Here is a 115,343-nt window from a genome sequence, read left to right as displayed (position 1 = left end):
AACGTTTAAATGCCATATAAAGCGGATTTGGCAACAAAGTACCGATTGCATTCTCAGATAGATGCTGGGTTTGTACCTTACCTTCAAGCATCTCTTTTATGCTTTCAGCATGAAAGACAGAAATATTAGCCAAACTACAATCAGCAATGAACTTCTCTGAGTCGGGAGCTAAGTTCTTATGTAAATCAACAACTAAACCACCTTTAACATCAGTAATATTATACGGTTGTTTTAGTTCAATTACACGAACTCGTCCTTTTTGATTAAGAGACTTTATATCAAAATTTGGAATCGCGAATAGCACTAAGCGCTGAGATTCTTGACGTAACAGGGAGGTTACATAAAACCAAAGAAAGGAAAATAATCCACCATAAATCAGTGCGCTACGCGAATAATCAACACGAGTTAAAAAGACTAAGCTCATTGCGACAACAAATACTGTAGTCACTACAGGTAAGATATAATACTTACGTTCAACTAATAAATATGTGGATATTTTTGGCAAAACAATAGCACTGATTAGATAGCAACCAGATGTAATCCAAATAGAGTTTACTACCGTTGCTGGTTTGAATGGAAAAAGTACATTCAGCATTGAAACAACAAAGAAAATGCCAATAAAGTGGCAAATGTATGAGTTCGATAACAGTTTTTGAATTGGTTTTATGTTCATTAATATTCTCAAATACCACAAAATTGATACTTTAATCAAGCATTATAATTTACTTACGTGTAATTTTATAGACTCTTCTCAATAAAGATTTCGGTAGCAGTCTAATATGAGAACGAATTAAGAATCGACCAGCAATACGAGGTTTGTTAGGTACATCAGCGTTAAGAAGATACTTCATAAACCTAAGTTCTGATTTATAATAGTCAAATCCCTTTCTTCTCTCTAACATACCATTACCAATTCGAGCATTAACAAGAACCATATCCAAATTATCCAACTCGAAGCCCTTCAAATACATACGAATCCATAAATAGTAATCTTCCATGAATTTTAAATCTTGATAACTACCTGAATTAATAACCGCACTCTTCCTATACATAACAGTCATATGATTAAAGGGGTTTCGTTTAAAAATAAACTTTTTAATCGCATCACCAACAGGAACTTTACGCATACTTACAATCTGTTCAGGATTTTCTTCAAATTCAGAAATATGAGAACCACACATAGCTATATGAATATTTTTAGACATATACTCATATTGAATTTCAAATCTGTTTGGTAGGTTTATATCATCTGTATCAACTCTAGCAACTAAATCATATTGACACCTATTCAATCCTATGTTTAATGCACACCCTAAACCTACATTTTTTTCTAAAATAACTTCTACGATGGGTAGTTTTACCTTCCAGTATGACAAACATTCATACAAATCATCAGTTAAAGGTCCATCATGTACAATTATTATTTCTTTTGCCTTCATGCTTTGCTGAAATAACGATTTCAAACATAAATCTAAATTATCAGACTCCTCTCTATAATAAATAGAAATTAATACAGAGATGTTACATTTGTTCATTTCCTCATAATTCATTGTTCGACCTTATTTAGAAAATTTTTGTACTAAAGATTCATAATCTTCAACAGTATCGATTTCAAACCAATCATCACTTTTGATTTTAGATACATATACATCCAATTCATTAATATTTTCTTTAACAATATCATCCCAATAAAGGTTCATCCAATTAGAAGAGTTTAATTTCATTTTTAGACTTAACTTTTCACTTAAAATTTTTGCATCTTTAGAAGACCAATATGATACGCCACTCATGATGTAATCTTCACCACAACTAAAACTAATTTCATTTACTTTTAAAGTATCATCAAAATTAAGTTTCCATTCATTATATGAGTTCTTTTTACCAGAGAAGTATAAAGAAGATGATATCTCTTTTATAAGAAAATTATTATTCATAAAAACATCAGCATCAATAACGTATGAGTTTTCAAGCTTATCAATAATTAAACTCATCGAATAAATATTATTAAATTTGTCATAATATTTATTATGCTTTAATGATACATTGTATTTTTCAGTAAGATAGTTAAATTTAGCAGATAAGTAACCTGTCAATATTGTAATATCGTTAATACCTATTTCATGAAGATACTCAATCTGTGTTTCAATTAATGGTTTACCGTTAACACATAATAGACTTTTTGGTGTTACATTAGTTAAAGGTCTTAATCTACTACCCAACCCTGCGGCTAAAATTATTGCTCTCACTCTAAACCTTTATTTTTATTAACAAGTAAAATTGACACACCTGATAGTATTAGACACATAGAAATAAACATTGGAATATCAACGTATTGATTCAAAAATAGATAAGATATAAATACTCCCCAAAAAGAGTACGTTACATTCAATAATGTCGCAATTGGCGCCCCAAGTTTATCTATAGATGAGTACCACGTTAAGTATGATAACGTGGCAAACAAGGACGCAAAAAGTATCCAAGAAACTATTTTATAATTAAACGCTAAGAAAACACTATAATCAAAGTCTATAATAAAAGATATAATAACAAAATATAATAAAGCTGATGATAACTGCCTTATAAATAACATAACACTGGAATCTAAAGAATCATCATTGGACAATCTATCAACAACTATACATTCAAAAGACCATGTGAACACACAAATTATTGAAAAAAATATCCCCATGAAAATCTTCTCGACAAAAATAGTATTTGCAGAGAAAAGATTAACTCCAATACAACCTATAACAGTAAGTAAAATTGACAATATAGTATATTTTTTAATTTTCTCTCCAAATAAAAATGATAAAACTATTGCTATTATAACCGGGTATATTGCCACTGTACTTGTTGCTACAGCCACCCCAAGATACTTTATCGCTAGTAAGTAACATGTCAGACCTACAGGTCCAGCTAAAAAGCCTGAGAGTGATAAATAATAATGCTTTCTTATGTTAAGTTTCTTTAAATCATTTAATTTAATTTTGAAAATAAATACAGTAATTGCTGAAAAAGAATCATGGATAAAGGCAACTAAAATAACACCTAAAGGTATATATAAACCAAAATTAGGAATCCCTTCTTGACTTAATATAAAGCTTAATAATGCCGCATTAACAGCCCAAAAAACACCTGAAAATAGCCCTAAATTATAGCCGTTATTATATTTCAGATTAAAGTCCATTTAATTTAGCCTTAAATCGCTCAAATCGCCCTAAGCCATAATCATAATGATCACTACCAGATTCTGACTTAACTACTGACCATAATGTCCATAAATAATCTTGAAATATATAACAACAATTCAATCTAAATAACTCATCATCTGTTATTTTACGATTAAAATAACAAAATAATGATTGTTCTATTTCATAACTATTAAAATCAGCTTCTAGATAAAGAGCTGCTAAATCCCAAAGAGGATCATTAAGACCAGAATACTCCCAATCAATCAGATACATATCTCCATTTGATTTTATGAAATTCTCTGGAACTGTATCATTGTGACAAGAACAGAAATTAAAATCCAATTTGTTATATTTAGATATTAATTTTTTAACAATTGGATAAAAAACTTCCAACTCATCATAAAAAACTTTATTTTTAATTTTTTGATAATAACTATCAACTTCATCATTAATGCTAAATAGATTATTAAATTTATTATTTCCTTTATGTAATCTTTTTAATAAAAGAGAGCATGATAAAATATTTTCTTTAACTGTTTTTCTATTTAAAGTTTCAGCTCCATTTATGTAAGGAGTAATTTTCACACCATCAACAGTTGAAAAATAACTAGGCTTTATATCTATGTTAGAGATTGAAGCAACATATGTATTATGCTTTTCATTAGTTCTATTTATTATACTATCCGTTCCTACTCCTGGAATTCTTATAACATATTTAGAGTTACAACAATCAGTAACTAAAAAGTTTTTATTAGTCATCCCACCGAGAGGCTCTATTAAGCTAACTTTTTTATTTATGTTCTTCTCAAATATATTTAACACTTCATCATTATCAAATGTAGCATATAATCTATTTAATCTTAATAAAAAATCACTTATCTCTTCAGTATTTAATGATTCACTTGGCACCTCAAACCAGAGAAAGTCATCCAAATAGCATGTTGACACTAAATAATCACTATCAATGATTTTTTTATCAAATGAACATTCATTTCCGGAAATATATAATTCAAATAAATATTTATATAAGTCATTAGATACTTTAAATAAACCAAGATATTCTTTATACGTTTCTTTATCATTTACTCCAACCGATAAGAAATCATTTGAAATATTAATTATATGGTTTTCTTCATATCTTGAGTTTGTCACTAATACAGAGTTATTATTGTTACTTTTCAACAACACATCGATAGCTTTTCTGTCAAAAATAATATTTCCATCAATAATAATATAAGAATCCACACAAGGATCACTTAAATCATAAGAACATAGAGTGTGTAGTGAAAAATTTTTAATTGATGATATTGGTATAATATTTACATTCGGATCATTAACCTTACTAATAAAACACTCATAATTATAATCATCAACAACAACATCTATTAACTCAATATTATAAAATTTAACATTCTCAATAATCTTATTTATTACTAATTGACCTTGAAAGCTCAAGCAACTTACTGGTTTATTATGTTTTTGATTAGCACAAAGAATAATAGCTTTATTTTTCATATAGTTCTATCGATACAGAGTGATTAACTCTCTTACTTTCTTCTGGCAATTGCATGTAATTTTTTCCATATAGTGTTTCTAAATATTTTTCGGTATTGTTTGGACAACTAAAATAAAAATTACAGAACTTAATTTCTTTTAAAGGAAATATTACATCATAGTTATTAAAATAATTGCAGTTTGGAATTTCTATACCATAACCTACATTTTCACTATATTTAACATTTTGACTTTTTATTATATTTTTTTTCCATGACTCTATAGCTTTCCATGGCAATATTTTTGAAACAATTGCTAGTATATATCTCAAATATGACTTATGTTTTTTAAACAGCGAAGATGTCTTTATATAATATAAAACAGAAAACAACCTTTGTACTCTAATTATATTTTTATTTTCTGAGTAGTAATCCATTGGAAATACATCAACAAACAATCCTTTATGAAAATCACCGTTTTCAACACCATACAAAACATCATCACTTTCAATGATTTTAGTGTTATTTAACCTTATTTTACATGGAATAGTTCTTTTCGGATAATGTTTATCAGTATCAGCAGTCTGTAGAAAGAATTCACTATTTAACTCTGACTTACAACAATCAATAAATTTATTATAGTCTTCTCTTAACATACAAACATCAATATCATCATCCCAAGGAATGAAGCCAAGATGTCTTTTCGCACCTAGTAATGTGCCCGCATCTAACCAATAATTGATATTGTTTAATTTACAAATGCGATCTATTTCAACTAGAATAGTAAGCATCCTATCTTGAGCTTTCTTTATATTATTCATTTTTCATCAAAAAGTTAAAAACTAAACACAATTTATTTTGGGCTGACTCAATATTATTTGACTCTATGTAACACCTAAACTCAGGTGCATTTCCTGAGGGTCTTAAGTGAATAACATCTCCATTAAATAACGTTATTCTCAGCCCATCGGTTATATCTACAGTTGTTATATCTATATTACCAAGGCCTATTTTCGATAAAAACTTAGCAGGATTTTCTATTGCTTCTTTAAGAATTGCTATACTTTTTTCAGTTGCAAAATTCTGAATACGATCACTGTGTGTAAAACGCTGAGGTAATGCATTTACTAAGTTGTATATTGGTCTTTCTTTTATTACTGCTGCTGATAATAGCATCAATGCAGGCAATACTGCATCACGAGTAGGTAATGCTTTAATTGCTTTACCATTAACTAATGTATGAGAGCCTAATAAAAAGCCACCGTTAGCTTCAAAACCTGCTACTGAATTATATTGCTTCAATAACGAATCAAACTCAGCAATGACGTAAGGAGAACCTATTTTTGTACGTGTTACATGATTAAAACGCTCACAGCCTTCAATGGCAGTATTGCAACTTACAGGAACAGCTAGAGCTTCAATATTCATTGCATCAGCACACAGCAAACCTAAAATATCGCCACGTAGCCAATCACCGTTTTCATCAGCGACCAATGGGCGGTCACCATCACCATCGGTTGAAAATATAAAATCAAGGTTATACTCTTTTGACCAGTTTTTTGCTTTTTGCTTGTCTGCGTCTGATACCGCTTCCGTATCAATCGGTACAAACTTATCACTTCGCTCTAGAGCAATGACTTCAGCACCCAATGCTTCAAACATCGGCGCATAAAGGTCTCGCCCGGCACTGGAATGTTCATAAATACCAATACGCTTACCTGTCAGCATTTGACTATCAAACAAAGAAGTGTAGCGCTTAATATATTGGTTTGCCGCTTTATCGCTTACAGTTAAGACAGGCAAATCCGTAATAGCTTCAAATTCAGTAGTGGCATTTAAAATAGCCTGTTCATCCGCTTTACTGATTTCTCCATCGGGACGGTAAAACTTTAAACCATTACGATCGAAAGGAATGTGACTGCCTGTGACCATAATACAAGGGATATTATCTTGCATTGACATGTAAGCTAACGCGGGGGTTGGTACCACACCATAATAAGCCACCTCAAGCCCTAACTGCTCAATAGCTTTAGCACATGCTTGTCCCATTGCTGGACTGCTTGGTCGATTATCAATCGCTATAGCAACTTGCTGAAATGCAAACTGTGATTGAATAGAAGTAAGAAATGCATGAGTAAAAGCAGCACAAGCATTAGCAGTGAACTGTTCAACTAATCCACGAGCACCACTGGTACCAAATAGAATACCCGATTCTTTAATAACCTCTTTTGACACTAACATCATTAGTACCCTACTCCATAATCCTCAACACGCACCACATCATCTTCCGATAAATACGCACCAGAACGCACTTCAATTAATTCTAAAGGGATTTGCCCAGGATTCGCTATCGAATGCGGAGAGCCGATAGGAATGTACGTTGATTCATTTTCTGTTAGTAAATAGCTTTTATCGCCATTGATGACTTTGGCAGTCCCTTTCACGACCACCCAATGCTCAGCACGGTGATAATGCATTTGGGTAGCAGTACGCTCACCCGGTTTAACTATCACATGCTTAACGTGGAATCGGTCACCTTCTGCGATTTCATCATGTGTTCCCCAAGGACGGTACACTTCACGATGCTGCAAGTATTCATAGCGGTTGGCTTGTTTCAACTGACCAACAATGCCTTTCACATCTTGCACTTTGTCTTTGTGCGCAACAAGTACCGCATCTTTAGTTTCAACGACTACCAAGCCTTCAACCCCAACCGTGGCAACTAACTTATCTTGTGAGTAGATATAGCTGTTAGTGGTGTTTTCAACTAACACATCACCACGCGTCGCATTGCCGAACGCATCTTTTTCATTGACTTCCCACAGCGCCGACCAAGAGCCCACATCACTCCAGTTTGCATCCATAGGCACCACAACCGCATCTTGCGTTTTTTCCATTACAGCATAATCAATAGAATCATCTGGGCATGTCATGAACGTTTTTTTGTCTAAACGCGTAAAGTCTAAGTCCACACTTGAATTATCCATGGCAACTTGACAAGCTTTTAAAATCTCAGGGGCATATTTTTCAAGCTCGGCTATGTAGCGAGAAGCTTTGAAGAGAAACATACCGCTGTTCCAGTAATACTCACCGCTAGTAACATACGCTTTTGCTGTCTCTAATTGTGGCTTTTCAACAAAGGCATCCACACAATAAGCATCATTATTTAATGCCTCACCACGATGAATATAACCATACCCCGTTTCTGGATGTGTCGGTACAATACCAAAAGTGACAAGTTTGCCTTTTTCTGCTTCTGCTTTTGCATATCGGACTGACGCTAAGAAAGCATCGGTATCTTGAATGATATGGTCAGCCGCTAATACTAACAATAATGGGTCTTCATCATTGGCTACAGCTTTGAGTGCTGCGAGCGCAATAGCTGGAGCGGTATTACGTCCAACTGGCTCTAAGATAATCCCACTATTATCCATCCCACCTTTGCGCAATTGCTCTGCCACAATAAAGCGGTGCTCTTCATTACAAATCAGTAATGGGGCTTGATGTTCAATGCCATCAAGACGCTTAACCGTTTCCTGCAACATGGTCGCATTTGAAGTTAACGCTAAAAACTGTTTAGGATAAAGGGTACGGGATAACGGCCACAGGCGGCTACCTGAGCCGCCTGCCATGATTACAGGTAGAAGCATAATCCGTTCTTCTTTTGTTTAGAGAAAATAAAGCTTGGTATGACGATGAACATCGCCAGTATTCAGTAAGGTTGCCACATCAAACCATTGGTAGTGACCATGCTGCTCTTTGGGTAATTGCGTCAACGGTACATCAAACTTCAGACGATAACCCAGTACAACGTAATGCGTGGTGAAGTCATCACCCGAGAAGTTATCATCATAAAAATGTTCAAACGGACCAATTAAGGTCGCATCAGACAATTGCAACTCAACCCCTAACTCTTCTTTCGTCAATCGAGCAAATGCCGTCGCCAAGGTTTCGTCTTTTAATACGCGCCCACCAGGGACGAACCAATAACCTTGCGCCGGCTTATTCAAGCGCTGTCCAAGCAGCACATACCCATCTGCATTTTCAACGATTAAATCAAGAGAAATAAGTGGGGTATGTGCCACAACGGTTTGAAATGTGTGTGTATCTAACCGTTGTGTCATGATTACTTCCTAAAGTTATCTTGGTTTACTAAGAACCACTGATAGGTCTGTGTTAAGCCTTTTTCTAAGCTCACGCTATAGCGCCAACCTAAATCAGCAAGACGGCTCACATCCATTAATTTACGCGGCGTACCATCAGGTTTAGTGCTATCAAAGACCACATCACCTTCAAAGCCCACGACTTTTGCCATGGTCTCTGCCATTTCACGAATAGTGCAGTCAACACCAGTACCCACATTAATGTGAGATAACATCGGTTGAGTATTAGCTTGATATGTCTCGTTATCTAATTCCATCACATGGATAGAAGCGGCAGCCATATCATCAACAAACAAGAATTCGCGCATTGGAGTACCCGTACCCCACACGACTACTTCTTTGTCGTTATTTAACTTCGCTTCGTGGAAGCGACGCATCAAAGCCGGAATAACATGCGAGTTATCAGGGTGGAAGTTATCATTCTCACCGTATAAGTTCGTTGGCATCACACTGCGGTAATCTCGCCCGTATTGACGGTTATACGATTCACATAACTTAATACCGGCAATTTTTGCAACCGCATACGGTTCGTTAGTCGCTTCTAGCGTGCCTGTAAGCAATGCTGACTCCGTCATTGGCTGCTCAGCCAATTTAGGATAAATGCACGATGAGCCTAAAAATAGCAGGTGCTGTACATCATGCTGGTGTGCAGCATGGATGATGTTACATTCCATCATCAAGTTTTCATAAATGAACTCAGCAGGGTAAGTATTATTAGCATGAATACCTCCTACTTTTGCAGCAGCTAAGTACACTTCATCAATATGTGCTTCAGCAAAGAAATCATTGACTGCTTGTTGATTTAATAAATCGAGCTCGCTACGTGTACGCGTAATGATTTCAACGTTGTCACGCTGAGATAATTGACGAACAATCGCTGAACCCACCATACCGCGGTGGCCAGCAACAAAAATACGTTTTTTCACAACTGATACCGTCATTAGTTTTCGAGTGAAATCGCCACGTCAAAGCCATTGGCTTTAAGTAGAGCGTGTTGTTTCGCTTTATTGATGTCGTTTGCCACCATCTCAGCACACATTTCTTCTACGGTAATCTCTGGTGTCCAGCCTAGCTTCTCTTTTGCTTTGCTTGGATCGCCTAGTAAAGTCTCTACTTCTGCAGGACGGAAGAACTTAGGGCTCACACGAACAATCACATCACCGACGTTAACGCTTGGTGCTTTCTCACTATCAACTGCAGTAACAGTTGCAATCTCATCCACACCCTTACCTGTGAACTCAAGCTCAATACCCGCTTCGTTTGCAGACATACGAACAAACTCACGCACAGAGATTTGCTTACCCGTTGCGATAACAAAATCATCGGCCACTTCTTGTTGTAGCATCATCCATTGCATACGTACGTAGTCTTTTGCATGACCCCAGTCACGAAGCGCATCCATATTACCTAGGTATAAGCAAGACTCTAGACCTTGAGATATATTAGCAACCGTGCGTGTAATTTTACGAGTCACGAAAGTCTCACCACGACGCGGTGATTCATGGTTAAACAAAATACCGTTACATGCATACATACCGTAAGATTCACGGTAGTTCACTGTAATCCAGTAAGCGTACATTTTAGCTACAGCATAAGGAGAGCGCGGATGAAAAGGTGTGGTTTCACGCTGAGGGATTTCTTGTACCTCACCGTAAAGCTCAGACGTCGATGCTTGGTAGAAACGGGTTTTCTTCTCAAGACCATTAATACGGATTGCTTCAAGTAAGCGAATTGTGCCCATCGCGTCAACATCAGCCGCATACTCAGGCGATTCAAAAGACACAGCTACGTGAGACATGGCACCAAGGTTGTAAATTTCATCTGGCTGGATTTCTTTTACAAGACGAATAAGATTAGAAGAATCCGTTAAATCACCATAATGCAGGTGAATATTATCATTCGTATTACAAACAGCATCCACACGCTCGGTATTAAAAGACGACGCACGACGAATTAAGCCGTGAACTTCATAACCTTTTTCTAATAACAGTTCAGCAAGGTATGAGCCATCCTGACCAGTAATACCTGTAATTAATGCTTTTTTCATCATTTATCCTTACTACTTTTTAACAACTTAATATATAAGTCACTCGGTAATATATTACTTGCAATTAATTTTATCGTATATTTTAACACCGAAGAAGAAATTGAATAATATTTATTCAAACCTCTATTGTGTTTTTCTTCAAAAATAAGAACATCTTTTATTCTAATTTTATAACTTTTCCAAGATAATGTTTGTGAGGATACGCCACCAAGTTCAAAAGTCGTTAACGAAAAAGGGATAAAGTATGTACCATATTGTTTTATAGCTCGTAATTTATAATCAGCATCTGAATTAATAACCATTTTTCGATCATATTTATTTAAACTATAAAATTGTTTAGGAAAAAGCATAGCTTGATGATTAGGTAGATTTGAATCAAACCACTTTCTTATGTACTCATCTGTAGCCCCCTCAGGGGGATAAAACCAAAAACTAGTTTCTGAATTTATCTTAGCTGGCCAAAAAATAACTTTTGGTGAAACTTTATCTATTGTATCAAACAAAACATTAACATCACCAATCCCATTGAAGTAATCTCCAGAATTAAGAAATAAAACATAATCTCCGGTACAATATTCTAAACCTTTATTCATAGCATCATATATACCATCATCTTTCTCTGATACGGTATAGGTAATAAGATCTTGATAATTATCTATGATGGAAGCAGATTCATCAGTAGACCCACCATCAATAACAACAAGCTCTAAATTAAAGCATTTTAAAAAGTTATCAATTGAAGATAACGTTCGTTCTAACCCTTTACTATCATTAAAGTTAATAGTAAGAATAGATAATTTAGGCTTCATAAATCCTTCTTATTGAGAATAGATTGATATAAAGATAAATACTGCTCAGCCACAATATCATTGTCCCATTTTGTAACAGCTTTTTCTCTACATTTTTGGCTCATGTATAATTGAAGTTCATTATCATTAATTATTTTTTTGATGCCAAAAGCTAGATCTTCAGAATTGAACGCCCTTGCTAAATAACCAGTTTTCATATGTTCAATAACATCAGGGATTCCTGCTGTTTCAAATGCAACCACAGGGCAACCACAAGACATTGCTTCTGTTGCGACTTGTGGTAGGTTTTCAATACGAGAAGGAAGAACAACTAAATCTAAAGCACTATATAGGATAGCTAATGTTATATCATCATTAATATGCCCCATAAAAGAAAATGGGAGTTTACTCTCAACAAAATTCAACGGCCGCTCTTGACCAAAAACAATACAACGTAATGGTGGCATGTTAGAATTATCTAGATTTAATAAAGCTTGTTGTAGTAAATCAAAGCCTTTGTTATAAGTTTCTCCTCCCATCCAAGAACCAAATCCAATTAACTTCTCATCAAGGGGGAAATTAAGTATACCTCTGGCTACGTGTTTATCTATAGGCTTAAAAACTTTTGTATCTATTGCATTAGGAATAACGCTAATTTCCCATCCCTTAAATAAGGAACTTTCACGAGCACATTCCGCCATCCAGTTACTTGGTGCAACAATATTGAAGGGCTTAGACCAATGTTTTTTCTTCTGTTTCCAAATAAACTTATCAAGATCCAGATATGAGTCCCCATCTTTACGGTTAGAGCTTGTATAGCCATCATAGAAACGATTATTTTGCAATTCGACAACATGTTCTGAACCACAAAAAGCCCACATATCATGAATTGTCATCACTACAGGTTTATTTATTAGAGATATATCCTTAATGGAAAGTGTCTCTCCATTAATCCAATGAAGGTTAACTATATCAGAATCATCATTATTAATATTCTTTAACATTTTACTTGGAATTAAATTTAAAGAATGGAGGGATTTATTAGAACTTCTTTGTAATTTTAACATCATTTGTCCTAACCCAGAACGAATCATATTTATAGCTAGCTCAATTTTATTTTTTTGCCCTGTAATTAGATAATTAGATGTATTTTTTACTTTTACAAACATCTTTGCATTAGCTCTTGAATTACACAAAGCTAATAGTAGTCGCTTGGCAGCTCTCGCCGCACCACCAGAAGAATCTGAATGAGATACAATCAAAACTTTCATAATAATCACACTATTTTATGTATTCATTAACATCCGTTATAGATAACAAATAAGGTGTTGGTAGATATATATTCTTCCATGATGGATAATAAGAAGCTTTAAATGTATTCATGATTGCTAATGATGATAAAAACATGCTAACAAGCAAACAGCTAAATATTATGCATTTAACCTTACCATTTATCATTTCCTTATAAAAAGAAATAATATAAAAAAAGAAAACCAAGTTAACAACAAATGTAGATCTAATGAAAAACTGAGGAATTCCACTAAAAATTAATATAGTAAAAATAAACAACGATATAAAAGAATATGCCTCTTTATCTAACCATTTTCTTTTCAAAACCAAAAATAACACCACAATAAAAAATGGGGTAATCTGCAATATTAATGAGTAGCTTTGATTAACAGTTAACCCATCAAAGATAGATTTAGAATCTAAGTATCCAAGAGAGAACAACCCCGTTTTATTTAAAATATACGTTATAGCTATTGAAGAAATATCAACAATGTAAAATGCACCTCCTGAAAACAACAAAACAAAGGAAAGTAACATCAATTTTCTTGATATTTTTATTGTATATTTATACAAAAAAATAGGAATCAAAAAAACACCAGTAACAGGGTGTATTATTAAGAAAAATGGAATTAGATAATAAAAATTTCTCTTTTCAATTATTAAAAAATAAGAATAGAGGATATATATAGATATTGCGAGAAAAAAACGTATTCCACTAGCTTCAGTTAAAAGAGGAAAAACAATAACAAACAAAATCACGAATAAAATTCTAGCTTTACCACTATAACTCTTAGCTCTTCTATACAACATTAATAAAAAACAAAATGTAGATATAAATACAGCTATTGCTGGTAAGAATTCTTTTTTCAACCCTAGATTGTATATTAAATATATAAAACCATATAAAAAAGATGATGCTGGATTATACGAAATATACCCGTATACAGTTTCTAATGTATTATTATTAACGTACCCATTATATACACTATAGTGCCTAACTAAATCATACCCTTCATATGGAACATAAGTAAACGCAAGGATAGACAAAAAAATAGAAAGTCCTATATATCCGAAAAATTTATTATTGTATATATATATAAGTGAAATGGGTAATAATAGTAAAGGAGATATTAAAAATGATAACGTAATAATTACTAACGATTTTTTTAATTTCATTAAGATTATCTTTGGAAATTTAAAAACTAGAGATATTCATAAGCTTTAAAGTTATGACTATACCTTTCTGTTTCTTTCGGTATTATCATATAATCCCCATATATTTGACTGAGATATTTATCATAATCTTTAATAGCTAAATAACTTCGATTTTCAAAAGAAATGTTTTTATAATTTTCATATAAGGATTTATCAAACAAATCTTTTTTCAAATAAAAACTACCAATACTTACTGCATATTGAGAGTTATACTTATTAGATACAATTAAACTCATCAATAATAATGACATTTCCTTAATAAAAGATAATGGATACTTAAGTTTGTTTTTTTGATAAGTCAAATAGTCAGAATACAAATAAACTCTTTTTATGAAATTTATTAATTTAAGTTTTATACCTTTAGATAAAATTCTTTTTGATAGATGATCAATAGGAAAAACATCAACATTTATACCTATATTATCAAAAAAGCTAGGACTATTTGGTTCAATTATCTTTGTATTATTCAGTGATATTTTTCCGTAAAACCTAGGAAAATAATTTTTACCATCTCCTTTTAAATGATGGCAATTATACTTTTCATTACAGTTGAAATTTTCCATTAGGTATTCATAATCATCTCTTGGCATCATGATATCAATATCATCATCCCACGGGATATATCCTTTATGTCTTATTGCACCTAATAAAGTTCCTCCTGCTAAAGAATATTTTAGATCATTTTCAATGCAATATTTATGAATATCGTCAAGTATTTCTAGCTGTTTTTCTCTTAATTCAATTAAAGACAACTCGCGCATTTAATTTATACCCTTGAAGATAAAGTTAATTTAATTCCCATATTTAAATTATAATGAGGCTTCCAGCCAAGCTCTCTTAATTTATCAGTATTCAACATAACTCTTTCATAATTACAATACAGATTATTATCATCAGGTGTAACTCTTGATACTGATATATTCTTGTTACTTAGTGAAATAATCTTTTGGGCTAGTTCAAAGATTGATATATCTTCGTCTTCATTAGCAATATTATAAGCCATTTCATTTTTACCATTAAGTAATATATAAAACATCGCTGAAACAGCATCTAGTACATAACAAAATGATCTTAGAGCGCTACCATCACTTTTTAGAACTATATTTCTATCATTTATAGTATCACCAAGAAGATCAGCCATAACTCTACCATCGTTAAAACTCATTCCTGGGCCATATGAGTGCGCAATCCTCGCTATATTAAACTTTAATCCATATTGAATACTTGCACTCTTAAATATATTCTCAGACATTCTTTTACTTTCAGGATAACAAGAGCGTTTATCAAGAGGATCAAATATTCCTATATTATTCTCTTTGATAGAATTAACACCTTCTATTTTTCCATAAACTTCTCTAGTTGACGTGAATAAAATATTTTCAATATTTTTATTAGATTTAGCTAAGTTAACAATATTAAAACTACCAATCACATTTGCTTCGATTATATTCAATGGTTCTTTTTCTATAAAATATGGACTAGAATTACCAGCTGCGTGAATAATATAATCTATATTATTATTGTATGTAATTTCATCACTAATATCTTGAACAATATATTCAAGTTGTAAAGATTCCTCACCAAATCTATCTTTTAGTCTGTTGTAAGATCTTGCAAGAGCAATGATCTTTATATCGTAATTACGGTTTTTATTAAGCAATAGCAGCAGATCGATACAATTAGCAGCAAGCATACCTAATGCACCAGTAACTAATATTGTTTTGTTTCTTAGTTTCGAATAATCAACTTGAGACTGATTAACTAGGATATCAAAATCTGATTCATTCATAATTTTATCCAAAAATGGCTGTCTGTTCTTTTGCATCTACAATGGCTTTAAAAATATAAAAATCAATAGGTGTTGTAATTTTAATATTTTCAGATATACCATCAATTAAGTGAACATTAAATCCGTAATGCCTCATCAATGAGCATGAGTCAATAGCTTCAAAGTACTTGTCATCGATAGCTTTTTTGTGAGCGTAATATATATCTTTAATATAGAAACTTTGAGGTGCTTTTGCTAAACGTGACATGCTACGATCATGAACATCCATAACTTTATTATTTTTATCAACTCTGACAAAGGTCTCAACGGGAGGACATGATGTTATAGCACTACCATTATCAATTACAGATTTAATGTTCTTATTAATAATATCTTGATTAATTAATGGTCTAACGCCATCATGTATTAAAACTATTGAGTCTTCATTATAGTTTTTATGTATATAATCAATTCCATTAAATATTGACTCTTGTCCAGTTTCACCACCTGATATTACCTTAACAACTTTATTGATATTGAACCGTTCTAATAATTTTTTTAAGTAATCAATCCATTCATGTTTACAAACAATAACAATAGCGTCTACGTCGTCATTATTTTCAAAATGTTCTAAAGTATAAATTATTACTGGTTTACCATATAATTCAAGGAATTGTTTTGGTTTTGCTTTATTACCCATTCGGGTACCAACACCACCAGCAAATATTAATGAAATATTCATATTCATTCCTTAAAAATCAAATTTATTTTTTTTGAATACTACTTTATTAAATAATGCTTTTATTAGACTCTTCGAACTAGAGTAATATAATACTTTATCTTCAATTGATTTATCTTCTATTAATAATTGAAAAATATTTATTATTGGAAACTCTTTTTTATTATTTACTGGATTATTAAAACCAGTAAATTCTTCGGCTCTTTGCATTAAATCATTTCTTATTTTCAAATAATCTTTAGGATTCTCTGGAGGTAGGTTAAAATCATAAGAAAATTTTCCTTTTATAAAATCATTTAATTCAACTTTATGAGATAGATGCTCCATACCACTATATCTACCTTTAACATCACCTGTACTTTCATTTGTACCTGCACCTGTAGTGTTACCAATGTTAACTCTTAATACCGGCGTTTCAAATGCTAAACAAGGTAAAACTACATGTAAACAAGGAGAAACAACGCAATGCGCGCTCTGATATAAATCTAAAATTATTTCTGCAAGTTCTATTCTCGATTTACTATTTAAATATGGTGTTAACATTCTTGACAACGAATAAACAGGGTATTCACTATTATTTTTAATAATCTCTATGCTTTCTCCTGGCATATCAACAGCTAATATGAAATTTTCTTTTTTTATTTTTTTATTCTTTTCCAATGTTAATGTTAAACAACCAGAAAAGTATGCAGGTATACCGTTATTATTAAGAAACTCTGCAGTACCTGTATCTCGACAACCAACAGGTCCATTTTTTATTAAATAATTTTTTACTTCTCCACTCAATAAATAGTCTCTAATTTCTGGCCTAAAATACATAGATATTAATAGAGGCTCAATAGACTCTGACGGTGGGAAGTTTTTAGGCTCCCACATCCACCAAGCATTCATAATTAATTTTGTTTTTTCATCAGAAGAAAAAGAACCAACTCGCTCTCGTTGAATATAACTATCGATAGTTGGTAAAAACCTTTTTGCAGCAACGCTCTGTATATCATCACCAATGTTATATGAGGAATACTTAATCAAACCATACTTATAACTCATCACTTTTTACCACTCACTTTATATTTTTTAATCAGTTTATTTATAGCTTTTTTTTCGTTTGATTCCATTCCTAAAAAATAGATCATTATCAAACTTAAAACAACAGAAACAATAGTTGAACAGAATAACCGCTCAATACTCTCATTCATTTTTATGTGGATGAGGTATAATGATATTACAGAGGGAACTATGCATAATGTTGGAATTACGATCGCTTTTTTGACATAGTTGAAATATTTAAGACCACCTCTTATTTTTATAAAATAAATTCTGAATGTTCCTGCAATTAACTCAACAAAAATCATCACATAAAAAACAATATAATCAGGATACTTAAACTTCAGTAATACGTATGCAACTGGTAATGTCAAAAGAACAAAACCACCTACTACAATTTGATAATATTTTATATTACCTAAAGCCTGTATTGTTGTTTGTAATCCAACAGTACTCATATTTATTAGAGAAAATATTAAGATCATCTGACAGAAATAAACTGCACTGTCAGGTGTTGTTTTTAACCATAGATCCAGAACATAATGCATTTCAAAAAAAAGCGGTAATGCAGGTAAAGATAACAGCAGTAGGCCATATTTACTCGCATAAGTCGATAATAGAAGCATCCTATCTCTTTCACCTGAAGCTTCTGATTTAAGTATTTGAGGCGTAATTGCACTAATCAAATTTAATGAAAACTCTTTTAGTTTTGAGTTAACTTGATTTGCTACTCCATATGCAGCATTAGAAACTGGACCAAAAAATAGATTTAATAATACTGAAATACCACTATTCCTTAATGTTCCTGCAGCCGCACCAAACGAATTCCATTTGTTATAATAAAAAAGTTCTTTAAAAATCAACTTATCAATTGAAAAATTAATTTTTCTACAATATTTATAATTTATATAAACGAATGTAAACCTAACACATTGCATTATTACAGCTAATAGAGCCATGAATAAAGAATATATCTCTAATTTATTACCATCCGTATAATTAATTAAAAATGCAATCGCTAGTTGACTAATAGACGTAAATATACTTATTATTGTTTCAAAATAAAAGTCTTCATTTGCGCTTATTATAGCAAGATTAACACTTCCAATAATATTTACAACCACAGTAATAACAGCCATGTAATATGCAAATTTTGCTGAATCTATTTCATTTAATGGTATATTTAGAAACCCATCAAAAAAATATTTTGATAGTAAACTCAAAAAAATTAAAAAGATCAGCGATATTAAAATTAATTGCGACAGTGCTGTATTATAAACCTTATTAATATCGAACTTTTTTGAACCAACACTATATGTTATACACCTTTGAGTTGATAAAACTATGGCACCATTAAGAAATGTAGATAAAGCAATTACATTTGATACAAGGTTGTAAATACCAAAATTCACTACCCCCAGTGAGCTTAAAACAATTCTAACAGAATATAAACTGATAACAGTTACTATAACCATCCTTATATATAAAAAAATGGTGTTATTTATAATTTTTTGTGACTTCATAACATATATGATTCAATATGTGTAATTTTAAACACGCTACCGCCCTCTAGTTTAAGGCTATTACCAGTTAGCTAAATGAATAATTTTATTTTTTTAATAATAAGTTAATTATTAAAAAGTGGTCTTATTAGCACGATAGAAGACCCAAATACAAACCCCAGAATTAGTCCAATAATAACGATCAATTTTCGGTTAGGCTTATCACGTGAAATAGGATAATCAATATTTTGTAAAAACCTTATACTTTGAAGTTTAACATTAGGATCTAATTTTATACTTTTTAATAAGCTTAAATTCGTTTCTACATCACTTAATTTAGGCTCAAATAAACTAAGATCTTTAGACTTTTCTAAAATTTTAATTTTTTCAGTTAAAGCCTCTGTTCCAAGGTTAATTTGAAAAAACTCTTGTTCATTCATATCTGCGATTGGCTTAATTACATTTGCAGATCTTGCTATATCTAAAGAATACTTTGTTCTTATCAGTTCATTAGCTAATAATTTTTTAGCATTATCTGATAGTGACATTTCTTTAGCTTTAAGCATTGCATCACTATTTTCTATTTTTGCGACTAATTTTTGTGTTAAATCTTCGCGTACTTTAACAGATATAAAATTAGAATATGCTGTTAACAGTTGATAGGACTGTTGAGCGCTTTCGGCCTGAGATCTAATATAAAATACATAGGGATCTTTTTTATCTACTTGCGACGCAGAAAATTTTGAAGCCCAGTTACTAATAAAGATATGTCTTTTGTCAGCATCAGTTGCGTTTATTTGTTTTTCCAAAATAGGCGTTTTTTCTATAAATGTTTTTTTATTATCAAAAGCATTAAACTCAGTAACAAAGTCGTTAAATAAATTCTTTTTATTAAACATTGACTTTAATTCATTTAGTTTCGCGGAATCTTTACTGTAAACAGTATAAAGATTAGAAACTTGATTACGAAAAGCTATTGAGTTTTGATATTGACTAACAGTGATAACTGCTTTCGATGTCCACCACTGCTGAGCAGTCAGTGCATAAACAATAGCACAGGCTGTGAAAACGACTGAACATACAGCTATCGTCACTTTACCTTGCCAAAGCGTTTTGACTAACTCAACTAAATCAATCTCATCACTTGGAGAGTTATTTACAGCTTGAATATCACTCATTATTTTTCCACAAACCTAAAACTAAGCCGAAACTTTTTGCCACATTTGGCACACAAGAACATAATCTGATGGAGAAAGCTCACTTTTTGCATCAGCAATGCTTCGCTCTACTTTTTCCTTCATTGCTGACAGTTGTGATTCATTTTCTAATTCACAATCAGCAGCCGCTAATGAAATATGCCCACGCAAATAACCACCAGCAAACAGCTCATCGTCTGTTGCAGTGTCTATTCCATCGTCGATAAGCTGCAATAGCCTCTCTTCGTATTCTTGAATTGTCATTTCCTACCCTATACACAACCCATTTCATTATATCGAACGTGTTATGTGAAATCCTGTTCTGTTAACTGTTTAATACCATAAAAAGCTCGAAATACATCAGATAGCATTTTTGCTCGTTCTGGAATTCCGTACTCTAAATAGGTTAGTACTTGTTCACGCACTTTAAACGTGAATGCTACCCTATCAGGCTCACAGTCACCACTCAAGTTGTCACAGCTTACTTGGAATGTAAATCCGCAACTTGCTGATAAAATCCACTCTATGGCCTGTGGTTTAATCTCTACTTTCTCGAATGCTGCTTGAACAGCTTCAGAGCGTCCATCAGGTTCATACCAATAACCATAATCCTCTAATTTGCGTCGCTCAGCACCTGCGATACACCAGTGTGCTAACTCATGCATTGCCGAGGCAAAATAGCCACGAGCAAAAATTATCTGATTATGCTGTCGCTCACTAGAAGCAGGCAGATAAATTGGCTCTTCACCGCCTAGAAGTAACTCTGTATTGAGACTGTCTAAAAATAACCCATTGAAAATAACGATTAAGTCGTTGTAATCATGTCTCATACTAATGGTAACTTCTAAAATACATAACTTATCGATTATACAATGCAGTGAATCTAAGTGCGAATATTCTTAAGGTGACAGACTATGACAAACGTCATGTTATTGTCATTTTATAAAGAGATGACAATTTTTGCTTACTTTTCAGTCAACTATTCTAATAAAAATAAGAATAGGCCACTCAAAGCATAACAAACTTAAATACTCAGCTATTAATTTAGGATGAATTAAATTCATGCATAACCATTTTCTTTTCATTAGAAGTAGATGACTATCACAAATACAATCAGTTCAATTTCTTTTTGGACGATGAATATCATGCTGCTTTCAATTTTATATATTATTGGCATTACTGCAGAAGCAATGACCGGTGCATTAGCAGCAGGTAAACGCCACATGGATTGGTTTGGGGTAATGCTGGTTGCAAGTGCTACTGCAATTGGTGGCGGCACGGTACGAGATATTTTACTCGGTCACTATCCACTAGGTTGGGTAGCTCACCCACAATATTTAGTGATCACGTGCGTTGCAGGGATTTTAACTACCTATTTTGCCCGTTGGGTAGTTCGTTTTCATAAAGTGTTTATCTTGCTCGATGCTATCGGCTTAATCGTTTTTAGTATTATTGGATGCCAAGTTGCAATGACAATGGGGCTTTCTCCAATTATTTGTGTTGTTGCGGCGGTAGTGACAGGCGTATTTGGTGGTCTGCTACGTGATATGATCACTCGCCGTAAACCTATGGTGCTACATAAAGAGCTTTATGCATCGGTCGCATTTATTGCAGGTATTATGTATTACGCCATGTCATATATAGGTATCCATCCTGATATCACCACACTCATTACTTTAATTACAGGTTTTAGTCTACGCATGGCTGCTGTCTATTTTAGCTGGAGCTTACCTGTGTTTGAGTTTAAAGAAGAAACCTTCCACTAAAGCTCAACGTATTATTGGATAAAGCAAAGCCACGCTGAATACATCAAGGCGTGGCTTTTATATATCAATTAGTTTATTTGGTTAAATCTTCGGTGTATCGGTAGCAACATCTGCGTTTTGACCACGATGACGTAATAGATGATCCATTAAAGTAATCGCTAACATGGCTTCAGCAATAGGTACCGCACGAATGCCAACACATGGATCGTGGCGACCTTTCGTCACAACTTCCGCTGATTCACCCTGCTTAGTAATGGTTTCACCCGGAACCGTAATACTTGATGTTGGCTTAAGCGCAATATGTGCCACAACATCTTGACCAGATGAAATACCCCCTAAAATGCCACCAGCATGATTAGTTTTAAAACCTTCCGGTGTCATCGCATCACGGTGTTCGCTTCCACGTTGTTCAACCACATCAAAGCCATCACCAATTTCCACACCTTTTACCGCATTAATACTCATTAAAGAGTGCGCAATATCGGCATCCAAGCGATCAAAAACGGGTTCACCTAAACCAACAGGGACATTTTGCGCAACCACGGTAATTTTCGCACCGATTGAGTCGCCTTCTTTTTTCAGCTTACGGATCAATTCATCGTAAGCTTCAACTTTATCGATATCAGGGCAGAAAAAGGCGTTTTGCTCGATTTGCTCCCAATCTACTTTATCTATTTTTACGTCACCCATTTGTGATAGGTAAGCGCGTACTTCAATGCCATGTACTTGCTTTAGGTATTTCTTTGCCACAGCACCTGCAGCAACACGCATTGCCGTTTCACGAGCAGATGAGCGACCACCGCCACGATAATCTCGTACCCCGTATTTTTGATGGTAAGTGTAATCAGCATGTCCTGGACGGAATAAGTCTTGAATATTCGAGTAATCTTTAGAGCGTTGATCGGTATTTTCAATCAAGAGACCGATAGATGTGCCCGTTGTTACACCTTCAAATACGCCAGATAGAATTTTCACTTCATCCGGTTCGCGACGTTGCGTGGTATATTTTGATGTTCCCGGACGACGGCGATCCAAGTCATGCTGCATATCAGCTTCAGTTAATGCGAGTCCCGGTGGGCAGCCATCTATAATACAGCCCAGCGCCAAGCCATGGCTTTCGCCAAATGTGGTGACGCGAAATAGTTGTCCAATCGTATTTCCTGCCATTACTTCCTCTGTGATATCTCTATGCTTACATGCATTTTTAATTTTTACTAATACAGACATAGTGCAAAGTTGTCCGATAGATTGCAAGAACAAGTGTACAAATTGCCACCAGTGCCATCTTTCCAAAACAAAAAAAGCGACAGGCTTTCACCTATCGCTTTTATTTAGCTCTTTAAATTAGAGGTTAAGCTGTTGCTAATGCTCGTTCAGCCTTCGCTTTACGTACTTTCTTAAGTGTTACCGCAACAAGAGCAGTTACGACCATACCTGATGCCATACATAGTAGGGCAAGAACTGGTTTGTTCATCGCACCCAATAATGCCACCACTGGACCACCGTGTGCTACGCTGTTGGTAATACCGAAAGAGAACGCCATCACTGCAGCAACCATACTACCTAACACGTTTGCTGGAATCACCGACAGCGGATCTTGCGCTGCAAATGGAATTGCACCTTCAGAGATACCTACTAAGCCCATTGCACCTGCCGCTTTACCGGCTTCAACTTCTGATTGCTCAAAGATATTTAACTTACGACCAAGTACTGTTGCTAAGCCCATGCCTAAAGGAGCGACTGGAATAGCACATGCCATTGCACCCATGAACTGTGTATGACCGTTTGCAATCATACCAACAGAGAACAAGAACGCGACTTTGTTAAAGGGACCGCCCATATCAAAGCCAGCCATACCACCCAGTACAATACCGAGTAATACTACGTTACCTGTGCTCATTTCAGTAAGCATGCTGTTCATGCTATCCATTAATCCAGCGATTGGCGCACCAATAACGAAGATAAATAAGCTAGCGATAAACAAGGTACCCGTAATTGGCGCAATAAGAATCGGCACTAATGGCTGCACCATCTTATGATAATTACGTGTTGCAACCCAGCGAACGAAGTAACCCACTAGCAAGCCTGCAACAATGGCACCAATAAAGCCAGTACCCGCACTTGCATCATAGAAAGAACCATTATTGGCAATCCAACCACCGATGAAACCTGGTGCTAACGCAGGACGATCACCAATCGCAAAAGCAATGTAACCCGCAAGAATTGGGATCATTAAGGTAAATGCAACAACACCAACATCGAGCACTTTTTGCCATAAACTACCCGCAGGGATCTGCATACCGGCATCTGTTGGTTGACCACCAATGGCCAGTGATAATGCGATTAACAAACCACCGGTAACTACAAACGGGATCATGTGCGATACACCGTTCATCAAATAACGATATAAGTTCGAACGGGTTTGCGCGACTTTGCTTTCGCTCAAATCAGAGGTGTCATCACCATCAGCTTCATAAGCTTTCGCTACTAATGCTTGTTGAATAAGACCTTTTGCATCTTTAATTGGCGCTTTTACGCCAGTTTTAATCAGTTTTTTACCAGCAAAGCGAGCCATATCGACTTGCTTATCACAGCTAACCACTATCGCTTCTGCACGAGCAATTTCTTCAGCTGTTGGGGAGTTTTTGACACCAATTGAGCCATTAGTTTCTACTTTTACTTCATACCCAAGCTCAGTACCGGCTTTTTCTAATGCTTCAGCGGCAAGGTAAGTATGAGCAATTCCAGCAGGACAGCCAGTCACACCAATGATCAAACCTTTCGTTTGAGCTTGCGTAACGGCTTGCTCTTTTTCTTCAAGCAATAAGGCTAAGGCTTCTTTTTCAGTCTTAGCGGCTAAGAACTTCTCAACAAAACCATCTTCAATCAACTTTGATGAAAGTTCAGCTAAGACTTCAATATGATGGTTATCGCCGTTATCAGGTGATGCGATCATGAAAAACAGTTGTGATGGTTTGCCGTCTTCTGCGCCGTATTCAATACCGGCACGGCTAACACCAATCGCTACCGCAGGCTGTGCAACGGCTGCACTTTTCGCATGAGGGATAGCGATCCCTTCTTCAAATCCTGTATTGCCTAATTCTTCACGTGCTTTTACATCAGCAATGAATTGCGTTTTATCAGCCACGCGCCCTTGCGCTGCCAATATTTCAGCCATTTCATTAAACACGTCATCTTTGGTTTTCGCCTTAAGATTAAGGTTAATTAAGCTTTCGTTGATCAAGGAAGTGATCATGTTCTATCCCCAAGAATTATTTTTATCGCCCATCACACTACGCTTGATGGATTTGAGTATGGGAATATTGTCTAGTGTTTGGCTGCTTCAAAATAGAGCATAGAAAAGGCTTTAACTGGATAAATGTAACCTTAGAACAAGGATGTGAACTATCACACATTTTACTCAAACATCAATAAACTGATAGGGTAAAGATTAAAATCTTTTTTTATCAATCAATTAAGGTTAAATTAAAGTTTAAATATATACAAAAACTTATAGCAATAAATTTTTATTAACTAGAAATAACACACATCCAACATTCCATCTCAGCCTACTTTTAGTGAAAGACTTCACACTATCAAAAACAAAAAAAGCGACAGAATATTCTGTCGCTTTAAATAAGTGCTAGGACGTTAGATCTGCTTAGTTGTAGGCGCGGGCAAAAGTACCAACACAAGTGACTTGATACTGCTCAGTATAAGCCGGAATAAACACTGACTGACCTTTCTCTATTTCAACACTATCACCATTACTATGAGTCAATGTTACAGGTGCATCAATAGCAAAAACGATTTCAGCACTATTCACCGTAAGACGAATATTGTCTACTTGCTTGTAAACACTGAACTTAAAATCAGGAACAGGGATAGCGTAATGTAAACCATTTTCTGCTTGTGTTGGGGCTAATAGCAATGAATCAAACGCCATTGGCGTAAAATAGGTGTTTGCAACGAGCTCAGGTACATCCATGTATTTTGGCGTTAAACCAGCGCGCAATACATTATCAGAGTTCGCCATGATCTCTAAACCTGTACCTTTAATGTAGGCATGTGGCGTACAGGCACTAAGGAACATCGCTTCACCCGGCTGAAGGGTTAATACATTTAGCATCAACGGCGCAAATAAACCGATATCACCAGGGTATTGCTCAGCTAACTCTAATAATAAAGCAAACAATGGCTGATCTTTATGTGCTTCACTGTAAGCCAATAATGCATTTACCGCTGAAGCTTTTTGCTCACCTTCTAGCGATAACATTGCTGTAAAGAAATCACGTAAGCCCGCTTCCGTTTGATTGGCATTAAATACTGCTACTAACTCGCCGATAGATTGAATTTCAAGTGCATTGAACTGCGCAGCAATGTCTTCAATTTGGCGGAAACCATTCATCGCTTGGTACGGTGTTAACGCAAAGACTAACTCTGGCTTGTGGTTTGGATCTTTGTAATTACGGTTCGCCGCATTACGCGCAATGCCCATTTGCTCTTCTTTCGCAAAGCCGACTTCTGCTTGCTGCTTATTTGGGTGAACCTGAATAGACAGTGCTTTTTCTGCCGCTAACACTTTAAATAAATACGGCAGCTCACCAAATTGTTGCTGGGTTTGCACACCAATGATCGCATCCGGATCCATTGCAATAAAGTCAGACAGCTTTACCGCTTTTCCCTGCCTTTCAATTTCAGAGCAGCCATTCGCATGAGCGCCCATCCATAATTCTGCTTGTGGTTTCGCTTCAGGATTTGCGATACCAAACAAAGATTCAATCGAGGTTTTACTTCCCCATGCATAATCTTGAATCACGTTATTCATTTTAAAAAACACAGGACGGTGAATTCCAGCCATATTCATTCCTAAATTTATTATCGTTGTGCATCGATGAAGATAAAATCGTATTCCACTTAGCAAATCTGAAAATAACTAAGAGGAATGCCATTTAAGCAATGCTAAATGTTACATAAGTCAAAAAGTGGTACATCAATCAGATCACCATAAGCCCTTCTTCGATATAATCCATTAAGTGAGTTATGTTTTACGAAATATTGCTCTGCACTATAACAAAAATAGCCATAAATATTTATTGCTAACTCACAATTCCTCACAACATTGGGTGACTTGACGCAAATTATGGATACCGTATTTCTTAATCTTATTGATTCTATTCTCGAAGAACGAGAAAGCTTTAACCATATTTGGTTTGCTAATGATCACACCACACCGCCACAATTTAGTTACCAAGTGAATTTCCCTCGTCTTGAACTCGTGCTTAAAGGCGAATATGTGAATCAATTAGAAGACGGTGAGTATGGCATTCGAGATATTAACTTAATGCTGGGTGATGCTCTGTATATTCCACCGAACTGTTGGAATAAACCCAATTGGGATACGGAATGCTCGGTATTGAGCCTACTGTTTGGTAAAAGACAAATTGGTTTCAGTTTAGTCAGCAAAAGCAAAGACAATCCTCACTTTTTTGATGTGCAAAAACACTCAATCCAAGCCGCGACAGGACATGCTATTGATCCTATTTTATCGGCATTGAATATGCTGGCAAAAGAGCCAACGAAAAAACCAATGGATGAATACCTCTTGTTAGCGCTCCTCAGCTATAGCCGCTCTATGCTCAATACCCCAGATAGAGTGAAAAAAAATCGTTGTGAAGATCTTTATCAAGGGATTTGTATTTATATTCAAGAAAATTTTCACCGCGCGATCAGCCGAGAATCTATTGCTCATCGTTTTAACATTACCCCCAATCACCTCTCGCGCTTATTCAGACAACAGGGACATATGCGATTAGCAGATTACATCTGCTGGGTACGGTTAGAACGCGCAAAATTTATGCTCAAGAAATACAATTTTCGTTTAGCGGAAGTAGCAACCCGATGCGGGTTTCAAGATATGAATTACTTCTGTCGGGTATTTAAAAACAAAACAGGCCGTACACCAACTGAATATCGTAGCCTTTAATCAGACGCTAGCATCGCCTCAATGATCAGCGCTTGTATAACATTACTATCAGAAGCTTGGCGTAAAGCATCTGCATAACGATCTTGTAGTAGTCGCTTTGAAAACCGAGAAAAAGCCATGAGTACAGAACGCGATAAGGGCTTAGGTAATACCATCATCAATACCTTGCTTACATCTCCTCGTGCGCTGTGCCAATTCATTTGCTGACAACAAGAAATCACCATCGCAGGCTGAGTAATAGGTTCTATCATCACATGGGGCATCGCAATACTATTGCCCATTACAGTAGCAGAAATACTCTCACGTTTTTCTATCGCAGCTAACACCTCTTGATAATCATCGACTTTAATCACTTTTTCATCCACCAGCGAGCGCGTCATCGTTGCTAATAATTGTGCTTTATTATTATCGGCTTGAATCTGTTTTGGCGTGATAAAAGACAGAGGAAAATCCAGCATTGTCATACGCTGTTTTAAAATAGCATTTCCCTTACTATCGCTCGATGGCAACAATAACGGACAAGCATATTCGTGAATAATATCAGTCAGCACCAATAGGGCTAATTCAGCATCCACGCCTGTAATAACGAGCTGACACAATTGATAAGGCTTACTTGCAAGCGTTGAAACGCGCAGAGGCTTGGTTACCGATTCAGATCGTAACAATTGCAAGTTAAACACCTGCACATCGGCAGTAAAATAGCTGGCGAGCTTTTTCAATTTGTCTAACTGATAAAGGGGTAATCCACTATGACCACAATAGAACGTAAGGCGCCTTTCCAACATCGTAATGCTCTGCTATTGGGTAATTAATTGCTGGCAACGTTTTAGCACAGCTTCTGGATCAACCAAGACCTCTTCAATAGTAACACAATGGATTTTACTGCCTGTGAATCGGCTACGCTGCTCTACTTCAATATCTGAAGCAATCAAGGTTAAATCTGCTTTAGCTATATCTTGCAGTGTTAACTGATCTTCAATCCCCATCGCACCTTGGGTTTCAACGTGGATCTGAATTCCCATTTTATGAGCCATTTTATTTAGCGCATCTGCTGCCATGTAAGTATGGGCGATCCCCGTAGGACAAGCTGTTACAGCAACAATTTTCATGCTCTTTCCTTATCAATATCATCGCGAGTAACGACTACAAATAAAAACGCCCTTTAAACTATCTACTCTGTCTAGAGAATGTATAGAAAACTAAAGGGCGTTATTTATCTATTTAAGTGTATTAATCTTCTCTTTTAGATTTCCACTTTTTGATGCCAGTACTTTTACCACCAAAACTTGGTTTTGAATCACGATCTGAAGGACGCGCTGGACGACGATTATCATTACGTCCCTGACCACGCTGTTGGCGCGCTTCACCACCTTCTTCATTGCGGCGATTTTGACGCTGACCACCAGGACGACGAGTAAATTCCCCCGTACCACTGTAGGTTTTAAACGCTTTTTCTTGAGCACGCTTTTCATTACGCGCTTCTTGCTGGCGGTGATCGTAAAGTTTCGCATCAGTGGCTTTAGCAATTTTACGACCTTCAGCATCAACTTTTGATGCTTCTTCAGTACCTGATGATTGTGCAATTAAACGGTTAATTTCACCGATTTCATCATCAGTTAAGTAACGCCACTTACCATTAGGTAATCCATCAATCGTGATGTTCATAATGCGTACACGGCGAAGTTTATACACTTCATAACCAAGCGCTTCACACATACGACGGATCTGACGGTTCAAACCTTGAGTTAGCACAATACGGAAAGAGAAATTCGTTTCTTTCGTTACCTTACAAGGTAGGGTTACCGTATCTAAGATCTCAACACCTGATGCCATTTTCTCTAAGAATTCTGGCGTGATCACTTTATCAACACGGACTACATATTCTTTTTCGTGAGAGTTACCCGCACGTAGGATTTTATTAACGATGTCGCCATCATTCGTTAAGAAGATCAAGCCATCTGATGGCTTATCTAAACGACCAATAGGGAAAATACGCTTGCGGTGACCAATAAAATCAACGATGTTACCTTCGATATGACGTTCGGTGGTACAGGTGATCCCAGTTGGCTTATTTAGCGCGATATAAATTGGACGCTCTTTGCTACGAAGTGGCTTATCATCAATAAGCACATCATCGTTATCCATTACGCGTACGCCCATCTCTGGTTTTTGACCATTGATAGTGACGCGTCCCTGATCAATCAGCTTGTCCGCCTCACGGCGTGAGCAATAGCCTGTATCACTAATGAATTTATTAAGACGAACCCCTTTTGGGCTCTGCTGTTCAGTTGGATTCTGTGACATGGTTTTCTTCTATAAAGGGCTTTAGGACGATCAGGGTAAAAACTGCAAACATGCAGTTTAATTACTCGATAGTTATCTATGCTGAAGTTTAACTGATTGCTCACTAAAGAGGTAGTGCAAGGTGTTGAACTTATTTGATGCTAGATTTATCATTTAAACTCAATAAATTAAATATGGATCGTAAGATGAATATAATATATGGCATTCAATGCCATAAAAACTTAAATCAAATTGATAGTCTAATAAACTCTCTCAAACTATCAGATAATGATTATGTTTTTATTCATGTAGATAAAAAATCAGATTTTTTATTTAACAATATTTATAAAAAATATCATAATATTCATAATGTAATAGTTATTAAAGATCGTGTTGATGTTAATTGGTCAGGATTTAGCCAAGTAATGGCTACTTTAAAAATCATATCATTAATAAAAACAATGAAAATTAATTATGACTTTTTTTGCTTAATCAGTGGTGAAGATTGTTTATTACAAACTTCAAATAAGTTAAAAATTTTTTTAAACAATAATAATAAGTCTTTTGTCGATTATAGTAATGATGCCACAAATTACTTATGGCGAATAAATTATTTTAACTTTTTCAGAGAAAACAAAAAAAATAGAAGCTTATACTTACGCCTAACCTCAAAGATATTAACCACTATTCAAAAGAAATTAAAAATAAAAAGAAAAAACTTCAATGAAAGTGAAATTCACATTGGATCTCAATGGCTTACATTAAAATCATCACATTTAGACATTATATATGAAAAGATAGATGACTGTTTACTGAATAATTTTAAATATACAAGCTGTGCGGATGAACACTTTTTTCAAATGCTAATATATAAATATATTCCTTCAGATGAAATAGTCAAAGATAATCTACATTATATCGTTTTCGATAATGGAGAAAGCTCTCCAAAATATCTAAGAATAAACGATTTAAAAGAAAAAAAACTAAATAATAAAAATCTTTTTTTTGCACGAAAAGTAAATGAGGAAACACTGCTAAACTGGAATAAAGAATATTTATAAAAAAAGCCACTTCTGTGGCTCTTTTTTTTTTTAAGAAAAAGCTTAGTGATTTATACGACCCACATAATCATGCTGCAGCTCTTTTTCTAACAAGCTTTCGACATAACCCGGTGATTTCGTCTTTCCAGCCATTAAACGGTACATTGCAGGAATAACAAACAAGGTCACTAAGGTCGCGAACGCCATACCGAAGAACACCACTGTCCCCACAGAGATACGGCTTTCAGCCCCCGCTCCCGTCGAGATAATCAGCGGAATTGCGCCAAATAAAGTCGTAAATGCAGTCATCAATATTGGACGCAGACGACGTACTGACGCATCAATGATCGCTTGTTCAAACTCAACACCTTTATCACGCAATTGGTTAGCAAATTCTACAATCAGAATACCGTTTTTAGTTACCATACCAATAAGCATGATCATACCAATTTGACTGTAGATATTGAGCCCTTGCCCCATTAACCATAACCCTGCTAAGCCACCGAAGATCCCCATAGGAACTGTCAACATCACCACCAGCGGGTTTACAAAGCTTTCAAACTGCGCAGCAAGAACTAAGTAAGCCACTAGCAAAGCTAAACCAAAGACAATGGCAATACTGCTTTGATTGTCTCTAAAGTCTTTCGACTCTCCCGCATAGTTAATAGTTATATCCGATGGCAACTTCTCTATCGCTTGTTGATCCAAGAAATCCAACGCTTCCCCTAAGGTGTAACCTTCAGACAAATTCGCCGTTAACGTGATCGATTTCTGTTTCTGGTTATGGCTAAGCTTCTGCGCTGAAGCGACTTCATCAATCGAAGCAACGGTATCAAGCGTGACAAGTTGACCATTTTTCGCACGTAAATAAATCTGACTAAGATCAGCAGAGCTATTAAAACGATTCTCGTCACCACGCAGGTAAACATCGTATTCTTCACCACGCTCAACAAAAGTAGTTTCACTTCGTCCGCCCAACATCACTTCCAATGTTTCTGCAATATCTGAAACTGGAATACCTAAATCCGCCGCACGTTGACGATCAATATTAACCATTAACTCAGGCGTCGTTTCTGCATAATCTAAATCAACCCCTTCCATAATTGGGCTGTCTTCTGCAATGTGTTTTAGCTCCGAAGCCCACTTAAACAACTCTTGATAATCAGAGCCACCGAGCACAAATTGAACTGGCTCAGAAGAACCACCGCGAAAGCCTGGCATAATTGGAATAACACGCACATCAGGAATCCCCGTTAGTGCTTTACTCACCATGCCTAATGCTTGTTGTGCCGACACACTGCGATCTTGCCAATCTTCTAACTGCATGATCACAAAACCAGTTTGATCTCCAGCTCGACCACCGAACGCGGGTGATTGAATACTGACAGATTTCAATACGCCTTTACCCAACATTGGCAACAAACGGCTTTCAACTTCATCCATATTGCCGATCATACGGTTATAACTAGTACCTTCTGCACCTTTTACAAAGGCAAACAATACACCGCGATCTTCTTGTGGCGCTAATTGAGCAGGGATCACCTTCATCAACGCGGCACTTGCGCCAATACACGCTAATACAACAATCGGTGCGATAAAGCGTTTTTTAACCGCAAACGTAACACCTTTGCGGTAGACATTTTCAAGCTTATCAAACTGACGATTCACCCATAGGTTAAAGCGAGTTGGTTTTACATTGGCTTTTAAGATTTTACTCCCCATTACAGGCGTTAAAGTTAACGCAATTAATGAAGAGAAGATGACCGCCATCGCAAGCAATACTGAGAACTCAGTAAATAAGCGCCCTACCATGCCTTCCATAAAGGAAATCGGTAAGAACACCATCACCAGTACCGCTGTGGTCGCAATCACCGCAAACCCCACTTCACGGGTACCTTTAAAAGCGGCAAGCAATGGTGATTCACCGCGCTGCATGTGATGGAAAATATTCTCAACCACCACAATGGCATCATCGACCACCAACCCAATAGCAAGAATTAATGCCATTAAGGTCAGCAAGTTGATTGAAAAGCCAAAGAAATACGCGGTAATAAACGCTGAAATTAACGATACTGGCACCGTTACCGCTGGAATTAAGGTTGCGCGTGCTTGTCCAATAAAGACATAAAGCACCAAAATAACCAAAGCACCCGTGACTAATAATGTGCTGTACACTTCACTGATTGAGCGATCTATAAATACCGTCGCATCATAATCAACCGTTAAACTTGTCCCTTCCGGTAAGAACTTCTGCATTCGCGCGACTTCTGCGCGAACATCTTTTGCCACTTCTAATGGGTTAGCATCAGACATAGTGACAATACCCAAACTTAAGTTAACGACTCCGTTGCTTTTAAAGGTTGAATTTTCGTTTTCTGCACCAATCGCAACATCAACCACATCTTTTAAGTAAATCGGCGTACCATTTTCTGTGGTTCTAACTGTCAGGTATTTAAAATCATTAGCCGTGCGATATAAACGGGCCGTTCGCACAGCCATCACAGTTTGGTCATTACGTACTTCACCACCAGGTAATTCAACGTTTTCATCACGTAACGCGTCAATAATATCTTTGGTGGTAACACCGCGACCTGCCATTAATTCAGGTTTCAGTTTTAGGTACATCACCTTATACAGGCCACCACTTAAACTGACTGAACTCACCCCATTAATTAAGCTGAAACGATCTTCCAATACTCGCTGGGCGTAATCCGTTAACTGCGTACGATCCATCTCTGATGAGGATAAATTGATATAAACGGCAGGCTCACCTGAACCATTGTCTTTCGACACAATAGGATCGCTCGCATCATCCGGTAGACGTCGTTGAGCACGGGCAACCGCATCACGCACATCACTGACACCTTCGGTAAGGTCCCAATCCATCGAAAATTCAATCGAAATACGTGACATGCCATTTCGTGTTATCGAGGTGATGTTGTCAATGCCACTAATACCTGACAACTCATCTTCGATCGGAGTAGTAACTTGGCTTTCCATTACCGTCGCAGATGTGCCGTCATATGTAGTCATCACGGTAACAACAGGGCTTTCTACATCAGGCATTTCTCTTATGGCTAATTTAGAGAAAGACACCACACCAAACACACACAGCAATAAGCTTAAAACAATGGCAACAACAGGGCGTTTAACCGAAATGTCTGATAACCACATTAACTACTTGCTCCATGCTGTGAATCATTCTTTGTTGCTGTTATATCCGAAACTTTTATTCCATCTCGCATATTCACTAATCCTTGAACAACAATACGATCGCCAATCTCTACCCCCTTATTAACGACCACGGTATTATCAATACGGGCACCAAGCTCCACTTCAGTTCGATGGACTTTTTGTTTATCGTCAACAAGGTAGATAAAGCGTTTAGTTCCTGAGTATTCAATCGCTTGAACTGGAATTACCGCTTTAGGTTGTGGGACAAAACCTATATCTGCCGCTAACAGCATGCCAGGCTTAAGTGAATTATCTTTGTTATCAAATACCACTCGAACTTTGATATTTAAAGAATCGGTTTGAACACGTGAATCAATCGCTTGTACTTCACCATTAAACACACGATCAGGCCATGCTTGGCTTGTTGCGATAACTTTCATTCCCGGTATAAGGTGTGAGAGATATTGTTCAGGAACAGGAATGTCTAATCGCATTGTCGAAAGATCGTCAAACGTCAACAGTTCCACGCCTTCAGCAACACGATGACCTTGGCTGAAATCAAAGAGTCCAACTGTGCCATTAAAAGGCGCACGGATCATATAATCATTAAGCTCAGCACGCGCCGCTTTTAAACGAGCTTGAGCGATATTGACACTGGTCGTCTGCGCATCAATTTCTGTTTGAGTGATAGCTCCACGTTTCACTAAGCGTTTAAATTCGTTTAATTTACGTTGCTCGTCATTGAAATAGGCTAGAGCTTCATCAAAAGCCGCTTTTGCTTTGTCATCATTAAGTTGAATTAATAGCGTGCCTTTTTGAACACGTTGATTTGGTTTAACCTCGATGTTTTTAATCTGTGCAGATGTTTCTGCTGCAATATTTACAGAGTGCTCAGCTTGCAACTTTCCAGTTAAAGAAAGTGATTGAGCGATAGGCATAGAAGAAACCGTTCCCGTCGTGACACTCACAACACGGCTTGATCGCGCATCCTTCTTTTCTTGCGCAGCATGAGAAGTTCCATGAAAGTAGAAGTAACTACCAGATAACACTGCAGTTACTAATACTGCTACGGCCATTTTTTTCATTATCAACACACCATAAATAATCCTGCCGCAATCATATCTGAATCTACGGTTTAGCAACGTCAAGAAATGTAAATATAAGCAACAATTGGTAATCTGATGAAAATTCAGGCAAACACTCAGTATTTAAAAGAAAAGTCTTTACAGGATCCGAATGTTTGCTATTATCCGCCCCGCACTTGTGGTGGGGTTCCCGAGTGGCCAAAGGGAGCAGATTGTAAATCTGCCGGCACTGCCTTCGAAGGTTCGAATCCTTCCCCCACCACCATCTAATTTGAAAAGCTGTCGCCACTGACGTCTTTTCTGGCGAAAGCCAAATATAGCAACACCCCGTGGTGGGGTTCCCGAGTGGCCAAAGGGAGCAGATTGTAAATCTGCCGGCACTGCCTTCGAAGGTTCGAATCCTTCCCCCACCACCATCTAATTTGAAAAGTTGTCGCCACTGACGTCTTTTCTGGCGAAAGCCAAATATAGCAATACCCCGTGGTGGGGTTCCCGAGTGGCCAAAGGGAGCAGATTGTAAATCTGCCGGCACTGCCTTCGAAGGTTCGAATCCTTCCCCCACCACCATCTAATTTGAAAAGCTGTCGCCACTGACATCTTTTCTGGCGAAAGCCAAATAATAAGCAATACCCCGTGGTGGGGTTCCCGAGTGGCCAAAGGGAGCAGATTGTAAATCTGCCGGCACTGCCTTCGAAGGTTCGAATCCTTCCCCCACCACCATCTAATTTGAAAAGTTGTCGTCACTGACGTCTTTTCTGGCAAAAGCCAAATATAGCAATACCCCGTGGTGGGGTTCCCGAGTGGCCAAAGGGAGCAGATTGTAAATCTGCCGGCACTGCCTTCGAAGGTTCGAATCCTTCCCCCACCACCATCATTTAAACCAGTAGCTCAGGCTGCTGGTTTTTTTTCTATCTATACCTTTACTCCCCCTTAAATATTTCCCATCTAAGTTCTAAATTTGTACGTAAAAAAATTGCTATAATTTCATTATATGATTACTTTTATTCATGACATTTAATAATGAACAACATGCATATTAAATATCATAAACATCAATAATAACAATTAAATGGATAGTATATGGCTTTGGGTTTCACGGAATTAGAACAAGAAAAGTGGAACACCATAAAAGTACTCATCGTAGATGATCAGCTCTCTTCTGCTCAACTCGTTAAAAGTGTCTTAGATAAAATTGCGATCAAATCAATTGATATCGCGACCTGTTACCAACACGCTATTCAGTTATGCCAAACCCAGCGTTATGATCTTATTTTGTTTGATTTCCATCTTAATCAAAATATTAATGGTGGTGAGTTACTGTCTTTACTCAGACAGCAAAACCTTATTCGTTCAAATTGTGGAATCATCTTTTTTTCTGGAGATCACTCACCTGAAGTCATTTCAACCACAATGGGAATAGAGCCTGATTGTTTTCTTACCAAACCCATTAACGTCGGCACCTTAAAACAACGAGTGATCAGTGTCTATAAAGTTTGCTTACACAGAGAGCCAATATATCAAGCTTTAGACAAGCAAGATCATCAACAAGCAATACAGTTATGCCGTCATTTACTCCGAGAGCAAGGCCATAATCTGCATATAGAAACGCTTTTACTAGAGCTACTTATCGAAATAAAACAATGGCAGCAAGCAGAGCAATTATTACTTTTATTTAAGCAACACTCTCAACACCATAAGTTATCATTGATTGAAGCAAAACTTGCGACAAAGAAAGGCTATCACCTCGAAGCGATTAACCGACTAAAACGGTTAATTAAGCATGTCCCTCTTTGTGTCTTTGCTTATGATGAACTAGCGTCCCTTTATCAACAAAATAACCAAGTCGATAAAGCTCAAGAAGTCGCCATGCAGGTACTCACCTTAACACCAACCATACCGCATCGAGCTTTAACTGTTGCTCAATTATCTGCAGATATGAATGATATTGATAACTTTCTGCAGGCAGGGAAAACATTAGCAACACATCTACCGATTATTGATAAGTTATGGCTAGTACACTTTGCTGAATATACCGCTATTTTCGAGCAAATTTACACAAACCAATTATCAAACCAGCATAATCATCGACTACACACTGCTATTAAAGATATCCATCACTTAGCTCAGCTAAGATTACAGGGTGAAAAAAAGCAACATTTAGACGCCTTCGCCAATATTGCACTGGCTCGTCTCTACCACATAGATAAAAAGATCCAAAAATCCAAAAGGCGTTTACTAAAAGGATTAAGTCCATTTTTCGGTGTGATGCTTCAAGCTCCGTCAATAGTCATGATCGAAGCACTTCCTATGCTAATCAGTTATGGTGAAAGCCGTTTAATTGGAGAGATATACCAAGTATTAATGACACGATCTGAACTCGATGAACACAGTCAGCACCGTTTAAATGAATTAAAAGAGAAACAACTCATTATTGAAAATGTACGTTTACTTGTAAGCCATTTAGAAACAGCAAAAGCTAATTTGATACAAGATCCCAAACGAGCTGGTGCGCTATATCAAACGATTTTACATGATTACCCACAGTGTAGTGAGGCAATGCTTGGTTATTGTGAAAGTTTACTCAATCAAAAGGCTTACAATCACTCTGATATTCAAAAAAGCTTAAAACAACTAAAAACCATCGAGTTACCACAACCGTTAGCGGATTGGAGAAAATCCTTAATAGCGAAATTATCCTCTCCACAGGTCATATAATAACGACGGAAAATAAAAGCCTAACCTAAGTAGTTTCTAAACGAACACATACTACGTTAGGCTTTTTCGCATGACTCAATCGTCAATTAACGAATAAATCGGTTATAGATAAATAGCAGCACTAAAGCACCGACGGTGGAAATAATAATAGTACCAAGCAGACCCGACGCACCTATACCCAACAGTGAACCAAGGAAACCACCAGCAAAAGAACCAGCAATACCTAAGCCACATGTTGCAATCCAACCGCCACCATCATTTCCAGGCATCAACCATTTAGCGAGTGCACCTGCTATAAGGCCAACAATAATCCAAGTGATAATAGACATGATATTTTCCTTCGTCCGTGGCAGTAACAAGGTAATTACTGCACCATATTGATAAAAATACTTTTTAAAACAACATGTTTGAGTATTTCGTATTCATTCAGCATAGACCTGATAACTCACTCAGTACAAGTAAAGTACTCATTTTTTATCTCTTTTTATCATGACCTAAACTTCTAGCTAAAAACAGACTGTTATTAACAATCTAATATATTGATTTTTAATAACTATATTTCATCAACCCATTAATATTAAATTCTTCCTCAAAGCAATAAAACACTGATTTATTTATTTGACAGACTTACCACGAGGGGTATGTAAACAGATTGTTTAAATATATTTCAGAAAAAACAACATTATCTTTAGCTATTCATCCCTTCTCGGTACCTAAAAAAATAAGTGATCTTCATCACAAACGCGTATCCGTGAGAGACTTAATATAGTGACACTATTTGTATGATGTAAGAGCTAGCTATGAACAGATTTGAAGGAAAAGTTGTCATTATCACAGGTGCGGGTAATGGTATGGGTAAAGCTGCGGCACACCGTTTTGCCTCTGAAGGCGCAATTGTCGTTCTAGCAGACCTTTATCAGGACGCACTAGATAAAGTACACAGTGAGCTAATTTCAGAAAAAACACTGTGTGTTAAAACCGATGTTTCAAATGAAGCTGAAGTAAAAAACCTTATTGATCAGACCATTAAGAATTTCAATAAGATTGACATCTTAATCAATAATGCTGGCGTACATATTCCAGGCACAATATTAGACGGTAGCATTCAAGATTGGGAGAAGATCTCTAGCGTAAATATTAATGGTGCTATTTACTGCTCTAAATATGCATTACCTCACTTAATCAAAAGCAAAGGCTGCATTGTTAATAATGCCTCTGTTTCTGGTTTAGGTGCTGACTGGGGCGCAGCTTACTACTGCGTATCTAAAGGCGCTATTGTTAACTTAACTCGTGTACTTGCACTGGATTTTGGCCTACAAGGTGTGCGTGTTAACTCTGTATGCCCAAGCCTAGTGAAAACCAATATGACTAATGGCTGGCCGGAAGATATTCGTAATAAATTTAACGAACGTATTCCGCTTGGTCGTGCAGCAGAGCCTGAAGAAGTCGCAGCGGTAATGAGCTTCTTAGCAAGTGATGATGCCAGCTTTGTAAACGGTGTTAACCTACCTGTAGATGGTGGTGTTACCGCTTCTGACGGTCAACCTAAAATCGTTGCATAATCATAAATAACACCTACCGAAGGCGGCTCTTTATCTTTCTCGTCGCCTTCATTTATTCCTCTTACCTTCGCTTTATATCGATTAACCTCATCGTTTATTTAAAAGAAATAGGCTCTACCAGCGTTAAATATCTATGTTAGTATCTTTGCTTATCCGTAATTAAAAACTGACAGAAATCGGAATAAATGATGAAAGTTATCTCCTTCAATATCAATGGGCTACGCGCTCGCCTTCACCAACTTCAAGCCTTAATTGAAAAGCATCAGCCGGATGTGATCGGCTTACAAGAAATCAAAGTTCATGATGAAGCCTTCCCTTTAGCGGATGTTGAAGCGATGGGCTACAAAGTTTACTTCCATGGTCAAAAAGCCCATTACGGTGTTGCAATGCTATGTAAGCAAGAGCCAATTAGCGTACAAAAAGGGTTCCCAACCGATGATGAAGATGCCCAACGTCGAATGATCATGGCCACCTTTAAGCAAGACAATGGCAAGAACATCACTGTCATGAACGGTTATTTCCCACAGGGCGATAATATTAAGCACGAAACAAAATTTCCTGCAAAAGAGAAATTCTACGCTGATCTGATGAATTACCTAAATACGGCCCACACTAACGATGAAGAATTGATCGTGATGGGCGATATTAATATCAGCCCTACGGATTTAGATATCGGTATTGGTCCTGCTAATGCTAAACGCTGGCTAAAAACAGGTAAGTGCTCATTCCAACCAATTGAGCGTGAGTGGTTACAAACCTTGCTAGACTGGGGTTTTGTCGATACTTTCCGTCAACTTCACCCAACCGTCGATGATAAATACTCATGGTTTGACTACCGCTCGAAAGGCTTTGTTGATAACCGAGGTCTACGCATTGATGTTATTCTTGCCACACCATCACTGGCTGAGCGCTGCATTGAGTCCGATATCGACTACGAATTACGTGGTATCGAAAAACCCTCTGATCACGCACCTATTTGGTCAGTCTTTAAATAATTAATAAAAGGTGAGTTTCTACTCACCTTTTTTATCTTCACTCTACTTCACCACAAGGGACTAATTATGAAGCTGTTTGTATTTGATCATTGCCCTTTCTGCGTAAAAGCAATGATGATTGCGGGCTTAAAAAAAGCCGATATTGAATTGGTTTACCTACAAAACCACGATATTGATGCACGAATCGAAAAAGTAGGCGCTAACATGGTACCTATTTTACAAAAGCCAGATGGTAGCTATATGGCTGAGAGCCTAGATGTCGTCAAATTTATCGACAACAACGATGGCAGTCCTGTTTTAGCGCCGGAAGTACATCAAGATGAATTAGTACAATGGGCTGAAGCAGCACGAGATTGTGTACCCTACCTACTCTACCCACGCTGGCTAAAAATAGATCTACCAGAGTTTCAGGTTGAAGAAGCAAAAACGTGGTTCTACAACAAAAAAACGCCAATGTTATCCGTCAGCTTTGAAAGAGCCTTTGAAGACTCTTCGCACTACATTGAGCTGACCAATAAAGCGCTGCAAACATTGGAATGGGTAACACTGCCTTCTGAGCGAAGCAACCAGCTTAGCTATGATGATATTCATCTATTTCCAATGCTACGTAATTTAACTGTCGTGAAAGGGATCCAATACCCAACTCGCGTACGTCAATACATTGATGAAGTCGCAGCACTGACTTCAGTCCCACTTTATGATGATGTGGCGGTGTAAAAAAAGCGCTGATAAAACAAAAAGCTCAGCATCTATCATTAGCATGCTGAGCTTTTTCTATTCAACTTTATTAATCTGTTATTTCAGTTAATGGCTGTAAATGGCGTAAATACCGCGCTTCAAGTTTTTTAAATACCCAGATTATGACAAACGTCAGCACCATGTAACAAAGCCCAGCAAACAAGAAAGATTCAAACGGCGCGTAGTAACGAGAGTTTACAATTCTCGCGGCCCCTGTTAAATCAACAATCGTCACAATACCGGCAACGGCTGAGCCATGAACCATGAAGATCACTTCATTACTGTATGCAGGTAACGCTCGTCGTAATGCACTAGGAAGAATAATACGACGAAGCGCTTGAAATGGGCCCATACCATAAGCTTTCGCCGCCTCTATCTCACCTTGCGGCATACTATTAATAGAGCCTCGAATAATTTCAGCGGTGTATGCGGCAGTATTTAAAATGAAAGCAACTAACGCACAGAACCATGCTTCTTGCCACATTGTGCCCTGAACATTGATAACTTGGCTTAATCCGTAATAAATAAGATAAAGCTGAATCAATAGCGGCGTACCACGAAAGAAATAAATATATGCCCAAGCTGGAAACGCAATAAATTTATTACTGCTATTTCGCATCATTCCAATGGGGATCGCGCAAATTAAACCGATCACTAGCGAAACGGTAACCATCCACACTGTAGTGTAGAAACCTTCTAGATAGATTTCCCAGCTTTCTGTAAAGATACTAAAGTCCATCGGCTCTACCTCGTCGGAATACTGTATTTACGCTCGGCCCAATTCAGTACCAAGGTGGAAATAGAGGTGAAGATCAAAAATACAACCGCAATAGTAAAATAGAAGGTAAACGGTTTTTGAGTGGTTCCTGCAGCCAATGCCCCTTTACGCACCATGTCATCTAAACCAATGATAGAAACCAGTGCGGTGGTTTTTAATAACACTAACCAGTTATTACCAAAGCCAGGTAAAGCATGACGGATCATTTGAGGCAGTAAAATTCGACGAAAGGATAAAAATGCACTCATGCCATAGGCTTTACCCGCTTCAAGTTCACCTTTATCTACCGCTAAGATCGCGCCTCTAAAGGTTTCTGCCATATAAGCACCAAAAATAAAGCCTATTGTCAGAACACCAGCAACAAAGGGGCTGATCTCGATATAATCAGGAAGGTAACTTGTCCATTCGTGGTTAGGATCAGATTGAGTAAAAGAATTATTCAACCATTCATTAATATTATACAAGCTATCATTAAGTAGCATTTGACCACCGAAGAAAATCAGCATCATCAATACTAAATCAGGAATACCACGGATCACCGTGGTGTAAAGTGTGGCGATAGCACGCGCCCAACGGTAAGGTGAGAGTTTCGCTAAAGCGCCTAACATACCCAGTGTTGCTGCTAATAAAAGAGAAAGCAGTGCCACTTGTATTGTTATCATCGCCCCTTGAGCTAAAGACCATCCATATCCATATAAATCGAACAACGTCATACTCCTTCATTGTTCGAATAAGAGAGCACTTAGCTTAGCCCTTTGACGAACTAGCCAAACTAGAAGCTAGGTGCTCTTTATTCATTTATGACTTACTGACCGTAAACATCATATTTGAAATACTTATCAGCGATCTGCTTGTATTGACCGTTTTCACGCAGTGCAAGAATTGCTTCATCCAGTTTTTTGGTTAGATCTTTGTCTTGTTTACGCACGGCAATACCAAAACCTTCACCGAACCATTTAGGATCTGTTAATGATGGGCCGATAAATTCAAAACCTTCACCACCGTCTTTATTTAGCAAACCTTCTTCTAATGCTGATGCATCACCCAATACGCTAGCAATACGGCCGGCTTTTAAATCTAGGTAAGCTTCGTCAAATGAGCCATAACGAACGATTTCAACAGACTCTCCGAAATTATCCGTTAAGTATTTGTCATGAGTCGTTGCACGTTGAACACCAATTTTCACACCTTTAAGCCCTTCTTTAGTGAAGTCGAGCTCGGTACCTTTTTTGGCAACAAACTTGTTCGGGATAAGAGCATACTTACCAGTAAAGTCGATTTTCTTTTTACGCTCTTCGGTAATAGACATTGCAGCGATGATTGCATCGTATTTACGAGCAAGCAGTGATGGAATAATACCATCCCAATCTTGGGCTACAATTTTACATTTGACCTGCATTTGCGTACAAAGCGCGTTTGCCATATCCACATCAAAACCTTTCAGCTCACCGTTTGGCTCAGTCCAGCTAAAAGGAGGGTAAGCGCCTTCAATACCAAAACGCACTTCTTTCCACTCTTTTGCTTGTACTGCTGATGAACCCATCGCTGAAATTAATGTTGCGGCTAAAATCCATTTTTTCATATCGCTTCTCCTGCTACGTTTAATTGTTCACACCAAGCCATGCTGTGAACCTTGTACTATTTGTACGGTTATCTAATCACAGAGGGTTAGCCTCTATGTCTTAATCGATAACCCTAAGTTTAGTAAATAGACGAAATAAATTGCTGCAATCTTTCAGATTCAGGCTGGGTAAATAGCTTATCGGGATGACCTTGCTCTTCAACAAGGCCTTGGTGTAAGAACATCACGTGATTGGATACATCGCGAGCAAAAGCCATTTCATGAGTGACTACCAGCATGGTACGGCCTTCTTGCGCTAAATCTTGCATTACACCTAATACCTCACCCACCAATTCAGGATCTAAGGCCGATGTCGGTTCATCAAACAGCATCACTTCAGGATCAACAGCAAGGGCTCGCGCAATTGCTGCACGCTGCTGCTGACCACCAGATAAATGGGCTGGATAATAATTACGGCGTTCAAATAAGCCCACTTTTTTGAGTAAGGCTTCCGCTTTTTCAATCGCTTCTGCTTTAGGGACACCGAGCACATGTATCGGCGCTTCAATCACATTCTGTAATACTGTCATATGAGACCACAGATTAAATCCTTGAAATACCATGGCTAAACGGGCACGAATGCGTTGAACTTGTTTATCATCAACAGGTAAATATTCACCGCGACGATTATTGTGCATTTTAATCAATTCACCATTAACCCAAATTTCGCCTTGAGTAGGGGTTTCAAGTAAATTGACACAACGTAAAAAAGTACTCTTTCCTGAGCCTGATGAGCCAATAATCGAAACGACATCTCCTCTTCTTGCCGTCAGCGAAATACCTTTTAATACTTCATTGTCACCAAAAGATTTATGCAGGTTCTTAATTTCTAGCGCCACGTCATCCTTCATGTGCGCATACTCCTGTCCCTTTAGAAATCATCTACTACTCGTTTGCCAATTCTATAGCAAAGCACGACATTTCATTAAAAATCATCTTTTTTGAAAGTATCATCTGAAATTCATGATTGCAACATTTCATTAACCTAACCAACATATATCAAACAGCACCATAACCTGCCATTATACCCACATAAATAGCATAAATACTCAGTTCTGTTTTTATATTCATTTTTCTTATAAGCAGGAGAACAGCCTTTTTTGGGTGATATAAATGAAGGACAAAAGACTAACTGGTAAGATTTGAGCAATATTTTATTTTATGTCTATTTTATTGACTCAACATTGACGAAAAAATAGCGGATATCTTTATAGTATTTTTTAACAAGGTCGAGAATGCCATAAAATTCGCATTCTAATATTACTCTGCTATGTTTGTTTGAAGAATAAAAATGACTCAAATTTGCATATCCTTGTAAGTCATCATATTAATTATCTCGCCTTTTTTTTGTGACCTTTAACAATAAAAACAAAATGGCGTTACATTAAAAGAGGCTATTCATATTTTTCAGTAACAATTAAATTATTTTTGAATATATTGGTTTTATTTAATGTCTCACATACGTTAAATAAAACCCAAAAAAACAACAAACACATGATAAATAACAACTATTCTTTTTTGGTATTTAAAGACCAGCCAAATGTAATAAAATTACATTAAAATTTTCTTTAGTTTTATCAAAAAAATTATATCGTTAATTTTCAATAATTTACAATCATGAGAGATATAACAAAATGTCTAATTTTGTTATAAATTTTCACAGCAATGATCTAGGTCAAATATATGATGCGTCACCTTTGGTATTATCTCCTCAGCGAATTAAATCTCACTTCAACTCAATTAAAGAGCACCTGAGAAAATGGAAAATAATTCTTTCGACTCGTTAATGCCACCAGCAATGGCAAAAAAAGCTGAAGAAGTCGGTGTTTACAAAGCAACTAAGCACCCACTACAATCTTTCTTCTTAGCGATTACCGCTGGTGTATTCATCTCTATTGCATTTGTGTTCTACACAACGGTAACTACAGGTGCAGGCGATATGCCATGGGGTATGGCAAAATTCGTTGGTGCATTAGCATTCAGCCTTGGCCTTATTTTAGTCGTTATTTGCGGCGGCGAGCTTTTCACTTCTTCTGTTCTCATCACTGTTGCTCGCGCAAGTAATCGAATTACTACTGGTCAATTATTACGAAATTGGGTTGTTGTTTATGTTGGTAACTTCATCGGCGCGTCATTCTTCGTAATTTGCATTTGGCTAGCAAAACAACACCTTGGCGATAATGGCCAATGGGGTATTACCGCGATGAAAATAGCTCAGCACAAACTGCACCATACCTTCGGTCAAGCCGTAATACTTGGTATGTTATGTAACTTAATGGTGTGTCTAGCCGTATGGATGACATACTCTTGCCGAAGCGCAACAGATAAAATCATGGTTATGCTATTACCTGTTGCTATGTTTGTTGCTTGTGGTTTTGAGCACAGTATTGCAAATATGTTTATGATCCCAATGGGCATCGTTATCCATAACTTTGCATCGCCAGAATTTTGGACAATGACGGGCGTAGCCCCTTCACAGTTCGCAGATTTAACAGTTAACAATTTTATTATGAACAACTTAATTCCAGTCACTATAGGTAACATTATTGGTGGTGGTTTCTTAGTTGGTCTCACATACTGGGTTATTCATCGTCGTCCGGAACTTAACGGCAATAAAAAGCACTAAGTTCTAACGTCGGTAACAGGTATTTTTTTCTACTGAAATAGATAGATAGGTAGGTATACAATGGCAGAGCAATTTGCTGGATGGGAAGGCTTTACAGCTGGTGATTGGCAGAACGAAGTAAACGTTCGTGACTTTATCCAAAAGAACTACACTCCTTACGAGGGTGACGGCTCTTTCCTTGAAACAGAAGCAACTCCAGCTACAGCGAAACTTTGGGACGCTGTAATGGAAGGCATCAAACAGGAAAACGCGACTCACGCACCTGTTGATTTTGATACAGATGTTGCCTCTACTATCACTGCACATGATGCAGGTTACATTGAGAAAGAACTAGAAACTATTGTTGGTCTTCAAACTGACGCGCCTCTTAAGCGTGCTTTGATCCCTAACGGTGGTATCCGCATGATCGAAAATTCATGCAAAGTATACGGTCGTGAATTAGACCCTATGCTTAACAAGGTTTACTCTGAACTACGTAAAACACACAACCAAGGTGTTTTCGATGTTTACACGCCTTCAATCCTTAAGTGTCGTAAGTCTGGTGTTCTAACTGGTCTTCCTGATGCATACGGCCGTGGTCGTATCATTGGTGACTACCGCCGCGTAGCACTTTACGGTATTGATTACCTAATGAAGGAAAAACTAGCTCAATTCGCTTCTCTAGAAGAAGAGTTTTTGAATGGTGAAGACCTTCAGATGACGATGCAACGCCGTGAAGAAATTTGCGAACAGCACCGTGCACTTGGTCAAATCAAAGAGATGGCTGCTAAGTACGGTTGTGATATCTCACTTCCAGCTGTTACTGCACAAGAAGCTATCCAGTGGACTTACTTCGGCTACCTAGCTGCTGTTAAATCACAAAACGGTGCTGCAATGTCTCTAGGTCGTACTTCGACTTTCCTAGACATCTTCATCGAGCGTGATATCGCCGCTGGTAAGATCACTGAAGCACAAGCGCAAGAAATGATCGACCACTTCGTAATGAAACTACGTATGGTTCGTTTCCTACGTACGCCTGAGTACGATGAGCTATTCTCTGGCGACCCAATCTGGGCAACAGAATCAATGGGTGGTATGGGTCTTGACGGTCGTACACTAGTTACACGTACTAACTTCCGTTTCCTAAACAGCCTATACACTATGGGTCCTTCTCCAGAGCCAAACATCACTGTTCTTTGGTCTGAAAAACTACCTGTAGGCTTCAAGAAGTTCTGTGCGAAGGTATCTATCGATACATCTTCTATCCAGTACGAAAATGATGACCTAATGCGTCCAGACATGAACTCTGACGATTACGCAATCGCTTGTTGTGTATCTCCAATGGTTGTTGGTAAGCAAATGCAGTTCTTCGGTGCTCGTGCTAACCTTGCTAAGACTATGCTTTATGCAATCAACGGCGGTGTAGATGAGAAGCTTAAGATTCAAGTAGGTCCTAAGACTGAAAAAGTAACTGCTGAAGTTCTTGACTACACAGATACTATGGATCGCCTAGATCACTTCATGGATTGGTTAGCAACAACTTACGTTGCAGCACTTAACGCTATCCATTGGAGCCACGACAAGTACAGCTACGAAGCATCGCTAATGGCTCTACACGATCGTGACATCAAGCGTACAATGGCTTGTGGTATCGCTGGTCTTTCTGTTGCAGCTGACTCACTATCAGCTATCAAATACGCAAAAGTTAAACCAATCCGTGATGAAGACGGTATTGCAATCGACTTCGAAATCGAAGGCGACTACCCTAAATTCGGTAACAACGATGCTCGCGTAGATGACATCGCTTGTGACCTAGTTGAGCGCTTCATGAACAAGATCCGTACTCACAAAATGTACCGTGATGCGATCCCAACTCAGTCTATCCTAACTATCACATCTAACGTTGTGTACGGTAAGAAGACGGGTAACACACCAGACGGTCGTCGTGCAGGTGCTCCTTTCGCACCAGGTGCTAACCCAATGCACGGTCGTGATGAGAAAGGTGCTGTAGCATCTCTAACATCTGTAGGTAAACTACCATTTGCTCACGCTAAAGATGGTATTTCTTACACATTCTCTATCGTACCAAACGCGCTAGGTAAAGATCTTGATACTCAAGAAAACAACCTTGCAGGCCTAATGGATGGTTACTTCCACCATGAGTCTGGCATTGAAGGTGGTCAACACCTAAACGTTAACGTTCTTAACCGCGAAACGCTTGAAGACGCAGTTAAAAACCCAGAGAAATACCCACAGCTAACTATCCGTGTATCGGGTTACGCAGTGCGTTTTAACTCTCTAACGCCAGAGCAGCAAGCTGACGTTATCTCTCGTACTTTCACTGCATCTCTATAATATAGAGCGTACAGTTTAGTATGTAGGAAACTTGTTTCCTGATAAAAACCGGTCTTAATGGCCGGTTTTTTTATGTCTACATATCTTCCCCACAAGCCTCGCTATTGTTTATCGACTCAATGCAGATTTTTTAATAATTACAACATATCTATTACCAATAAAGTCATCTCTCCAAATTTTTATAAGTTAGCGATAAATTGACACAAAATAAGAGAATACCCCTAATTTCCATCCCGATATTTCGCTACAATACCCTAGTGGTTTGTAATAAAATAACACTCAAATAAACGCAGCATGCGGAGAAGTAATCAATGTCAGCAATAGGTCGTATTCACTCATTTGAATCTTGCGGAACCGTCGATGGACCTGGTATCCGTTTTATTGTTTTTCTGCAAGGTTGCTTAATGCGCTGTCAGTACTGTCATAACCGTGATACATGGGATACTCATGGTGGTCGTGAAGCTACGGTAGACGAACTTATGCATGAAGCGAAATCATACCGTCACTTTATGAATTCATCTGGCGGCGGTGTTACTGCTTCTGGTGGCGAAGCAATGCTTCAACCTGAATTTGTTCGTGACTTTTTCCGTGCTGCGCAAGCTGAAGGGATCCATACCTGCTTAGATACCAACGGTTATATTCGCAAACATACTGATGTGGTTGATGAAGTGTTAGACGCAACGGATCTTGTGATGCTAGATCTTAAGCAAATGGATGATGGTGTTCACCAAAATCTGGTTGGTGTTTCCAATAAACGCGTACTCGACTTTGCTCGTTACCTGCACCAACGCGGTCAAAAAACTTGGATCCGTTATGTTGTTGTTCCGGGTTACACCGATGACGAACATTCTGCACATCAACTTGGTGAGTTCATAAAAGATATGGACAATATCGAGAAGATCGAACTACTTCCTTACCATCAACTCGGTGAGCACAAGTGGGAAGCTATGGGCTTTGAATACCCGTTAGCCGGTGTGAAACCACCGAAAAAAGAAACCATGGAAGCGATTAAAGAAATCCTTTCTAGTTATGGCCATAAAGTGATGTACTAATCCACTCAACAAAAAATACAAAAAGCGAGCATTAGCTCGCTTTTTAATACGTGTTAAACGGTAACTATCTTAACGGGATAATGGCAAAATAATCGTCAAAAAGGTGATAAAAAATAACATAATGCCAATCGAAAGTGGTGCTGTATGTTTCAACGTAGTCACTGGCTCGTTCATTGATAGCTTCCTTTAATATTTTTAATGATTTTGATATATATCAAATTTTAAAGTGTAATGATGAATAAACACACAGCCAATATTGCAACCAGAGTTTACAGTATTCACCAAATTCATCTTCATACTTCTACTCTATATATCGATATACTGCTTCTGCTCTAGTGACTAAATAACCACTTTCTTATTCTTTTATTACCTATCTCTAAAACGCATTCAATAAATCTTATATACGGTACAAAACGCAACCAAAAACAGCAGCAATTTATAACAACAAAAATAAAATTAACCATGATAAAATGATGGTATAAAAGAAAAGCAAACGATTGCGTCACTATATACATCTTTATCTATAGTATTTAAAACCAACACCATCAATATCACGCAGATACGCATGATTTCCACTGTGAGGATATAGCCTATATGAAAAGCGACATCGATATTTGCCGTGACACCCTACTCTCTCCGATTGAAGGCATTGCCAAAAAAGCGGGTATTCAACCACAGGAACTGACACCGCAAGGTTCATTAAAAGCAAAAATAAAACCTGCCATTTTGAATCGCTTAGCGGATCAAGCAGAAGGGAAACTGGTGGTCGTTACTGCGATTACACCAACCCCACTAGGAGAAGGAAAAACCGTTACAACAATTGGTTTAGCACAAGGGTTAGCAAAAATTGATCGCTCAGTAATGGCTTGTATTCGACAGCCGTCAATGGGACCTGTCTTTGGCGTAAAAGGTGGCGCAGCGGGCGGCGGTTATAGCCAAGTCGCACCAATGGATAAGCTAAACCTTCATCTTACGGGTGATATTCATGCGGTTACGGCAGCGCATAACCTTGCAGCTGCTGCAATTGATGCTCGCTTATATCATGAATCACGTTTAGGTTATGATCTATTCAGTGAAAAAACAGGATTACCTGCGCTACGTATCGACATTAATAACATCACTTGGAAACGCGTGATGGATCATAATGATCGTGCTTTGAGAATGATCACCATAGGTCAAAATGAACCAGATAAAACCATTAATGGTTTAGAGCGCCATGACGGCTTTGATATCACAGCCGCCTCTGAACTCATGGCTATTTTAGCACTTGCCGATGATCTCCATGATATGCGTAAACGCATTGGCCGTATTGTCGTCGCTTATGATCTTGATGGTAACCCTGTAACTACAGAAGATCTGCAAGTAGCAGGAGCCATGACTGTCACTCTCTGCGATGCCATTGAGCCCACCCTAATGCAAACGTTAGAAGGCGTACCCACTCTTATCCACGCAGGTCCTTTTGCCAATATCGCGCACGGAAATTCATCTATTATTGCAGACAAAATCGCATTAAAACTCAGTGACTTCACCATTACTGAAGGTGGCTTTGGCTCTGATATGGGATTTGAAAAAGCCTGTAATATTAAAGCCCAGCAAGCAAAAAGAGGCCCTGACTGTGCCGTTGTTGTGGCAACATTGCGTGGCTTAAAAGCCAACTCTGGTCTTTATGATTTACGTCCAGGACACGCTTTACCTGACGGTATTTTTGCCAAAGACAATGATGCGCTGGTTGCAGGGTTTGAAAACCTAAAATGGCATATCAGTAATGCCGCCCGTTATGGTGTTCCCGTTGTTGTCGCAATTAACCGTTTCCCACAAGATACAGATGAGGAATTAGCGCAACTACAAGCAATGATCAAAGCAGAGAGCTTTGACACTTTTGTAGACGTTGCTATCAGTGAAGCCTTTGGTAAAGGCGGTGAAGGGGCGATTAAACTCGCAGAGTGTGTGGTAAAAGCCTGCCAACATAAAGCAAACTTCACTCCTTTATATCAACTAAACCAGCCATTAGAAGAAAAAATAATGGCTGTGGCTGAAGTAGGATATGGGGCTAGTCATGTAGCGTTATCAGAGGTAGCTCAGCAACAATTAGTCAAATTTAAAGCTCTAGGGTTTGATGAGCTGGCTATTTGTATGGCAAAGACACCGCTATCTATTTCAACCGACCCTAGTATTAAAGGGGCACCAAAAGGCTTTACCGTCCCAGTACGTGAATTAAAATTGTGTGCAGGAGCTGGATTTATTTATGCTTTATGCGGCAATGTAATGACAATGCCAGGGTTACCTGAAAAGCCCGCATTTATGAATCTTGATATCGATGAGAATGGCAATATTATCGGCTTAAGCTAACAACGGCTAAAGGTTAACAATAAAAGGTTGTTGTTGCTTAACGCATGCAATAACAACCTGTTAAACGACGCTATCTTATACTTGCCCGAATACAGAGATAGCTATATTACTTTAACGATATCACTCGACAATAACCAAAAAAAAAAGACCTTAAAATAAATATGGCTTTTCATTTTTAATAATATACTGTAACAAAAAAAGATGCCCATATGGTGTCAGATCAATTTATTTTATACCTAACCTGCTACTCTCAATGGCAGAAAATAAAATATTAATGAGGCTAACTCAAATGGAAATGACCCACGCTCAACGCTTAATTTTATCTAATCAGTACTACTTGATGTCAAAACTGACACCTGAAAACGCAGCACATTATCGTCGCCTTCAAACCATTGTTGAACGTGGCTATTCATTACAAATGCGTGAACTAGATAAAGACTTTGGTGATTTACCTGAAGATGATTGCCGTCAAGTTATCGATTTTATGGAGATGTACCACGCTCTCCAAGAATCGTTTAATCTTGAAGATTGTCGTTGCGATGGTGCCAAAGATATTGATCAACGCCGATTACAATTCCTTGGTTTTGATGCTGCCACTGAAGCACAGCTTGTGCATTACGTCCGCTTCCTCGTTGATGATGAAGGTTTATATCCTCAATTTGAGAAAACAGAACATCGCTTCAATAGCCAAGTCCCAATGCTAGAAAAATACCAACGTATGCTAAAAGTATGGCGCAACTGTCCACGCCAATACCATTTATCTTGCAACGAAATTCAGCAAATAATCACAGCGTAAATTTTCATTCAGCCCTAAAAAACCGAGTCTATGCTCGGTTTTTTTATGGCATGATATATTTACCTTTGTCCCGATTAATAGCTATAAAACGCTCATAACATACCATATACACCTCTTTTTTGTGAACTATACCGTAAATTGCTATTGATATAAGGCATGAATTGTTACTAAATGGTATAGCTACATTCCTAATTATCTAAAAGTATAAAAATTTAGTCGAGATACGCTAGGGATTACGGATTAACATGGTACGCTTCTTTTCCTTCCTCTTTTTTTTCGCCACGCCAGTACTTGCCCAACCGACTCAGAATTTAATCGTTCTAACGACATTTTCAGAATCTGTACTAAACCCGATCGTTAAACAATTTAAACAGCAGTATCCAGAAAGCGAAGTTAGAGTCATTGTACGACGTGAAGAATCAGGGCTTCGGTTATTGCAACAGAACAACCATGATATTGATATTATCATTTCATCATCACCAACCTTCTTCCAGCCTCTAATCAATAGCCAAAAGTTATTACCGCTTCATGAAACTACAATTAGAAAAACGCCTCAGCAACTTTCACGTAATGTTTTTTCCTTCGGCCACACAGGATTCGGATTACTGTGGAACAATAACTATTTAAATAAGAATAAGTTACCAATTCCTAGCCGATTAAAGGATTTGATAAAACCTTATTACTATCGTCACATTAGTATTAGCAGTCCTTATCGTTCAGATACCACCCATTTAATGATTGAAAATATATTGCAGCAATATGGCTGGGTTGAAGGTTGGCGATTGCTCTATCAAATTGGAGGAAACCTAGCGTCAGTGGAAACCAGTGCGTTTTCACTCAGTGAGGCTATCTCTCGCGGTTTAATTGGTATAGGGCCGGTTGTTGATAGATATGCACACACTTATAAAAAACAATTTTCATTTGTTGATTTTAGCTATCAACCACAAAGCGCTTTATTACCGCATTATGTAGCCATGGTAAAAAACAGCCACCATTCACAATTTTCGAGAGATTTTGTGAGTTTATTACTTTCACAAGAATGCCAAACCAAATTAACAATTGACGGGCAACTCGCCAATAATGGTGATATTGGCCGAGATGAGTTTATTAAAAAGACGTTTAATGTTGCATCGCTAGATTACGATGTCATTCAGCAACGTTCAGGCTTAGTAAAGCACCTTTTTGAACAAACGATTAGTAGTCAACTTCCTCAACTTAACCAAGTATGGCAATTGCTGCATTCGATTGAAGCTTCATCAAATAAACTAACAAAACAACAACATGCTGATTTTCTTCATGCGAAACACTTAGCTTCTACCTCACCGATTGGCGTAGATGATTTAAAAAATAAGATATATCATGAGTTACCGCTATTTAGAGATAACCCGCAAGTTGATTATTTTAGACAGCAATGGCGGGGAAAAATGGCAGCACAACTTGAGCAAGCCATCGCATTAAGCCAAAAGATTATTAACGGGAATCCGGCATTGCAATGATCCGCTATATCAACAAGAAAACCATTGGTAGTCGCCTTATTATGGCGATTATTTTGATGGCATTTCTCACCATTACAGTCAGCCTTATTGCTGTCATCAACTGGGAAAAACTCAGCACACAAATTGAAACGATTACAGATAACAATATGCCAACCTTACAGGCAAGTTATCAGTTAGAACGCAACACCGCTGAGCTACAGGCAACATTGAATAACTTGGGCCAAAATACCAACCCGCTCAAGCATGAAACCATTAAAAACAAAATCACACATATTCTCGATAATATAAGCTTAGCCATTAATAACATTGCTAACCTACACTATTACCCCGCAATAAAATCAGGTCAACAAACCCTTGTTAAACAAATAGATAATTACACAACACTGTTACAACAGAGAAATAGTGGCTTGTTTACCTTAAAGCAGACAGAAAACAGCTTAAAATGGATCCATCACGATCTTATTGATGAACTGACACCACTACGCCAAGAAGTTGAGTGGAAACTCAATAACATGAACCGTCACGGAATTAAAAAAGACGCCGTTCAACTTGATGTTGTTAACAACGTTATGAATGAATTCTCATTAATTCAATCGATCACCATTAAAGAAAATGAGCTTCATCAATTAGTCGAAGAGATCGTTCAACAACGCAAAAATAGAGACATTGAAAACGCCTTTAATTTTATTGGTCATAAAATTACCGAGCTTAATGCTATTAGTAAGAATATTAGTAATTATCCTTCAGCCGTTCCATTTCGCCAATTATTAGAGAGATTTACCACAATCTTAAAACCAGGTGGTCAACTCGAACAACAACTAAAGCGGGATGTCGTTTTAGGGTTGCAAATAGACCGAGCTAAGCTGGATATTAAACAGCGCCTCTATCAGCAAGAAGAAATGATCCAAACATTGGTTGAACATGCAGATAACTCTCTTAAAAAACTAAATGATGAAACACATAGCGCTATTTTTCTGAGTAACACCATGTTATTTGGCGTTGTCTTTATTACTATCATACTCACTATTTTTCTCTCGGTTTACCTTGTCGGTAACGGTATTGTGAATCGCTTAAATTTATTAAGTAAAGATTTATACGCGGTTGCAAAAGGCGATCTTAATGTAAAAATTGCAACAACAGGCGAAGATGAGATAGGCATGCTTGGCGAAAACCTGCGTGACTTCTGTCAGCAAATGCAAGATATTCAAACCACAAATGCCCTTAACCTAATCAATAACACTCAGGCGAGCATCATCACTTGTAACATGCTAGGTGTAGTTGAATCTGTCAATTTACAGGCGCTAAAGCAATTTAACTTTGATCGTATAAGCCAACACCAAACATTATGGGATTTATTTGATAGCTCAGTATCTCATAAACTGATCCAACTCTTTGATCAAAAAAGCCCATTAAGACAATTAGGTGCCTATAAACTCACGGTTACCTTTAGTACAGACCAAAATAGCATCTTCTATCTCAGACTCGATTTTCGCGTATTCAAACAAGGTAATCAGGATAAAGTCATAATCACTATGACTGATATTACAGAACAAGAAAAAACCACCCGTTGGCTTGAAAGTAAGGTCACGGAAAAAACGCAATCATTGATATTAAGAAACCAACAACTAAAAGCAGAAATAGAAGATCGCAAACGTATCGAAGGGGATTTAATCGCCACTCAAGATGAATTAATCCAGGCGGCTAAAATGGTCACGGTTGGTCAAACCATGACATCACTCGCTCATGAGTTGAACCAGCCTCTTTCTGCTATTTCGACACGTCTATTTAGTGCGAAACTTGCAATTGATAACAAAAAATATGAAAAATTACCGGATAATATCGAAAAGATAGATGATTTAGTGATGCGTATGAGTAAACTGATCACTAGTTTACGTAATTTTGCAAAAAAACAGTCAGCAACGAATCCGTTAACGCGAGTTGATATTCAAGACTCGATCAAGCAAGCTATCGTCATCGTTGAAAGTCGCGCAAAAGTACAAAAGACAACCATAACAAACACCATTACCACACCGCTTTTTGTACAAGCCGATCAGGTACAACTTGAACAAGTACTGGTAAACCTACTGGTTAATAGCTGTGATGCTGTTGCTAGCTGTGAAGAGCGCCAAATAACAATTCTTCAGCTAGAAAGCACAAAAAAAACTATCAGGATTGCAGTTTTAGATAGCGGTAATGGCTTTAGTCATGACATTATTGAGAAACTATTCATACCTTTTACGACAACAAAAGATGTTGGTCTTGGTCTAGGATTAAGCATCTGTGGTTCAATTATGACAAGGTTAAAAGGTAACATCTTCCTCGCTTCTGGTCTCACAGGTGGAGCGATGATTGTTTTGGAGTTAAAAAAAGATGATGAGTGATGAAATAAATGTACTGATTGTCGATGACGATCAAGATGTATTAGATGCCTACCAAGAGTTATTAGAGTTGTCAGGTTACAATGTAGCAACTGTTCAAGACTCAACCAAAGTAATTAATATGTTAAGTCATAATTGGTCTGGAGTGATTGTAACAGATATGTACATGCCCGGTTTAGATGGCATGGAACTATTAGAAAAAGTTCAAGATTTTGATAACGAAATTCCTGTCATTATCGTAACGGGTCATGGTGATATTCCAATGGCTGTTGACGCACTTAAAAAAGGGGCGATTGATTTTTTACAAAAGCCATTACAGCCTAACGAACTGATAAAACTATTAGAAAAGCATCTACCTCAGCGTAAAAAGATCATTGAACAGCGTAAAACATTGCATAATACCGCCACCGAGTTACTTCTCGGTGAGAGTCCATTGATTGTAAAAATACGCGAACAATTAAAACTGGTTGTTAATTCAACCAAGGATGCCTTAATTGAAGGTGAAAACGGCACGGGGCGTCATACCGTTGCTAAAATTCTGCATAAGAATAGCCCACTTCATCAAGGCCCGTTTATCGAGGTTGATGGCTCAAGTATTACTTGTACCCCCGATCTTCAACGTAGCATGATTTCAGCTCGCAGCGGGTGTTTGTGTTTAAGTAATCCACACATTATGCCAATCGAAAGCCAGCAATGGTTATGTCGTTTCTTATTAGAACAAGAGCGACAAGGTAAAAAAGAAGTGCGTTTACTTGCTCTATTCACAGGCTCACCTGAACCATCGGTGGAAAGTGAGCAGTTTTTACCTGAACTATTTTATTTTTTAAGCCAAGTACGTTTTAGTCTGCCGACACTGCGTCAACGTAGTAGCGATATTACCTTTATTTTTAAACACTACTTAAAACAGAGTTGTAAAAAACTTAATAAAGCATTACCTGCTATTGATAAAGCCTACATCAACACACTCTGTCGCTATGAGTGGCCAGGGAATGTCTTAGAGCTTAAAAACGTTGCAGAGTTATATGCCATTGGCATTGTGAAATTAGCCGGACAAGAGCGTTCTAAACCCCTTGAGCAAATGAGTAGCCCACTGGATGATTTAGTTGATGGCTATGAAAAACAAGTCATTGAAGATGCGCTATACCTGTTTGCAGGACGTATTAATGAAGTATCATCATATTTGCAAATCCCACGTAAAAAGCTTTATCTAAGAATGAAAAAGCATGGACTTGATAAAGCCGAATATAAAGTAAGACCAAGCCATTAAGCAGGTCTGCTCATCAATACTCCTTGAATAGAAGCCTTCTCTCGCGAAGGCTTTTTACTATCAGAACAAAAATACGTTAGCGACAACCCACAATAAGCATTACACTTAGCGGCTGTTTTTCCGCTTTGGTTTACTCTTATGTCCTATCAATGTCCTCTATGCCATGAGTCGCTTCTTCTTGACGCTCATAGCGAACAACCTAAAACCTACCGTTGTTGTAATAATCACCAATTTGATTTGGCAAAAGAAGGCTATGTGAATCTCATGCCTGCTCACCATAAAAGCTCGAAAAATCCTGGTGACAATAAAGAGATGATGCAAGCTCGTCGCCTATTTCTCAATACAGAACATTATCAACCACTGCGTGATGCCGTCATTGCACAACTTGCATCACTTCTCCCTGATGGTGCGACTGAACTACTTGATATTGGTTGTGGTGAAGGCTACTACACCTCTGAATTTGTAAAACTACGCCAACAATTTCCTGCACTTTCCGTCCATGGTTTAGACATTTCAAAAGTTGCAGTGAAATACGCCGCTAAGCGTTACCCTGAATGTGATTTCTGTGTTGCATCAAGTCACCGTTTACCCTTTGCCGATCAATTGTTTGATGGTGTAGTACGTATTTATGCGCCATGTAAAGGTGAAGAGTTAGAGCGCGCCATCAAACCAGGTGGGATTTTAGTTGCTGTGACCCCTGCACCACGCCACTTATATCAATTAAAAGAATTAATTTATGATGGTGTACGCCTTCATGATGTCCCCGTTGAAACGATTCCTGGCTTTGATCTGGTTGCCGATGAGCAACTACACTACGACATGACATTAAGCGGTGAAGAAGCTTCGGCATTGATGCAAATGACGCCGTTTGCTTGGAAAACATCAGAGCAAGTATGGCAGCAATTAGCTAACGCCAATAATTTCCATTGTGAGGCAGGTTTCGCAATCCGCGTATATCGCCGCCAGTAACACTGCATTAATGCGAGTTATTACCATACGCAATTGATAATAACTCGTATTAACTATATTATTTATTATTGTTGTGAATTTTGCTTATTTTTAATCGATAAGCTCACTTTCAGGGATATCAATAATGAATAAATGGCTCGCTTTGAGTTTTAGCTTTGCCACACTTTTAACAGGTTGTGCATCTAACACCTCCGATATAACATCTTCACCCTCTGCAAACCTAACCACGCTATACGACTACAGCATTACATCACCAAATGGAAAGACCTTAACAGTCGATCAATTAGCAACAGAGCTAAAGAATGCTGATATTATTTTAGTTGGTGAATGGCATAGCCACCCTGCAGCCCACCTATTACAAAGCCAATTATTTGCTGCGTTATACCAAAAAAATTCACAATTAACCTTATCTATGGAGCAATTCACCCGAGATAAACAAGCTGTTGTTGATCAATATCTTGCAGGTAAAATTGGTGAACGAACATTGGTATCGGAAGGCAATGCGTGGCCAAACTACGACAGTGATTACCGTCCGCTAGTTGAATTTGCCAAGCAGAATAACTTAGACGTGATTGCCGCTAATGCGCCAAAAAGTATTGTTCGCTGTATTAGTAAAAATGGGCCTGAGTACTTAAATAAACTGCCCCCATCAGAGCGTTCATGGATTGCACAATCATTAACTCTTAATAAAGATGCATATCAAACCAAATTTTTAAACTCAATGCATCACGGCAATGAAGAGCAAAACCTACGTATGTTTGCCGCACAAACCGCGTGGGACGATACTATGGCAGAAACTATGGTCACGTATTTGAACACGCATCCAAACAAACAAATCATTCATGTTGCAGGTCGTTTTCATACCATGGAAGGACTGGGTACGGCTTCTCGCATTAAAGCGCGTAATCCCAATTTAAAAGTCGCACTTGTCACCCCAATAACAGCTTCAGAACTACTCTCTGATAATGCTCTAGATTATAAGGTTACTATGGCATCGCTTCCTGTTCGTTACGTACAAAAAGAAAAACAGAACAAAGCAATGATGGATATGATGAAAAGAAACAAGGATTTGAAGTGTTATAAATAACTTAAAGCAGTAAATTACCATAGCCCAGATAGAGCAGAACCCCATCGGCGGCCAAGCAGTTGGGGTTCTTAAGGGAGATAACAGCTATATCTCTTAGTAGCCATATTATAATGCCATAGCAACCTTTCTAGTACCTGAACAGCATATCCATTCCGCCCATTTGATAGGTAAATGGCAACATAACTTTCATTAACATCCATAGCGAAAAACAGTGTAGATACTAATAATCCTCTATGTATTTTTTATGACAGCTATGTAGATATTTAGTTGCACTTTTTCGTTATTTTTTTTGAGAAAACTTTTTAAGACCACATTTCACTTTCTTTCCCCGAACGAAAAACACATGAAATCTTATCTCTGCCATCGCTACCCATCCCAAATTAAAGTAAAATAGAAAAAATACAGCTCTCCCAATTTTGAGCCAAAGAAAACTAGGAAAACCATGAAAAAAACATTTGCTTTAACCCACCCTAAAAAAGCTGTTCCTCGCGTTGTTGAAGCAGTGAAGTTTGAAGTTAAGAAATACCTACGTCGTGAGCGTAACAAAGCACTTCCTGCTGGCGCTGACTTTTGGGATTTTGATTGTAAGTTTGGTCATACCGAGCAAGAAGCCAAAGTTATTCATGTAAAAGAAATCAACAAGTACATCGATGAAGCTGAAAAGTTAGAACTACCATCATTATACTTAGAAATCTTGGCAAAGCCTGCAACACGCGCACAACGTCCAGATTTTGATTTCGACGAAGAATAATCACATAACGTTTTAGGTTATATTCTTTACGATAAAAGAGTCACTACGGTGGCTCTTTTTTATAAAAATAACAAACAGTTAAATATCATAAAATTTAAATAACCTTTTATTTAAAATATATTTAAAAAACGATACAAACCAATATCACCAAAATAAAAAACCTTTAAATTCAAAAAGTTAAAAAACATAAAAACTCAAGCGTCACATATTTAAACGTTGTATTTCATCCCCATAGGTTAAGATAAATATATCGGTCTTTGTTAACTGTCGCTGTAAATACAAAAGTAATACGCATAGAAAAGCGGCCACGGTATATAAGATGAGAGCTCACGCTAAATAGTGGCAAAATATTTAGAAAACGAACGGTAAAATATTTAACGAAAAAAAAGCAGCTCATTAGGCTGCTTTTGTACGTTAAATATCTCTGATTAGAACCAGCGTTCTAATGCACTACGGTCTAATTGCTTAAATGCGCGGCTGAGTACATCAGCAAGTTCTTGGTAGCGAGGTTGTGATTTTTTCGGTTGCATCGCATAACCTTCACTGACAATTTTCTGGTAGATCTCGCTGTACCATTTCGCCAGTGATGGTGGGAGTACGGTTTGGCTACGTTTACCTAGCCACCATAAACCTTGTAATGGCATCGATAACGCCAATAACGCAATTGCAACAGCTTGCGGCATGCCTGCATAATTATGAAATACCATTTGGGTCAAAATACTAATAGCAGCGACGGCCGGCATCACCTTAGTGGCAAACTTTGTTGCTTTGATATAGCGATGTTCAGGAAAAACAGCAGCCAGCTCTTTACGCATTGGCCATGTGCTCATGTAATGCTGACCGTCTTGGAAATACTTCCACTTTGTTTGTTGAGTCATAAAGCACCATTTATCAAAAAAAAATATAATCTTTAAAATTTTTAAGCAATAAACTTGATTAAAATTAAATTTATCTAAAAATGTTTTTGTTATATTGCTTAACAATCGCTATCCTAAGCACGCCTAAAGGTAATTGTTGCTGTTAATGGTATTAACTGCAAGTTAGGCACCCTCAAGGATGAACCAGAATTGCAGGTAACTCAATTCAAATACTCAAGAATGAGCACGAATTTCACCCTGACTAGACCGATAAATATATCATCGTCTATTCTATGGGTACTTTTTTATTCAAAAATGAATATCAACTTTCAGACAGATTATAGGTAGTCACTCTCATGTCTAAGCTGGTTTTAGTTCTAAACTGCGGTAGTTCATCTCTTAAGTTCGCAATCATCGATCCTGTATCAGGTGACGAACACCTTTCAGGTCTAGCAGAATGTCTAGGTCTTCCTGAAGCACGCATCAAGTGGAAACTTGATGGCAAGCACGAAGCACAACTAGGTGAAGGCGCGGCTCACGAAGAAGCTCTAGCATTCATGGTTGATACTATCCTTGCTTCTAAGCCTGAGCTTAAAGAGAACCTAGGCGCTATCGGTCACCGTATCGTACACGGTGGCGAGCAGTTCTCTGCTTCAGCTCTAATCGACGATGTTGTTCTTCAAGGTATCGTAGATGCGTCTGATTTCGCACCACTACACAACCCTGCACACGTTGTTGGTATCGAAGCTGCTAAACACAACTTCGCTGATCTTAAGAACGTAGCGGTATTCGACACGGCTTTCCACCAGACTATGCCTGAAGAAGCATTCCTATACGCTATCCCTTACAACCTATACAAAGAAAACGGTATCCGTCGCTACGGCGCACACGGTACTTCTCACCGTTTCATCGCTCGTGAAACAGCGAAACTTCTAGACAAGCCTCTTGATGAGCTAAACATCATCAACTGTCACCTAGGTAACGGCGCATCTGTATGTGCTATCAAAGGCGGTAAATCTGTAGATATCTCTATGGGTCTAACTCCTCTTGAAGGTCTAGTAATGGGTACACGTTGTGGTGACCTTGACCCAGCAGTTATGTTCCACCTACACGATCGTCTAGGTATGAGCGTTGCTGAAATCAACACAATGTTCACTAAAGAGTCTGGCCTACTAGGTCTAACTGGTGTGACTTCTGACTGTCGTTTCGTTGAAGAAAACTACGGCGTTAAAGAAGAAGCAACGCGTGCAATGAACGTATTCTGTCACCGTCTTGCTAAGTACGTAGCTAGCTACGCTGCAAACATGGATGGTCGTCTAGACGCTATCGTATTTACAGGCGGCATCGGTGAGAACTCTGCTCCTATCCGTGAAGAAGTACTTAAGCGTCTATCTATATTCGGTATCGAAGTAGACAGCGAAGCAAACCTTAAAGCACGCTTCGGTAACGAAGGGGTTATCACTTCTGCAAACAGCCGCATCCCTGCAATGGTTGTTTCTACTAACGAAGAGTTAGTAATCGCAGAAGATACAGCGCTTCTAGCTGAAATCTAATCTAACGATTATCTTAACGGCTGGCTTTAAGTCAGCCGTTTCTTCATGACATCCCGTCATGTTCTCATGTGGTATTGTTCTATAGTTATTCTACTAATTAAAATGAATTGTTATTGAACAGTGCTTTATCATTCAATAGTTTGAGGAATTCATAGTGTCCCGTACTATTATGCTTGTTCCAGTTGGCGCTGGCGTTGGTCTAACAAGTGTTAGCCTTGGTGTACTTCGTGCAATGGAACGCAAAGGCGTTCGCGTTTCTTTCTTTAAGCCTATTGCGCAACCGCGTAAAGGTGGCGATCAGCCAGATCTAACAACAACAATTATTAGTGCTAACAGCGATATGAAAATTGCTGAGTCATTCTCAATGGCAAGCGCTGAAGAATTGATCCGTAACGACAAAACTGATGTTCTTCTAGAAGACATTGTTGCACGCTTTAAAGCGGCAACAGCAGATGCTGACGTAACGCTAATCGAAGGTCTAGTTGCTACTCGTAAGCACCCTTTTGCAAACCAAATCAACTTTGAAATTGCAAAAACGCTAGATGCTGAAATCGTGTTCGTTGTATCTCCAGGTACTGATAACCCAGCTCAACTTAAAGAGCGTATTGAAGTAGCATGTTCTAACTTCGGTGGTATCAAGAACAAGCAAATCTCTGGTGTTATCGTTAACAAACTTAACGCACCAGTTGATGCTGAAGGCCGTACGCGTCCAGATCTTTCTGAGATCTTTGATGACGTAGAAGGTACTGTTCCTTCAAATGTTGAAATCATGCAAGTGTTCAACTCAAGCCCAATTCGTGTACTAGGTTGTGCACCTTGGAGCGCAGAGCTTATCGCTACACGTGCAACTGATATTGCTCAGCACCTAAATGCTGAAATTATCAATGCAGGTGACATCGAAACTCGTCGTATTAAGAGCATCACTTTCTGTGCACGCTCTATCCCTAATATGGTTGAGCACTTCCGTCCAGGTTCACTACTCGTCACTTCAGCTGACCGTCCAGACGTAATCGTTGCAGCATGTCTTGCAGCAATGAACGGCGTAGAGCTAGGTGCACTACTTCTAACAGGTGGTTACGAACTACCAAAACCTGTTATGGATCTATGTGAGCGCGCATTCGCGACTGGTCTTCCAGTCATGACTGCTCAAGGTAACACTTGGCAGACTTCTCTAAATCTACAGAGCTTCACACTAGAAGTACCTGCAGACGATAAAGAGCGTGTAGAGCTAGTTAACGAGTACATGGCAAGCCACATCGACGGTAACTGGATTGAGTCTCTAACTGAAGGTTCAAACCGTGAGCGTCGCCTAAGCCCACCAGCATTCCGTTACCAGCTAACTGAGCTAGCTCGTAAAGCGGCTAAGCGTATCGTTCTTCCTGAAGGTGACGAGCCACGTACAGTTAAAGCTGCGGCTATCTGTGCTGAGCGCGGTATCGCGGAATGTGTGCTTCTAGGTAACCCAGATGAAATCCGTCGCGTTGCAGAACAACAAGGCGTCGTTCTTGGTGCTGGCGTAACTATCATCAACTCTGACGAAGTACGTGAAAACTACGTGGCTCGTTTAGTTGAGTTACGTGGCGCGAAAGGTATGACTGACGTTGTTGCTCGTGAGAAGCTACAAGATTCAGTATTCCTAGGCACAATGATGCTTGAGAACAACGAAGTTGACGGTCTAGTGTCTGGTGCTGTTCACACAACAGCAAACACTATCGTTCCTCCGTTCCAAATCATCAAGACTGCACCAGATGCATCTATCGTATCTTCTGTATTCTTCATGCTACTACCAGACCAAGTATTGGTTTACGGTGACTGTGCGATCAACCCAGATCCAACAGCTGAGCAACTAGCTGAAATCGCTATCCAATCTGCAGATTCTGCAAAAGCATTTGGTATCGACCCACGTGTTGCTATGATCTCTTACTCTACTGGTGAATCAGGTAAGGGTGCAGACGTAGATAAAGTACGTGAAGCAACGAAGATCGCTCAAGAGAAACGTCCAGATCTCGTGATCGATGGTCCTCTTCAGTACGATGCTGCAATCATGGAAAACGTAGCTGCTTCTAAAGCACCTAACTCTCCAGTAGCAGGTAAAGCAACTGTATTTGTATTCCCAGACCTAAACACGGGTAACACAACATACAAAGCGGTACAGCGTTCAGCAGATCTAGTATCTATCGGTCCAATGCTTCAGGGTATGCGTAAGCCAGTTAACGACCTTTCTCGTGGCGCACTCGTAGACGATATCGTTTACACAGTTGCACTAACTGCGATTCAGGCAGAACAAGCTTCAGCTAAGTAAGTTTTAATACTTATTTAATCGACTGATAAAACGCTCCAATACATGTCTTCAATTTTTATTGAAATGTGTATTGGGGCGTTTTTTATTACTGGAATAAGGTGTTTTAACCCTTTATGCTGGCAAGCTAATTAACGGTTAAGGACAACCTGTTAGCATGGATTTTCTCAACTCTCTCGGGCTATTTATTGGCTCATTGATCTCCAATACCCTCGCATCACTCTCCGGTGGCGGCGCAGGCTTAATTCAATTTCCTCTACTTATCTTTCTTGGCTTACCCTTTAGCATCGCCCTTGCGACCCACAAAGTGGCAAGTGTGGCATTAGGCGTTGGTGCAGCCATTAAACATTTACGTCAAGGCACACTGTCGTTGAAATTTACACTCTATGTGATCCTTACAGGCGCAATAGGTGTGATTATTGGCGCAAACCTGATCCTCTCTTTTCCTGAAAATATCGCTGAAGCTGCACTCGGTATGTTAATACTCAGTCTTGGTATTTATTCACTGATGAAAAAAGAGCTAGGACAAAACGAAAACGCTATTCATCGCGACATAAAAGGGATGATCATTGGTGGGCTTGGTCTAGCCATTATTGGGGTATTAAATGGCTCACTTACCGCCGGAACAGGGCTATTTGTTACCTTATTTTTAATCCGTTGGTTTGGCTTTAACTACAAACAAGCGGTAGCACTAACCTTGGTGAGCGTTGGGCTATTTTGGAATGGAATTGGCGCTATCGCAATTTACCAAGCAGGCGCACCGATTTACTGGCCTTGGATCCCCGTATTATTACTCGGTTCATTACTGGGTGGTTATTTAGGCGCTCACCTTGCTCATCAAAAAAGTAATCAACTCATTAAACGTTGCTTTGAAGCCCTGACTTTTATTATTGGCTTTAAGTTACTTTTCTCAGCTTTCTAGTCCACGTTATTTAAGGAGTATTTCATGGATAAAGCGATCATTGATATCTACTACTGCCGTCAATGCAATTGGATGCTACGCTCTACATGGATGACCCAAGAGCTACTGCATACCTTCAGTGAAGAAATCCAAACCATCAGCCTTCACCCAGACACAGGTGGTCGTTTTGAAGTTCATTGTAATGGTCAGCTTATTTGGGAACGTAAAGCCGATGGTGGCTTTCCTGATGCGAAACAGCTAAAGCAACGTATTCGTGATGTTATCGACCCAGAACGCGATTTAGGCCATGTAGATCGCCATAGTAAGCCATAAGCGATAATACCTAGCTCTAAATACAATAACGCCCTGAATGTGCTTTCTCTATTAAGTGGCTTTGCGCTTAAAACCAGAGAGCTGCATTCAGGGCGTTACTTTTATCAATTAAAAATTAGATCTGGGTGTGTACCAGTACTTCACCGTCAAAGCTGATCACAGATAGCTGGTTGCCATCTAATAAACCATAACTTGCAGGTAACCCATTACGAGGAATAGCGACAGAGCCTGGGTTAAACACAAATAGCTCATCTTTTGCTTCTGCAACAGGAATATGAGTATGTCCCGATACAATCACATCACCAGCACGTAAACGAGGATGTTTATTGGCGTTATACACGTGACCATGCGTTAAAAAAAGACGCTGTCCTGTTGGCAATAACACAAGGTTGTAATCTGCCATAATAGGGAACTCAAGTAGCATTTGGTCGACTTCGCTGTCGCAGTTACCGCGTACCGCCGTAATACGTTCGCCATAGCGATTTAACAGCTCAGATACCTTGATAGGATTGTACCCTTCAGGTAATGGATTACGCGGGCCATGATTTAAAATATCACCCAACAGAATTAAGTGCTCTGCACCACTTTGTTCAAAAGCAGCAATCATCTTTTCAGCACTCGCTAAAGAGCCATGAATATCAGAGGCAAAAAATAATTTCATAATCAAAAACCAGTCATTAATCCAGATTCGAAGTCTACTCGTAGTCTTATCAAATTTCCATGTTAGCGGTACTGATATCTCACCACGAAATGCAACCAAATGCTTATGCGTGCATAATATTCGTGATAATTCTCTTACGTCACAATATTAAGATAATGGATTTTAAGTCTCTCGTTATACTGATAATTTAACTGATATAGAATGCTGATATATAATAGAAATAAGCAACACATCAAAGCTTAGATGATGACTGATAATGGAATAACGACATGAATATTTTAATGACAGGCGCAACAGGTTTTATCGGACGAGCACTGATTCCTCATTTCAATCATGATCACGTCACCATACTTACACGTAACCCGACTCGTGCTTACAATCAACTCGGTCATCATATCCTCGCCGTTGATAGCCTAGATAGCTTCGACAATTTCGACCAATTTGATGCTGTTATCAACCTTGCGGGTGAGCCGATCATCAATAAGCGTTGGAGTGACAAACAAAAAGAGAAAATCTGTCAAAGTCGTTGGGATATTACCCAGCAACTCGTTGATAAAATTAAAGCCAGTCGTCATCCTCCGCATACTTTTCTTAGTGGTTCTGCGGTGGGCATTTATGGTGATAACCAAGATAAAACCATTGATGAATCCATCCCGCTTGATATTAACGATAACGACTTTGCCCAGAACGTCTGTTACCGCTGGGAGCAAATTGCTCTTGAAGCCCAATCAGAACAAACCCGTGTGTGCTTGATCCGCACAGGTATCGTACTTGGCAAACAAGGCGGTGCATTGGCGCGCATGTTACTGCCTTATCAACTAGGATTAGGCGGAAAAATGGGTGATGGTAAACAATACTTTCCTTGGATCCATATACAAGACATGATCAAAGGCATCATCTTTTTACTTAATCACCCAGAAGCCCATGGCGCATTTAACTTTACTGCACCAACACCGGTGACGAATAAAGTGTTTAGCCAAACCTTAGCCGCAACTCTAAAGCGTCCACACATTTTATTTACCCCTGCTTGGGTTCTAAAACTAGGGCTTGGAGAATCAGCACAACTATTGCTTGATAGCCAACGTGCGCTACCGAATAAGTTACAGCAAGAAGGGTTTAACTTTAGCTTCCCTTGTATTGAGCAAGCATTGAAGCAGACGTTATGTGATTGAGGGAAACTCTGCATTTTCAACATTGGAATTGAAATAGACGTTACATGATTACAGTATACAGGCTGTTGTATACCGATTAAAATTCGAAATCATAATCGCCTGAGACAAAAAAATGAAAGAAGAAGCTCAAGTATTAGATGAATTTAAAGCGTTATTTATTCGACTGCACTCCGTTCTAGGAGCTACATCCGCAGCTTTCTTTTTTGCACTATTAAGTTCAGGAAATAATACAATCAACTCACCCGAAATAATCCTCGCAACATTATGTTTTTGTGTAAGTTTACCTTTAAATACTAGCCTTGCATTTTTCTTATCTTGGTTCGGAGATTCTAAACATATTATTAATAGACTTTATCCACATATGCCTATGTGGAGTTTACAAAAAACAATACCAACAATAGCTTGGTATAGTTCCCTATTAGGTTTCTTTTTTCTAATTAGCTTTTATTCATATTGGTTTGCAATTTTTTCTGCTTGTTCATTCATTTACACTTTTTGCTGTTTAAAAAATGTGGTTTTAAAACCATTCAAAGATTATTTAAATGAACAAATCAAGACTAGTCATACAGAGTAAATGCACTTCCAATACACTACATTATCTAAAGACCGTATATATAATAAACGGTCTTTAGATATCAATATCACCTTAACGGCAACAACAGCTTCTTGATCTGCGATCGTGACACTAAATACACCAACCCAATAGCCAGCACAGGTAAGCCTAACCACATAAATGGATGTAAGGTAAACGGCAGTTCAAAACCTTTCACCACCAGCAAACCAACAACAAATTCAGCACCTATGGCTGCAATAATACCAGCCAATAACGCGATAATGCCGTATTCAAACCACAAGGTAGCGGCAATACGTTTACGGCTTGCTCCGAGTGTGCGATAAAGCTGAATTTCGGTTTGACGCTCTGAAATACTCAAGCGCAATAAGGTCATAATGAGTAGTAATCCACTCAGTACACCTAAGCCAGCTAATACCGTAAGTGACCAACTCACTTGGGCTAATAAAGCTTGAATCCGTGTTGCCATCATACGTAGATCAAGCACACTCACCGTTGGATAATTACTGGCTAAGGTATTGAGTAAATCACTTTGCTGATCATTCACTCTAAAACTCACTAACCATGTAGCAGGAAACGACTGCAATACATCTGGGGTGAAAATGAAGTAGAAGTTCGGCTTCATATTACGCCATTCCACATCACGAATGCTGTTTACTGTGGCGTTAAACTCTAGCCCACCAATGGTAAAAGCCAGCTTGTCACCCAATGCAATGTTTAAGCGTTTCGCAATGCCAGATTCCACTGAAACACCTGAGCTACTTCCCCATTTACCTGCAATCACCTCATTATGACTCGGTAAGCTTTCCGCCCATGTGAAGTTAAGCTCTCGTCTTAATGCAGGATCGCGTTCTGGACTATTGTCGGAAGTAATCTCTGCAGCTACGCCACTTTGGCTTTCATCTTCTGATAAGTAAAAGCGTTGCTCATTAATCGCGACCAATCTTCCACGGGTCACAGGATAACCTTCAGAGCGAGCTAATTGATTCGCATCTAAATAATCTAAATAGGCTTGTTGCTGATCTGGCGCAATATTAATTGCAAACACATTAGGCGCATCAGCAGGTAAGGTATTTTTCCAATCCGCAAGTAACTCGTTACGTAATAATCCAATCACAGCTAATAGCATTAACGAACACGTCAATGCCGCCAATTGCGTCGCGGTCTTCGCTTTACTACGATTGACACGACTTAACGCCAATGCATAAGCAGAGCCAAGCTTAATCTTCTTAAGTAATGCGATGGCAGCAAGGCCAACTAAAGCCAGTAACACTAACAATGCCACCATGCCCAATAAGGTCAGCCAAACAAATACATTGCTACCAATCCACCATACTGCTGAAAAAACAGGGAAGATCAACAACAACCATATAGCTGAGAACTTAGATGCTGGGCTCTGGGTTGCTTGTACCGTATTCATTGCAGAAGCATTAACCAAGCGAGAAAGCGGAATACCCAACGCTGGCAATGAAATGAAAAGTGCGAGTAATAAGCTGATCACTAACGGAGCAAACCCAATAGCCGGTAATTCATCAGGTAACAACTGTTGCAGTGGATAGCGCAGTAACCATTCGAGCCCAAAACCCAATAGCAAACCAACACCAATCGCGACTGAGAACACAACCGCTATTTGTTGTAATAACCATCGCCATAAAAAACGACGACTTGCGCCAAGGCTCTTCATCATTGCGACTGACGTGATCCGCGTCGATGCATAGTGCTGACATGTAAGTACTAAGGTTGCTGATGCCATGAGTACTACCAGCACTAAAGTCAGTGATAGGTATTGCCTTGCTCGTTCAATAAAATCACCACTGCGCCCGGCATCGTTTTCAGTTAACCAGCGTTGGCTTGGGGTTAACTTCATCGTTTCACGAATATCAGCAAGATCAGGATCGGAGCCGGAAAAATAGTAGCGATAGCTGATCCTGCTACCTTCTTGAATTCCACCAATGGCAGCAATGTCTTTATTGTTGATCAATACTGCTGGCATTTGGCTAAAAGGGTTAAAAGACAGCTCAGGATCTTCTAAGATTCTCCCACTAATGGTTAGCTCCCCATCCCCCAGCATGAGTGTATCGCCCTCTTTGACATCCAGCAGCGAAAATAAGCGTTCTGATAACCACAACTCACCGGGGCTCACATGATGGTGCACAGACTTATCAGCCGCTTGTAATCGTAAATCGCCACGCAATGGAAATTTCGCATCAACCACTTTAACGCTGACTAACTGCATACCGTTATCGCTAAATGCCATGGTACCAAAGCGAGTTTGCTGTGAAGTGGTGATCTTATTGGTTGATAACGGTTGTAAATCTACCGCTTGCGATGACTTCAATACCATATCTGCCGCTAACGCAGAGCGACCTTGCGAAACTATGATCCCTTCAACACGGCTTACCAATGCCGATAACGCAAACACACAAGCAATGATTAAACTCAGTGCCAAGGTAACTAGCCACAACTGACCTTGTCGTATTTCACGCCACGCCCAACGTAAAAAGAACGGACGTTTTTTCATCGAAAGTGAATCACTCTGCATGACGTTCATCCCTCGCGAGTTTGCCGTTATCTAATCGCATAATTCGATCGCAACGAGCCGCTAATGTATCGTCATGAGTGACAAGCACCAGTGTTGTACCGCTGTTTTTATTAAGTTCAAACAACAACTCAATGATCATGGCTGCGGTATGCTGATCGAGGTTTCCCGTTGGCTCATCAGCAAATAAAATTTTCGGTTTGATCATAAATGCACGGGCTAGCGCGACGCGTTGCTGTTCACCACCGGATAACTGACTCGGTAAGTGGGTTTCTCGCCCTTTCAAACCAACAACAGCAAGCAATTCTTTTGCTCGCTCAACATCCACATCATTATCTTGGATCAAACACGGTAACGTGACGTTCTCCAGCGCATTTAAAGTCGGTAGTAACAGGAAGTTTTGAAACACGAAACCAATAGATTCACTACGTAATTGAGCGCGTTGTTCATCATCTAACGTAGAAAGGTTATGACCAAGTAGCTCTATTTCACCTTGTGTTGGTACATCGAGCCCCGCCAGTAATGTCATCAAGGTTGATTTACCCGCGCCAGAGACACCGACAAGGGCAATAGACTCTCCTTGCTCGACCTCAAGCGAAACATCCTGCAAAATAGTCATAGGCGACAAGGTAGTCGTGACTTGTTTTGAAACAGAGTGTGCCTTAATTACGGAGACAGACATGATACGAATCCTTTCATTGTTGATGCTGGTGTTTTCATCCACCGCATTGAGTCAAACACTGTTAGTTCTTGGCGATAGCCTCAGTGCTGGTTATCAGATGCCAGCAGAGAAAAGCTGGCCTGCACTACTGCCGCCACTGTTAGAACAGCAAAAACAACCAACGACCATTGTGAATGCGAGTATCTCTGGCGATACCAGTGGTAATGGGTTGGCACGATTACCAGCATTATTGGAACAACATAAGCCTGATTTTGTTTTAATCGAATTAGGTGCGAATGATGGCTTACGTGGGTTTCATCCTAAAATATTACGTAATAACCTTAGCCAAATGATCAATGAGATCCAAAAAGTGGGATCGCAGCCACTATTAATGCAAATTGAAGTCCCACCCAATTATGGGAAACGTTATAACGAACTGTTTCGTAATACTTACCCATCATTAAGTGAAGACACCAATGTGCCTTTATTGCCGTTTTTTCTTATCGATATTATTGTAAAGCCAGAATTAATGATGAAAGATGGCCTTCACCCAACCGCACAAGCACAGCCGCTGATCGCTCAATTTATGGCAAAGCATCTTCAACCTTATCTCAACAAGGAAAGCTCACAGTGACACAATCTATTTTAATGACAGGGTGTAGCTCTGGTATTGGCTATTACTGCGCAAAAACACTGACCGAGCAAGGCCTTAACGTTGTTGCTAGTTGTCGAAAATCAGAGGATGTAGAAAGGCTCAATCAAGAAGGTATTCGTTGCGTTCAATTGGATATCACTTCAGAGTCATCCATCACAGAAGGTTTAAGCCAAGCACTAGCCATCACTGGCGGAAAATTAGATGTGTTATTTAATAATGCCGCTTACGGACAACCCGGCGCATTAGAAGATTTACCGACCTCAGCTCTACGTGAACAATTTGAAGCGAATTTCTTTGGCTGGCACGAGCTAACCAAGCAAGTCATCCCACTGATGCTTACCCAAGGTCACGGTAAAATTGTACAAAACAGCTCAGTACTGGGATTAGTCGCCATGAAATATCGCGGCGCATATAACGCCAGTAAATTTGCAATTGAAGGCTATACCGATACCTTACGTTTAGAGTTAGACAATACGCCGATTAGTATTTCTTTGATCGAGCCAGGACCAATTGAAAGCCAATTTCGCGCAAACGCAAAACGCATGTTTGAACGTCATATTGATATGAACAACTCTCGCCATTATGACAACTACCAAGACACCCTCTCTCGCCTTGGTAAAGAAAAGGTGACCAACAAATTTACTTTAAAACCTGATGCAGTATTACGACCACTATTGGACATCATTAATAGCTCTCGCCCAAAATCACGCTATTACGTGACACAACCGACTTATATTTTTGGTTTCTTACGTCGTATCCTACCAACAAGATTTCTTGATAAGTTACTGATAAAAAGCAATTAATAAAGAAAAAATCTGCTTAAAACCCATCGCTTTTAGGCAGTTTTCTCACCTTATAAAAGTGGTGATAAAAACAACATTTATAAAATCAATGATGATTAATATGCTGATTTATAACCACTAAACATAAAAAAACACTTACTCCAGTTAAGAATATCACCCAATATAACATTTTCTATAAAACGTAATATTATTGTCATATAACAAATGTAATGTGATCCCATAACTTAAGCTAATTATCAAACTTAGCTCTTTCTTCATTACGTTTAAGGTGTATATATGACATTGCGCCAAATTAACTTACTATGCGCGTGTATCACGTTAGTGCTTTTGCTGGTATTCGGTAATTAATACTGTTCTTTCTCGTTTTTTAAACACTTACTAATTTCTGTTTCATTATCTCAACTTGATCCACATCGATTCATCCCCATATATTTGGTATAGCCTTTCAAATAGTCAACGGATCGAATTACATGTACCAAAATACTGCGCTAGAAATTAATGAACAAAATCTGCAACAGGTTATCGAGCAATCGATGCAAACACCTGTTGTGATCAGTTTTTGGGCGCCATCGATGCCTGAAACGCTAGAAGTGAATGCAACGCTAGAAAAACTGGCTCGTGAATACCAAGGACAATTTATCCTTGCTTCACTAAACTGTGAAACCCAACAAATGGTCGCTTCTCAGTTCGGTGTCCGTGGTTTACCTACTGTTGCTCTGTTTAAAGATGGTCAACCTGCTGATGGCTCTGCAGGGCCACAAACAGAGCAAACATTACGTGAAATGCTAACTCGTCATCTACCAAGTCAAGAAGAGCTGGCATTAAAACAGGCATTGGTATTAGTTGATAATAAAGAATACGCTCAAGCTCTACCGCTACTACGTCAACTGTCAGCACAACTTCCTAACGATAGCTTAGTAAAACTAGCTATTGCAGAGTGCCTGATTGAAACCGCTTTGTTTGATGAGGCCGAGCCGATTCTTGCGACAATCCCAATGCAAGATCAGGATGCACAATACAAAGGCTTGGTCGCTAAATTAGAATTACACAAGCAAGCGGGTAACTCGCCAGAGATCCAACAACTAGAACAGAAACTAGCGTCCGAACCTGACAATGTTGAATTACGTTATGAACTCGCCGTGCAATACAGCCAAGTAAACCGTAATGAAGAAGCGCTAGAGTTATTGATTGCAATTTTACGTAAAGACATGAACTTCTCAGATGGTAATGCAAAGAAAACCATGATGGATATTCTTGCAGCATTAGGTCAAGGCAATCCAATTGCAGCCTCTTACCGCCGTCAGCTTTACTCTTTGATGTATTAATTCGATAAAGTATAAATAGCAAAAAGCCCGATACGCTTTTAACTCTAAGAGTTCACGTATCGGGCTTTTTCGTATTTATTTATCGTAAAATATTACTTCTTACGATCGCGCAGTACATTCGTTAGACGTTTACGTTGGCGTTCTTGAGAAACAGTTAGCTTCTGCTTTTTAGTCTCAAATGGGTTTTCGCTATTCTGGAATTGAATGCGAATCGGTGTCCCCATCATTTCTAATGACTTACGGTAGTAGTTCATTAGGTAACGCTTATATGAACCCGGAAGATCATTAACTTGGTTACCGTGAACGACAATGATCGGTGGGTTATAACCACCGGCGTGCGCATACTTAAGCTTCACACGACGACCACGGATCATCGGTGGCTGGTGATCATCTTGTGCCATTTGCATAATACGCGTTAGTAGCGAAGTACTAATACGCTTAGTTGCAGACTGGTATGCTTCAATCACTGACTCATATAAGTGACCAACACCGGTACCGTGAAGTGCTGAAATAAAGTGAATACGCGCAAAGTCAACGAAGCCTAAACGACGGTCAAGTTCAGACTTAACACGCTCTTTCACTTCGTTATCTAAACCATCCCACTTGTTCACAGCAATCACTAATGAACGGCCTGCATTTAGCGCAAAACCTAATAAGCTTAGATCTTGATCTGAAATGTTTTCACGAGCATCGATAATCAACAATACAACGTTAGCATCTTCAACCGCTTTTAACGTTTGAATAACTGAGAATTTCTCAACCGCTTGGTGCATGTTCTTACGACGACGGATACCCGCAGTATCGATCAATACGTACTCTTGACCATCACGTTCCATTGGAATGTAAATAGAGTCACGCGTTGTTCCTGGCATATCGTAAACAACAACACGTTCTTCACCTAAAATACGGTTTGTTAGTGTTGATTTACCTACGTTTGGACGACCAATAATTGCAAGCTTAATTGGCTGCTCTTGAAGACGCTTATAGGCAGCTTCCGCGTCCGCTTCAGAAAGGTTTGCTTTCTCAATATCTTCAACCGATGTTAGATCTTCAAGTTGAAGTTCTTGCTCTTCACCTTCTTCTGCAAGCTCTGCATTCAGTTTGTCAGAGAACGGTGCTAATGCGCGCTCCATCAATGCAGTAACACCACGGTTTTGAGTTGCTGCAATTTGGTACATTGCATCAACGCCTAAACGCCAGAATTCAGCACAAGCACTGTCTGCATCAATACCATCAACCTTGTTTACCACAAGGAACGTTGGCTTTTGACGGCTACGTAAGTGCTTAGCAATTGCTTCGTCTGCGGCAGTTAAACCAGCACGACCATCTACTAGGAACAGAACAACATCAGCTTCTTCGATCGCTGCTAATGACTGTTCAGCCATTTTTGTTTCAACGCCTTCCTCAGTACCATCAATACCACCGGTATCGATAACAATGAATTCATGCTCTTCTAGCTCTGCTCTACCGTATTTACGATCCCTAGTTAAGCCAGGAAAGTCAGCAACAAGTGCATCCCTTGTGCGAGTAAGACGATTAAATAGCGTCGATTTACCCACGTTCGGGCGCCCGACTAGGGCAACAACAGGAATCATAACTACCTCTTACTTTTCATAGTCTTATTGACATTTTTACCGTTCATTCTTGCCTCCAGTTCACATTTCTGAGAACCTTCATCCGGCAATAATATATTCAACGGATATAACAACAACGGCTCCAACTACGTATCGCAGCTGGAGCCGACAAATTAATCTAGCGACATTATACCGTTTTATTGCGGTATTTGCATTTTGTTGATTTCACCATCTCTGGTTACAACAATAAAGCCATTATCGTCTAGTGCAACAGGCGGTACAGCAATACCACTACCGTCGACTGATTCTTGAGAAACAAACTCGCCACTTTGGGTATCAAGCCAGTGTAAGTAACCTTCAGCATCACCCACAACTAAATAACCATCAATCACAGCAGGCGCACTTAGCTGGCGATATTGTAAATCAGTGTTCTGCCATAGCTCTGTACCACTACGCGCATCAACAGCAACAATATGATCTTTCGCTGTTACTAAGAATAGCTCACTACCATCAATAACAAAGTCAGTTGCTGACGAATAGTTACGTTTCCATGCGATCTGACCAGAACGAAGATCGATCGATACTAATGTGCCATTATAACCAACAGCATATAAACGATCGCCATCAATAACTGGTGACGCATCAACGTCAACTAAACGATCAATTTCTGTTGAACCTTTTGGTGACGCAATCAATTGTTGCCACAACATACGTCCATCAGACATTAATGCGCCAGCTATACGTCCATTCGCTAAGCCCCAGAACACACCACCAGAAACAGCAACCGGTGAACTATCACCTCGTAATGTCAACGTTGGAACTTCATTGCTGACTTGCCATTTAGAAACGCCCGTTTCAGCATCAAGTGCTTGCAGCACACCCAAGCTGGTATTAACAACAACTAAGCCATCAGAAACAAGTGGTTTTGACAGAACTTCACCAGCGACAGTGGTACGCCATACTTCCTTACCCGTCTCTGCATCAAGTGCAATGACTTTTGCATTGGCTGTACCGACGAACAGTTTACCATCACCTAAAACAAGTCCACCAGTCAACAACGCGCTGCTGTCTTTTTCTAGATCAGTTTTCCATTCAACTTTACCATTTGCTGGATTCAGTGCTTCGATTAAACCATTACGATCTGCAACGTACACTTTATCTAGCCCAACAACGGGGGTGAGTTTTGAGTAATAACCAGAAACACCGTTACCTACGCTACGGCTCCAATCTGTTTTTGGTGTGAAAGTATTATCAACCTTTGGCAATGGTGCCATTTGAATTGAATCGACTTCACTTGCACAACCCGATAGCACGCTTACTGCAACAGCAACGGCCAAAACACGTTTTAACACCTTATGCATCATCATCTGCCTTATTGCGCTAAATCATCAAGTTTCATTTGCAGCGCAGGTGACGAACCTTCCTGCTGAGCTTCTACATATGCTTCACGTGCACCAGTGATATCACCTTTTTGTAACAGGATATCACCACGCAGTTCAGCAACTTTTGACTTCCAGCTTGGCACTGTTACTTTTTTAAGCTCAGCTAATGCTTCATCAAATTTTTGTTGCTCAGCATAAATACGAGCTAAACGTGTTGTTGCCAATGGCAAAATAGCGTCATCTTTAGTGTGATTAATCACCCACTGAAGTTGCTCAACCGCACCGTCCAGATCTTTATTATCTACCTGAACTTTCGCTAGCTGTAGTGCTGTCAGTACCGCATATTGACTATCTTTATTCGCATCAATAAACGTTTTTGCTTCAGCGACTGCGTCTTTGCTGTTTTCATCAAGCGCAGAAACAACTTGTGTATAGGTGTCAGATGCAACGTGTTTTGCAACATGTACTTCAGACTGGTAGTAACGCCAGCCCCAAAGACCACCTAAACCAATCACGGCACCTAGAACAACGGCTTTGCCGTTTTCTTGCCACCACGATTTAATCGCTTCAACCTGTTGTTCTTCTGTGGCGTAGTCGTTCACTTCCTGTCCTCTCTTAAATCAATGCTGCCAGCTTCGCGGCAACCTCATCCTGTGCCATGGTCGTCTGCTCACCGCCGTGTAAATCTTTTACTACTACGGAGTTTTCAGCTATTTCATTTTCTCCAAGAACTAATGCAACCGCGGCACCAACGTTGTCAGCACGCTTAAATTGCTTCTTGAAGTTACCACCACCAAAGTTAGTCATCACTCGTAAACCTGGTACTTCAGTACGTAGTTTTTCAGCTAACTTCATACCCGCAGCTAATGTGCCTTCACCAGCTGTAACCATGTATACATCTACAGAACGACGAACCTCATCTTTTTCTAATGCTTCCATTAGTAATACTAGACGCTCAAGCCCCATCGCAAAACCAACTGAAGGTGTCGCTTTACCGCCTAGTTGTTCAACTAGACCATCATAACGACCACCACCACAAACAGTGCCTTGTGAACCAAGGCTCTCTGTGATCCATTCAAATACAGTACGGTTATAATAATCTAAACCACGTACAAGACGTTCATTTACTTGATATTTGATGCCAGCAGCGTCTAATAGTTCACATAAACCAGCAAAGTGTTCTTTAGACTCTAGATCTAAGTACTCTGAAAGTTTAGGTGCATCTTCTAGAATTTCTTGAATTGCTGCATTCTTAGTATCTAAAACGCGTAATGGATTGGTGTACATACGGCGTTTTGCATCTTCATCAAGCACATCTAAGTGTTGCTCTAAAAATGCGATTAAAGCTTTACGGTATTCTGCACGCGCTTCGAGTGAACCTATTGAGTTTAACTCTAAACGTACGTGCTCATTAATACCAAGTTCACGCCATAGACGTGATGTCATCATGATCAATTCAGCGTCAATATCAGGGCCATTAAGACCAAAGACTTCTACACCGACTTGGTGGAATTGACGGTAACGGCCTTTTTGAGGGCGCTCATGACGGAACATGGGACCAATGTACCAAAGACGCTGTTCTTGGTTATATAGTAAACCATTTTGAATACCAGCACGTACACATCCCGCAGTCCCTTCAGGACGTAGCGTTAAGCTATCACCGTTACGGTCTTCAAAAGTGTACATTTCCTTTTCAACAACGTCGGTCACTTCACCGATAGCACGTTTAAACAAATGTGTTGATTCAACAATCGGCATACGAACTTCATTGTAACCGTATGCACTGATCACTTGTTTAACTGTACCTTCGACTTTCTGCCAAAGTGGAGATTGTGTTGGAAGGCAATCGTTCATGCCTCGAATTGCTTGAATTTGTTTCGCCACGTTTATTCTCGTTAACCGCTGGGTATTAGAATCGAATATATAATTTCTTTTTGAAATAGTGAACCATGCTCACCGATATGAGCATGGTTTTTTGATTATATATCTTGTTGTTTTACATCAATGCGGTTGTTTTGATCTAACATTGATGCCTTTGCTCGAATTTTACTCTCAAGCTGATCAATCACATTGTCGTTATCAAATCGCTCTTTTTGACGAATACCGTCTTCATAAAAAGCACTCTTACGGTTACCGCCAGCAATGCCTAAGTGAGACGCTTCTGCTTCACCAGGGCCATTAACCACACAACCAATCACTGAGACATCCATTGGAACAACGATATCTTCTAAACGTTGTTCTAACTCGTTTACCGTACCGATAACATCGAACTCTTGACGTGAACATGTTGGACAAGCAATAAAGTTGATGCCACGAGAACGAATGCGTAATGATTTTAATATATCAAAACCAACTTTGATTTCTTCAACAGGATCAGCTGCAAGCGAGATACGTAACGTATCACCAATACCTTCTGATAGAAGCATGCCTAAACCTACGGCTGATTTAACCGAGCCAGCACGAGCACCACCAGCTTCGGTAATACCAAGGTGAAGAGGTTGAATAATTTGCTTCGCAAGCTGACGGTATGACTCAACAGCAAGGAAAACATCTGACGCTTTTACGCTGACTTTAAATTGGTCAAAGTTCAAACGGTCTAATATTTCCACATGACGCATTGCTGACTCGACCAAAGCTTCAGGTGTCGGTTCACCGTATTTTTGCTGGATCTCTTTTTCAAGAGAACCTCCATTTACGCCAATACGGATAGGAATGTTTTTATCACGAGCACATTCAACCACAGAGCGAATACGATCTTCACGACCAATATTACCAGGGTTAATACGTAAACAATCCACACCGTATTCTGCCACTTTAAGTGCAATGCGGTAATCAAAATGAATATCAGCAACCAGCGGAATATTCACTTGTTGCTTGATCAATTTAAAAGCTTCCGCGGCATCCATCGTTGGTACAGAGACACGTACAATATCAGCACCAACTTTTTCTAATGCCTTGATCTGTGCAACAGTCGCTTCGATATCTGTTGTACGAGTATTGGTCATCGACTGAACGGCGATAGGTGCACCATCGCCAATAGGAACATTACCGACATAAATTCGGCTCGATTGACGGCGTATAATTGGTGATTCGTTATGCATTGCTCTTTCTCTACATTACTGCGGTAGCTTAAGTGTTACTGGCTTAGACGCGGAGTAACGACTTAAATCAAAAGGTTGACCTTTAATATTAATTTTAACGGCACCAGGTGCACCAAGTCGAACACGAAATGGTGCTTTACCTTCTAAATCTAATACTTGACCAGCTTTCTTGATACCAGACTCTAATTGTTTACCCGTTGCATCACGCACATCTATCCAACAATCAGCTGAAAACTTTAACTGTAACTGTGGTGCAGTTGCATCAACGACAGGTGTTACATTCGCTATTGTTTCAGCATTAGCAGTTGTATCAGTGGCTGTTGATACTGATGTTGCGGCTGTTTCAGCATTCTCAGCAGGCGTTGTTGACACTTCCGCTGTAGTACCCGTTGCAGCCGTCGATGCGGTTGTTGGAGATGAATCTGTCACAGCATCAGCAGATGTTGTCGATGCGGCGTTTTTTTGTTCTGTACTAGTTGATGCTGAGTGATCCACATCGGTATCGACTGTTGCTGGTTGAGTCGCACTAATTGATGCATCATCACCATTTAATGTCGTTACTATCGTTTCATCAGAACCCTGCTCTTGCTTTTCATGAGCCGCGGTTTGATCTGCTGTAGTTGTTGTAGCAACTGGCGCTTGTTCTAAATGAATATTTTGCCACCACCAAACAGCGGTTACACCAACAAAAACAGCAGCAAGAATCCATGTTAATCCCATAATGCGACTATCATGTGCTTCACGTTTCGTTCGACGTGAAAAGCTTTGCATTTCTTGCGCTTTTGGCTTGGTGTGTCCACATTTGTCAAGCAAGGCTAATACAGCTTCTTCTTCCAAACCGACATATTTTGCATATGAACGCACATAGCCACGTGTAAACGTGGCTAATTGGGCTTGGTCAAATCGATTATTTTCTATGTTATCAATAACAGAAAGTCGCAACCTCAAACGGTTCGCAATATCCTTTTGTGAATAGCCTAGTTGCTCTCTAGCTTGACGGAGTACGTCACCTGGAAGCTGTGTTCCTTCTGTTATTTTTTGTTCTTCATTATTTTCAGTATTCATTGGCCAAATAATTCTGATATTGCAGAGAATCTGGGTATTTCTCTTTCAGCAAAATAGCGTATTTTTTTGACTGCGTTAAACGTCCAGCTTGTCTTTCCAACTGAATGAGCAACCACAAACTGTCTGCTGTGTACCCATATCTCTTATTAAATTTGAATAACTGTACGCGAGCATCTTTAAAATTGTTAGATTCAATTTCAACTTGCGCCAGTTGCAACATAGATCTCGGTCGGTACGGGTCATGGGAAAGCGCATTTTCAAAATAACCCGTCGCTGCTTCTAAATTACCTTGTTTACGACTACATAAGCCTGCATTTTCATAACTTGCCGAAATCAGATAATAATAAGGTTGTTCAATCGCTTTAACAAAAGCGGCAATGGCTTCATCATAGCGTCCTTCACTACACAAGAATACACCATAGTTATTCAAAACATCGCCATTTTTAGGCGAATGTTTTAATGCTTTTCGGTACATTTTCTCTGCAGCGTCTTTTTCACCAACTTTTTGATAATAATAAGCCATTGAAATTTGTGCACGGTAGTAATTAGGATCATACCTTAATGCTATTTCCAAATTTTCTCGTGCACGCTCCCACTGACCATCTTTTAAATAATTTAGCCCTAGGTTCAATCTCGCTTCTGAGGCTGCTTTGGCATCAAATTCTTTACCATTATCGACCACATCAACTGTGGCACAGCCTGTAAATAATAGGCATGACAACAGTGGATACACGCTCCATCGTACCATTTTCGCTCACCTCAACATCCATGTGAAATTGCGCAGTTATTTATAGTAGCCTGATTTTAGACCGCTTTTACTGCAATTTGTTCACCCGTATTCAATTTTGCTTGGGTACGCTTAGTACGGTCAATAACATCCCCGACTAACTGACCACAAGCCGCATCAATATCATCACCACGTGTCTTACGAACCGTTACTGTGAAATCGTATTCCATCAGTGTTTTCATAAAACGATCAATACGAGAATTACTTGGCTTTTTATATGGTGAGCCAGGGTACGGGTTAAACGGAATTAAGTTAATTTTTGCTGGCGTATCTTTTAATACTTTCGCTAATTGACGAGCATGCTCCATGTCATCATTAACATGATCTAACAGTACGTATTCTACCGTTACTCGACCACGGTTCGCATTCGTTGAATTCACATAACGACGAACAACATCTAAAAATGTTTCAATATTCCAACGATCATTGATTGGCATGATTTGAGAACGCAGCTCATCCGTTGGTGCATGCAATGAAATAGCTAAAGCAACATCAATTGTATCAATCATTTGCTCAAGGCCTGATACAACACCCGAGGTTGAAACTGTAACGCGACGCTTAGATAAACCAAAACCTAAATCATCAAGCATGATTTCTAATGCAGGGATCAGGTTTTTCATGTTCAATAATGGCTCACCCATTCCCATCATTACGATGTTGGTGATTGGACGACGACCGGTGTCTTTTTGAATACCGACTTCTTTTGCAGCACGCCATACCTGACCAATAATTTCTGATACACGTAAGTTACGGTTGAAGCCTTGTTGTGCTGTTGAACAGAATTTACATTCTAATGCACAGCCAACTTGTGAAGAAACACATAAAGTCGCGCGATCTTCATCAGGAATATAAACGGTTTCAACATCTTGATCGCCAACACGCATCGCCCATTTAATCGTACCATCCGTTGAGTACTGAGCTTCAGATACATGCGGCGCACGAATTTCAGCGACACGTTTTAATTTTTCACGTAATTTTTTATTAATATTGGTCATTTGATCGAAGTCATCACAACCGAAATGATAAATCCATTTCATGATCTGATCTGCACGGAATGGCTTCTCATTAAGTTCTTCGGCAAAGTATTTACGCAGACCTTTGCGATCGAAATCCAGCAGATTGATTTTGACAGTTGTCATCGGTTGGTGCCTCACTAAAAATGACTATTGCTGCGCCTTAATAACCAAGCTCTATCGATGGCTTCGTTATCTCGGGTTTAAGGCGCGAAATTGTACAGACTTTATGGCATGGTTTCCACACCTAGACTCTATGGTTATTTTAGTGTTGCCAATTTCAAAACGCTAGATACAACAACGGGAAGTCAATACTTCCCGTTAATAATATGATTAATCTATTTTTTCAGTGCTTCGCATTAGTACCACTCACTGAATACTCATAAAATTAAAACCTTTATTCACCTCGTGGGCAAATTTCATCTTCAGCAAAGAAGTATGCAATTTCACGCGCAGCAGATTCAGGACTATCTGAACCATGTACTGAGTTATGACGCATACTTAATGCAAAGTCACTACGGATAGTGCCACAAGCCGCTTCTTCAGGGTTAGTTTTACCCATCAACTCACGGTAACGTGTAATCGCATTTTCACCTTCAAGTACTTGAACCATGACAGGACCTGATGTCATAAATGCCACTAAATCATCAAAGAAAGGTTTACCTTCATGCTCTGCATAAAAACCTTGCGCTTTCGCACTGTCTAAATGCAACATTTTAGCCGCAACAATATTCAAACCTGCATTTTCAAAACGCTGATAGATTGCACCAATCAAATTACGTTTAACCGCATCTGGTTTTACAATTGAGAAAGTTCTTTCGATTGTCATTATTATATTTTCCTTTTGAGTCTTATTGCTTTCTGCGAGCCAAAAACAAATTCATGAATTTAAGTTACAGCAACAAACCTGCAATATTAGCAAGACCTAACCCTGTCGCGCCAGCAGCCCAACGCGGATCTCCGCCATCACGGAAACATGCCGCTAAATCAAAATGGATCCAACGACTATTTTCAGTGTCAACAAAGCGGGACAAAAACGCTGCAGCATTGGATGCGCCTCCCATACCACCACCTTTTTGTACACGGCTATTCGCGGTGTCAGCATAAGGTGACGGGCAATATTCCTGATGCCATTTTTCTAATGGTAATGGCCATGCGGGCTCATTTACTAGCTCGGATAACTGCTGTGCTTGTTGTAATAATGGCTTATCTAAACCAAAAATTGCATTATAGTCGCTACCTACTGCAACCATTGCTGCGCCTGTTAACGTCGCAGCATCAATAATCAGTGGTGCGCCTGTCGCAGAAGCTGCAATTAAACCATCAGCTAACACTAAGCGCCCTTCAGCATCAGTGTTAACTATTTCCACCGTAACACCATTTTTATAACTTAGCACATCACCAAGCTTATAAGCGTTACCTGATACGAGGTTTTCAGCACAGCATAGGATCAACTTCACACGTTGACCTAGCCCTTGCTCTATCGCATAACCTAATGCCGCAGTAACCGTTGCTGCCCCACCCATATCGCACTTCATCGCAACCATGCCTGCGCTAGGTTTTAAACTGTAGCCACCAGAATCAAAAGTGATCCCTTTACCGACTAAACAAGCCGATACTGGCGCTTCAGGATCGCCAGTAGGATTGTAATCCACTTCAAGCATTACAGGTGGTCGCACACTACCGCGACCAACATTGTATATTCCTACCCAACCATCAGCTAATAGTTCATCGCCCACAATTTGTTGTGCATGAATATTGTCACCACCGATTTTTTTTAGAAAACAAGTTGCTTCATGGGCTAACTTCTCAGGTGACATCTCTTCAGGTGTCGCGTTAACTGTTTTACGTAGCCAGTCAGAGCAATGACGACGAGCATTTAACAGCTCTAATTCATCTTCATCAATGGAGGCCCATTGAATTTCTACTGGTGTAATCGTTGCTGCAAAACCACAGTAAAACGCCCATTGACGCTCATAATTCCAACCGTCACCCACTAAACGTACAGCTTGTGCACCTTGTGATTGAATTTGACGACCAGCCTGCTGAATACGACGTAATGGAAAATCACTGCGATAATGAACCGTCGCGCTATCTGATTGATAGCTTAGTAGCGAATTTAATCCCCAAGGACCGTTGGACTCTTCAGTTGATAAATAAACATTGAGCATAATGAAGTCTTCCTTTCTTATTCTGATAATGCAAAAAGCCTTCTTATCGTAAGAAGGCTTTTAATTTTGAAACGGAACTTATTTAGTTAGGATGTTTGCAAGTGTTCTTACACCCATACCTGTTGCACCAGCTGACCACTGATCATTAGCACTTTTACGGAAGGTACCGCTGGCATCAATGTGCATCCAGCCTTTTTTATAATCATCAACGAAGTAAGAAAGGAATGCTGCAGCAGTACTTGCCCCAGGCATAAAATCACCACTTGAGATATTGGCAAGATCGGCATAATTTGATGGCAACATGTTACGGTGAAGATCGGCAAGTGGTAACGGCCACATACCTTCATTTTCTTCTGCCGCTGCTGTTAATGCAGTATGAGACAATTCCGCATCAAAGCTTAGTAACGCATGGTAATCATTACCAAGCGCCATTTTGGCTGCACCTGTTAATGTTGCACAATCAATCACTAATTCAGGGTTTTGACTGTTCGCGTAAATTAAACCATCAGCCAAGACTAAACGTCCTTCGGCATCCGTGTTTAAAATCTCGACTGTCGTACCGTTTTTATATTTAATGATATCGCCAAGTTTTAATGCACGACCTGAGATCATATTTTCAGCACAACATAGCACCAGCTTAATACGCTTGTTTAAACCTCGTGCCATCGCTAATGCTAAACCACCGGTCGCTAATGCTGCCCCACCCATATCGGCTTTCATCGCCGTCATACCCGCTGAGGGTTTTATACTGTAGCCACCGGAATCAAATGTGATCCCTTTACCAACTAAACATGCAAACACTGGCGCATTAGCATCACCTGTTGGATTATAATCTAGGCGAAGCATCGCTGGACGATGCTCAGAGCCACGACCTACAGCATGGATACCGTTCCAACCTTCATCCAATAAATCATTGCCTTTGATGATCTTATAAGTTACATGTTCTGGTGCTAACGATTTAATAAATTCACCAGCACGTGTCGCTAACTGTGACGGGCGCACTACATCTGCTGGCTGGTTAATAATTTCACGTACCCACTCAGTCGCTTTGATTCGTGCTTGTAATTCCGCTTCATCTGTCTCATTTAACGCCGACCAAACCACACTGTTACCAGGCTTAGATGTACGATGTCCTTGGATAAATGCCCACGTTCGATCTAAATCCCAGCCTTCACCTGAAAGTTCTACCTGTTTGATACCCTGGGTATCTAAACGACGGGCTGCGCGTTGGATATTAGCAAGTTGCTCATTTTCCATTAAATGAATAACAGCACCTTCAGCACTAAAGCTAAGTAAGGCATTGGCACCCCATTGTGCATTCGCTGCTTGTTGGGTGAGAGAAACAGCCATGATAGTCGACATTAAAAACTCCTTGAATGTAGCAACTGCGCAGTGTTAAACAAATACATGCGTTATAGATAAATAGTTATGGGGGTAAAGTCCGCTGATTGCAATTAGATTTAAAATATTTATCTACGAATAAAAACAAAAAAAGCACCTAATTCAATTGTTTCGACAATCAATTAGGTGCTTACTCTATTACAACCGTTTATTCGTCTGCTTCTTCAATCCAACACATTTGAATGGCTTCTAACACTCTTTCACTGCAGTGGTTAGGATCATCATCAAAATCATCCAATGCTTGCACCCATTCACTAAGATCAGTAAAGCGAATTGTTTTGGGATCAACATCAGGGTGCTGTTCACATAGCTCAATAGCAATATCGAGCGAATCAATCCATTTCAAGCTCATCGAAATACCCTCTTATATATTGACAGATATAATAATAACAACGCTGAGATGAAAAAAAAGGCTACCTAATGGTAACCTTTTTTATAATTAGTGCGCAGCCTCAGAGGCAAGATTTAGCGTATAGCGTGGAATTTCAACCACTAAATCTTCATCAGCGACTCGAGCCTGACAACCTAGACGTGATTCAGGCTCTAGCCCCCATGCTTTATCAAGCATGTCATCTTCTAGTTCATCACTTTCATTTAATGAATCAAAACCTTCACGAATCACAACGTGACACGTAGTACATGCACAAGACTTTTCACACGCATGTTCAATTCCAATACCATTACGTAGTGCAACATCAAGCACTGTCTCACCTGACTCTGCTTCTAATACTGCACCTTCAGGGCATAGCTCTTCGTGGGGAAGTACAACAATCTTAGGCATGCTTAAACCTCATCAATAGATTGGCCAGCCAATGCTTGACGAATAGACTTATCCATTCGACGAGAAGCAAATTCTTGGCTCGCTTTATCTGTTTTCTTAATTCCAGCTTCAATAGCGCGAGAATCTGATCCCTGACGCAATTGAACTAGTTCCATCATTACTGTTTCTAATTCGGCACGCTCTTGTGTGCTCAATAAGGTATCACCATCAGCGGCAAGTGCTGCGATTAACCCTTCTAAAACACGATCTGCTTCCACTTGCTGTTCTGCCAATGCACGTGCATCTTTATCATCTTGTGCATAGGTCATTGAATCACGAAGCATAGTCGCAATTTCATCTTCAGATAAGCCATACGATGGTTTAACTTGGATAGAAGACTGTACGCCACTACTCTTTTCCATTGCTGTTACTGACAATAAACCATCAGCATCAACTTGGTAAGTGACACGAATATGAGCAGCACCCGCAGCCATCGCAGGAATACCACGTAGGGTAAATCGTGCTAGTGAACGACAATCACTGACCATTTCACGCTCACCTTGTACAACGTGAACGGACATTGCCGTTTGACCATCTTTAAACGTGGTAAACTCTTGTGCACGAGCAACAGGAATCGTCGTATTACGAGGAATAATTTTCTCAATCATGCCTCCCATCGTTTCAATACCTAGTGACAGTGGGATCACATCAAGCAATAACATATCAGAATCAGGCTTATTGCCCACCAAAATGTCAGCTTGAATAGCAGCACCAATCGCAACAACTTTATCAGGATCGATAGAGGTTAACGGTGTTTTACCGAAGTAGTCGCTGACCATATTTCGAACCAATGGTACGCGTGTTGAACCACCAACCATCACTGTTTCAATGACTTCATCAGTGGTTATATCAGCATCTTTTAATGCACGGCGACACGCCATCAGTGTTTTTTTCACTAATGGTTGAATAAGTGCATCGAACTGCTCACGGCTAATCTGACCTTGCCAACCTAAGACATCAAGATCAACGCTATCAGCATCAGTCAACGCCACTTTTGCCGCTTGTGCCGTGTCTTGTAGCGCACGACGTTGCTGCGCTGTAAGTACCTCAGTATAACCCGCTTGTTCTAAGATCCACGTTGCTAACAAGTGATCAAAGTCATCACCACCTAATGCCGAATCACCGCCCGTCGCTAATACCTCAAATACACCTTTAGAAAGACGTAAAATAGAAATATCAAACGTACCACCACCTAAATCGTAGACAGCAATCACACCTTCTTGACCTGAATCTAAGCCATAGGCAATCGCGGCAGCTGTTGGTTCATTAAGTAAACGAAGCACATTAAGGTTAGCTAATTTCGCTGCATCTTTTGTACCTGCACGTTGCGCATCATCAAAATAAGCAGGGACCGTAATCACCACACCTTCAAGATCACCACCCAGCGTATCAACCGCACGTTGACTTAATGATTTAAGAATTTCAGCAGATACCTGAACAGGGTTTACATTGCCACTACGCGTAATAAGCTGAGGTAATCCATTATCCGATGCTTCAAATTGGTATGGTAGTTGCGGGTAACGTTGCTCAATATCAGCCAGTGAACGTCCCATTAGACGTTTAACTGATAAAATAGTATTGGTTGGATCTTGTTGAGCGAAAGCGCGGGCTGCATCACCGGTTAGGACTTCATTGTCACCGAAATGAACAACAGAAGGTAAAATCGCACGCCCCTCTGCATCATTTAATGTTTCTGCAACGCCACTGCGTACTGCAGCAACAAGTGAATTAGTTGTACCTAGATCTATACCCACCGCCAACTTGTGTTGATGCGGTGCAGCACTTTGACCCGGTTCAGCAATCTGTAACAGTGCCATTGTCATTCCTATCTAAATAACGCATGTGGATGATTAATCGAATAGCGACTCTTCAAGGCGCTCAACTTCATCACGCAATTTTACAATAAACTTTAATTTTCGTACGCCATCAGCCGCTTCGAGCCATTGTTCATTATTCAATAACTCAGCAAGTTGCGCCAATTGTTCTTTATACATCGCAGAAGCTTGCTGCTCAAAATCAAATAACGCACTTTCAGGATCGGATGAATCAGGAATCGCTTCTAATGCTTCGCGCAGTTCCATTTGCTGCATTAAAAAAGCCATATCTTGCAAGGTTTTTTGTTCACCACGAATATCTTCATCACGCTCAGCCAACATATATTCGGCACGTGATACCGGATTTTTTAAGGTTTGAAATGCATCGTTAATTTGTGCAGCTTTTTGAACTGACAACAAACGATCACGTTCGGACGCTGTCGCATAATTATCAGGATGAAAGCGACGCTGTAATTCTCGAAACTGACTGGCAAGAAGGCTGTTATCCAATTCAAACTGAAAAGGTAACCCGAATAATTCGAAATGATTCATATTATGACCATTAATAAAAATTAAACCTGACGACTAACTCGCCAAAGACGATTAGCAGTCAGGTTCAACTGAAACACTAAAAACGTTTATACGTTGAAGCTTTCGCCACAACCACATTCGCTAGACACGTTAGGGTTGTTAAACTGAAAACCTTCATTTAGGCCTTCTTTGGCAAAATCCAGTTCAGTTCCATCAAGGTAAACTAAACTTTTTGCATCAACGATAATTTTAACGCCTTTTTCATCGAAGACCTGATCCCCTTCATCGAGTTCATCTACAAACTCAAGGATATAAGCCATTCCAGAACATCCTGAAGTGCGAACACCTAGTCGTAAACCAAGGCCTTTGCCACGATTGGCTAAAAAAGTCGATACGCGACTTGCTGCCGCTTCAGTGATAGTAATGGCCATACAACAAACCTCAGAAAGTTATTTTTGCTCGTGTTTCTTTTTATAATCGCTAACTGCCGCTTTAATTGCATCTTCTGCAAGAATTGAACAGTGAACTTTAACCGGCGGTAACTCAAGTTCTTCAGCAATTGCAGAGTTCTTGATTGATGCGGCTTCATCTAATGTTTTGCCTTTAACCCACTCAGTGATTAGTGAGCTAGAAGCAATTGCAGAACCACAACCGTAGGTTTTGAATTTTGCATCTTCGATAATGCCTTCTTCAGTTACTTTGATCTGAAGTTTCATTACATCGCCACATGCTGGTGCACCCACCATGCCGCTACCTACATTTTGATCATCTTTGTCAAATGAACCCACGTTACGCGGATTTTCATAATGATCGATGACTTTTTCACTATATGCCATGATAAATTTCCTCGAAAACAGTCTAGCCGCAGATTAGTGGTGCGCCCACTCAACTGTGTTTAAATCAATACCTTCTTTATGCATATCCCAAAGTGGTGACATTTCGCGTAGTTTATCTACGGCACCTTTAATTTGGGCTGCTGCATAATCAATTTCTTCTTCCCTCGTAAAACGACCAAATGAGAAACGAATAGAGCTATGTGCTAGTTCATCATTAAGACCTAATGCACGAAGTACATAAGAAGGTTCTAAACTTGCAGAGGTACACGCTGAACCTGATGATACAGCAAGATCTTTTAATGCCATTAACAGTGATTCGCCTTCCACAAAAGCAAAGCTAATGTTTAAGTTTTGGGGTACGCGTTGCTCTAAGTCACCGTTAATAGACATTTCTTCAATGCCTTCTAAACGCATTAACAAACGATCGCGTAATTTAACCGCGTGTTGATAATCTTGATCCATTTCCTCTTTCGCGATACGGAATGCTTCACCCATACCTACGATTTGATGCGTTGGTAATGTACCAGAACGGAAGCCGCGCTCATGACCACCACCATGCATTTGCGCTTCTAGGCGAATACGAGGCTTACGACGAACATATAGTGCGCCAATACCTTTAGGGCCGTAAATTTTATGCGCTGAGAAAGAGATTAAATCAACTTTCATTGCTTGTACATCAATCGGTAATTTACCTGCTGACTGTGCTGCATCGACATGAAAAACTGTTTTGTTTTCACGGCAAAGTTCACCGATTGCTGCAATATCTTGAACCACACCAATTTCATTGTTCACGTGCATGATTGAAACTAGAACTGTGTCTTCACGCATAGCATCGCGTAGCTTAGCTAAATCAATCAAACCGTTAGATTCAGGCTCAAGGTACGTTACCTCAAAACCTTCACGCTCTAGCTGACGACATGGGTCAAGAACCGCTTTATGTTCAGTTTTACAGGTAATAATGTGCTTACCTTTTTTGTTATAAAAGTGTGCCGCACCTTTAATCGCTAAGTTATCAGATTCCGTTGCACCAGAGGTAAATACGATCTCACGAGGATCTGCATTTACTAAATCAGCGATATGTTCACGAGCAGTATCTACTGCTTCTTCTGCCTGCCAACCATAACGGTGAGAGCGTGATGCTGGGTTACCGAAGTTACCTTCCATAGTTAGGCACTGCATCATTTTCTCGGCAACGCGAGGATCTACAGGGCAAGTAGCGGAATAATCAAAATATATTGGCAGTTTCATTTTCTTCTCCGAAAACACGAACGTCTGGTCTCTAGGAGCGGACATCGACACCTATTGTGGCGCTGTCGTGTGATTTTTTATGTCCAAAAGATGCTTTGCTATTTCCTTGTAGGATTTCATCCTGACGATCAGAAATGCTTTGTACATCATTATCTTTCATCAACTCACCAAGAGTGATGTTATTTAAAAAGCCGCTAATGCGATCGCTTAGGTCATGCCATAACGTATGAGTTAAACAACGAGCACCACCTTGGCAGTCCCCTTTTCCATGACATTTGGTTGCATCAACTGATTCATCAACTGCAGCGATAACCATACCGACAGCAATATCAGATGCTTCTTCGCCTAAACGGTAACCACCGCCAGGACCACGTACACTGGTTACTAACCCTGCTTTGCGAAGACGCGAAAATAATTGTTCTAAGTAAGACAGCGATATTCCTTGGCGCTCTGAAATATCCGCTAATGGAACCGGTCCATTATGCGAGTGTAATGCAACATCTAACATTGCTGTTACCGCGTATCTTCCCTTTGAAGTCAACTTCATAACACTGCTACCTGCTTGAATATTTAAAGCAAGCTTCTCATAACCAACTAAAATGGTCAAGTATTTACCTGACTGTTTTAGTTGGTTATTAAACCATTGAGTTTAAGTGGTTATTTTTCAGTCTTTTCTAGTGTTTCTATCGTCTTTTCTACTGACGATAAAATACCGCGTAAAATATTCAACTCTTGCTGCTCTGGGCGAGCACGGGTGAATAAACGGCGTAATTTAGCCATCACTACACCTGGATGGTTTTTATTTATGAAGCGGGTTTGACGAGTGACTTTTTCGAGGTGCTCATAAAACATTTCAAGTTCTTGAGCGCGAGGATATTCTTCAACTTCCGTTTTACCCGTATACTTTTGAGAATCCAAATAAGCCATACGGACTTCATAACTTACTGTTTGTACAGCCATTGCTAAATTTAATGAGCTATATTCAGGATTTGCTGGAATATAGACATGGCAATGACACTTTTGTAATTCTTCATTAGTTAACCCTGTTCGCTCACGGCCAAAAAGAATAGCGACTGGATGCTGATTAGATTCAGCAACCACTTTGATGCCGTTCTCTCGTGGATCTAATTGTGGCCATTCAAGGGTACGAGAGCGTGCACTTGACCCAACAACAAAACCACAATCTGCAACCGCTTCATCTAATGTTTTTACAATTTTTGCGTTTTCGACAACATCAGCAGCACCTGCCGCCAATGCAATAGTGTGGCCGTCAATTTCACAGGCAGGATCAACTAATACCAAATTCGTCAATCCCATAACTTTCATTGCACGTGCAGCTGAACCGATATTACCTGGATGTGACGTACCAACAAGAACAACGCGAATTTTATCTAACATGATGAAGCAACATTCCAACAATTAACTAAAGCTGACAGATTTTAGCACAGCCATAATAAAAGTGGTGAAAACATGTGTTTTTGATAGCAGTAATTATCTATTGCTGCTATTCAATAATCAGATAACGATAATCAACACTATTTATTAGTAACTTATACGTATTACCTCGCAAAAGCGCACACTACAATCTGAACAATGTCGAAAAAATAACCACTTCCTTTTTTTTTTAGCTCTGTTATACTCGCCGCCGCTTTTTAGTTCTTTAACATCCGTTGGGAAGATCCTATGCATCCGATGCTTAATATTGCCATTCGCGCTGTGCGAAAGGCTGGTGACCATGTCATTAAATCTCTAGAAAAGCCTCAATCTATTGAGGTTGCTAATAAAGGTAATGATGTTGTTACCAATATCGATCATGAAGCTGAAGCTATCATCATCGAAACTATCCTTAAGGCTTACCCTGATCACTGCATCATTGCAGCTGAATCTGGTAACAAAGAAGGACGTGACAAAGAGTGTCAATGGATTATCGACCCAGTGGATGGCACCATGAACTTCGTTCGCGGTTACCCTCACTTTGCAGTATCAGTTGCACTACGTATGCGTGGTCGCACTGAAGTTGCTGCTGTTTACGATCCTGTACGTAACGAATTATTCACTGCAACTCGCGGTGCAGGTGCTCAGCTTAACAGCCAGCGTATCCGTTCATCACAACCTCGTGATCTAACAGGAACTGTTTTAGCAACGGGTCTTCCTTTTGCCGCTAAACAGCATGCAGAAAGCTACCTAAAAATCCAAAATGCATTATTTGCAGACTGTGATGACATGCGTCAATCAGGCTCTACTGCATTGGATCTTTGCTACTTAGCGGCTGGCCGTGTTGACGGTGTATTCAAGTTAGGCCAAAAGCCTTGGGAACTTGCTGCAGGCGAACTAATCGCTCGCGAATCTGGTGCTATCTGTGCTGACTTTACTGGTAACACTAACTACCTAACATCTGGCAACATTGTTGCTGGTAATGCGCGTGTAGTTAAGCCAATGCTTGCAAAAATCCGTGAATTCGGTAGTGACGCATTAGCAAAATAATCCACTGATTATCCAGTAAGATTACAAAACGCCCTGCTGTTATACAGCAGGGCGTTTTTTTATAACAATATTATAATTAAATAATGTCATAATTAAACAGCGTACATTGCAATCACTGTAAAGCACTATATACCAAGTAGATATGAAAAAGACATTATCACTGCATCAACTTTCTAAAACTGTCTATCCTGAGCAGCTAGAATAAAAATATAAAAAAAGGACCGCAAGCGGTCCTTTCTCATTCATAACTTATACCAACTGATTATGGTATTGCATCAAGCTCTTCACCTTCTTTTTCTACTGGCGTTGGCATTAAATGCTCACGGGTAATACCCAATTTAAGCGCTAATGCTGACGCGACGTAAATAGAAGAATAAGTACCAATCGTGATACCAATCAGAAGTGCTAATGCAAATCCATGGATCATTGATCCGCCTTGAGCAAATAGCGCAATGACAACAAACAAGGTTGTACCGGATGTAATTAAGGTACGGCTTAATGTTTGCGAAATTGAACAATTCATTATTTCAGCAGGACTTCCTTTACGCATTTTGCGGAAGTTTTCACGAATACGGTCAAATACAACAATAGTATCGTTAAGTGAGTAACCAACTACTGTTAGTAATGCCGCAACAATCGTTAGATCAACCTCTACTTGTAGCACAGAGAAAATACCAACAGTAATGATGATATCGTGTGCTAACGACAACACAGCACCTGCCGCTAAACGCCACTCAAAACGCAGTGATACGTAAAGTAAGATACACAACAAAGCGATTAAAATAGCCATGCCGCCGGCTTCTGCTAGTTCATCACCAACATTAGGACCGACAAACTCAATACGGCGCATTTCAACCGACTGTGCAGTACCGTCTTTTAGTGCATCAAGGATTTGGTTACCAAGTACTTCGCCTTTAACACCTTCTCGAGGCTGCAAACGCACCATCACATCACGCGCAGTACCGAAGTTTTGCACAACGGCATCACCAAAACCCGCTTTCTCTAATGATTCACGTATTAAGGGTAAATTAGCAGGCTCTTTGAAGCTAACTTCGATCAGCGTTCCGCCAGTAAAATCTAAGCCCCAATTTAGACCTTTGGTCGAGATAGTGGCAATCGATCCCATGATCATTATCAATGAAAAGATAAAGGCAAACTTTGACCAACGCATAAAGTCGACGACTTTGTTCGCATTCAATAACTCTCTCATCTCTGCGACTCCTTAAATCGACAACTTATCTACGCGTTTACCGCCATAGATCAAGTTAACAACAGCACGTGTACCAATAATTGCGGTGAACATCGACGTTAAAATACCAATCGATAATGTCACGGCAAAACCTTTAATTGCGCCCGTACCCACAGCAAACAAAATAATTGCTGTAATTAAGGTTGTGATGTTTGCATCTGCAATCGTGCTAAACGCATTTCCATAGCCTTGTTGAATTGCTTGTTGTGGACTACGTCCTTCACGAAGCTCTTCTCGAATACGTTCAAAAATAAGCACGTTGGCATCAACCGCCATACCGACAGTCAGTACGATACCAGCAATACCTGGTAAGGTCATGGTAGCCCCCGGGATCATCGACATAATGCCGATAATAAGCACTAAGTTCATTATCAATGCTAAGTTAGCAATCATGCCAAACCCACGGTAGTAAAGCAGCGTAAATAGCATTACCGCAACCATACCCCAGATACATGCTTGTACACCCATATCGATGTTTTGCTGACCCATTGATGGACCAATCGTACGCTCTTCAACTATCGATATTGGCGCAATCAATGCACCAGCCCGTAATAATAATGATAAGTTGTGTGCTTCAGCTTGAGAGTCGATACCTGTAATACGGAAGCTTCGGCCAAGTGCAGATTGAATCGTTGCTTGGTTTATAACTTCTTCGTGTTTAGTCAGGATAACTTTCCCTTCAGGCGTTCGCTTACCACTGTCTTTATATTCAGTGAAAACCGTTGCCATCAACTTACCGATATTATTTTTCGAGAAAGCTGTCATCTTGCTACCACCTTCGGTATCTAGCGAGATGTTAACTTGTGGACGACCATATTCATCCGCACTCGAACTTGAATCCGTAATATGAGAGCCCGCAAGAATGACACGTTTTTTTAGTACCGCAGGGCGGCCATCACGGGTCATTTTTACTTCACTGCCAGCCGGTACTCGTCCAGCCGCAGCCGCAGCTAAATCAGCATTATTATCAACTTCACGGAATTCAAGCGTTGCTGTCGCACCTAAAATTTCTTTTGCACGAGCCGTATCTTGAACCCCCGGTAGCTCTACCACTATACGGTTTGCGCCTTGGCGCTGTACTAATGGCTCAGCAACACCGAGTTCATTTACACGATTACGTAAAATGGTGATGTTTTGATCGACAGCATAATTACGGATTTCCTGTAAACGTTCTTCAGTAAACTTCGCCGTTAATACATAACGACCATTGATTTTACTGGTTGTGAACAGCATATCAGGATGCAATTTTTCTAACGCGAGTTCAGCTTGTTCCAATTGCGCTTCATCACGAAGACGAACTTGAACACTGTCTTTTGTTTTACTGATTGCACGGTAACGAATTTTTTCTTCACGAAGCTCAGTACGGAATGTTTCTTCTTGTTGACCAAGAAGTTTATCCATAGCCGCATCCATATCCACTTCCATTAAGAAATGAACACCACCACGTAAATCGAGACCCAATTTCATTGGTGATGCACCAATAGATTCAAGCCAAGAAGGAGTGGAAGCTGCAAGGTTTAGTGCAACAACATAATCATTACCTAACTCACTATTTAAGATATCGCGAGCACTGATTTGGGTATCAGTATCATTAAAGCGGACAAGCACTGAACCTTTTTCAAAAACAGCTGACTTGTATGGGATATTGTTCTTTTTTAAATCTTCGATGACAGTATCCAAAGCACTCATATTAACCGAGGCGCCACGCGCCCCGGTAATTTGAATCGCTGGATCTTCACCGTATACGTTAGGAAGTGCATAAAGCAAACCAATGATAAGCGCAAACAACACCATCAGGTTCTTCCACAGGGGGTATCGGTTAAGCACTGCTATGATCCTTCAAAGCGAATGTTTTTATATTAAAGCGACTTCATTGTGCCTTTTGGTAAAACAGCCGTAATGAAATCTTTTTTAATTGTTACTTCCGTATTGTCGTTAAGTGCTAGAACAATGTAATCACTTTCAGCAGAAACTTTAGTAATACGGCCTAGTAGACCACCGTTCGTCATTACTTCATCACCTTTGCCCATCGAGCTCATTAGCGCTTTGTGCTCTTTCACACGCTTAGCTTGTGGACGATAAATCATGAAGTAAAAAATAACAGCAAATAAACCAAGCATAATAAATAGCTGCATGCTTCCGCCCTGAGGGGCACCTTCTGCTGCTGCGTGTGCTTGTGAGATAAAGAAACTCATTTATAACGTCCTCGTTTTAAACATTTTGTAATGGTGGAACTTCACGGTCGCGACGCGCGTAGAACTCTTCTACAAACGCATCGAAACGATCTTCTTCAATTGATTTACGAATACTTGCCATTAGGCGTTGGTAGTAACGTAAATTATGAATTGTATTTAAGCGTGCACCTAAGATTTCATTACATTTATCTAGATGGTACAAATACGCTTTAGAGTAATTTTTACAAGTGTAACAGTCACAATGCGGATCTAAAGGCGTTGTGTCTGTTTTATGTTTCGCATTACGGATCTTGATCACACCACCAGTCACAAATAGGTGACCATTACGGGCATTACGTGTTGGCATTACGCAATCGAACATATCAATACCGCGACGAACACCTTCCACTAAATCTTCAGGTTTACCTACACCCATAAGGTAGCGAGGCTTATCTTCTGGCAGTTGTGGACACGTGTGCTCAAGAATACGGTGCATGTCTTCTTTAGGCTCACCGACCGCTAAACCGCCTACTGCATAACCGTCAAAACCAATTTTGGTTAGACCTTCAACAGAAACATCACGAAGATCTTCGTATACACCACCTTGAACAATACCAAACAGTGCATTTGGATTTTCTTGCTTATCAAAATGATTACGGCTGCGCTGTGCCCAACGTAGTGACATTTCCATCGACTTTTTCGCTTCGTCGTGTGTCGCTGGATATGGCGTACACTCGTCAAAAATCATTACGATATCAGAACCAAGATCTTTTTGAATTTCCATCGACTTTTCAGCGTCCATGAAAATCTTGTCACCATTAACAGGGTTACGGAAGTGAACCCCCTCTTCAGTGATTTTACGTAAAGAGCCAAGGCTAAATACTTGGAAACCGCCTGAATCGGTAAGGATCGGACCTTGCCATTGCATAAAGTCATGTAAATCACCATGTAACTTCATCACTTCTTGACCAGGACGTAACCATAGGTGGAACGTGTTACCCAGTAAGATTTGAGCACCCGTATCTTTAACTTCTTCAGGTGTCATGCCTTTAACAGTACCGTAAGTACCTACCGGCATAAACGCAGGTGTTTCTACCGTACCACGTTCAAACTGCAAACGACCGCGACGAGCACGACCTTGCGTTTTATCTAATTCAAATTTCACAAAACCTCCAAAAGCCAGAGAAACAATCTGACGTATTTCCCATTACAGGACCTAGCCCCACAGGCAAACGCCTGATCAGCCACAAAAAACAATCACAATATATAGATATATGATTGCCGACTGCACCTTAACTCATCAAACCATATTGGCAATGACAACCTAAAGCGTAGCGGAAGAACGTAACGTTGTGGCTGGCTTAATATCATAGAATTTATACTATGCTACAGACACAACAAAGGCTGCAATTGTAACAAAAAGCAGCCTCAACCTTTTCTTGGTAAAAATGTATACCTATTAAGCCTTATACATCTTTACGAGTGATAAACATTGAATCGCCATAACTAAAGAAGCGGTATTTATTTGCTACTGCTTCATGATAGGCATTCATGGTGTTTTCATAACCCGCAAAAGCACTAACTAACATAATTAATGTTGATTCTGGTAAGTGGAAATTAGTAATCAACACATCCACGAGTTGGAACTGATAACCCGGGTAAATAAAGATCTCAGTATCACCAAAAAATGGCTTAAATTCAGTACCATTTTTTAGGGCATCTTGTGCGGCACTTTCTAATGAACGTACAGATGTTGTCCCCACAGCAATAATTCGTCCGCCATTTGCACGCGTCTCGTTAACAGCAGTAACAACCTCTTCAGGAACTTCCACATATTCAGAATGCATATGGTGATCATTGATATCATCAACACGCACAGGCTGGAACGTACCAGCACCGACATGCAGAGTGACAAAAGCAAAATTAACACCTTTTGCTTTTAGATCCGCCATTAGCTTATCGTCAAAGTGTAAGCCTGCTGTTGGTGCAGCTACCGCACCAGGCTTGGCATTATATACTGTTTGGTAGCGCTCTTTATCAGCATCTTCATCTGGGCGATCAATATAAGGAGGCAACGGCATATGACCCACTGCATCTAAGATCTCCAGCACTGTTTTATCGCTATTAAAACGAATTTCAAACAATGCATCATGACGGGCAACCATTTCAGCTGAAAACTCACCATTTTCACCCAATAATAATTCATTACCTGGTTTCGGCGGCTTAGAGGCACGAACATGCGCTAAAATAGATTTGTCATCAAGCATACGCTCAACTAAAACTTCAATTTTACCACCTGAAGCTTTATGTCCAAACATACGCGCAGGGATCACACGAGTATTATTAAATACAAGTAAATCACCAGCTTGTACAAGATCTAGCACATCTTTAAAACCTTTATGTGCCAATTCACCCGTATTGCCCGTCATTTGTAATAAACGACTCGCGGTACGTTCAGGTTGAGGATAACGAGCAATCAGCTCATCTGGTAAGTCAAAATCAAAATCTGAAACTTGCATTGTATTACGCCCTAAATCACAGCAAGCGGGCATTATATACTTAACTTCCCTTAAGATGCGAAACCCAACTGTAATTTAGATCTCGTAATATGAGAATTTCTTTCATATCGTCTGATATCAGACACTCATCCCACCAAGGAATAAAGACCACAAATATTATATTGAAATATTTGATATTCATCATGCGTGCAAACAACGTATTCCGATATATTGAAAAAAGATCAGCGAATAGAACCACCGTTCGCGATTTTTTGCAGTATTGCATGGAGGTTTATATGTTTACCGTTGCCGATATGATGACACCCCAACCGCGTACTTTGTCACGTAATGATACGTTGCTTGATGCGAAAGAAATGATGGATACTTTATCTATTCGCCATATACCGATCACCAACCACAACAATGAACTTATCGGGTTAGTAAGCCAGCGCGATATTTTGTCAGCCCAAGATTCCAATCTAAAATCAATTATTGAAAATCCACTGTCTTCCCCACTTGATGTTTTAATTGAACAAGGCATGAAAACAAAAATAATGAGTGTGGATTATCGTGCAGGATTAAAAGAAGCAGCACTTTATATGCAAAAGCATAAAATAGGTTGCTTACCCGTACTAAAAAATAAAAAATTAGTGGGTATTATTACAGATAGTGATTTTGTATCAATTGCAATTTCACTGCTAGAAATGCAAGAAGAAGTCGATCCTATTGAGCCTGATTTAGATACCCTTGATATTCTTGATTAATAAAAAAGGGGAGCATCACTGCTCCCCGATGATAACGTAATTAACAAGTACTGGTATTATATGCGGCTTAATACATGAGTACTGTCGATAACAACACTGCTAGGATAGTCACTACTATAAACACGTTATCTTAAAACTGTTTTTAGGTTTACTTAAATTGCTCTTCTTCTGTAGACCCCGTCAATGCGGTCACTGAAGAATTCCCCCCTTGAATCGTATTGGTCATGGTATCAAAGTACCCTGTTCCCACTTCTTGCTGGTGAGCAACAAAGGTATAACCTTTATCGGCTGCTTCAAATTCAGGGCGCTGAACTTTTTCAACGTAATGGCGCATACCTTCACCTTGCGCATAAGCATGGGCTAATTCAAACATGTTGAACCACATATTATGAATGCCCGCTAATGTAATGAACTGGTATTTATAGCCCATGTCGGAAAGTTCTTGCTGGAATTTAGCAATGGTTTCAGCATCAAGGTTTTTCTCCCAGTTAAAAGAAGGTGAACAGTTATAAGCCAGGAGTTGATCTGGGTATTGTTCATGAATGGCTTCTGCAAACTTACGTGCTTCTTCTAAGCATGGTGTTGCTGTTTCACACCAAATTAAATCAGCGTAAGGCGCATACGCTAAGCCACGAGCAATGGCCTGATCAATCCCTGCACGAACACGATAAAAACCTTCTGCGCTACGCTCTCCAATAATGAAATCTTTATCATACGGATCGCAATCGGACGTTAATAAATCTGCTGCATTGGCATCGGTACGAGCAATCACTAAAGTCGTGGTTCCCGCCACGTCAGCCGCAAGACGAGCTGCAACTAACTTTTGTACCGCTTCTTGTGTCGGTACTAATACCTTGCCGCCCATATGACCACATTTTTTTACCGATGCTAATTGGTCTTCAAAGTGAACACCAGCCGCCCCTGCTTCAATCATGCTACGCATTAATTCATACGCATTTAATACGCCACCAAATCCGGCTTCTGCATCAGCAACAATAGGTAAAAAGTAATCAACGCCATCTTCAGGGTTACCACCATTCGCCCACTGAATTTGATCTGCGCGACGGAACGAATTATTGATACGTTTAACAACCGCAGGTACTGAATCGACAGGATAGAGAGATTGATCAGGATACATGGTCGACGCAGTATTATTATCAGCCGCAACCTGCCAACCTGATAAATAAATCGCTTCAATCCCGGCTTTTGCTTGTTGTACTGCCTGACCGCCAGTTAAAGCGCCAAGACAATTTACATAGCCTTTTTTGGCATCACCATTCACTAATTGCCATAATTTATCTGCGCCACGCTGGGCAATCGTATTTGCAGGTGCAAATGAGCCGCGCAGGTTAATGACTTCTTCCGCAGTATAGGTACGTTTAACATGTTTCCAACGTGGGTTTTCTGCCCAGTCTTTTTCAATTGCTTCAATTTGCTGTTGGCGTGTTAATGTCATAATGGTTATCCCTCGTCTCTGTCCGCATTAATCCGTTGGTATGATGGTCAATTGATATTACGTTCTAAAGTGGTTCTATTACTGCTTACCCTCAACTACCGCGGATCCTCAGTTTTACTCAAACGCGACTGCGTTTAATTCAAATATTCATAGCCATGAAGGGTTAAGAAATTATCTAACTCTTCACTTGTCGTTAGTTTTGCCATTAATGCTGCAGCTTCATCAAATCGCCCTTGCTTAAAGCGCTCATCACCGAGCTCAGCTTCTACAACTCGCATTTCTTCTATTAGCATTTGCTCAAATAAAGCTTTAGTTACGACTTTACCGTTTGATAATGCTTTACCATGTTTAATCCATTGCCATATTGAAGCTCGCGATATTTCAGCTGTTGCTGCATCTTCCATTAAGCCATAGATAGGTACACAGCCATTGCCGGAGATCCAAGCTTCAATATATTGCACCGCAACACGAATGTTATGACGCATCCCCTCTTCTGTACGCTCACCATCACACGGCGCTAATAACTCATCAGCAGTAATGGGTGCATCGCCGTCTCGGGTAATATCTAATTGATTTTTACGATCACCCAGTACCTGATCAAAGACTCCACAAGCGGTGTCAGCCAAACCTGGATGTGCAACCCATGTACCGTCATGACCATTACTCGCTTCCAGTGCTTTATCTGTTTGAATTTTATTAAGTACCCATGCTTGACGCTCTGCTTCTTTAGATGGAATAAAAGCGGCCATGCCTCCCATCGCAAATGCGCCACGACGGTGGCAGGTTTTCACCAGCAAACGTGAATAAGCATTAAGGAACGGTTTTTCCATGGTTACAACTTGGCGATCAGGCAAAATACGATCAGGATACTGGCGAAGGGTTTTAATGTAGCTAAAGATATAATCCCAACGACCGCAATTAAGCCCAACAATATGTTCTTTCAAACTAAAAAGGATTTCATCCATTTCAAACACGGCAGGTAAAGTTTCAATAAGTACCGTTGCTTTAATTGTTCCGCGCATTAAACCGAACTCATCTTCGGTGTAGCTAAACACATCACTCCACCATGCGGCTTCACGATAAGCCTGTAGTTTTGGTAGGTAGAAATAAGGACCACTGCCTTTGGCTAGTAATGCTTTTTGATTCAGGAAAAAGTATAAGGCAAAGTCTAATAGCGCCCCAGGGATGGGTTTTCCATTCCACAGCACATGTTTTTCTGGAAGGTGTAATCCCCTCACACGGCAGATTAATACTGCAGGATCATCCGCAAGTTGATAATGCTTACCAGTGTTGGGATTGGTATAGCTAATCGTACCATTCACCGCATCCCGCAGATTACGCTGACCTTCAATAACTTCATTCCATGCCGGCGCGAAGGAATCCTCAAAGTCAGCCATAAACACTTTCACATTGGCGTTAAGTGCATTAATAACCATTTTACGATCGACAGGGCCTGTTATTTCAACTCGTCGGTCTTGCAAATCTGCTGGAATATTCTGAATCTTCCACTCTGCTTGTCGAATAGACTCTGTTTCAGGGTTGAAGTCAGGTAATTGCCCTTTATCTATCAGGCATTGACGACGTTCTCTATCTTCTAGCAACAATGGAACACGTTCAGCAAAACGATCCACTAAGCGTTCTAAGAAAAGCAACGCGTCATCAGTTAGGATTTCACGCTGAGTTTCTGTTAACGGTTGCTGTAATGATAATTTCATTTGGTAATTAGATTGAACCGCAGTATCTGCCATAACGCCCCATCCTTGTAACTTAATCACTACTTTTATCAATAAGCCTCAAGAGCTTTTTAATGTTATTTACTTCTTAACTTTCCCTTTACGTTGCCGCAACATATAACAAAAAGCAAATTTCACCTTTTCTAACCAAAATCACAATAAAACAACAAAACCCTTCAAAAACAAAAAGTTAAAAAAATTAGAGTAAAAAGTCAAAACACTGAATTAAAACAAAAGTCAGTAAATAACTCGGAATCAACAACTTGTTTTAATAATGATATTTTTTGTAGGTAGTTACGTAATTTTATTACACAACGAGGAAGTTAGAATTTATTGATAATATTTGTTTTAAACAAAAATAATTTTATCAAGGGAAGGTAATTATCTGATTTAATATATTTTAAAAGTAATTATTAAGACTGTAGTTAAACAAAGGAGGAATATACTGATAAATATCACTATTCTTTGTTTGTGACGCAAAACAAAATAATCCATCAAAACAGCAACTTAAACCCATTACAACAAAAAGATTAAAATGCCGTTTAATTGAGAATTTTCGATATTTTAATCCAAATTAATGATTTTTTATTATGACGACAAAGTTAAATAAAAAAAGCCTGAAAAATACCACTTATTATCATTTCAAATAATAACGGCACCCATTCAGACTTCTCTAATATAGTGATAATTTACTTATAATAAGGTTTCAACGAGAGAGGCAAGCTTTTCAAAGGTATTAACCCTACTAGACGTTGGTCGCCAAACTAATCCTATTTCACGAAATGCCGCTTGGCCTGGTGGCTCAATCACCACCAGATTCTGGTTATCTAAGATACCGTGCTCAATTGCCATTTGGGGAATAAATGTCGTTCCTAATCCATTGGCTACCATCTGAACCAAGGTATGCAAGCTAGTTGCAGTGAATGGATTAATTTTTTCTTTCGTTGTTAGCTTACACGCAGAAACAGCATGCTCAGTTAAACAATGCTCTTTTTCTAGTAAGAAGACGGATTCATCAGGTAAATCTGCATAACGTAACGGTACAGAGACACGTTCAGCTTGGTTTTTACTGATCACCATTTTAAATGCATCACGCCCAACCACTTTACTGTGCATACCGTTAATCTCAATCGGTAGTGCAAGGATCAGAACATCCATTTCACCATTGCGTAGAGCTGTAAGTAAATTCGTGGTCGTATCTTCTCGTAAGAGTAAGTTAAGGTTGGGATAGCGTCGATTAACCTCCTGCACCAAATCACACAATAGAAAAGGCGCTATCGTTGGAATACATCCCACACGAAGAGGACCTTCCATACCATCACCGGCAGAATGGGACAATTCAATTAAATCTTGGCTGCGTGCCAGTAACTCACGGGAACGCACCACAACCTCATCCCCCATACTGGTAAAAACAAGGGATTTATTATCACGCTCAATAAGTTGGCAACTCAATAAATTTTCTAAATTCTGGATCCCCGAACTAAGTGTCGACTGGCTCACAAAACACTTTTTTGCCGCTTCGCCAAAGTGCCGGGTTTCCGATAGAGTAACTAGGTAATGCAATTGTTTTAACGAGGGAAACTTATTCATCGTATTTTTCGATTACTTCAATCTGTTTATTCCGCTTTTTTCAATTTAACAGTTTGGCTATAGTTTGTCTCGTCCAAGTATGGAGCTAACCACCGAAGGTTAGCAAAACCCAATATCTCAGGAGCACCAAAATGGTACTAGTAGGTCGTCAAGCACCAGATTTTACTGCTGCAGCTGTTCTAGGTAACGGCGAAATCGTTGATAACTTCAACTTTGCAGAGTTCACTAAAGGTAAAAAAGCGGTAGTTTTCTTCTATCCACTAGACTTCACATTCGTATGTCCATCTGAGCTGATCGCTTTTGACAAGCGTTTCGAAGATTTCCAAGCGAAAGGTGTTGAAGTAATTGGTGTTTCTATCGATTCTCAATTCTCTCACAATGCATGGCGTAACACTGCTGTTGAAGACGGCGGTATCGGTCAAGTTAAGTACCCACTAGTTGCTGACGTTAAGCATGAAATTTGTAAAGCTTACGACGTTGAGCACCCAGAAGCAGGCGTTGCTTTCCGTGGTTCTTTCCTAATCGACGAAGATGGCCTTGTACGTCACCAAGTGGTTAACGATCTACCTCTAGGCCGTAACATCGACGAAATGCTACGTATGGTTGACGCATTAAACTTCCACCAAAAACACGGTGAAGTATGTCCAGCACAGTGGGAAGAAGGTAAAGCAGGTATGGACGCATCACCAAAAGGTGTAGCAGACTACCTATCTGAGCACACTGCAGACCTAGGTAAGAAATAATTATCTAATAACACCATGCTCACGGTGTTATTTCTGACAATCAGCTAAACATAAAGCTACAGTCAGCTCAAAGATAAGAAATATAATGAGGCCTGGATTATACCAGGCCCTTTTTTTTATCTGTAATTTACAACCAATCGCACATTATATCCCGTCTTTGTTCGCTCCTACCTTGCCAATCCTCTACACTGCAATACACGCTTTTTATTTCATTAAAAATTATGTCTATTCAACTTGAAGTTTGTATCGATAATCTTGAATCACTCCACTATGCCCAACAAGGTGGCGCAACACGTATCGAGTTGTGTTCCTCTCTCGCACTAGGCGGGTTAACGCCAAGTGCTGGTTTTATGCACTTAGCCGCAAAACAAGCACACATTCCGGTTTACGCCATGATCAGACCACGCCAAGGTGACTTTTTATTTAGTGGTGACGATATTGAGATCATGCTTGCCGACATTCATGCAGCCCATCAAGCAGGATTACAAGGAATCGTCATTGGCGCACTCACAGAACAAAGCCTTATCGATAGCACAACCGTTGCGAGCTTAATAAAACAAGCGAAAGGCTTAGGGGTGACTTTTCATCGAGCCATCGATCAATGTGTCGATCCTTTTGCAGCATTAGATACCATTATGAGCTGCGGCTGCGAGCGCGTACTGACATCTGGGCTTGAAGCTACCGCACCTGAAGGCGCCGCTATGATCAAAAAAATGGTTCGCTATTGTGGTGATAGGCTCAGTATTATGGCAGGTGCTGGCGTCACACCAGATAATGTTCAAACCTTAGTTGCTGAGACGGGAATAAAAGAAGTGCATCTTTCTGGTAAAACAACGCGCCCCAGTAAAATATTAAATCACACTTCTAGTGCACATATGGGCAACGCCATCTTTGATGATTTTCAAATCCCAGTGACAAGTATTGATACGATCAAAAGTGTCAAATCTAAGCTGAGAAGAGAATAAGCCGGTAAATGAACACAACTAAAAAGAGCGCTAAGTTTCTAAATCAAGCTCAGCGCCCTTATTACAGATTCATGTATCCCGAGTATTATAGGAAGTTAGTAATATCTTCTGGGTTAGTGTGGCGAATATCTTTACCTTGCACGAAATAGATAATGTATTCACAAATATTTTGGCAACGATCCCCCACACGTTCAATAGAGCGCGCCGCCCACATCACCTTCATCACACTAGGAATAGAATCGGGATCCTCTTTCATGTAAGTCATCAGTTGACGAATAATTGCTTCATATTCTCGATCAATTCGATCATCCGTTTGATAAACATCAATCGCGGCTTTAACATCCATACGGGCGAAAGCATCTAGCACTTCATGTAGCATGCGTACTGCATTTTGACCTAAAGATTCTAACGATGCTAACAAGTTATATTGCTTATTAGTAAAATTCCCTAGTGCGACTTTAGCAATACTTTCCGCCACGTCACCAATACGTTCTAAATCGGTAATGGTTTTTATAATTGCGATAACAAGACGTAAGTCACTGGCTGTCGGTTGGCGTTTAGCAATAATACGCGTACACGCCTCATCGATTGCGACTTCCATTGCATTAACTTTGCGATCATCTTGGATCACGCGTTTCGCCAAATCTTCTTCTTGTTTATGCAGTGCTTTTAAGGCATCTGCCAACTGCTGTTCAACTAAGCCGCCCATCGCTAAAACATGGGTACGAATACTTTCTAATTCATGATTGAACTGACCAGAAATATGTCGACCAAGGCTAATGTTATTTAACATGATGGTGTGTCCTTAACCATAACGTCCTGTAATATAATCTTCAGTACGTTTTTCTCTTGGGGTGGTGAAAATATCATTGGTGCTCGAGTATTCCACCAGCTCTCCCATATAGATAAAAGCTGTTTGATCTGACACCCGTGCTGCTTGCTGCATGTTATGTGTCACGATAATCACGGTATATTTGGTTTTTAGATCATTGATCAACTCTTCAATCGTTAAGGTTGATATTGGATCCAGCGCTGATGTTGGCTCATCAAGTAGTAATATCTCAGGTTCAATAGCAATCGCACGCGCAATCACTAAACGCTGCTGTTGGCCTCCTGATAAACCAAACGCATTTTCATGCAACCTGTCTTTTACTTCATCCCATAACGCTGCCGAACGCAATGAACTTTCAACCGCATCATCTAAAATACGTCGATCACTGATCCCTTGTAGACGTAAACCATAAACCACATTTTCATATATGGATTTAGGAAAAGGATTCGGGCGTTGAAACACCATTCCTACACGACGACGTAATGACGCAACATCCACTTTTGTATCGTAGATATTTTGTCCATGTAGCATAATTTTACCATCGACATGGCAGCCTTCAATCAAATCGTTCATTCGGTTAATACAACTTAATAACGTTGATTTACCACAACCTGAAGGGCCGATAAATGCAGTAACCTGACCTTTAGGAATACGCATATTGATATTATACAAAGCTTGCGTTTTACCATAGTGTAGGTTCAAACCTTCAATCGATAATGCCGTTTGCTCATCGGGTAACGAAGAGAGATCGACGGGTTCAAATAAACCTATTGATGGTGAAGCAGAATACATAATGTTCTCTCTGTTTATAATCGACTATTCATCGCACTACGTTTGCTCACAATTCTAATGAGCGAAATTTTTCACGCAGATGATTACGGATCCCAATTGCGGTTAAATTCAAACTTACAATCACCGTCACTAATAAAAATGACGTCGCGTAAACCAAGGGTCTTGCCGCTTCAACATTCGGGCTTTGGAACGCAACATCATAAATATGATACCCCAAATGCATAAACTTACGATCAAGGTGAACAAAAGGGAAATGAACATCAACGGGCAATGTTGGTGCCATTTTTACAACCCCAACTAACATTAAAGGTGCTACTTCTCCCGCCGCCCTTGCCACAGCTAAAATCAACCCGGTCATAATTGCAGGGCTTGCCATAGGGAGCACTATACGCCATAAAGTTTCAGCTTGAGTTGCGCCTAATGCCAAAGAACCATTTCTCACCGAACTCGGTATTCGCGATAAACCTTCTTCTGTTGAAACAATAACAACCGGTAATGTCATGATCGCCAATGTTAATGCCGACCATAAAATCCCAGGGGTGCCAAATGTGGGTGTTGGCAATTGAGCAGAGAAAAAGACATCATCAATTGTCCCCCCTACCATGTACACAAAAAAGCCTAACCCAAACACCCCATAAACAATAGACGGTACACCCGCAAGGTTAATCACCGCAATACGTATGATCCTTGTAAAGTTATTATTCCCTGCATATTCATGAAGATAAATTGCTGCTAATACGCCTAATGGCGTCACCATGACACTCATTAGCAACACCATAAATACTGTACCAAAGATTGCCGGAAATACACCGCCTTCGGTATTAGCTTCACGGGGCGCTTCGGTTAAAAATTTATAAACCTGTTTCCCCCAATGCTGAAACTTTTCAATGAAGGTTAATTTATTGGGATACCACATATCTAGTACTTGAGACATCGATAAGGTGATCGTTTTACCTTGGCTATCTCGAAGTAATAAACTGGCACTATCTAGTTGAGACTGTAATGAAAACAAACGATTTTCAATGTTTTTATAAATCGTTTTATAGTTCAGTTCCTCACGTTCAATCCGTGCTTTTTCGTCAGACGTTAATTTATCTTTTAAAGCTAATTGACGCTTTTCTAAACGTAGCTTTTCTAAATGCCAATTCGTATCTGCAATTTCGATCTGTTGTAGTTTCTTTAATTCAGTTCTAATTGCAGAAGCTTCACTTAACGCGATAGGTAAATAGTCCATGCTATTACGCACACCATTTGCCATGATTGCGATAGGATAGCCATAAAACTTACCATTCGTTTCTCGATCGACAACAGCAATGTTTTTCGCTATTTCTTGATGTTTTATTTGGCTTTTTAATACCGTAAAAAAGTCGGTGCCCACTCGTTCACGATTACCAATTTTGATGAGATAACGCATCTCAACCGGACCAGGCATATGAGAAACATCAACCCCAGCTTCACGCAACTGCTGCAACGGGATCGCTTTACTGTCATACAACTCACCAATCACGGTTTGGTGTTTACCTGCAATATCAATATCGAATTGATAAACAGGTGAAGGCCAAAAGTAGCTTAAGCCTTTATAACCAATAAGTAATAATAATCCTAAAACAGCAACAAGGCTTAGGCTAACCGCACCCGCAGTTACCCAAATCCAAGGAGAGCCAGATTTAAACCATTTAATCATGATCACCTCCCTCTCTTATAGTGAACTGTATTTTTCACGTAAACGTTGCCTCACAACCTCAGCGATTGTATTGAATACAAAGGTAAAGACGAACAATACAAACGCCGCTAAAAACAATACGCGATAATGCGAACTTGCCACTTCCGATTCAGGCATTTCAATCGCAATGGTTGCAGCCAATGTTCTTAAGCCCTGTAATAAATTCCAATCCATAACAGGGGTATTCCCCGTCGCCATCAATACAATCATCGTTTCTCCAACAGCTCGACCTAGCCCCATCATTACCGCCGAGAAAATACCTGGGCTTGCTGTTAGCAAAACCACTTTGGTTAAGGTTTGCCATTGCGTCGCACCCAATGCCAAAGAACCTTTCGTTAAATGGCTAGGGACAGAGAACACTGCATCTTCTGCAATCGTGAAAATAGTGGGGATCACCGCAAACCCCATTGCGATACCAACAATTAACGCATTACGTTGATCGTAACCAATACCATAATCATGAGATAAATAACTTTGTAAATCGCTGCCAAATAGCCACTGAGACAACCATGGACTCACCGCAAAACAGCCATAACCGATCAAGACGATCATCGGGATCAAAATAGCGATGTGAAAACCATGAGGGATACGTGAACGCCATTGTCCAGGTAACATTGACCAAATAAAACCAATTACAACCATACTTATCGGTAATGTAATAAAGCTTAAGGCAACCCCAGTCAGATTCTGATCAACGACAGGTGCAAGCCAAATTCCAGCTAAAAAACCTAAGATCACCGTCGGTAAAGCTTCCATTAATTCAATCGTTGGCTTGATTAATCGACGCACTTTAGAGGACATAAAGTAAGCGGTATAAATCGCCCCCGCCAGTGCCAACGGTATCGCAAATAACATCGAAAAAAACGCAGCTTTCAATGTGCCGAAAATAATCGGTACCAAGCTTAATTTGGGTTCAAACTCGTCACTTGCTGACGTTGATTGCCAAACATAATCAGGCTCAGGATATCCCTCGTACCACACTTCTTGCCACAGTGAGGAAATACCAATATCCGGATGGGAATTATTCACTTTATAGGTTTGCCACTTACCATTATCTAGCGTGAGCAACATATTCGCTTTTGGTGATATAGCGATATCTTGAGGGACAGTCTCAAATACCTGATCTTGATAAATCACATCACGCTCAGAGGTATAATAAGCCGATACTCGACCATCTTGTTGAATAACAAAAAAGCCTTTGCGGTAATACTCAGGGACGATTTTCACAATAGGGCTAGAAGAAAAAAGGAAATCTCGCACCTTCACTAATTGACGTTTCCCCTCTTTGACCACTTCAAACCATTGGGTGATCGTATTATTAGAGTTTGTTACTAATAAGGAATTCGCCCCTGATAATAAATTAATCCGCTCAGGCGTTACTGTTTTATCATTAGAGAGTTTCGTGGTTTGTCTCAATACCGCGTGCTGATGTTGAAGAGAATAAGTAAAGAGTGTTTTACCACTTAAAACATAAAGTGTTTTACCGTCAGGCGTTAATACAAGCTGCTCAACACTCGCAGGTACATCATCAATATTAAATTGAAATTGCTGCCATGTTTTATCATCTGCTGCGCTCATTTCTGAATGAGAGAACCTAACCACAGAGAGTTTATCTTGGTTAGTATAAGCGGCTAAAATAATAGTGTTATCACGCCCTGATATGGCTAATTTATCAATAATATCTTGTTTGGCAACGATAGATAACGACGCTTTTCCAACAGGGTAATCAATAACCGGAAATAGCTGCTTTTTGTTTTGATCAAACGTGAAATTAAAATCCGCTTTCACTATTTTTACTTGGCCACCCGCCAATGCATAGGCGACCAATCCATCCCGCGGCAAACTGGTTGCAACGGCAGTAGGATCATTAACGAGTGTCTGTTGTTTAATCACCTGTCCTGATGCTGGCGGTGGTGATAGTCGGATAAAATCTACCTGACCTTCCGTGGTAAAACGATAAGCTAAGGTATTACTATCATCAATGCCTACTCGCGCAGTGTGCCCCGGCAAGGTCAATGAGAACTGGGAGGTTGGTTTAACCGAAACAGAAGAGAAAATCGGAACAATAACGTAGAGTAAATAGAAAAAAATCAGTACCAAGGTTACAAGTACAAAAATACCGCCAGCCGTCACACCTAAACGCGCTAACTTATCTTTCATTCGACGAAGATGATTTTCTCCCATTAAAAACGAACTGGCGTGTGCCATTATTACCTCAAACCTATTTATACGGACTAAAGTGTATTTCTATTACATGACACTTTTATTACAGGTGATATTACTCAAAATTACATAGTGCACAAATTTATAAATCAGAACTGAAAGAGAATGTCATTAACAATCAATAAATCATGACAACTTACGCATTTACTCATTTATGTCCATTTCAACCATAGACAGCATAAATGGTTATTAGGATAATTATTGATAAGTATCAATAAGTTTGTTGCTAATTGTCACGGCATCAACAACCATTACAAATAAGGAGAGCTGTAATGAAGCAACTCATAATTACTGTTATAGGTAAAGATAAAACGGGACTGGTAGAGCAACTTTCAGACACGGTATATAACAACCATGCGAATTGGCTAAAAAGTTCATTAACTCAGCTAAGCGGCCAATTTGCAGGGATTGTTCAAGTTGAAGTTTCCCCTCAACACATTCAACAACTTAGCGATGCATTATCGCAAATTTCGGGGTTGCAGATCCACATTGTAGAAGCACAAATCAAAGCTTCCTCACAACAGCAAATGCAGAAATTAACCGTTACAGGTAATGATCGGTTAGGGATTGTTAAAGACGTCACTACCCATCTGCATCAACTAGGCATAAACATCTACAAGCTCAAAACGAAAACGGAAAGCGCACCTAACTGGGGATACCCGATTTTTACCGCGCAATTTCAACTCGAGCTGCCAACCGATCTCAGCATGGATACCGTACAAGAACAATTAGAATTATTAGCCGATGATTTAACCATAGA

The 115,343-nt window shown here is 39.4% G+C and carries 103 protein-coding genes and 5 tRNA genes (2 of these 108 cut by a window edge); 37 read left to right on the top strand and 71 right to left on the bottom strand.

Annotation, left to right across the window (positions count from 1 at the left end; all coding sequences use genetic code 11):
• From C9J38_RS04475 to C9J38_RS04370, 22 genes are all read right to left on the bottom strand, one after another.
• On the bottom strand, positions 1 to 673 hold the 5' portion of the coding sequence (locus C9J38_RS04475) for a sugar transferase (protein ID WP_199195409.1). The gene continues 563 nt to the left of window position 1, outside the view; only the first 673 of its 1,236 coding nucleotides appear in the window; it begins with the start codon at positions 671 to 673; the stop codon falls past the left edge of the window.
• 49 nt (positions 674 to 722) lie between these two features.
• Positions 723 to 1,550 carry a glycosyltransferase gene (locus tag C9J38_RS04470; protein WP_233218468.1) on the bottom strand — a complete coding sequence of 276 codons (828 nt, stop codon included), beginning with the start codon at positions 1,548 to 1,550 and terminating at the stop codon, positions 723 to 725.
• Between the two features lie 9 nt (positions 1,551 to 1,559).
• Positions 1,560 to 2,246, bottom strand: a complete 687-nt coding sequence (locus C9J38_RS04465; protein WP_107206048.1) for a sugar phosphate nucleotidyltransferase — start codon at positions 2,244 to 2,246, stop codon at positions 1,560 to 1,562.
• Positions 2,243 to 3,187, bottom strand: coding sequence for a DMT family transporter (locus tag C9J38_RS04460; RefSeq protein ID WP_107206047.1), 945 nt, complete (start codon positions 3,185 to 3,187; stop codon positions 2,243 to 2,245). The genes C9J38_RS04465 and C9J38_RS04460 overlap by 4 nt, the downstream gene beginning before the upstream one ends.
• The gene (locus C9J38_RS04455; RefSeq protein WP_107206046.1) at positions 3,177 to 4,706 is read right to left on the bottom strand and encodes a choline kinase family protein; all 1,530 of its coding nucleotides are present in this window, start codon (positions 4,704 to 4,706) and stop codon (positions 3,177 to 3,179) included. The genes C9J38_RS04460 and C9J38_RS04455 overlap by 11 nt, the downstream gene beginning before the upstream one ends.
• The gene (locus C9J38_RS04450) at positions 4,696 to 5,505 is read right to left on the bottom strand and encodes a phosphorylcholine transferase LicD (RefSeq protein ID WP_107206045.1); all 810 of its coding nucleotides are present in this window, start codon (positions 5,503 to 5,505) and stop codon (positions 4,696 to 4,698) included. Before C9J38_RS04450 ends, C9J38_RS04455 begins: the two co-directional genes overlap by 11 nt.
• Positions 5,498 to 6,925 carry a phosphomannomutase gene (locus C9J38_RS04445; protein ID WP_304588849.1) on the bottom strand — a complete coding sequence of 476 codons (1,428 nt, stop codon included), beginning with the start codon at positions 6,923 to 6,925 and terminating at the stop codon, positions 5,498 to 5,500. The genes C9J38_RS04450 and C9J38_RS04445 overlap by 8 nt, the downstream gene beginning before the upstream one ends.
• Before the next feature lie 2 nt (positions 6,926 to 6,927).
• Positions 6,928 to 8,334: a mannose-1-phosphate guanylyltransferase/mannose-6-phosphate isomerase gene (locus C9J38_RS04440; protein WP_107206043.1), complete on the bottom strand. Its 1,407-nt coding sequence runs from the start codon at positions 8,332 to 8,334 to the stop codon at positions 6,928 to 6,930.
• 18 nt (positions 8,335 to 8,352) lie between these two features.
• Complete coding sequence (locus C9J38_RS04435; RefSeq protein ID WP_107206042.1) at positions 8,353 to 8,808, bottom strand: GDP-mannose mannosyl hydrolase; 456 nt, start codon at positions 8,806 to 8,808, stop codon at positions 8,353 to 8,355.
• A 2-nt stretch (positions 8,809 to 8,810) separates the two neighbouring features.
• Complete coding sequence (locus C9J38_RS04430) at positions 8,811 to 9,788, bottom strand: GDP-L-fucose synthase (RefSeq protein WP_107206041.1); 978 nt, start codon at positions 9,786 to 9,788, stop codon at positions 8,811 to 8,813.
• Entirely contained in the window at positions 9,788 to 10,894 is a 1,107-nt protein-coding gene (gmd, locus tag C9J38_RS04425; RefSeq protein ID WP_107206040.1) for a GDP-mannose 4,6-dehydratase, read from the bottom strand. The genes C9J38_RS04430 and gmd overlap by 1 nt, the downstream gene beginning before the upstream one ends.
• Positions 10,894 to 11,703 carry a glycosyltransferase gene (locus C9J38_RS04420; RefSeq protein WP_052957691.1) on the bottom strand — a complete coding sequence of 270 codons (810 nt, stop codon included), beginning with the start codon at positions 11,701 to 11,703 and terminating at the stop codon, positions 10,894 to 10,896. The genes gmd and C9J38_RS04420 overlap by 1 nt, the downstream gene beginning before the upstream one ends.
• Positions 11,700 to 12,953, bottom strand: coding sequence for a glycosyltransferase (locus C9J38_RS04415; RefSeq protein ID WP_107206039.1), 1,254 nt, complete (start codon positions 12,951 to 12,953; stop codon positions 11,700 to 11,702). Before C9J38_RS04415 ends, C9J38_RS04420 begins: the two co-directional genes overlap by 4 nt.
• Before the next feature lie 10 nt (positions 12,954 to 12,963).
• A complete protein-coding gene (locus C9J38_RS04410) occupies positions 12,964 to 14,148 on the bottom strand; it encodes an EpsG family protein (RefSeq protein WP_107206038.1) in 1,185 nt (394 codons plus the stop codon).
• 26 nt (positions 14,149 to 14,174) lie between these two features.
• A complete protein-coding gene (locus tag C9J38_RS04405) occupies positions 14,175 to 14,948 on the bottom strand; it encodes a phosphorylcholine transferase LicD (protein WP_107206037.1) in 774 nt (257 codons plus the stop codon).
• Between the two features lie 5 nt (positions 14,949 to 14,953).
• Complete coding sequence (locus tag C9J38_RS04400; protein ID WP_158259496.1) at positions 14,954 to 15,976, bottom strand: NAD-dependent epimerase/dehydratase family protein; 1,023 nt, start codon at positions 15,974 to 15,976, stop codon at positions 14,954 to 14,956.
• 4 nt (positions 15,977 to 15,980) lie between these two features.
• Positions 15,981 to 16,697: a 2-C-methyl-D-erythritol 4-phosphate cytidylyltransferase gene (locus C9J38_RS04395; RefSeq protein WP_045152085.1), complete on the bottom strand. Its 717-nt coding sequence runs from the start codon at positions 16,695 to 16,697 to the stop codon at positions 15,981 to 15,983.
• 9 nt (positions 16,698 to 16,706) lie between these two features.
• Positions 16,707 to 17,741: a polysaccharide pyruvyl transferase family protein gene (locus C9J38_RS04390; protein WP_107206035.1), complete on the bottom strand. Its 1,035-nt coding sequence runs from the start codon at positions 17,739 to 17,741 to the stop codon at positions 16,707 to 16,709.
• A complete protein-coding gene (locus C9J38_RS04385) occupies positions 17,741 to 19,261 on the bottom strand; it encodes a hypothetical protein (protein ID WP_107206034.1) in 1,521 nt (506 codons plus the stop codon). Before C9J38_RS04385 ends, C9J38_RS04390 begins: the two co-directional genes overlap by 1 nt.
• Before the next feature lie 104 nt (positions 19,262 to 19,365).
• The gene (locus C9J38_RS04380; protein ID WP_107206033.1) at positions 19,366 to 20,418 is read right to left on the bottom strand and encodes an LPS O-antigen chain length determinant protein WzzB; all 1,053 of its coding nucleotides are present in this window, start codon (positions 20,416 to 20,418) and stop codon (positions 19,366 to 19,368) included.
• 21 nt (positions 20,419 to 20,439) lie between these two features.
• Positions 20,440 to 20,700, bottom strand: a complete 261-nt coding sequence (locus C9J38_RS04375) for a YfcL family protein (RefSeq protein ID WP_107206032.1) — start codon at positions 20,698 to 20,700, stop codon at positions 20,440 to 20,442.
• A gap of 41 nt (positions 20,701 to 20,741) precedes the next feature.
• A complete protein-coding gene (locus C9J38_RS04370; protein ID WP_107206031.1) occupies positions 20,742 to 21,266 on the bottom strand; it encodes an elongation factor P hydroxylase in 525 nt (174 codons plus the stop codon).
• Positions 21,267 to 21,581: 315 nt separating this feature from the next.
• On the opposite strand from C9J38_RS04370, the gene C9J38_RS04365 reads away from it, so the two are divergent.
• Positions 21,582 to 22,202: a trimeric intracellular cation channel family protein gene (locus C9J38_RS04365; protein WP_107206460.1), complete on the top strand. Its 621-nt coding sequence runs from the start codon at positions 21,582 to 21,584 to the stop codon at positions 22,200 to 22,202.
• 81 nt (positions 22,203 to 22,283) lie between these two features.
• On the opposite strand, the gene aroC is transcribed toward C9J38_RS04365, so the two are convergent.
• The 3 genes from aroC to manA form a co-directional block, all read right to left on the bottom strand.
• A complete protein-coding gene (gene aroC / locus C9J38_RS04360) occupies positions 22,284 to 23,369 on the bottom strand; it encodes a chorismate synthase (protein WP_107206030.1) in 1,086 nt (361 codons plus the stop codon).
• Between the two features lie 184 nt (positions 23,370 to 23,553).
• Positions 23,554 to 25,458: a fructose-specific PTS transporter subunit EIIC gene (locus C9J38_RS04355; RefSeq protein WP_107206029.1), complete on the bottom strand. Its 1,905-nt coding sequence runs from the start codon at positions 25,456 to 25,458 to the stop codon at positions 23,554 to 23,556.
• A gap of 405 nt (positions 25,459 to 25,863) precedes the next feature.
• Positions 25,864 to 27,063 (bottom strand): mannose-6-phosphate isomerase, class I, encoded by a 1,200-nt coding sequence (gene manA / locus C9J38_RS04350; RefSeq protein ID WP_107206028.1) that lies wholly within the window; start codon positions 27,061 to 27,063, stop codon positions 25,864 to 25,866.
• A 282-nt stretch (positions 27,064 to 27,345) separates the two neighbouring features.
• Here manA and C9J38_RS04345 point away from each other — a divergent pair, with 282 nt between their 5' ends.
• Entirely contained in the window at positions 27,346 to 28,188 is an 843-nt protein-coding gene (locus C9J38_RS04345; RefSeq protein WP_107206027.1) for a helix-turn-helix transcriptional regulator, read from the top strand.
• Here C9J38_RS04345 and C9J38_RS04340 read toward each other — a convergent pair.
• From C9J38_RS04340 to rluF, 3 genes are all read right to left on the bottom strand, one after another.
• On the bottom strand, positions 28,185 to 28,868 hold the full coding sequence (locus C9J38_RS04340) for a PTS sugar transporter subunit IIA (RefSeq protein ID WP_233218477.1): 684 nt from the start codon (positions 28,866 to 28,868) through the stop codon (positions 28,185 to 28,187). The genes C9J38_RS04345 and C9J38_RS04340 overlap by 4 nt on opposite strands.
• A gap of 117 nt (positions 28,869 to 28,985) precedes the next feature.
• Positions 28,986 to 29,297 (bottom strand): PTS fructose transporter subunit IIB, encoded by a 312-nt coding sequence (locus C9J38_RS04335; protein ID WP_107206025.1) that lies wholly within the window; start codon positions 29,295 to 29,297, stop codon positions 28,986 to 28,988.
• Between the two features lie 121 nt (positions 29,298 to 29,418).
• Complete coding sequence (gene rluF / locus C9J38_RS04330; RefSeq protein WP_107206024.1) at positions 29,419 to 30,492, bottom strand: 23S rRNA pseudouridine(2604) synthase RluF; 1,074 nt, start codon at positions 30,490 to 30,492, stop codon at positions 29,419 to 29,421.
• A gap of 137 nt (positions 30,493 to 30,629) precedes the next feature.
• Here rluF and C9J38_RS04325 point away from each other — a divergent pair, with 137 nt between their 5' ends.
• Positions 30,630 to 31,532 carry a beta-1,6-N-acetylglucosaminyltransferase gene (locus tag C9J38_RS04325; RefSeq protein ID WP_107206023.1) on the top strand — a complete coding sequence of 301 codons (903 nt, stop codon included), beginning with the start codon at positions 30,630 to 30,632 and terminating at the stop codon, positions 31,530 to 31,532.
• Positions 31,533 to 31,574: 42 nt separating this feature from the next.
• Here the strand turns inward: C9J38_RS04325 and C9J38_RS04320 are convergent, their stop codons facing one another.
• Together C9J38_RS04320 and C9J38_RS04315 are read right to left on the bottom strand one after the other, a co-directional pair.
• On the bottom strand, positions 31,575 to 34,685 hold the full coding sequence (locus tag C9J38_RS04320) for a multidrug efflux RND transporter permease subunit (protein ID WP_107206022.1): 3,111 nt from the start codon (positions 34,683 to 34,685) through the stop codon (positions 31,575 to 31,577).
• Positions 34,685 to 35,770: an efflux RND transporter periplasmic adaptor subunit gene (locus tag C9J38_RS04315; protein WP_107206021.1), complete on the bottom strand. Its 1,086-nt coding sequence runs from the start codon at positions 35,768 to 35,770 to the stop codon at positions 34,685 to 34,687. Before C9J38_RS04315 ends, C9J38_RS04320 begins: the two co-directional genes overlap by 1 nt.
• Positions 35,771 to 35,950: 180 nt before the next feature.
• Here C9J38_RS04315 and C9J38_RS04310 point away from each other — a divergent pair.
• The 6 genes from C9J38_RS04310 to C9J38_RS04285 all read left to right on the top strand — a co-directional run bounded on the left by C9J38_RS04310 (position 35,951) and on the right by C9J38_RS04285 (position 38,485).
• Positions 35,951 to 36,035: transfer RNA gene (locus C9J38_RS04310), tRNA-Tyr, on the top strand.
• 66 nt (positions 36,036 to 36,101) lie between these two features.
• Positions 36,102 to 36,186: transfer RNA gene (locus tag C9J38_RS04305), tRNA-Tyr, on the top strand.
• 66 nt (positions 36,187 to 36,252) lie between these two features.
• Positions 36,253 to 36,337, top strand: a tRNA-Tyr gene (locus C9J38_RS04300).
• 68 nt (positions 36,338 to 36,405) lie between these two features.
• Positions 36,406 to 36,490, top strand: a tRNA-Tyr gene (locus tag C9J38_RS04295).
• A 66-nt stretch (positions 36,491 to 36,556) separates the two neighbouring features.
• A tRNA-Tyr gene (locus tag C9J38_RS04290) sits at positions 36,557 to 36,641 on the top strand.
• 209 nt (positions 36,642 to 36,850) lie between these two features.
• The gene (locus C9J38_RS04285) at positions 36,851 to 38,485 is read left to right on the top strand and encodes a response regulator (protein ID WP_107206020.1); all 1,635 of its coding nucleotides are present in this window, start codon (positions 36,851 to 36,853) and stop codon (positions 38,483 to 38,485) included.
• 86 nt (positions 38,486 to 38,571) lie between these two features.
• Here C9J38_RS04285 and C9J38_RS04280 read toward each other — a convergent pair whose 3' ends face one another.
• A complete protein-coding gene (locus tag C9J38_RS04280) occupies positions 38,572 to 38,814 on the bottom strand; it encodes a GlsB/YeaQ/YmgE family stress response membrane protein (protein ID WP_107206019.1) in 243 nt (80 codons plus the stop codon).
• Positions 38,815 to 39,285: 471 nt separating this feature from the next.
• On the opposite strand from C9J38_RS04280, the gene C9J38_RS04275 reads away from it, so the two are divergent.
• The 3 genes from C9J38_RS04275 to grxB all read left to right on the top strand — a co-directional run bounded on the left by C9J38_RS04275 (position 39,286) and on the right by grxB (position 41,759).
• Entirely contained in the window at positions 39,286 to 40,047 is a 762-nt protein-coding gene (locus C9J38_RS04275) for an SDR family NAD(P)-dependent oxidoreductase (RefSeq protein WP_107206018.1), read from the top strand.
• Between the two features lie 188 nt (positions 40,048 to 40,235).
• Positions 40,236 to 41,042: an exodeoxyribonuclease III gene (gene xthA / locus C9J38_RS04270; RefSeq protein WP_107206017.1), complete on the top strand. Its 807-nt coding sequence runs from the start codon at positions 40,236 to 40,238 to the stop codon at positions 41,040 to 41,042.
• 66 nt (positions 41,043 to 41,108) lie between these two features.
• Positions 41,109 to 41,759 (top strand): glutaredoxin 2, encoded by a 651-nt coding sequence (gene grxB, locus C9J38_RS04265; protein WP_107206016.1) that lies wholly within the window; start codon positions 41,109 to 41,111, stop codon positions 41,757 to 41,759.
• A gap of 70 nt (positions 41,760 to 41,829) precedes the next feature.
• On the opposite strand, the gene C9J38_RS04260 is transcribed toward grxB, so the two are convergent.
• From C9J38_RS04260 to C9J38_RS04245, 4 genes are all read right to left on the bottom strand, one after another.
• The gene (locus tag C9J38_RS04260; RefSeq protein ID WP_107206015.1) at positions 41,830 to 42,519 is read right to left on the bottom strand and encodes an ABC transporter permease; all 690 of its coding nucleotides are present in this window, start codon (positions 42,517 to 42,519) and stop codon (positions 41,830 to 41,832) included.
• A 5-nt stretch (positions 42,520 to 42,524) separates the two neighbouring features.
• Positions 42,525 to 43,265, bottom strand: coding sequence for an ABC transporter permease (locus tag C9J38_RS04255; RefSeq protein WP_107206459.1), 741 nt, complete (start codon positions 43,263 to 43,265; stop codon positions 42,525 to 42,527).
• Between the two features lie 98 nt (positions 43,266 to 43,363).
• Positions 43,364 to 44,140, bottom strand: coding sequence for an ABC transporter substrate-binding protein (locus C9J38_RS04250; protein WP_107206014.1), 777 nt, complete (start codon positions 44,138 to 44,140; stop codon positions 43,364 to 43,366).
• A gap of 119 nt (positions 44,141 to 44,259) precedes the next feature.
• Positions 44,260 to 45,030, bottom strand: coding sequence for an ABC transporter ATP-binding protein (locus C9J38_RS04245; protein WP_107206013.1), 771 nt, complete (start codon positions 45,028 to 45,030; stop codon positions 44,260 to 44,262).
• A gap of 908 nt (positions 45,031 to 45,938) precedes the next feature.
• Between C9J38_RS04245 and focA the strand changes: the two genes are divergently transcribed.
• From focA to C9J38_RS04190, 11 genes are all read left to right on the top strand, one after another.
• Entirely contained in the window at positions 45,939 to 46,805 is an 867-nt protein-coding gene (focA, locus tag C9J38_RS04240) for a formate transporter FocA (protein ID WP_107206012.1), read from the top strand.
• Between the two features lie 60 nt (positions 46,806 to 46,865).
• Entirely contained in the window at positions 46,866 to 49,139 is a 2,274-nt protein-coding gene (gene pflB / locus C9J38_RS04235) for a formate C-acetyltransferase (RefSeq protein WP_105059643.1), read from the top strand.
• Between the two features lie 311 nt (positions 49,140 to 49,450).
• Positions 49,451 to 50,191, top strand: a complete 741-nt coding sequence (gene pflA, locus C9J38_RS04230) for a pyruvate formate lyase 1-activating protein (protein ID WP_107206011.1) — start codon at positions 49,451 to 49,453, stop codon at positions 50,189 to 50,191.
• A gap of 594 nt (positions 50,192 to 50,785) precedes the next feature.
• Positions 50,786 to 52,540, top strand: a complete 1,755-nt coding sequence (locus C9J38_RS04225; RefSeq protein ID WP_107206010.1) for a formate--tetrahydrofolate ligase — start codon at positions 50,786 to 50,788, stop codon at positions 52,538 to 52,540.
• A gap of 289 nt (positions 52,541 to 52,829) precedes the next feature.
• A complete protein-coding gene (locus C9J38_RS04220) occupies positions 52,830 to 53,336 on the top strand; it encodes a YfbU family protein (protein WP_107206009.1) in 507 nt (168 codons plus the stop codon).
• Between the two features lie 245 nt (positions 53,337 to 53,581).
• Complete coding sequence (locus C9J38_RS04215; protein WP_107206008.1) at positions 53,582 to 54,832, top strand: ABC transporter substrate-binding protein; 1,251 nt, start codon at positions 53,582 to 53,584, stop codon at positions 54,830 to 54,832.
• Positions 54,829 to 57,213, top strand: coding sequence for an ATP-binding protein (locus tag C9J38_RS04210; protein WP_107206007.1), 2,385 nt, complete (start codon positions 54,829 to 54,831; stop codon positions 57,211 to 57,213). The genes C9J38_RS04215 and C9J38_RS04210 overlap by 4 nt, the downstream gene beginning before the upstream one ends.
• Complete coding sequence (locus tag C9J38_RS04205; RefSeq protein ID WP_107206006.1) at positions 57,203 to 58,477, top strand: sigma-54 dependent transcriptional regulator; 1,275 nt, start codon at positions 57,203 to 57,205, stop codon at positions 58,475 to 58,477. The genes C9J38_RS04210 and C9J38_RS04205 overlap by 11 nt, the downstream gene beginning before the upstream one ends.
• 138 nt (positions 58,478 to 58,615) lie before the next feature.
• Positions 58,616 to 59,446 (top strand): 23S rRNA (guanine(745)-N(1))-methyltransferase, encoded by an 831-nt coding sequence (gene rlmA / locus C9J38_RS04200; RefSeq protein ID WP_107206005.1) that lies wholly within the window; start codon positions 58,616 to 58,618, stop codon positions 59,444 to 59,446.
• Positions 59,447 to 59,570: 124 nt separating this feature from the next.
• Positions 59,571 to 60,533 carry a ChaN family lipoprotein gene (locus tag C9J38_RS04195; RefSeq protein ID WP_107206004.1) on the top strand — a complete coding sequence of 321 codons (963 nt, stop codon included), beginning with the start codon at positions 59,571 to 59,573 and terminating at the stop codon, positions 60,531 to 60,533.
• 442 nt (positions 60,534 to 60,975) lie between these two features.
• Entirely contained in the window at positions 60,976 to 61,284 is a 309-nt protein-coding gene (locus tag C9J38_RS04190; RefSeq protein WP_105059635.1) for a DUF6172 family protein, read from the top strand.
• Positions 61,285 to 61,712: 428 nt separating this feature from the next.
• Here C9J38_RS04190 and yfbV read toward each other — a convergent pair whose 3' ends face one another.
• Positions 61,713 to 62,162, bottom strand: a complete 450-nt coding sequence (yfbV, locus tag C9J38_RS04185; RefSeq protein WP_158259290.1) for a terminus macrodomain insulation protein YfbV — start codon at positions 62,160 to 62,162, stop codon at positions 61,713 to 61,715.
• A gap of 335 nt (positions 62,163 to 62,497) precedes the next feature.
• Between yfbV and C9J38_RS04180 the strand changes: the two genes are divergently transcribed.
• From C9J38_RS04180 to C9J38_RS04165, 4 genes are all read left to right on the top strand, one after another.
• Entirely contained in the window at positions 62,498 to 63,694 is a 1,197-nt protein-coding gene (locus C9J38_RS04180; protein WP_107206002.1) for an acetate kinase, read from the top strand.
• A gap of 154 nt (positions 63,695 to 63,848) precedes the next feature.
• A complete protein-coding gene (pta, locus tag C9J38_RS04175; protein WP_199187094.1) occupies positions 63,849 to 65,996 on the top strand; it encodes a phosphate acetyltransferase in 2,148 nt (715 codons plus the stop codon).
• A gap of 154 nt (positions 65,997 to 66,150) precedes the next feature.
• On the top strand, positions 66,151 to 66,915 hold the full coding sequence (locus tag C9J38_RS04170) for a sulfite exporter TauE/SafE family protein (RefSeq protein ID WP_107206000.1): 765 nt from the start codon (positions 66,151 to 66,153) through the stop codon (positions 66,913 to 66,915).
• A gap of 24 nt (positions 66,916 to 66,939) precedes the next feature.
• A complete protein-coding gene (locus C9J38_RS04165) occupies positions 66,940 to 67,227 on the top strand; it encodes a SelT/SelW/SelH family protein (protein WP_107205999.1) in 288 nt (95 codons plus the stop codon).
• A 115-nt stretch (positions 67,228 to 67,342) separates the two neighbouring features.
• Here C9J38_RS04165 and yfcE read toward each other — a convergent pair whose 3' ends face one another.
• A complete protein-coding gene (gene yfcE, locus C9J38_RS04160; RefSeq protein ID WP_107205998.1) occupies positions 67,343 to 67,888 on the bottom strand; it encodes a phosphodiesterase in 546 nt (181 codons plus the stop codon).
• Positions 67,889 to 68,157: 269 nt separating this feature from the next.
• Between yfcE and C9J38_RS04155 the strand changes: the two genes are divergently transcribed.
• Together C9J38_RS04155 and C9J38_RS04150 are read left to right on the top strand one after the other, a co-directional pair.
• Entirely contained in the window at positions 68,158 to 69,060 is a 903-nt protein-coding gene (locus C9J38_RS04155) for a TIGR01777 family oxidoreductase (protein WP_107205997.1), read from the top strand.
• Positions 69,061 to 69,172: 112 nt separating this feature from the next.
• Entirely contained in the window at positions 69,173 to 69,634 is a 462-nt protein-coding gene (locus tag C9J38_RS04150; protein ID WP_107205996.1) for a hypothetical protein, read from the top strand.
• Positions 69,635 to 69,701: 67 nt separating this feature from the next.
• Here C9J38_RS04150 and C9J38_RS04145 read toward each other — a convergent pair whose 3' ends face one another.
• Complete coding sequence (locus C9J38_RS04145) at positions 69,702 to 72,173, bottom strand: ABC transporter permease (protein ID WP_107205995.1); 2,472 nt, start codon at positions 72,171 to 72,173, stop codon at positions 69,702 to 69,704.
• A complete protein-coding gene (locus C9J38_RS04140; RefSeq protein WP_107205994.1) occupies positions 72,163 to 72,852 on the bottom strand; it encodes an ABC transporter ATP-binding protein in 690 nt (229 codons plus the stop codon). Before C9J38_RS04140 ends, C9J38_RS04145 begins: the two co-directional genes overlap by 11 nt.
• Here C9J38_RS04140 and tesA point away from each other — a divergent pair.
• The 3 genes from tesA to C9J38_RS04125 all read left to right on the top strand — a co-directional run bounded on the left by tesA (position 72,851) and on the right by C9J38_RS04125 (position 75,614).
• A complete protein-coding gene (tesA, locus tag C9J38_RS04135; protein WP_107205993.1) occupies positions 72,851 to 73,465 on the top strand; it encodes a multifunctional acyl-CoA thioesterase I/protease I/lysophospholipase L1 in 615 nt (204 codons plus the stop codon). The genes C9J38_RS04140 and tesA overlap by 2 nt on opposite strands.
• The gene (locus C9J38_RS04130) at positions 73,462 to 74,289 is read left to right on the top strand and encodes an SDR family oxidoreductase (RefSeq protein ID WP_107205992.1); all 828 of its coding nucleotides are present in this window, start codon (positions 73,462 to 73,464) and stop codon (positions 74,287 to 74,289) included. The genes tesA and C9J38_RS04130 overlap by 4 nt, the downstream gene beginning before the upstream one ends.
• Before the next feature lie 470 nt (positions 74,290 to 74,759).
• Positions 74,760 to 75,614 carry a co-chaperone YbbN gene (locus tag C9J38_RS04125; RefSeq protein WP_107205991.1) on the top strand — a complete coding sequence of 285 codons (855 nt, stop codon included), beginning with the start codon at positions 74,760 to 74,762 and terminating at the stop codon, positions 75,612 to 75,614.
• 92 nt (positions 75,615 to 75,706) lie between these two features.
• On the opposite strand, the gene der is transcribed toward C9J38_RS04125, so the two are convergent.
• From der to trmJ, 20 genes are all read right to left on the bottom strand, one after another.
• Positions 75,707 to 77,209, bottom strand: a complete 1,503-nt coding sequence (gene der, locus C9J38_RS04120) for a ribosome biogenesis GTPase Der (protein ID WP_107205990.1) — start codon at positions 77,207 to 77,209, stop codon at positions 75,707 to 75,709.
• A 176-nt stretch (positions 77,210 to 77,385) separates the two neighbouring features.
• The gene (bamB, locus tag C9J38_RS04115; protein ID WP_107205989.1) at positions 77,386 to 78,549 is read right to left on the bottom strand and encodes an outer membrane protein assembly factor BamB; all 1,164 of its coding nucleotides are present in this window, start codon (positions 78,547 to 78,549) and stop codon (positions 77,386 to 77,388) included.
• 11 nt (positions 78,550 to 78,560) lie between these two features.
• The gene (locus tag C9J38_RS04110; protein ID WP_107205988.1) at positions 78,561 to 79,172 is read right to left on the bottom strand and encodes a YfgM family protein; all 612 of its coding nucleotides are present in this window, start codon (positions 79,170 to 79,172) and stop codon (positions 78,561 to 78,563) included.
• Positions 79,173 to 79,185: 13 nt separating this feature from the next.
• Positions 79,186 to 80,454, bottom strand: a complete 1,269-nt coding sequence (gene hisS, locus C9J38_RS04105; protein WP_107205987.1) for a histidine--tRNA ligase — start codon at positions 80,452 to 80,454, stop codon at positions 79,186 to 79,188.
• A 95-nt stretch (positions 80,455 to 80,549) separates the two neighbouring features.
• A complete protein-coding gene (gene ispG, locus C9J38_RS04100) occupies positions 80,550 to 81,671 on the bottom strand; it encodes a flavodoxin-dependent (E)-4-hydroxy-3-methylbut-2-enyl-diphosphate synthase (protein ID WP_107205986.1) in 1,122 nt (373 codons plus the stop codon).
• Positions 81,672 to 81,686: 15 nt separating this feature from the next.
• Positions 81,687 to 82,736, bottom strand: coding sequence for a cytoskeleton protein RodZ (gene rodZ, locus C9J38_RS04095; RefSeq protein ID WP_107205985.1), 1,050 nt, complete (start codon positions 82,734 to 82,736; stop codon positions 81,687 to 81,689).
• Entirely contained in the window at positions 82,726 to 83,484 is a 759-nt protein-coding gene (gene pilW / locus C9J38_RS04090) for a type IV pilus biogenesis/stability protein PilW (RefSeq protein WP_107205984.1), read from the bottom strand. Before pilW ends, rodZ begins: the two co-directional genes overlap by 11 nt.
• Positions 83,485 to 83,540: 56 nt before the next feature.
• A complete protein-coding gene (locus C9J38_RS04085) occupies positions 83,541 to 84,662 on the bottom strand; it encodes a bifunctional tRNA (adenosine(37)-C2)-methyltransferase TrmG/ribosomal RNA large subunit methyltransferase RlmN (RefSeq protein WP_045148230.1) in 1,122 nt (373 codons plus the stop codon).
• A gap of 271 nt (positions 84,663 to 84,933) precedes the next feature.
• Positions 84,934 to 85,365, bottom strand: a complete 432-nt coding sequence (gene ndk / locus C9J38_RS04080; protein ID WP_005369284.1) for a nucleoside-diphosphate kinase — start codon at positions 85,363 to 85,365, stop codon at positions 84,934 to 84,936.
• A gap of 64 nt (positions 85,366 to 85,429) precedes the next feature.
• Complete coding sequence (pepB, locus tag C9J38_RS04075) at positions 85,430 to 86,707, bottom strand: aminopeptidase PepB (protein WP_107205983.1); 1,278 nt, start codon at positions 86,705 to 86,707, stop codon at positions 85,430 to 85,432.
• 78 nt (positions 86,708 to 86,785) lie between these two features.
• Entirely contained in the window at positions 86,786 to 88,069 is a 1,284-nt protein-coding gene (gene pepB / locus C9J38_RS04070) for an aminopeptidase PepB (protein ID WP_107205982.1), read from the bottom strand.
• 187 nt (positions 88,070 to 88,256) lie between these two features.
• The gene (gene iscX / locus C9J38_RS04065) at positions 88,257 to 88,460 is read right to left on the bottom strand and encodes a Fe-S cluster assembly protein IscX (protein ID WP_107205981.1); all 204 of its coding nucleotides are present in this window, start codon (positions 88,458 to 88,460) and stop codon (positions 88,257 to 88,259) included.
• Positions 88,461 to 88,547: 87 nt separating this feature from the next.
• A complete protein-coding gene (gene fdx, locus C9J38_RS04060; RefSeq protein WP_005369292.1) occupies positions 88,548 to 88,889 on the bottom strand; it encodes an ISC system 2Fe-2S type ferredoxin in 342 nt (113 codons plus the stop codon).
• Between the two features lie 2 nt (positions 88,890 to 88,891).
• Complete coding sequence (gene hscA / locus C9J38_RS04055; RefSeq protein ID WP_107205980.1) at positions 88,892 to 90,745, bottom strand: Fe-S protein assembly chaperone HscA; 1,854 nt, start codon at positions 90,743 to 90,745, stop codon at positions 88,892 to 88,894.
• Between the two features lie 33 nt (positions 90,746 to 90,778).
• Positions 90,779 to 91,294 carry a co-chaperone HscB gene (gene hscB, locus C9J38_RS04050; protein WP_045084323.1) on the bottom strand — a complete coding sequence of 172 codons (516 nt, stop codon included), beginning with the start codon at positions 91,292 to 91,294 and terminating at the stop codon, positions 90,779 to 90,781.
• 86 nt (positions 91,295 to 91,380) lie between these two features.
• A complete protein-coding gene (iscA, locus tag C9J38_RS04045; RefSeq protein WP_005369297.1) occupies positions 91,381 to 91,704 on the bottom strand; it encodes an iron-sulfur cluster assembly protein IscA in 324 nt (107 codons plus the stop codon).
• 18 nt (positions 91,705 to 91,722) lie between these two features.
• Positions 91,723 to 92,109, bottom strand: a complete 387-nt coding sequence (iscU, locus tag C9J38_RS04040) for a Fe-S cluster assembly scaffold IscU (protein ID WP_006646316.1) — start codon at positions 92,107 to 92,109, stop codon at positions 91,723 to 91,725.
• A gap of 33 nt (positions 92,110 to 92,142) precedes the next feature.
• Positions 92,143 to 93,357: an IscS subfamily cysteine desulfurase gene (locus tag C9J38_RS04035; RefSeq protein ID WP_107205979.1), complete on the bottom strand. Its 1,215-nt coding sequence runs from the start codon at positions 93,355 to 93,357 to the stop codon at positions 92,143 to 92,145.
• A 31-nt stretch (positions 93,358 to 93,388) separates the two neighbouring features.
• Entirely contained in the window at positions 93,389 to 93,904 is a 516-nt protein-coding gene (iscR, locus tag C9J38_RS04030) for a Fe-S cluster assembly transcriptional regulator IscR (RefSeq protein ID WP_107206458.1), read from the bottom strand.
• A gap of 110 nt (positions 93,905 to 94,014) precedes the next feature.
• Positions 94,015 to 94,755, bottom strand: a complete 741-nt coding sequence (trmJ, locus tag C9J38_RS04025) for a tRNA (cytosine(32)/uridine(32)-2'-O)-methyltransferase TrmJ (RefSeq protein WP_107205978.1) — start codon at positions 94,753 to 94,755, stop codon at positions 94,015 to 94,017.
• A gap of 285 nt (positions 94,756 to 95,040) precedes the next feature.
• On the opposite strand from trmJ, the gene suhB reads away from it, so the two are divergent.
• Positions 95,041 to 95,841 carry an inositol-1-monophosphatase gene (gene suhB, locus C9J38_RS04020; RefSeq protein WP_107205977.1) on the top strand — a complete coding sequence of 267 codons (801 nt, stop codon included), beginning with the start codon at positions 95,041 to 95,043 and terminating at the stop codon, positions 95,839 to 95,841.
• Positions 95,842 to 96,103: 262 nt separating this feature from the next.
• Here suhB and secF read toward each other — a convergent pair whose 3' ends face one another.
• The 5 genes from secF to queA form a co-directional block, all read right to left on the bottom strand.
• A complete protein-coding gene (secF, locus tag C9J38_RS04015; protein WP_045084286.1) occupies positions 96,104 to 97,051 on the bottom strand; it encodes a protein translocase subunit SecF in 948 nt (315 codons plus the stop codon).
• Between the two features lie 12 nt (positions 97,052 to 97,063).
• Positions 97,064 to 98,917 (bottom strand): protein translocase subunit SecD, encoded by a 1,854-nt coding sequence (gene secD, locus C9J38_RS04010; protein WP_107205976.1) that lies wholly within the window; start codon positions 98,915 to 98,917, stop codon positions 97,064 to 97,066.
• A gap of 32 nt (positions 98,918 to 98,949) precedes the next feature.
• Positions 98,950 to 99,285, bottom strand: coding sequence for a preprotein translocase subunit YajC (yajC, locus tag C9J38_RS04005; protein ID WP_107205975.1), 336 nt, complete (start codon positions 99,283 to 99,285; stop codon positions 98,950 to 98,952).
• Positions 99,286 to 99,301: 16 nt separating this feature from the next.
• Positions 99,302 to 100,429 (bottom strand): tRNA guanosine(34) transglycosylase Tgt, encoded by a 1,128-nt coding sequence (tgt, locus tag C9J38_RS04000; protein ID WP_005369317.1) that lies wholly within the window; start codon positions 100,427 to 100,429, stop codon positions 99,302 to 99,304.
• A 301-nt stretch (positions 100,430 to 100,730) separates the two neighbouring features.
• Complete coding sequence (queA, locus tag C9J38_RS03995; RefSeq protein ID WP_005369318.1) at positions 100,731 to 101,783, bottom strand: tRNA preQ1(34) S-adenosylmethionine ribosyltransferase-isomerase QueA; 1,053 nt, start codon at positions 101,781 to 101,783, stop codon at positions 100,731 to 100,733.
• A gap of 275 nt (positions 101,784 to 102,058) precedes the next feature.
• Here queA and C9J38_RS03990 point away from each other — a divergent pair, with 275 nt between their 5' ends.
• The gene (locus tag C9J38_RS03990) at positions 102,059 to 102,526 is read left to right on the top strand and encodes a CBS domain-containing protein (protein ID WP_045152137.1); all 468 of its coding nucleotides are present in this window, start codon (positions 102,059 to 102,061) and stop codon (positions 102,524 to 102,526) included.
• 148 nt (positions 102,527 to 102,674) lie between these two features.
• Here the strand turns inward: C9J38_RS03990 and aceA are convergent, their stop codons facing one another.
• The 3 genes from aceA to C9J38_RS03975 all read right to left on the bottom strand — a co-directional run bounded on the left by aceA (position 102,675) and on the right by C9J38_RS03975 (position 107,305).
• Positions 102,675 to 103,982 (bottom strand): isocitrate lyase, encoded by a 1,308-nt coding sequence (gene aceA / locus C9J38_RS03985; protein WP_107205974.1) that lies wholly within the window; start codon positions 103,980 to 103,982, stop codon positions 102,675 to 102,677.
• A gap of 134 nt (positions 103,983 to 104,116) precedes the next feature.
• Complete coding sequence (aceB, locus tag C9J38_RS03980; protein ID WP_107205973.1) at positions 104,117 to 105,730, bottom strand: malate synthase A; 1,614 nt, start codon at positions 105,728 to 105,730, stop codon at positions 104,117 to 104,119.
• 678 nt (positions 105,731 to 106,408) lie between these two features.
• Complete coding sequence (locus tag C9J38_RS03975; protein WP_107205972.1) at positions 106,409 to 107,305, bottom strand: hydrogen peroxide-inducible genes activator; 897 nt, start codon at positions 107,303 to 107,305, stop codon at positions 106,409 to 106,411.
• A 131-nt stretch (positions 107,306 to 107,436) separates the two neighbouring features.
• Between C9J38_RS03975 and C9J38_RS03970 the strand changes: the two genes are divergently transcribed.
• The gene (locus tag C9J38_RS03970) at positions 107,437 to 108,048 is read left to right on the top strand and encodes a peroxiredoxin C (protein WP_045084291.1); all 612 of its coding nucleotides are present in this window, start codon (positions 107,437 to 107,439) and stop codon (positions 108,046 to 108,048) included.
• Between the two features lie 221 nt (positions 108,049 to 108,269).
• Positions 108,270 to 109,013 (top strand): copper homeostasis protein CutC, encoded by a 744-nt coding sequence (locus C9J38_RS03965; protein ID WP_107205971.1) that lies wholly within the window; start codon positions 108,270 to 108,272, stop codon positions 109,011 to 109,013.
• 85 nt (positions 109,014 to 109,098) lie between these two features.
• On the opposite strand, the gene phoU is transcribed toward C9J38_RS03965, so the two are convergent.
• Genes phoU through C9J38_RS03945 form a run of 4 tightly spaced genes read right to left on the bottom strand, consistent with a single transcriptional unit; the run spans position 109,099 to position 114,568 of the window.
• The gene (gene phoU, locus C9J38_RS03960; protein WP_006646297.1) at positions 109,099 to 109,806 is read right to left on the bottom strand and encodes a phosphate signaling complex protein PhoU; all 708 of its coding nucleotides are present in this window, start codon (positions 109,804 to 109,806) and stop codon (positions 109,099 to 109,101) included.
• A 12-nt stretch (positions 109,807 to 109,818) separates the two neighbouring features.
• Positions 109,819 to 110,637 carry a phosphate ABC transporter ATP-binding protein PstB gene (gene pstB / locus C9J38_RS03955; RefSeq protein ID WP_107205970.1) on the bottom strand — a complete coding sequence of 273 codons (819 nt, stop codon included), beginning with the start codon at positions 110,635 to 110,637 and terminating at the stop codon, positions 109,819 to 109,821.
• Between the two features lie 46 nt (positions 110,638 to 110,683).
• The gene (pstA, locus tag C9J38_RS03950) at positions 110,684 to 112,321 is read right to left on the bottom strand and encodes a phosphate ABC transporter permease PstA (protein ID WP_107205969.1); all 1,638 of its coding nucleotides are present in this window, start codon (positions 112,319 to 112,321) and stop codon (positions 110,684 to 110,686) included.
• A 15-nt stretch (positions 112,322 to 112,336) separates the two neighbouring features.
• Positions 112,337 to 114,568 carry an ABC transporter permease subunit gene (locus C9J38_RS03945; protein WP_107205968.1) on the bottom strand — a complete coding sequence of 744 codons (2,232 nt, stop codon included), beginning with the start codon at positions 114,566 to 114,568 and terminating at the stop codon, positions 112,337 to 112,339.
• Positions 114,569 to 114,855: 287 nt separating this feature from the next.
• Here C9J38_RS03945 and C9J38_RS03940 point away from each other — a divergent pair, with 287 nt between their 5' ends.
• Positions 114,856 to 115,343, top strand: the 5' portion of a protein-coding gene (locus C9J38_RS03940; RefSeq protein ID WP_107205967.1) for a glycine cleavage system protein R. It continues 13 nt past the right edge of the window; 488 of the gene's 501 nt are visible here — the first part of the coding sequence; its start codon is at positions 114,856 to 114,858; its stop codon lies beyond the right edge, outside the window.

It is taken from the genome of Photobacterium sp. GB-210, from assembly GCF_003026075.1.
GTDB lineage: Bacteria > Pseudomonadota > Gammaproteobacteria > Enterobacterales > Vibrionaceae > Photobacterium.
This window is presented reverse-complemented; position numbering and strand designations above follow the sequence as displayed.

What these genes read in the sequence shown, in the direction of transcription:
- C9J38_RS04470 (WP_233218468.1), bottom strand. Translation starts at nt 1,550, where the DNA reads ATGAATTATGAGGAAATGAACAAATGTAACATCTCTGTATTAATTTCT.
- C9J38_RS04460 (WP_107206047.1), bottom strand. Translation starts at nt 3,187, where the DNA reads ATGGACTTTAATCTGAAATATAATAACGGCTATAATTTAGGGCTATTT.
- C9J38_RS04455 (WP_107206046.1), bottom strand. Translation starts at nt 4,706, where the DNA reads ATGAAAAATAAAGCTATTATTCTTTGTGCTAATCAAAAACATAATAAA.
- C9J38_RS04450 (WP_107206045.1), bottom strand. Translation starts at nt 5,505, where the DNA reads ATGAATAATATAAAGAAAGCTCAAGATAGGATGCTTACTATTCTAGTT.
- C9J38_RS04445 (WP_304588849.1), bottom strand. Translation starts at nt 6,925, where the DNA reads ATGTTAGTGTCAAAAGAGGTTATTAAAGAATCGGGTATTCTATTTGGT.
- C9J38_RS04440 (WP_107206043.1), bottom strand. Translation starts at nt 8,334, where the DNA reads ATGCTTCTACCTGTAATCATGGCAGGCGGCTCAGGTAGCCGCCTGTGG.
- C9J38_RS04435 (WP_107206042.1), bottom strand. Translation starts at nt 8,808, where the DNA reads ATGACACAACGGTTAGATACACACACATTTCAAACCGTTGTGGCACAT.
- C9J38_RS04430 (WP_107206041.1), bottom strand. Translation starts at nt 9,788, where the DNA reads ATGACGGTATCAGTTGTGAAAAAACGTATTTTTGTTGCTGGCCACCGC.
- gmd (WP_107206040.1), bottom strand. Translation starts at nt 10,894, where the DNA reads ATGAAAAAAGCATTAATTACAGGTATTACTGGTCAGGATGGCTCATAC.
- C9J38_RS04420 (WP_052957691.1), bottom strand. Translation starts at nt 11,703, where the DNA reads ATGAAGCCTAAATTATCTATTCTTACTATTAACTTTAATGATAGTAAA.
- C9J38_RS04415 (WP_107206039.1), bottom strand. Translation starts at nt 12,953, where the DNA reads ATGAAAGTTTTGATTGTATCTCATTCAGATTCTTCTGGTGGTGCGGCG.
- C9J38_RS04410 (WP_107206038.1), bottom strand. Translation starts at nt 14,148, where the DNA reads ATGAAATTAAAAAAATCGTTAGTAATTATTACGTTATCATTTTTAATA.
- C9J38_RS04405 (WP_107206037.1), bottom strand. Translation starts at nt 14,948, where the DNA reads ATGCGCGAGTTGTCTTTAATTGAATTAAGAGAAAAACAGCTAGAAATA.
- C9J38_RS04400 (WP_158259496.1), bottom strand. Translation starts at nt 15,976, where the DNA reads ATGAATGAATCAGATTTTGATATCCTAGTTAATCAGTCTCAAGTTGAT.
- C9J38_RS04395 (WP_045152085.1), bottom strand. Translation starts at nt 16,697, where the DNA reads ATGAATATTTCATTAATATTTGCTGGTGGTGTTGGTACCCGAATGGGT.
- C9J38_RS04390 (WP_107206035.1), bottom strand. Translation starts at nt 17,741, where the DNA reads ATGAGTTATAAGTATGGTTTGATTAAGTATTCCTCATATAACATTGGT.
- C9J38_RS04385 (WP_107206034.1), bottom strand. Translation starts at nt 19,261, where the DNA reads ATGAAGTCACAAAAAATTATAAATAACACCATTTTTTTATATATAAGG.
- C9J38_RS04380 (WP_107206033.1), bottom strand. Translation starts at nt 20,418, where the DNA reads ATGAGTGATATTCAAGCTGTAAATAACTCTCCAAGTGATGAGATTGAT.
- C9J38_RS04375 (WP_107206032.1), bottom strand. Translation starts at nt 20,700, where the DNA reads ATGACAATTCAAGAATACGAAGAGAGGCTATTGCAGCTTATCGACGAT.
- C9J38_RS04370 (WP_107206031.1), bottom strand. Translation starts at nt 21,266, where the DNA reads ATGAGACATGATTACAACGACTTAATCGTTATTTTCAATGGGTTATTT.
- C9J38_RS04365 (WP_107206460.1), top strand. Translation starts at nt 21,582, where the DNA reads ATGCTGCTTTCAATTTTATATATTATTGGCATTACTGCAGAAGCAATG.
- aroC (WP_107206030.1), bottom strand. Translation starts at nt 23,369, where the DNA reads ATGGCAGGAAATACGATTGGACAACTATTTCGCGTCACCACATTTGGC.
- C9J38_RS04355 (WP_107206029.1), bottom strand. Translation starts at nt 25,458, where the DNA reads ATGATCACTTCCTTGATCAACGAAAGCTTAATTAACCTTAATCTTAAG.
- manA (WP_107206028.1), bottom strand. Translation starts at nt 27,063, where the DNA reads ATGGCTGGAATTCACCGTCCTGTGTTTTTTAAAATGAATAACGTGATT.
- C9J38_RS04345 (WP_107206027.1), top strand. Translation starts at nt 27,346, where the DNA reads ATGGATACCGTATTTCTTAATCTTATTGATTCTATTCTCGAAGAACGA.
- C9J38_RS04335 (WP_107206025.1), bottom strand. Translation starts at nt 29,297, where the DNA reads ATGAAAATTGTTGCTGTAACAGCTTGTCCTACGGGGATCGCCCATACT.
- rluF (WP_107206024.1), bottom strand. Translation starts at nt 30,492, where the DNA reads ATGTCACAGAATCCAACTGAACAGCAGAGCCCAAAAGGGGTTCGTCTT.
- C9J38_RS04325 (WP_107206023.1), top strand. Translation starts at nt 30,630, where the DNA reads ATGCTAGATTTATCATTTAAACTCAATAAATTAAATATGGATCGTAAG.
- C9J38_RS04320 (WP_107206022.1), bottom strand. Translation starts at nt 34,685, where the DNA reads ATGTGGTTATCAGACATTTCGGTTAAACGCCCTGTTGTTGCCATTGTT.
- C9J38_RS04315 (WP_107206021.1), bottom strand. Translation starts at nt 35,770, where the DNA reads ATGAAAAAAATGGCCGTAGCAGTATTAGTAACTGCAGTGTTATCTGGT.
- C9J38_RS04285 (WP_107206020.1), top strand. Translation starts at nt 36,851, where the DNA reads ATGGCTTTGGGTTTCACGGAATTAGAACAAGAAAAGTGGAACACCATA.
- C9J38_RS04280 (WP_107206019.1), bottom strand. Translation starts at nt 38,814, where the DNA reads ATGTCTATTATCACTTGGATTATTGTTGGCCTTATAGCAGGTGCACTC.
- C9J38_RS04275 (WP_107206018.1), top strand. Translation starts at nt 39,286, where the DNA reads ATGAACAGATTTGAAGGAAAAGTTGTCATTATCACAGGTGCGGGTAAT.
- xthA (WP_107206017.1), top strand. Translation starts at nt 40,236, where the DNA reads ATGAAAGTTATCTCCTTCAATATCAATGGGCTACGCGCTCGCCTTCAC.
- grxB (WP_107206016.1), top strand. Translation starts at nt 41,109, where the DNA reads ATGAAGCTGTTTGTATTTGATCATTGCCCTTTCTGCGTAAAAGCAATG.
- C9J38_RS04260 (WP_107206015.1), bottom strand. Translation starts at nt 42,519, where the DNA reads ATGGACTTTAGTATCTTTACAGAAAGCTGGGAAATCTATCTAGAAGGT.
- C9J38_RS04250 (WP_107206014.1), bottom strand. Translation starts at nt 44,140, where the DNA reads ATGAAAAAATGGATTTTAGCCGCAACATTAATTTCAGCGATGGGTTCA.
- C9J38_RS04245 (WP_107206013.1), bottom strand. Translation starts at nt 45,030, where the DNA reads ATGAAGGATGACGTGGCGCTAGAAATTAAGAACCTGCATAAATCTTTT.
- focA (WP_107206012.1), top strand. Translation starts at nt 45,939, where the DNA reads ATGGAAAATAATTCTTTCGACTCGTTAATGCCACCAGCAATGGCAAAA.
- pflB (WP_105059643.1), top strand. Translation starts at nt 46,866, where the DNA reads ATGGCAGAGCAATTTGCTGGATGGGAAGGCTTTACAGCTGGTGATTGG.
- pflA (WP_107206011.1), top strand. Translation starts at nt 49,451, where the DNA reads ATGTCAGCAATAGGTCGTATTCACTCATTTGAATCTTGCGGAACCGTC.
- C9J38_RS04225 (WP_107206010.1), top strand. Translation starts at nt 50,786, where the DNA reads ATGAAAAGCGACATCGATATTTGCCGTGACACCCTACTCTCTCCGATT.
- C9J38_RS04220 (WP_107206009.1), top strand. Translation starts at nt 52,830, where the DNA reads ATGGAAATGACCCACGCTCAACGCTTAATTTTATCTAATCAGTACTAC.
- C9J38_RS04215 (WP_107206008.1), top strand. Translation starts at nt 53,582, where the DNA reads ATGGTACGCTTCTTTTCCTTCCTCTTTTTTTTCGCCACGCCAGTACTT.
- C9J38_RS04210 (WP_107206007.1), top strand. Translation starts at nt 54,829, where the DNA reads ATGATCCGCTATATCAACAAGAAAACCATTGGTAGTCGCCTTATTATG.
- C9J38_RS04205 (WP_107206006.1), top strand. Translation starts at nt 57,203, where the DNA reads ATGATGAGTGATGAAATAAATGTACTGATTGTCGATGACGATCAAGAT.
- rlmA (WP_107206005.1), top strand. Translation starts at nt 58,616, where the DNA reads ATGTCCTATCAATGTCCTCTATGCCATGAGTCGCTTCTTCTTGACGCT.
- C9J38_RS04195 (WP_107206004.1), top strand. Translation starts at nt 59,571, where the DNA reads ATGAATAAATGGCTCGCTTTGAGTTTTAGCTTTGCCACACTTTTAACA.
- C9J38_RS04190 (WP_105059635.1), top strand. Translation starts at nt 60,976, where the DNA reads ATGAAAAAAACATTTGCTTTAACCCACCCTAAAAAAGCTGTTCCTCGC.
- yfbV (WP_158259290.1), bottom strand. Translation starts at nt 62,162, where the DNA reads ATGACTCAACAAACAAAGTGGAAGTATTTCCAAGACGGTCAGCATTAC.
- C9J38_RS04180 (WP_107206002.1), top strand. Translation starts at nt 62,498, where the DNA reads ATGTCTAAGCTGGTTTTAGTTCTAAACTGCGGTAGTTCATCTCTTAAG.
- C9J38_RS04170 (WP_107206000.1), top strand. Translation starts at nt 66,151, where the DNA reads ATGGATTTTCTCAACTCTCTCGGGCTATTTATTGGCTCATTGATCTCC.
- C9J38_RS04165 (WP_107205999.1), top strand. Translation starts at nt 66,940, where the DNA reads ATGGATAAAGCGATCATTGATATCTACTACTGCCGTCAATGCAATTGG.
- yfcE (WP_107205998.1), bottom strand. Translation starts at nt 67,888, where the DNA reads ATGAAATTATTTTTTGCCTCTGATATTCATGGCTCTTTAGCGAGTGCT.
- C9J38_RS04155 (WP_107205997.1), top strand. Translation starts at nt 68,158, where the DNA reads ATGAATATTTTAATGACAGGCGCAACAGGTTTTATCGGACGAGCACTG.
- C9J38_RS04150 (WP_107205996.1), top strand. Translation starts at nt 69,173, where the DNA reads ATGAAAGAAGAAGCTCAAGTATTAGATGAATTTAAAGCGTTATTTATT.
- C9J38_RS04145 (WP_107205995.1), bottom strand. Translation starts at nt 72,173, where the DNA reads ATGCAGAGTGATTCACTTTCGATGAAAAAACGTCCGTTCTTTTTACGT.
- tesA (WP_107205993.1), top strand. Translation starts at nt 72,851, where the DNA reads ATGATACGAATCCTTTCATTGTTGATGCTGGTGTTTTCATCCACCGCA.
- C9J38_RS04140 (WP_107205994.1), bottom strand. Translation starts at nt 72,852, where the DNA reads ATGTCTGTCTCCGTAATTAAGGCACACTCTGTTTCAAAACAAGTCACG.
- C9J38_RS04125 (WP_107205991.1), top strand. Translation starts at nt 74,760, where the DNA reads ATGTACCAAAATACTGCGCTAGAAATTAATGAACAAAATCTGCAACAG.
- der (WP_107205990.1), bottom strand. Translation starts at nt 77,209, where the DNA reads ATGATTCCTGTTGTTGCCCTAGTCGGGCGCCCGAACGTGGGTAAATCG.
- bamB (WP_107205989.1), bottom strand. Translation starts at nt 78,549, where the DNA reads ATGCATAAGGTGTTAAAACGTGTTTTGGCCGTTGCTGTTGCAGTAAGC.
- ispG (WP_107205986.1), bottom strand. Translation starts at nt 81,671, where the DNA reads ATGCATAACGAATCACCAATTATACGCCGTCAATCGAGCCGAATTTAT.
- rodZ (WP_107205985.1), bottom strand. Translation starts at nt 82,736, where the DNA reads ATGAATACTGAAAATAATGAAGAACAAAAAATAACAGAAGGAACACAG.
- pilW (WP_107205984.1), bottom strand. Translation starts at nt 83,484, where the DNA reads ATGGTACGATGGAGCGTGTATCCACTGTTGTCATGCCTATTATTTACA.
- C9J38_RS04085 (WP_045148230.1), bottom strand. Translation starts at nt 84,662, where the DNA reads ATGACAACTGTCAAAATCAATCTGCTGGATTTCGATCGCAAAGGTCTG.
- ndk (WP_005369284.1), bottom strand. Translation starts at nt 85,365, where the DNA reads ATGACAATCGAAAGAACTTTCTCAATTGTAAAACCAGATGCGGTTAAA.
- pepB (WP_107205983.1), bottom strand. Translation starts at nt 86,707, where the DNA reads ATGCTCAATGTTTATTTATCAACTGAAGAGTCCAACGGTCCTTGGGGA.
- pepB (WP_107205982.1), bottom strand. Translation starts at nt 88,069, where the DNA reads ATGTCGACTATCATGGCTGTTTCTCTCACCCAACAAGCAGCGAATGCA.
- iscX (WP_107205981.1), bottom strand. Translation starts at nt 88,460, where the DNA reads ATGAGCTTGAAATGGATTGATTCGCTCGATATTGCTATTGAGCTATGT.
- fdx (WP_005369292.1), bottom strand. Translation starts at nt 88,889, where the DNA reads ATGCCTAAGATTGTTGTACTTCCCCACGAAGAGCTATGCCCTGAAGGT.
- hscA (WP_107205980.1), bottom strand. Translation starts at nt 90,745, where the DNA reads ATGGCACTGTTACAGATTGCTGAACCGGGTCAAAGTGCTGCACCGCAT.
- hscB (WP_045084323.1), bottom strand. Translation starts at nt 91,294, where the DNA reads ATGAATCATTTCGAATTATTCGGGTTACCTTTTCAGTTTGAATTGGAT.
- iscA (WP_005369297.1), bottom strand. Translation starts at nt 91,704, where the DNA reads ATGGCCATTACTATCACTGAAGCGGCAGCAAGTCGCGTATCGACTTTT.
- iscU (WP_006646316.1), bottom strand. Translation starts at nt 92,109, where the DNA reads ATGGCATATAGTGAAAAAGTCATCGATCATTATGAAAATCCGCGTAAC.
- C9J38_RS04035 (WP_107205979.1), bottom strand. Translation starts at nt 93,357, where the DNA reads ATGAAACTGCCAATATATTTTGATTATTCCGCTACTTGCCCTGTAGAT.
- iscR (WP_107206458.1), bottom strand. Translation starts at nt 93,904, where the DNA reads ATGAAGTTGACTTCAAAGGGAAGATACGCGGTAACAGCAATGTTAGAT.
- trmJ (WP_107205978.1), bottom strand. Translation starts at nt 94,755, where the DNA reads ATGTTAGATAAAATTCGCGTTGTTCTTGTTGGTACGTCACATCCAGGT.
- suhB (WP_107205977.1), top strand. Translation starts at nt 95,041, where the DNA reads ATGCATCCGATGCTTAATATTGCCATTCGCGCTGTGCGAAAGGCTGGT.
- secF (WP_045084286.1), bottom strand. Translation starts at nt 97,051, where the DNA reads ATGAGAGAGTTATTGAATGCGAACAAAGTCGTCGACTTTATGCGTTGG.
- yajC (WP_107205975.1), bottom strand. Translation starts at nt 99,285, where the DNA reads ATGAGTTTCTTTATCTCACAAGCACACGCAGCAGCAGAAGGTGCCCCT.
- queA (WP_005369318.1), bottom strand. Translation starts at nt 101,783, where the DNA reads ATGCAAGTTTCAGATTTTGATTTTGACTTACCAGATGAGCTGATTGCT.
- C9J38_RS03990 (WP_045152137.1), top strand. Translation starts at nt 102,059, where the DNA reads ATGTTTACCGTTGCCGATATGATGACACCCCAACCGCGTACTTTGTCA.
- aceA (WP_107205974.1), bottom strand. Translation starts at nt 103,982, where the DNA reads ATGACATTAACACGCCAACAGCAAATTGAAGCAATTGAAAAAGACTGG.
- aceB (WP_107205973.1), bottom strand. Translation starts at nt 105,730, where the DNA reads ATGGCAGATACTGCGGTTCAATCTAATTACCAAATGAAATTATCATTA.
- C9J38_RS03975 (WP_107205972.1), bottom strand. Translation starts at nt 107,305, where the DNA reads ATGAATAAGTTTCCCTCGTTAAAACAATTGCATTACCTAGTTACTCTA.
- C9J38_RS03970 (WP_045084291.1), top strand. Translation starts at nt 107,437, where the DNA reads ATGGTACTAGTAGGTCGTCAAGCACCAGATTTTACTGCTGCAGCTGTT.
- C9J38_RS03965 (WP_107205971.1), top strand. Translation starts at nt 108,270, where the DNA reads ATGTCTATTCAACTTGAAGTTTGTATCGATAATCTTGAATCACTCCAC.
- phoU (WP_006646297.1), bottom strand. Translation starts at nt 109,806, where the DNA reads ATGTTAAATAACATTAGCCTTGGTCGACATATTTCTGGTCAGTTCAAT.
- pstB (WP_107205970.1), bottom strand. Translation starts at nt 110,637, where the DNA reads ATGTATTCTGCTTCACCATCAATAGGTTTATTTGAACCCGTCGATCTC.
- pstA (WP_107205969.1), bottom strand. Translation starts at nt 112,321, where the DNA reads ATGATTAAATGGTTTAAATCTGGCTCTCCTTGGATTTGGGTAACTGCG.
- C9J38_RS03945 (WP_107205968.1), bottom strand. Translation starts at nt 114,568, where the DNA reads ATGGCACACGCCAGTTCGTTTTTAATGGGAGAAAATCATCTTCGTCGA.